Annotated in this window: 100 protein-coding genes and 2 other annotated features (1 of these 102 only partly in view); of the genes, 90 read left to right on the top strand and 10 right to left on the bottom strand. The window is 43.1% G+C overall.

Annotated features, from left to right (window positions below; translation table 11 throughout):
* The first annotated feature begins 195 nt into the window (after window positions 1-195).
* From C5Z25_RS03185 to C5Z25_RS03060, 26 genes are all read left to right on the top strand, one after another.
* Window positions 196-1,476 carry a uracil-xanthine permease family protein gene (locus C5Z25_RS03185; protein ID WP_105451299.1) on the top strand — a complete coding sequence of 427 codons (1,281 nt, stop codon included), beginning with the start codon at window positions 196-198 and terminating at the stop codon, window positions 1,474-1,476.
* A 278-nt stretch (window positions 1,477-1,754) separates the two neighbouring features.
* Entirely contained in the window at window positions 1,755-2,468 is a 714-nt protein-coding gene (atpB, locus tag C5Z25_RS03180; RefSeq protein ID WP_105451298.1) for a F0F1 ATP synthase subunit A, read from the top strand.
* 40 nt (window positions 2,469-2,508) lie between these two features.
* Entirely contained in the window at window positions 2,509-2,721 is a 213-nt protein-coding gene (atpE, locus tag C5Z25_RS03175; protein WP_105448806.1) for a F0F1 ATP synthase subunit C, read from the top strand.
* A 54-nt stretch (window positions 2,722-2,775) separates the two neighbouring features.
* Window positions 2,776-3,291, top strand: coding sequence for a F0F1 ATP synthase subunit B (gene atpF / locus C5Z25_RS03170; RefSeq protein ID WP_105451297.1), 516 nt, complete (start codon window positions 2,776-2,778; stop codon window positions 3,289-3,291).
* Complete coding sequence (atpH, locus tag C5Z25_RS03165) at window positions 3,281-3,826, top strand: ATP synthase F1 subunit delta (RefSeq protein WP_105451296.1); 546 nt, start codon at window positions 3,281-3,283, stop codon at window positions 3,824-3,826. Before atpF ends, atpH begins: the two co-directional genes overlap by 11 nt.
* A 29-nt stretch (window positions 3,827-3,855) precedes the next feature.
* Window positions 3,856-5,376, top strand: a complete 1,521-nt coding sequence (gene atpA / locus C5Z25_RS03160; RefSeq protein ID WP_105448803.1) for a F0F1 ATP synthase subunit alpha — start codon at window positions 3,856-3,858, stop codon at window positions 5,374-5,376.
* A gap of 30 nt (window positions 5,377-5,406) precedes the next feature.
* Complete coding sequence (locus tag C5Z25_RS03155) at window positions 5,407-6,351, top strand: F0F1 ATP synthase subunit gamma (RefSeq protein WP_105451295.1); 945 nt, start codon at window positions 5,407-5,409, stop codon at window positions 6,349-6,351.
* A gap of 24 nt (window positions 6,352-6,375) precedes the next feature.
* Window positions 6,376-7,779: a F0F1 ATP synthase subunit beta gene (gene atpD, locus C5Z25_RS03150; protein ID WP_105451294.1), complete on the top strand. Its 1,404-nt coding sequence runs from the start codon at window positions 6,376-6,378 to the stop codon at window positions 7,777-7,779.
* An 11-nt stretch (window positions 7,780-7,790) separates the two neighbouring features.
* Window positions 7,791-8,219: a F0F1 ATP synthase subunit epsilon gene (locus C5Z25_RS03145; RefSeq protein WP_105448800.1), complete on the top strand. Its 429-nt coding sequence runs from the start codon at window positions 7,791-7,793 to the stop codon at window positions 8,217-8,219.
* A gap of 479 nt (window positions 8,220-8,698) precedes the next feature.
* Window positions 8,699-10,021 carry a UDP-N-acetylglucosamine 1-carboxyvinyltransferase gene (murA, locus tag C5Z25_RS03140; RefSeq protein ID WP_105451293.1) on the top strand — a complete coding sequence of 441 codons (1,323 nt, stop codon included), beginning with the start codon at window positions 8,699-8,701 and terminating at the stop codon, window positions 10,019-10,021.
* A 127-nt stretch (window positions 10,022-10,148) separates the two neighbouring features.
* Window positions 10,149-10,703, top strand: coding sequence for a GNAT family N-acetyltransferase (locus C5Z25_RS03135; protein ID WP_105451292.1), 555 nt, complete (start codon window positions 10,149-10,151; stop codon window positions 10,701-10,703).
* Window positions 10,704-10,773: 70 nt separating this feature from the next.
* The gene (locus C5Z25_RS03130; RefSeq protein WP_105451291.1) at window positions 10,774-11,769 is read left to right on the top strand and encodes a rod shape-determining protein; all 996 of its coding nucleotides are present in this window, start codon (window positions 10,774-10,776) and stop codon (window positions 11,767-11,769) included.
* A gap of 6 nt (window positions 11,770-11,775) precedes the next feature.
* Window positions 11,776-12,030, top strand: coding sequence for a membrane protein insertion efficiency factor YidD (yidD, locus tag C5Z25_RS03125; protein ID WP_105451290.1), 255 nt, complete (start codon window positions 11,776-11,778; stop codon window positions 12,028-12,030).
* Entirely contained in the window at window positions 12,031-12,258 is a 228-nt protein-coding gene (locus C5Z25_RS03120) for a DUF2969 domain-containing protein (protein ID WP_105451289.1), read from the top strand.
* 89 nt (window positions 12,259-12,347) lie between these two features.
* On the top strand, window positions 12,348-13,553 hold the full coding sequence (locus C5Z25_RS03115; RefSeq protein ID WP_105451288.1) for an FtsW/RodA/SpoVE family cell cycle protein: 1,206 nt from the start codon (window positions 12,348-12,350) through the stop codon (window positions 13,551-13,553).
* Window positions 13,554-13,581: 28 nt separating this feature from the next.
* Entirely contained in the window at window positions 13,582-13,878 is a 297-nt protein-coding gene (locus C5Z25_RS03110) for a glycine cleavage system H family protein (protein WP_105451287.1), read from the top strand.
* A gap of 375 nt (window positions 13,879-14,253) precedes the next feature.
* Window positions 14,254-15,285, top strand: a complete 1,032-nt coding sequence (locus tag C5Z25_RS03105; RefSeq protein ID WP_105451286.1) for a methionine ABC transporter ATP-binding protein — start codon at window positions 14,254-14,256, stop codon at window positions 15,283-15,285.
* Window positions 15,278-15,970: a methionine ABC transporter permease gene (locus C5Z25_RS03100; RefSeq protein ID WP_105451285.1), complete on the top strand. Its 693-nt coding sequence runs from the start codon at window positions 15,278-15,280 to the stop codon at window positions 15,968-15,970. Before C5Z25_RS03105 ends, C5Z25_RS03100 begins: the two co-directional genes overlap by 8 nt.
* A gap of 20 nt (window positions 15,971-15,990) precedes the next feature.
* Complete coding sequence (locus tag C5Z25_RS03095) at window positions 15,991-16,821, top strand: MetQ/NlpA family ABC transporter substrate-binding protein (protein ID WP_105451284.1); 831 nt, start codon at window positions 15,991-15,993, stop codon at window positions 16,819-16,821.
* A 150-nt stretch (window positions 16,822-16,971) separates the two neighbouring features.
* Window positions 16,972-17,886, top strand: coding sequence for an L-lactate dehydrogenase (locus C5Z25_RS03090; protein WP_105451283.1), 915 nt, complete (start codon window positions 16,972-16,974; stop codon window positions 17,884-17,886).
* Window positions 17,887-18,030: 144 nt separating this feature from the next.
* Entirely contained in the window at window positions 18,031-19,005 is a 975-nt protein-coding gene (locus tag C5Z25_RS03085; protein WP_105451282.1) for a DUF2785 domain-containing protein, read from the top strand.
* Between the two features lie 16 nt (window positions 19,006-19,021).
* Window positions 19,022-20,050, top strand: coding sequence for a zinc-binding alcohol dehydrogenase family protein (locus C5Z25_RS03080; protein WP_105451281.1), 1,029 nt, complete (start codon window positions 19,022-19,024; stop codon window positions 20,048-20,050).
* A 100-nt stretch (window positions 20,051-20,150) separates the two neighbouring features.
* Window positions 20,151-21,263 (top strand): D-alanine--D-alanine ligase family protein, encoded by a 1,113-nt coding sequence (locus tag C5Z25_RS03075; protein ID WP_105451280.1) that lies wholly within the window; start codon window positions 20,151-20,153, stop codon window positions 21,261-21,263.
* Between the two features lie 123 nt (window positions 21,264-21,386).
* Window positions 21,387-22,970, top strand: coding sequence for a cation:proton antiporter (locus C5Z25_RS03070; protein WP_105451279.1), 1,584 nt, complete (start codon window positions 21,387-21,389; stop codon window positions 22,968-22,970).
* Between the two features lie 139 nt (window positions 22,971-23,109).
* The gene (locus C5Z25_RS03065; RefSeq protein ID WP_105451278.1) at window positions 23,110-24,666 is read left to right on the top strand and encodes a glycerophosphodiester phosphodiesterase; all 1,557 of its coding nucleotides are present in this window, start codon (window positions 23,110-23,112) and stop codon (window positions 24,664-24,666) included.
* Window positions 24,667-25,128: 462 nt separating this feature from the next.
* Entirely contained in the window at window positions 25,129-26,025 is an 897-nt protein-coding gene (locus C5Z25_RS03060; protein ID WP_105451277.1) for a helix-turn-helix transcriptional regulator, read from the top strand.
* A 74-nt stretch (window positions 26,026-26,099) separates the two neighbouring features.
* Here the strand turns inward: C5Z25_RS03060 and C5Z25_RS03055 are convergent, their stop codons facing one another.
* The gene (locus tag C5Z25_RS03055; protein ID WP_234002776.1) at window positions 26,100-26,771 is read right to left on the bottom strand and encodes a helix-turn-helix domain-containing protein; all 672 of its coding nucleotides are present in this window, start codon (window positions 26,769-26,771) and stop codon (window positions 26,100-26,102) included.
* Window positions 26,772-27,057: 286 nt separating this feature from the next.
* Between C5Z25_RS03055 and C5Z25_RS03050 the strand changes: the two genes are divergently transcribed.
* Genes C5Z25_RS03050 through C5Z25_RS03030 form a run of 5 tightly spaced genes read left to right on the top strand, consistent with a single transcriptional unit; the run spans window position 27,058 to window position 31,578 of the window.
* Window positions 27,058-27,597, top strand: coding sequence for a DUF805 domain-containing protein (locus C5Z25_RS03050; RefSeq protein ID WP_105451276.1), 540 nt, complete (start codon window positions 27,058-27,060; stop codon window positions 27,595-27,597).
* 11 nt (window positions 27,598-27,608) lie between these two features.
* Entirely contained in the window at window positions 27,609-28,703 is a 1,095-nt protein-coding gene (locus C5Z25_RS03045) for a PrsW family glutamic-type intramembrane protease (RefSeq protein WP_105451275.1), read from the top strand.
* A 22-nt stretch (window positions 28,704-28,725) separates the two neighbouring features.
* A complete protein-coding gene (locus C5Z25_RS03040) occupies window positions 28,726-29,979 on the top strand; it encodes a serine hydrolase (protein WP_158682895.1) in 1,254 nt (417 codons plus the stop codon).
* On the top strand, window positions 29,980-30,657 hold the full coding sequence (locus tag C5Z25_RS03035; protein WP_105451273.1) for a zinc ribbon domain-containing protein: 678 nt from the start codon (window positions 29,980-29,982) through the stop codon (window positions 30,655-30,657).
* 36 nt (window positions 30,658-30,693) lie between these two features.
* Window positions 30,694-31,578: a hypothetical protein gene (locus tag C5Z25_RS03030; protein WP_105451272.1), complete on the top strand. Its 885-nt coding sequence runs from the start codon at window positions 30,694-30,696 to the stop codon at window positions 31,576-31,578.
* A 130-nt stretch (window positions 31,579-31,708) separates the two neighbouring features.
* On the opposite strand, the gene C5Z25_RS03025 is transcribed toward C5Z25_RS03030, so the two are convergent.
* From C5Z25_RS03025 to C5Z25_RS03015, 3 genes are all read right to left on the bottom strand, one after another.
* Window positions 31,709-32,191, bottom strand: coding sequence for a universal stress protein (locus C5Z25_RS03025; protein WP_105451271.1), 483 nt, complete (start codon window positions 32,189-32,191; stop codon window positions 31,709-31,711).
* Window positions 32,192-32,260: 69 nt separating this feature from the next.
* Window positions 32,261-32,542, bottom strand: a complete 282-nt coding sequence (locus C5Z25_RS03020; protein ID WP_105451270.1) for a hypothetical protein — start codon at window positions 32,540-32,542, stop codon at window positions 32,261-32,263.
* A 335-nt stretch (window positions 32,543-32,877) separates the two neighbouring features.
* Window positions 32,878-34,158 carry a replication-associated recombination protein A gene (locus C5Z25_RS03015; protein ID WP_105451269.1) on the bottom strand — a complete coding sequence of 427 codons (1,281 nt, stop codon included), beginning with the start codon at window positions 34,156-34,158 and terminating at the stop codon, window positions 32,878-32,880.
* A gap of 134 nt (window positions 34,159-34,292) precedes the next feature.
* On the opposite strand from C5Z25_RS03015, the gene gshAB reads away from it, so the two are divergent.
* Window positions 34,293-36,542 (top strand): bifunctional glutamate--cysteine ligase GshA/glutathione synthetase GshB, encoded by a 2,250-nt coding sequence (gene gshAB / locus C5Z25_RS03010; protein WP_105451268.1) that lies wholly within the window; start codon window positions 34,293-34,295, stop codon window positions 36,540-36,542.
* Between the two features lie 65 nt (window positions 36,543-36,607).
* Here gshAB and C5Z25_RS03005 read toward each other — a convergent pair whose 3' ends face one another.
* Window positions 36,608-37,069 (bottom strand): YueI family protein, encoded by a 462-nt coding sequence (locus C5Z25_RS03005; protein WP_105451267.1) that lies wholly within the window; start codon window positions 37,067-37,069, stop codon window positions 36,608-36,610.
* A gap of 79 nt (window positions 37,070-37,148) precedes the next feature.
* On the opposite strand from C5Z25_RS03005, the gene C5Z25_RS03000 reads away from it, so the two are divergent.
* Window positions 37,149-37,763 (top strand): DUF1054 family protein, encoded by a 615-nt coding sequence (locus C5Z25_RS03000; RefSeq protein ID WP_105451266.1) that lies wholly within the window; start codon window positions 37,149-37,151, stop codon window positions 37,761-37,763.
* 49 nt (window positions 37,764-37,812) lie between these two features.
* On the opposite strand, the gene rpsD is transcribed toward C5Z25_RS03000, so the two are convergent.
* On the bottom strand, window positions 37,813-38,421 hold the full coding sequence (gene rpsD / locus C5Z25_RS02995) for a 30S ribosomal protein S4 (protein ID WP_105448772.1): 609 nt from the start codon (window positions 38,419-38,421) through the stop codon (window positions 37,813-37,815).
* A 200-nt stretch (window positions 38,422-38,621) separates the two neighbouring features.
* On the bottom strand, window positions 38,622-39,083 hold the full coding sequence (locus tag C5Z25_RS02990) for a GAF domain-containing protein (protein ID WP_105451265.1): 462 nt from the start codon (window positions 39,081-39,083) through the stop codon (window positions 38,622-38,624).
* A 172-nt stretch (window positions 39,084-39,255) separates the two neighbouring features.
* Between C5Z25_RS02990 and ezrA the strand changes: the two genes are divergently transcribed.
* The 16 genes from ezrA (at window position 39,256) to C5Z25_RS02905 (ending at window position 58,134) form a co-directional block, all read left to right on the top strand.
* On the top strand, window positions 39,256-40,965 hold the full coding sequence (gene ezrA / locus C5Z25_RS02985) for a septation ring formation regulator EzrA (protein ID WP_105451264.1): 1,710 nt from the start codon (window positions 39,256-39,258) through the stop codon (window positions 40,963-40,965).
* Window positions 40,966-41,143: 178 nt separating this feature from the next.
* Complete coding sequence (locus C5Z25_RS02980) at window positions 41,144-42,298, top strand: cysteine desulfurase family protein (RefSeq protein ID WP_105451263.1); 1,155 nt, start codon at window positions 41,144-41,146, stop codon at window positions 42,296-42,298.
* A 17-nt stretch (window positions 42,299-42,315) separates the two neighbouring features.
* On the top strand, window positions 42,316-43,533 hold the full coding sequence (gene thiI, locus C5Z25_RS02975) for a tRNA uracil 4-sulfurtransferase ThiI (protein ID WP_105448768.1): 1,218 nt from the start codon (window positions 42,316-42,318) through the stop codon (window positions 43,531-43,533).
* 783 nt (window positions 43,534-44,316) lie between these two features.
* Window positions 44,317-45,597 (top strand): hypothetical protein, encoded by a 1,281-nt coding sequence (locus tag C5Z25_RS02965; RefSeq protein ID WP_105451261.1) that lies wholly within the window; start codon window positions 44,317-44,319, stop codon window positions 45,595-45,597.
* A gap of 100 nt (window positions 45,598-45,697) precedes the next feature.
* Window positions 45,698-46,192: a peroxiredoxin gene (locus tag C5Z25_RS02960; RefSeq protein WP_105448766.1), complete on the top strand. Its 495-nt coding sequence runs from the start codon at window positions 45,698-45,700 to the stop codon at window positions 46,190-46,192.
* 37 nt (window positions 46,193-46,229) lie between these two features.
* Window positions 46,230-46,578 (top strand) — a binding site (T-box leader).
* A 53-nt stretch (window positions 46,579-46,631) separates the two neighbouring features.
* On the top strand, window positions 46,632-49,301 hold the full coding sequence (locus tag C5Z25_RS02955; RefSeq protein ID WP_105451260.1) for a valine--tRNA ligase: 2,670 nt from the start codon (window positions 46,632-46,634) through the stop codon (window positions 49,299-49,301).
* Between the two features lie 77 nt (window positions 49,302-49,378).
* A complete protein-coding gene (locus C5Z25_RS02950) occupies window positions 49,379-50,692 on the top strand; it encodes a bifunctional folylpolyglutamate synthase/dihydrofolate synthase (protein ID WP_105451259.1) in 1,314 nt (437 codons plus the stop codon).
* Between the two features lie 44 nt (window positions 50,693-50,736).
* Complete coding sequence (locus C5Z25_RS02945; protein WP_105451258.1) at window positions 50,737-51,378, top strand: JAB domain-containing protein; 642 nt, start codon at window positions 50,737-50,739, stop codon at window positions 51,376-51,378.
* 222 nt (window positions 51,379-51,600) lie between these two features.
* Window positions 51,601-52,605, top strand: coding sequence for a rod shape-determining protein (locus tag C5Z25_RS02940; protein ID WP_105451257.1), 1,005 nt, complete (start codon window positions 51,601-51,603; stop codon window positions 52,603-52,605).
* A gap of 70 nt (window positions 52,606-52,675) precedes the next feature.
* Window positions 52,676-53,521, top strand: a complete 846-nt coding sequence (gene mreC / locus C5Z25_RS02935) for a rod shape-determining protein MreC (protein ID WP_105451256.1) — start codon at window positions 52,676-52,678, stop codon at window positions 53,519-53,521.
* A 16-nt stretch (window positions 53,522-53,537) separates the two neighbouring features.
* Entirely contained in the window at window positions 53,538-54,056 is a 519-nt protein-coding gene (mreD, locus tag C5Z25_RS02930; protein WP_105451255.1) for a rod shape-determining protein MreD, read from the top strand.
* Window positions 54,057-54,079: 23 nt separating this feature from the next.
* Window positions 54,080-54,748, top strand: coding sequence for a septum site-determining protein MinC (locus C5Z25_RS02925; protein ID WP_105451254.1), 669 nt, complete (start codon window positions 54,080-54,082; stop codon window positions 54,746-54,748).
* Window positions 54,748-55,554, top strand: a complete 807-nt coding sequence (gene minD, locus C5Z25_RS02920) for a septum site-determining protein MinD (RefSeq protein WP_105451253.1) — start codon at window positions 54,748-54,750, stop codon at window positions 55,552-55,554. Before C5Z25_RS02925 ends, minD begins: the two co-directional genes overlap by 1 nt.
* Window positions 55,555-55,601: 47 nt before the next feature.
* Window positions 55,602-55,834 (top strand) — a binding site (T-box leader).
* 165 nt (window positions 55,835-55,999) lie between these two features.
* Window positions 56,000-56,641, top strand: coding sequence for an amino acid ABC transporter permease (locus C5Z25_RS02915; RefSeq protein WP_105451252.1), 642 nt, complete (start codon window positions 56,000-56,002; stop codon window positions 56,639-56,641).
* A 12-nt stretch (window positions 56,642-56,653) separates the two neighbouring features.
* Window positions 56,654-57,295, top strand: coding sequence for an amino acid ABC transporter ATP-binding protein (locus C5Z25_RS02910; protein ID WP_105451251.1), 642 nt, complete (start codon window positions 56,654-56,656; stop codon window positions 57,293-57,295).
* An 11-nt stretch (window positions 57,296-57,306) separates the two neighbouring features.
* Window positions 57,307-58,134, top strand: coding sequence for an amino acid ABC transporter substrate-binding protein (locus C5Z25_RS02905; protein WP_105451250.1), 828 nt, complete (start codon window positions 57,307-57,309; stop codon window positions 58,132-58,134).
* Between the two features lie 146 nt (window positions 58,135-58,280).
* Here the strand turns inward: C5Z25_RS02905 and C5Z25_RS02900 are convergent, their stop codons facing one another.
* Entirely contained in the window at window positions 58,281-59,636 is a 1,356-nt protein-coding gene (locus C5Z25_RS02900; RefSeq protein ID WP_105451249.1) for an aspartate kinase, read from the bottom strand.
* 214 nt (window positions 59,637-59,850) lie between these two features.
* Between C5Z25_RS02900 and yfmF the strand changes: the two genes are divergently transcribed.
* From yfmF to C5Z25_RS02845, 11 genes are all read left to right on the top strand, one after another.
* The gene (gene yfmF / locus C5Z25_RS02895; protein WP_234002775.1) at window positions 59,851-61,122 is read left to right on the top strand and encodes an EF-P 5-aminopentanol modification-associated protein YfmF; all 1,272 of its coding nucleotides are present in this window, start codon (window positions 59,851-59,853) and stop codon (window positions 61,120-61,122) included.
* Window positions 61,113-62,414 carry an EF-P 5-aminopentanol modification-associated protein YfmH gene (gene yfmH / locus C5Z25_RS02890; protein WP_105451248.1) on the top strand — a complete coding sequence of 434 codons (1,302 nt, stop codon included), beginning with the start codon at window positions 61,113-61,115 and terminating at the stop codon, window positions 62,412-62,414. The genes yfmF and yfmH overlap by 10 nt, the downstream gene beginning before the upstream one ends.
* Window positions 62,415-62,520: 106 nt before the next feature.
* On the top strand, window positions 62,521-63,414 hold the full coding sequence (locus C5Z25_RS02885) for a helix-turn-helix domain-containing protein (protein WP_105451247.1): 894 nt from the start codon (window positions 62,521-62,523) through the stop codon (window positions 63,412-63,414).
* Window positions 63,415-63,436: 22 nt separating this feature from the next.
* Window positions 63,437-64,021 carry a CDP-diacylglycerol--glycerol-3-phosphate 3-phosphatidyltransferase gene (pgsA, locus tag C5Z25_RS02880; RefSeq protein WP_105448752.1) on the top strand — a complete coding sequence of 195 codons (585 nt, stop codon included), beginning with the start codon at window positions 63,437-63,439 and terminating at the stop codon, window positions 64,019-64,021.
* 143 nt (window positions 64,022-64,164) lie between these two features.
* Window positions 64,165-65,427, top strand: a complete 1,263-nt coding sequence (locus C5Z25_RS02875; protein ID WP_105451246.1) for a competence/damage-inducible protein A — start codon at window positions 64,165-64,167, stop codon at window positions 65,425-65,427.
* 91 nt (window positions 65,428-65,518) lie between these two features.
* On the top strand, window positions 65,519-66,646 hold the full coding sequence (recA, locus tag C5Z25_RS02870) for a recombinase RecA (RefSeq protein ID WP_105451245.1): 1,128 nt from the start codon (window positions 65,519-65,521) through the stop codon (window positions 66,644-66,646).
* Window positions 66,647-67,003: 357 nt separating this feature from the next.
* A complete protein-coding gene (gene rny, locus C5Z25_RS02865) occupies window positions 67,004-68,563 on the top strand; it encodes a ribonuclease Y (protein WP_105448749.1) in 1,560 nt (519 codons plus the stop codon).
* Window positions 68,564-68,692: 129 nt separating this feature from the next.
* Window positions 68,693-69,499, top strand: a complete 807-nt coding sequence (locus C5Z25_RS02860; protein ID WP_105451244.1) for a TIGR00282 family metallophosphoesterase — start codon at window positions 68,693-68,695, stop codon at window positions 69,497-69,499.
* Window positions 69,500-69,525: 26 nt separating this feature from the next.
* Window positions 69,526-72,165, top strand: coding sequence for a DNA mismatch repair protein MutS (mutS, locus tag C5Z25_RS02855; protein ID WP_105451243.1), 2,640 nt, complete (start codon window positions 69,526-69,528; stop codon window positions 72,163-72,165).
* A gap of 27 nt (window positions 72,166-72,192) precedes the next feature.
* Complete coding sequence (gene mutL / locus C5Z25_RS02850; RefSeq protein WP_105451242.1) at window positions 72,193-74,163, top strand: DNA mismatch repair endonuclease MutL; 1,971 nt, start codon at window positions 72,193-72,195, stop codon at window positions 74,161-74,163.
* Window positions 74,164-74,351: 188 nt separating this feature from the next.
* A complete protein-coding gene (locus tag C5Z25_RS02845) occupies window positions 74,352-77,423 on the top strand; it encodes a YfhO family protein (RefSeq protein ID WP_105451241.1) in 3,072 nt (1,023 codons plus the stop codon).
* Between the two features lie 19 nt (window positions 77,424-77,442).
* Here C5Z25_RS02845 and C5Z25_RS02840 read toward each other — a convergent pair whose 3' ends face one another.
* Window positions 77,443-77,958, bottom strand: coding sequence for a hypothetical protein (locus C5Z25_RS02840; protein ID WP_105451240.1), 516 nt, complete (start codon window positions 77,956-77,958; stop codon window positions 77,443-77,445).
* 175 nt (window positions 77,959-78,133) lie between these two features.
* Here C5Z25_RS02840 and ruvA point away from each other — a divergent pair, with 175 nt between their 5' ends.
* The 14 genes from ruvA (at window position 78,134) to C5Z25_RS02770 (ending at window position 98,923) form a co-directional block, all read left to right on the top strand.
* Window positions 78,134-78,742 (top strand): Holliday junction branch migration protein RuvA, encoded by a 609-nt coding sequence (gene ruvA, locus C5Z25_RS02835; protein ID WP_105451239.1) that lies wholly within the window; start codon window positions 78,134-78,136, stop codon window positions 78,740-78,742.
* Between the two features lie 10 nt (window positions 78,743-78,752).
* Window positions 78,753-79,763 carry a Holliday junction branch migration DNA helicase RuvB gene (gene ruvB / locus C5Z25_RS02830; protein WP_105451238.1) on the top strand — a complete coding sequence of 337 codons (1,011 nt, stop codon included), beginning with the start codon at window positions 78,753-78,755 and terminating at the stop codon, window positions 79,761-79,763.
* A gap of 20 nt (window positions 79,764-79,783) precedes the next feature.
* Window positions 79,784-80,818 (top strand): tRNA preQ1(34) S-adenosylmethionine ribosyltransferase-isomerase QueA, encoded by a 1,035-nt coding sequence (queA, locus tag C5Z25_RS02825; RefSeq protein WP_105451237.1) that lies wholly within the window; start codon window positions 79,784-79,786, stop codon window positions 80,816-80,818.
* Between the two features lie 94 nt (window positions 80,819-80,912).
* On the top strand, window positions 80,913-82,055 hold the full coding sequence (tgt, locus tag C5Z25_RS02820) for a tRNA guanosine(34) transglycosylase Tgt (RefSeq protein WP_105451236.1): 1,143 nt from the start codon (window positions 80,913-80,915) through the stop codon (window positions 82,053-82,055).
* A 71-nt stretch (window positions 82,056-82,126) separates the two neighbouring features.
* Window positions 82,127-82,534, top strand: coding sequence for a preprotein translocase subunit YajC (yajC, locus tag C5Z25_RS02815; RefSeq protein ID WP_105451235.1), 408 nt, complete (start codon window positions 82,127-82,129; stop codon window positions 82,532-82,534).
* A gap of 253 nt (window positions 82,535-82,787) precedes the next feature.
* The gene (locus C5Z25_RS02810; protein ID WP_105451234.1) at window positions 82,788-88,784 is read left to right on the top strand and encodes an immunoglobulin-like domain-containing protein; all 5,997 of its coding nucleotides are present in this window, start codon (window positions 82,788-82,790) and stop codon (window positions 88,782-88,784) included.
* A gap of 124 nt (window positions 88,785-88,908) precedes the next feature.
* Window positions 88,909-90,042 carry a DNA polymerase IV gene (dinB, locus tag C5Z25_RS02805; RefSeq protein WP_105451233.1) on the top strand — a complete coding sequence of 378 codons (1,134 nt, stop codon included), beginning with the start codon at window positions 88,909-88,911 and terminating at the stop codon, window positions 90,040-90,042.
* Window positions 90,043-90,133: 91 nt separating this feature from the next.
* Window positions 90,134-91,090 (top strand): DHH family phosphoesterase, encoded by a 957-nt coding sequence (locus tag C5Z25_RS02800; RefSeq protein ID WP_105451232.1) that lies wholly within the window; start codon window positions 90,134-90,136, stop codon window positions 91,088-91,090.
* A gap of 2 nt (window positions 91,091-91,092) precedes the next feature.
* On the top strand, window positions 91,093-92,436 hold the full coding sequence (locus C5Z25_RS02795; RefSeq protein ID WP_105451231.1) for a DEAD/DEAH box helicase: 1,344 nt from the start codon (window positions 91,093-91,095) through the stop codon (window positions 92,434-92,436).
* A gap of 159 nt (window positions 92,437-92,595) precedes the next feature.
* Entirely contained in the window at window positions 92,596-94,860 is a 2,265-nt protein-coding gene (locus tag C5Z25_RS02790) for an ATP-binding cassette domain-containing protein (protein WP_105451230.1), read from the top strand.
* Window positions 94,861-95,162: 302 nt separating this feature from the next.
* A complete protein-coding gene (gene alaS / locus C5Z25_RS02785; RefSeq protein ID WP_105451229.1) occupies window positions 95,163-97,805 on the top strand; it encodes an alanine--tRNA ligase in 2,643 nt (880 codons plus the stop codon).
* 107 nt (window positions 97,806-97,912) lie between these two features.
* Entirely contained in the window at window positions 97,913-98,182 is a 270-nt protein-coding gene (locus tag C5Z25_RS02780; protein WP_105448732.1) for an IreB family regulatory phosphoprotein, read from the top strand.
* The gene (gene ruvX / locus C5Z25_RS02775; RefSeq protein ID WP_105451228.1) at window positions 98,179-98,613 is read left to right on the top strand and encodes a Holliday junction resolvase RuvX; all 435 of its coding nucleotides are present in this window, start codon (window positions 98,179-98,181) and stop codon (window positions 98,611-98,613) included. Before C5Z25_RS02780 ends, ruvX begins: the two co-directional genes overlap by 4 nt.
* A gap of 16 nt (window positions 98,614-98,629) precedes the next feature.
* Complete coding sequence (locus tag C5Z25_RS02770) at window positions 98,630-98,923, top strand: DUF1292 domain-containing protein (protein ID WP_105451227.1); 294 nt, start codon at window positions 98,630-98,632, stop codon at window positions 98,921-98,923.
* Between the two features lie 63 nt (window positions 98,924-98,986).
* Here C5Z25_RS02770 and C5Z25_RS02765 read toward each other — a convergent pair whose 3' ends face one another.
* On the bottom strand, window positions 98,987-99,547 hold the full coding sequence (locus tag C5Z25_RS02765; protein ID WP_105451226.1) for a tyrosine-type recombinase/integrase: 561 nt from the start codon (window positions 99,545-99,547) through the stop codon (window positions 98,987-98,989).
* Window positions 99,548-99,938: 391 nt separating this feature from the next.
* On the opposite strand from C5Z25_RS02765, the gene C5Z25_RS02760 reads away from it, so the two are divergent.
* The 16 genes from C5Z25_RS02760 to C5Z25_RS02685 all read left to right on the top strand — a co-directional run.
* Window positions 99,939-100,706 carry a YveK family protein gene (locus C5Z25_RS02760; protein WP_234002774.1) on the top strand — a complete coding sequence of 256 codons (768 nt, stop codon included), beginning with the start codon at window positions 99,939-99,941 and terminating at the stop codon, window positions 100,704-100,706.
* 14 nt (window positions 100,707-100,720) lie between these two features.
* Window positions 100,721-101,443, top strand: coding sequence for a CpsD/CapB family tyrosine-protein kinase (locus C5Z25_RS02755; RefSeq protein WP_105451224.1), 723 nt, complete (start codon window positions 100,721-100,723; stop codon window positions 101,441-101,443).
* The gene (locus tag C5Z25_RS02750; RefSeq protein ID WP_105451223.1) at window positions 101,430-102,203 is read left to right on the top strand and encodes a tyrosine-protein phosphatase; all 774 of its coding nucleotides are present in this window, start codon (window positions 101,430-101,432) and stop codon (window positions 102,201-102,203) included. Before C5Z25_RS02755 ends, C5Z25_RS02750 begins: the two co-directional genes overlap by 14 nt.
* 51 nt (window positions 102,204-102,254) lie before the next feature.
* Window positions 102,255-102,923 (top strand): sugar transferase, encoded by a 669-nt coding sequence (locus C5Z25_RS02745; RefSeq protein WP_105451222.1) that lies wholly within the window; start codon window positions 102,255-102,257, stop codon window positions 102,921-102,923.
* Window positions 102,924-102,940: 17 nt separating this feature from the next.
* Entirely contained in the window at window positions 102,941-104,068 is a 1,128-nt protein-coding gene (locus C5Z25_RS02740; protein ID WP_105451221.1) for a glycosyltransferase, read from the top strand.
* A 38-nt stretch (window positions 104,069-104,106) separates the two neighbouring features.
* Window positions 104,107-105,153: a glycosyltransferase family 2 protein gene (locus C5Z25_RS02735; protein ID WP_105451220.1), complete on the top strand. Its 1,047-nt coding sequence runs from the start codon at window positions 104,107-104,109 to the stop codon at window positions 105,151-105,153.
* A 12-nt stretch (window positions 105,154-105,165) separates the two neighbouring features.
* The gene (locus C5Z25_RS02730) at window positions 105,166-106,116 is read left to right on the top strand and encodes a DUF6625 family protein (protein ID WP_105451219.1); all 951 of its coding nucleotides are present in this window, start codon (window positions 105,166-105,168) and stop codon (window positions 106,114-106,116) included.
* A 22-nt stretch (window positions 106,117-106,138) separates the two neighbouring features.
* Complete coding sequence (locus C5Z25_RS02725; RefSeq protein WP_105451218.1) at window positions 106,139-107,230, top strand: EpsG family protein; 1,092 nt, start codon at window positions 106,139-106,141, stop codon at window positions 107,228-107,230.
* 14 nt (window positions 107,231-107,244) lie between these two features.
* Window positions 107,245-108,198, top strand: a complete 954-nt coding sequence (locus tag C5Z25_RS02720; RefSeq protein ID WP_105451217.1) for a glycosyltransferase family 2 protein — start codon at window positions 107,245-107,247, stop codon at window positions 108,196-108,198.
* A 70-nt stretch (window positions 108,199-108,268) separates the two neighbouring features.
* Window positions 108,269-109,120, top strand: a complete 852-nt coding sequence (locus C5Z25_RS02715; protein ID WP_105451216.1) for a LicD family protein — start codon at window positions 108,269-108,271, stop codon at window positions 109,118-109,120.
* Window positions 109,121-109,171: 51 nt separating this feature from the next.
* Complete coding sequence (locus tag C5Z25_RS02710) at window positions 109,172-109,588, top strand: FAD synthase family protein (protein ID WP_105451215.1); 417 nt, start codon at window positions 109,172-109,174, stop codon at window positions 109,586-109,588.
* A 2-nt stretch (window positions 109,589-109,590) separates the two neighbouring features.
* Window positions 109,591-110,631 (top strand): asparagine synthase C-terminal domain-containing protein, encoded by a 1,041-nt coding sequence (locus C5Z25_RS02705; protein ID WP_105451214.1) that lies wholly within the window; start codon window positions 109,591-109,593, stop codon window positions 110,629-110,631.
* Window positions 110,632-110,761: 130 nt separating this feature from the next.
* A complete protein-coding gene (locus tag C5Z25_RS02700; RefSeq protein ID WP_105451213.1) occupies window positions 110,762-112,216 on the top strand; it encodes a lipopolysaccharide biosynthesis protein in 1,455 nt (484 codons plus the stop codon).
* Window positions 112,217-112,257: 41 nt separating this feature from the next.
* A complete protein-coding gene (locus C5Z25_RS02695; protein WP_105451212.1) occupies window positions 112,258-114,615 on the top strand; it encodes a hypothetical protein in 2,358 nt (785 codons plus the stop codon).
* A gap of 32 nt (window positions 114,616-114,647) precedes the next feature.
* Window positions 114,648-115,268: a WxL domain-containing protein gene (locus C5Z25_RS02690; RefSeq protein WP_105451211.1), complete on the top strand. Its 621-nt coding sequence runs from the start codon at window positions 114,648-114,650 to the stop codon at window positions 115,266-115,268.
* Window positions 115,269-115,315: 47 nt separating this feature from the next.
* A protein-coding gene (locus C5Z25_RS02685; RefSeq protein ID WP_105451210.1) for a WxLIP family cell surface protein crosses the window boundary here: on the top strand, window positions 115,316-115,343 show its 5' end (the start). The gene runs 1,031 nt beyond the window's last position; 28 of the gene's 1,059 nt are visible here — the first part of the coding sequence; its start codon is at window positions 115,316-115,318; its stop codon lies beyond the right edge, outside the window.

Raw genomic sequence — 115,343 nt, 5'->3', positions numbered from 1 at the left:
GATAAAATTGACAACCAGGCCCCAAAAGCCTATACTATATCAAAATTAAACAGTTCCTTTAAATTAGCTCAGAGAGGCTGAAAAGGATTTGACCGGAAATTTGCTCGCTAAGAGTGGATACTATTCAGGCAGACCAGCCACTTTGAGTGGGGGTCTGTCTTTTCTTTTGTAAAATTTTTTTTAGAGGGGTGCGCGATGGCAAAGCAAAAAGCATTTCATAATGATGATGTTGTCTTAGATATTCATGATCGGCCTAAGTTTGGTAGTTGGCTGGGACTTTCAATTCAGCATCTATTTTCGATGTTTGGTTCCACAGTGTTAGTGCCAATTTTAGTGGGTCTGAACCCGGGGATTGCGTTATTTAGTTCTGGGGTCGGAACCTTGATGTACATTTTGATTACACGTCATAAAATTCCAGCCTATATGGGGTCGAGCTTTTCATTCATTGTGGTAATGCAATCGTTGATGAAAACTGCCGGCTATCCTGCAATTGCGCAAGGAACGATAGCCGTTGGGGTGGTTTACTTAATTGTAAGTTTGTTAGTCACCTTAATTGGATCTGATTGGATTGATAAAGCCTTGCCACCAATTGTGGTTGGACCAATCGTCATGGTCATCGGCTTGTCGTTGGCGGGAACTGCAGCTAAGGATGCGACTATTAATGGTAGTAACTATGATTTAAGGTTCTTTGCAGTCGCAATGTTGACGATGATTTTAACGGTTATCTTTAATATGTACTTGCGGGGATTTATGGGCTTAGTGCCAATTTTGTTGGGCATTGTCTCGGGCTATTTGATTGCGGTGCTGTTTGGCATTGTCAACTTTGCGCCTGTCATGGCAGCAAAGTGGTTTGCGTTACCTAATTTCCAAATACCATTTATCAGCTATCAGCCAGGAATTTATTGGGGCGCAATTTTTAGTATGGCGCCAATTGCTTTTGTTACCATGTCGGAACATATGGGCCATATCATGGTTTTAAACAAGCTCACCAAACGTAACTTTTTTAAAGATCCTGGGTTGAACCATACCTTAGCCGGTGACGGGACGGCTTCAATCATTGCTGGACTGGTCGGTGGACCGCCAGTGACGTCCTATGGTGAAAATATTGGGGTACTGGCAATCACCCGGGTACACAGCATCTATGTACTAGCAGGGGCGGCATTCTTTGCGATTGTCTTTAGCTTTGTTGGTAAATTATCTGCGTTAATTCAAAGTATTCCGTCACCAGTTATTGGTGGAGTCAGTTTCTTATTATTTGGGGTGATTGCGTCAAGTGGGATGCGGATTTTGATTGATAATCACATTGATTTTAATCAAAAGCGTAATTTAATGATTGCCTCTGCCGTTTTAGTTATCGGGATTGGGAATGCTTATTTACAAATTGGCCAGTTTCAATTTAGTGGTTTAGCAGTGGCAACGGTGTTAGGAATTGTAATGAACTTAGTCTTGCCAAAGCAAGCAGGGAATGAGAAGTAAGCGCAAACACGTTGGTAATTAAAAATGAACTAAAGCTAAATATTAAAAATCTCACGGCATGAAAGCGACATGAAAGCTTGATGTTGTGGGATTTTTGTGAAGTGAATAAAAGTTGAATTTATTTTGAAATTTTGATGCGGTGGTGGTATTATTACCATTGTATTTTAATTAGGTGCGAACCTAATTTACTATTTCATGTTTCGATACAATTGACGTTATGTGCAGTACACGTTATGGTTATCGTGAAACATCGAAATTAAGGAAAGAGGTGATATTCAGTGGGTGATCCAGTTCCTACGGTCAAATTCCTGGGTCTAACGTTCAATATTGCGAATGACATTTCAGTTTTGCTCACTTGTGTGATTGTATTTCTGTTTGTCTTTTTATTATCGCGACATATCGCGTTAAAACCCAAGGGTGGACAAAATGTGCTGGAGTGGCTCATCGAGTTCACGAATGGCATTGTCAAAGGTTCAATTAAGGGGAATGACGCATCAAAGTTTGGTCTATATGCGTTTACGTTATTCCTCTTCATTTTCGTTGCTAACCAAATTGGATTATTAATTCATGTCCAAGTTGGCCAGTATACGTACGTTAAGAGTCCAACCGCTGATCCGATTGTGACGTTAACGTTATCGTTAATGACGATTGCTTTAGCACATTATGCCGGAATTGCGAAAAATGGTGCCAAGACTTATTTTAAGGGCTATTTAGCACCATTCACTTTATTCCTACCGCTTAACATTTTCGAGCAATTTACAAACTTCCTAACGTTGGGATTGCGGTTGTTCGGGAATATCTTCGCCGGTGAAATGTTACTGACCCTGATCAGTGGGTTAACCAGTAGTAATAACTGGTTCAGTTACATTTATTCATTCCCCGTTGAGTTAGCTTGGCAAGGATTCTCAGTCTTTATCGGTAGTGTGCAAGCATTCGTGTTTGTCACCTTGACTTCAGTTTATATTTCTCAACAGGTTTCACCTGAGGAATAGAAATTTTCAGCTTTTTAAATTTAAGGAGGATACACAGATTATGGGAGCTCTTGCAGCAGGTATTGCTATGTTTGGTGCCGCGATTGGTGCTGGTATTGGTAACGGTTTGGTTATTTCTAAAATGCTTGAAGGTATGGCCCGTCAACCAGAATTGTCTGGTCAATTACGGACTAACATGTTCATTGGTGTTGGTTTAATTGAAGCGATGCCTATCATTTCCTTCGTTGTTGCCTTAATGGTTATGAACAAGTAGGCCATTGGTTAAACGAGTTCATTTTATAAAAATGAAAGAAGGAGGTGTCATTAGATGCTCTCGCATTTAATTATCGGTGCATCCGGTTTATACCTAGGCGACATGTTGTTTATTGCGATTAGTTTTTTGGTGTTAATGGCAATTATTGCTAAAGTTGCTTGGAATCCCATCACGAAAATGATGGCTGACCGAGCCGACAAAATTGCTAACGATATTGATGCAGCTCAAAAATCACGGCAGACTGCCACTGATTTGGCTGATCAACGGCGCGAAGCTTTATCACATTCACGGAGCGAGGCCAGCGACATTGTCGCAGATGCTAAGCAAAGTGGTGAAAAGCAACGGGCTTCAATCGTTACTGATGCTCAAAACGAAGCGACGCAGTATAAGCAAAATGCGCGCAAAGATATTGAACAGGAGCGTCAAGATGCCTTAAAGAACGTCCAAACTGACGTGGCTGACATTTCTGTTCAAATTGCTTCGAAAATTATTAAGAAGCAATTAGACCCTAAAGGCCAACAGGCATTAATTAATTCGTATATTGAAGGGTTGGGAAAGCATGAGTCTTGATAATCTTACAATTGCAAACCGATACTCAAAGGCACTCTTTGAGCTTGCAGTTGAAAAAGATCAGACCGAAGCATTCCTGGCTGAATTAAAACAATTACGGCAAGTCTTTAATGACAATCCGCAATTGGCAGAGGTCCTAACAGGATCATTGCTTTCGGTTGATCAAAAACAGACAACGTTGTCAACTTTGACTGACCAGGCTTCAGAATACATTAAAAACTTTATTCAAATGTTGTATGATTACGGCCGCATGGCGAACTTGGTAGCCATTATCGACGCGTTTGAACAACGTTATGATGAAAGTCATAAGATCGTGCATGCCGAAGTAACGTCGGCGGTCAAGTTGTCAGATGAGCAAGCAGACGCCATTGCAACAGCGTTTTCCAAACGGGTGGGTGCCGAAAAAGTGACCTTGTCACAAAAAGTCGACCCCGCCATTATTGGTGGCGTAATCGTCAAGTCGAACAATCAAACGTTTGATGGCAGCGTCGCGTTACAGTTAACCAACTTACGACGCGCACTCATCAACAATTAGAAAGTCTTTTACGAAGAGGTGAAACTTTTATGAGCATTAAATCTGAAGAAATCAGTGCTCTAATCAAACAACAATTAGAAAGTTATCAAACTGAGCTCTCAGTTGCTGAAACTGGTACTGTCACCTATGTTGGTGATGGGATCGCCCGGGCACATGGACTCGATAACGCCTTACAAGGTGAATTACTCGAATTCAATAACGGGGTTTATGGTATGGTACAAAACCTTGAAAGTAACGATGTTGGTATCGTTATTTTAGGGGACTTTGATGGTATTCGTGAAGGCGATACTGTTAAACGGACCGGTCGCATCATGGAAGTTCCAGTTGGGGACGCCATGATTGGCCGGGTTGTTAATCCTTTAGGTCAACCAATCGATGGTTTAGGCGAAATCAAGACCACGAATACGCGGCCAATTGAACATAAAGCACCTGGGATTATGCAACGGCAATCAGTTAATGAACCCCTCCAAACTGGGATTAAGGCCATTGATGCCTTAGTACCAATTGGTCGTGGTCAACGTGAATTGATTATCGGTGACCGTAAGACTGGGAAAACATCCGTTGCAATTGATGCAATTTTGAACCAAAAAGACCAAGACATGATTTGTGTCTACGTTGCAATTGGTCAAAAAGACTCAACTGTGCGGGCCCAAGTTGAAACCCTTAAGAAGTATGGCGCTATGGATTACACCATTGTCGTTACTGCCGGTCCTGCGGAACCAGCACCATTACTTTACTTGGCACCATATGCGGGTGCTGCAATGGGTGAAGAGTTCATGTTTAATGGCAAGCATGTTTTGATTATCTATGATGATTTATCAAAGCAAGCCACCGCTTATCGTGAACTTTCATTGATTCTTCGTCGTCCTCCAGGTCGTGAAGCTTATCCTGGTGACGTTTTCTACTTGCATTCACGGTTACTCGAACGAGCAGCTAAGTTGAATGATGAGTTAGGTGGCGGGTCGATGACGGCCTTACCAATCATTGAAACCCAAGCTGGGGATATCTCAGCTTATATTCCAACGAACGTTATTTCAATTACCGATGGTCAGATTTTCTTGGATAGCGATTCATTCTATTCTGGGGTTCGGCCAGCCATTGATGCCGGGGCTTCTGTTTCTCGGGTTGGTGGGGATGCTCAAATCAAAGCGATGAAGTCTGTTGCTGGGACATTACGTTTGGATTTGGCTTCTTTCCGTGAATTGGAATCATTCTCACAATTCGGTTCTGACTTGGATGCGGCAACGCAAGCGAAGTTAAATCGTGGGCAACGGATCGTCGAAGTCTTAAAGCAACCCGTTCATTCACCATTAAAGGTTGAAGAACAGGTTATGATTTTGTACGCCTTAGCCAATGGTTATTTGGATAAAGTCGCAATTGAAGATATTGCCCGTTACCAAAGTGAATTATTCGACTTTGTACGGACGAGTCATCAAGACTTATTTGATACGATTGTTTCAACGAAAAAATTACCAGATGCTGACCAAATCAATGGCGCATTGGATGAATTTGCACAGCAGTTCCAGCCAACCGCTGCCGCTGCTAAGTAGTTAATGGCTGAAAAGGATGGTGAGTAGTGCATGGCAGAATCATTAATGGATGTCAAGCGCCGGATTGACTCAACCAAGAAGACCCATCAGATTACGTCCGCAATGCAAATGGTTTCAACCTCTAAGTTGAACCAGATTCAAAAGCATACGAGTACGTATCAAGTGTATGCCTCCAAGGTTGAAAGCATCGTTTCACATCTTGCCAAAGCTCATCTGATGTCAGCGAGCGCTGGTGTGCCAAACAGTAATTCTAATACCATTTCGGTGAGTGAATTATTGGCCCAACGCCCCGTTAAACGCACTGGCTTATTAATCATCACCTCCGATCGAGGGCTTGTGGGGAGTTATAATAGTAATGTCTTGAAACAGACAAACGACTTTATGCGAACTCATGATTTAGATGCTGATAATGCCGTTGTATTAGCGGTTGGTGGCACTGGTGCGGACTTTTACAAGAAGAACGGCTTGAACGTCGCATATGAATATCGCGGTGTTTCTGACGTTCCAACTTTTAAAGAAGTCCGTGAAATCGTTAAAACAGTCACTTCGATGTACCATAATGAAGTCTTTGATGAACTTTACGTCTTCTACAATCACTTTATCAACCGGTTATCATCCGGATTCCGGTCAGTTAAAATGCTGCCGATTTCTGAAGAAACCTTTGCTCAAAGTGAACAAGATAATCGTAAAGCCAAAGACAGCCGGGTTGATGTCGGTCCTGAGTACGAAATGGAACCGTCAGAAGAAGCAATTTTGTCGGCAGTTTTGCCACAATATGCTGAAAGCTTGGTTTATGGTGCAATCTTGGATGCTAAGACTGCGGAACATGCTTCATCGTCAACGGCGATGAAGGCTGCATCAGATAATGCTGGCGATTTAATCGATAAGCTAAATCTAAAATATAATCGCGCTCGTCAAGCTGCTATTACCACTGAAATCACTGAAATCACTGGTGGCTTGGTTGCGCAAGAATAACGAATTGGGAGGAATTAACGACTAATGAGTACAGGTAAAGTTGTACAAGTTATTGGACCCGTTGTCGACGTTGAATTCTCTCTAAACGACAAGTTACCTGATATTAATAACGCCTTAATTATCCATAAAGATGGCGACGATACCTTAACGGTTGAAGTTTCGCTAGAATTGGGTGATGGGGTCGTTCGTACTGTCGCAATGGACGGGACGGATGGTTTGCGCCGTGGGATGGTTGTTGAAGACACTGGGTCTTCAATTACCGTTCCCGTTGGTAAAGAGACGTTAGGTCGGGTGTTTAACGTTTTAGGAGAGACCATTGATGGTGGTCCAGAATTCGCTTCAGACGCAGAACGTGACCCGATTCACCGGGATGCGCCTGCATACGATGAATTAACAACCAGTACAGAAGTATTGGAAACTGGAATTAAAGTTATTGACCTATTAGCCCCATATGTTCGTGGTGGTAAAATTGGGTTGTTCGGTGGTGCCGGAGTTGGTAAAACCGTTTTAATTCAGGAATTAATTCATAATATTGCCCAAGAACATAACGGGATTTCCGTCTTTACCGGTGTCGGTGAACGGACTCGTGAAGGGAATGACCTTTACTTCGAAATGAAGGCTTCTGGCGTATTGAAGAATACAGCCATGGTGTATGGTCAGATGAATGAACCACCTGGTGCCCGGATGCGGGTTGCCTTGACCGGGTTAACGATTGCGGAATATTTCCGTGACGTGGCTGGTCAAGACGTCTTGTTATTCATTGATAACATTTTCCGGTTTACCCAAGCTGGTTCTGAAGTTTCGGCCTTACTTGGTCGGATTCCTTCAGCCGTTGGTTACCAACCAACCTTGGCAACTGAAATGGGTCAATTGCAAGAACGAATCACCTCAACCAAAAAAGGTTCCGTTACGTCAATTCAAGCGGTTTACGTGCCAGCCGATGATTACACCGACCCAGCGCCCGCTACGACTTTCGCCCATTTGGACGCAACGACTAACTTGGAACGTTCTTTGACTGAACAGGGGATTTATCCCGCTGTTGATCCGTTGGCTTCTTCGTCAATCGCCTTGGACCCTTCAATTGTGGGCCAAGAACATTATGAAGTTGCAACGGAAGTTCAACGGGTCTTACAACGTTATCGTGAATTACAAGATATCATCTCAATCTTAGGGATGGATGAATTATCTGATGAAGAAAAAACGACGGTCTCACGGGCTCGTCGGATTCAATTCTTCTTGTCACAAAACTTCTTCGTGGCTGAAAACTTTACAGGGCAACCTGGTTCATACGTGCCAATCAAAGATACTGTTAAGGGCTTCAAAGAAATCCTTGCCGGTAAATATGATGACCTACCAGAAGATGCTTTCCGTCAAGTTGGTAAGATTGAAGATGCCGTGGAAAAAGCGAAAACAATGGCAACTGATTAGGAGGGGTTATCATGGCTGACAATGCAAACTCATTAACCGTTAGCATCGTAACTCCAGACGGTCAGGTCTATGAAAGTAAAACACCGATGTTGATTGTGCGGACCATTGATGGGGAGTTAGGTATTTTGCCTAATCACATCCCAATGGTGGCCTCGTTAGCAATTGATGAAGTGCGTATTAAACAACTCGAAACAGATCAGGATGACGACGAAATTGCTGTTAATGGTGGTTTCGTAGAATTCAGTGATAATGTGGCCACAATTGTGGCAGACAGTGCTGAACGTCAAAATGATATCGACGTTGCGCGAGCTGAAAATGCTCGGAAACGAGCAGAAAGTCGGATTCAAGATGCCCAACAAAAGCATGATGATGCTGAGTTGGCGCGGGCCCAAGTCGCTTTGCGACGGGCGGTTAACCGACTACATGTTGCCCATCGTTAATTAGTTTTGAATTTATCAAGGATTTGGGTTTTTAGCCCAGATCCTTTTTTGTTGTGGTAAAAATGTGGCTAATTGGATTTAGCAAGCGTTTACCTTGCCAAATCTTTTGGTTAACCGTTAAACTAAGTGAACAATAGCTAATTAATTAACCAATCATAATTAAATGACAAAGCTGTTAAAAATGTAATATTATTGTAAAATATACTGCTTGTTAGAAAGCTAATTATGGTATGATGATTAGGAAAGAAATTAGGACTTAACCGTTAGGCGTTAATTAAAGTGCGACCAATGATTAGGTCAATTGTTAAGTTATTTAGTCATTCGGATGGTATCCGAGCGTGATTAGTTTTGCGATTGCAAACTGGGCGCTCAACTGGAATGACCGATTCATAACAGTCACGTAACAGTTATGGGTTGGTGCCATCCCATCAGTTTGTGTCGCTAGTTTACTAATATCGTTTTGTGATGGAGGGTTATCCATGGAAGAAATTGTAGTTCATGGCGGTCAACGGTTGGCGGGTAATGTCCATATCGAAGGCGCCAAGAATGCCGTTTTGCCAATTTTGGCAGCCGGCTTATTGGCTAGTTCAGGTGTCACACATTTAACCAATGTACCGGTGTTATCCGACGTGTTCACGATGAACAATGTCTTACGCTTTTTAAATACTAAAGTTGAATTTGATGAAATTAATAAAACGGTTGATATCGATGCGAGTCAACCATTGTCAGCAGAAGCACCTTTCCAATATGTATCAAAAATGCGAGCTTCAATCGTTGTCATGGGACCATTATTGGCGCGGTTAGGGCATGCTAAAGTTGCGATGCCTGGTGGCTGTGCCATCGGTTCACGTCCAATCGACTTACATCTGAAAGGCTTAAGTGCCTTGGGAGCTGAAATCGAGCGGCATGACGGCTATGTTGAAGCAACCGCTGATAAATTACGGGGGGCGACGATTTACTTGGACTTTCCAAGTGTCGGTGCAACGCAGAATATCATGATGGCTGCGACCTTAGCTGAAGGGACAACCGTGATGGAAAACGTCGCGCGCGAACCTGAAATTGTTGACTTAGCCAACATCTTAAACCAGATGGGGGCGAAGGTTATTGGCGCCGGGACCGAAACCATTCGCATTGAAGGCGTACCTGCAATGCATGGGTGTGAACACAGCATTGTGCAAGATCGAATCGAAGCTGGGACTTTCATGGTTGCAGCAGCGGTGACGCAAGGTGACGTGTTAATTGAAGATGCAATTGCGGAACATAACAAGCCCTTGATTTCTAAAATGCGCGAAATGGGTGTAACGGTTACTGAAGAAGCTGGTGGTATTCGGGTTATCGGACCATTGAAGTTAAAGCCAACTTCGGTTAAGACGATGCCACATCCTGGTTTTCCAACGGATATGCAACCGCAAATGACGATTTTACAGCTCTGTGCCCAAGGCACCAGCTTGCTAACAGAAACTGTTTTTGAAAATCGTTTCATGCATTTGGAAGAGCTCCGGCGGATGAACGCAGATTTTAAAATTGAAGGACGTTCGGTCATCATGTATGGTCCAACTAATTTTAATGGGGCGCAAGTGACGGCAACCGATTTACGCGCCGCTGCGGCGTTAGTGATTGCGGGCTTGGTTAGCCGTGGGTATACTGAGGTCACGAACTTGAAGTATCTTGATCGGGGTTATTTTAATTTCCACGGTAAATTAGCCAAGTTAGGTGCTGAGATTGAACGGATTAACGTGCCTGATGAAGCGGTTTATGCTTTAAATCCAGATTTTGCGAGTGAAACGGCCGAACGGGCTTAGGGGTTAATTCACTAAGCTTCGTTGAATTGTAATCAAAAAATGGCTTACAAAACCTTCAAAATGCGATAAACTCGTATTTGAAGGTTTTTTTGCGAAAATATCAAGTTAATTATTCAGGAGGACCCACATGTTCATTAATATTATCGATAAACACATCTCTTTAAAACCCACTGAGTTAGCTGACGCGGAACCACTTTTTGACTTAGTCGCGGCTAATCGCACCCATTTAAAGCCTTGGTTACCTTGGGTGGACCAAACAAAGACGGTTGCTGATGAACGTCAATTTATTGAAGCAATGTTGACGAAGCAAGCCCACGGAACGGTCTTCATCACCACCATTGTGGTTGATGGTGAAGTTGCTGGTATGCTCGATATTCATAATATTAGTAGTGTGAATAAAAATGGTGAAATTGGTTATTGGTTAGGCCAAGCTTTTGTTGGCAAAGGGGTCATGACAAAGTCGGTTGAACGATTAGAAGAGTTGGCCTTTACAGAACTTGACTTACACAAATTATCGTTAGGCGCAATGGTGGCTAACCAAGCCAGTCGGCAGGTGGCTGAACGGCGGCACTATCACTTAGACGCAACTTTACCTGAAAATATTTATATTAACGGTAAATTCGAAGATGAAGTGTTCTATTCTTTAACGGTCGACCAATGGTCCAAACGGCGCGATAGCTAGGCCGTACAAGCATAATTGAGTATGCTATAATGATAAGTTGTATAACTGGATGTTTGAGAGGAGCAAAAAAATGGCTTTAGATATTGGGATTGACTTAGGGACTGCCAATGTTTTGATTTATGTCTCTGGTAAAGGAATCGTGCTCAATGAACCTTCCGTAGTGGCGATTGATACTAATACGAATCAAGTTTTAGCAGTCGGGTCCGAAGCCTATCAAATGGTTGGTAAGACCCCTAGTAATATTCGGGCAATTCGACCATTGAAGGACGGGGTAATTTCAGACTTTGATGTTACCGAAGAGATGTTGTCTTATTTCATTAAAAAATTAAATGTGCGTGGCATTATGTCACGACCAAGTATTATGATTTGTACGCCGACTAACACGACCGAAATCGAACGCAAGGCGATTTTACAAGCTGCGGAGAAGTCTGGCGGTAATAAAGTCTATCTAGAAGTTGAACCAAAAGTTGCCGCAATTGGCGCTGGGTTGGACATTTTCCAGCCACGTGGCAATATGGTGATTGATATTGGTGGTGGGACGAGTGATATTGCGGTCTTGTCATTAGGTGATATTGTGGCTAGCAGTTCGTTACGGATGGCTGGCGATCGGATGAATCAAGATATCGTGAACTACGTGAAGGATCAACATCACTTGTTGATTGGTGAACGCAGTGCCGAAAAAGTGAAGATGCAGATTGCCCAAGTCTTCAAGCAAGACGGCGACGACGATCAACATATGCAAGTTCGTGGTCGGGATACCGTTTCTGGGATGCCACGTTCAATTGAAATTGATTCGAACGAAGTTGAAGTTGCCATCCATGAGACGTTAATGCAAATTGTGACGACGGCCCATCACGTGATGGAGACGTTGCCACCTGAGATTGCGGCCGATATTATTGACCGTGGCATTATGTTGACGGGTGGGGGCGCTTTGTTGAGCGGCCTAGATCAATTAATTAGTGAGAACTTGAAAGTGCCAGTTACAGTAGCTGAAAATCCACTAAATAATGTGGCCCAAGGTGCTGGGGTCTTACTCGAGCACATGCAAAAAAGTGGGAAAAAATAAGCGCTAATGAAACGGTTTTTAATTAGTAGTATTCATTGGTATCAACGGTCATTTTCGACATTTACCCCAGCCCATTGCCGCTATGTCCCGACCTGTTCGGCTTATACGATTGAAGCCATCGAACAGTTCGGTGCTTGGCGAGGGAGCATGATGGGTGGGGCCCGGATTTTACGGTGTCATCCATTGGCTAAAGGCGGGTTTGATCCGGTACCAGCGACGTTTTCATTGCGACGTAACTCGATTGCAAAGGAGGGAAAATGAGTGTCAAAAAAAGATAAAGCAATTTCAGTAACGTTAAACGAGATGAAAGTCAATGATCAAGTCATTACGGAAGTCCTGATTGGCAAGCAAGTGATTGGTCAAGTGACACAAAATGGCGATCGCTTTGACGCTGAACTAACTAGTGATAGTAAACCATTTGCCCATAACAAATCGTTTGACGAGAGTCTACAAGAGATTCTCTCGGCTTACCATTTGCATAAAGGCTAATTTTTAATTAACCTTCAGCCTGGTCTCGTTCCTTTGAGGCCAGGTTGTTGTATAATTAAGGTTATCTTAGAAAATTAAGGAGCATTATTGTGGCAGAAGAATCTAGACTTCGTGGTCAAGCGGATGATTCACGTGTTGATTACGGTATCATATTTTCAGTAATGATGTTGGGCTTGATTGGGTTGGCGTCGATTTATGTCGCAGCTACCCATGATTCAAGTGTCGTTAGTGTAACTAAACAAGTCGTTAGTCAGATTATGTGGTTTGTCATTGGGACGGCCTTAGCGGTTATTATCATGCAATTTGATTCGGAACAATTATGGCGGGTGGCACCAATTGCGTATTGGTTTGGCATCTTTCTACTAGTTGCTGTGTTAGTTCTTTATAGTAAAGCAATGTTTAATAGTACCGGTGCCAAAAGTTGGTTTGCCGTTGGGAGCTTGACGTTCCAGCCATCGGAAGTAATGAAGCCGGCCTTTATCTTAATGTTAGGTCGGGTCGTTACGATGCACAACACCGAACATCCTGTGCATAGCATGGCTGGGGATTGGCAGTTAATTGGTAAGTTGATTGCGTACACGGTCCCCGTTGCCGTATTATTGAAGCTACAAAATGACTTTGGGACGTTGTTAGTGTTCTTTGCCATTTTAGGTGGTGTGATTATTGTTTCGGGAATTTCTTGGCGGTTATTAGCACCGGCTTTCACGCTAGTTGCAGCGTTTGCTGGCACGGTCTTATATCTGGTGATTTCTACCAGTGGTCGGCAAGTGCTAGAAGCAGTTGGCTTTAAGGCGTATCAGTTCGCACGGATTGATACGTGGTTAAATCCCGCTACAGATACATCGAATAATGCTTATCAAGTTTGGCAAAGTATGAAGGCGATTGGGTCTGGGCAAATTACCGGGCGCGGATTCAATGTGTCGCACGTCACCGTGCCTGTTCGTGAATCTGATATGATTTTTTCCGTCATCGGTGAAAACTTTGGCTTCATTGGTTGTACGGTTGTGGTGTTATTATACTTTTTATTAATTTATCAAATGATTCGGGTCACTTTTGATACGAAAAATGAATTTTATGCGTACATTTCGACCGGGGTTATTATGATGATTTTGTTCCATGTCTTTGAAAACATTGGGATGAGTATTGGTCTATTACCAATGACGGGGATTCCCTTGCCATTTATTAGTCAAGGGGGCTCGGCATTGATTGCCAATATGGCCGGTATTGGGCTAATGATGTCCATGCGGTTCCATTTCAAGTCTTATATGTTTAGTCGTAACAATCGGTTTGAGTAACGTAGTCAAGGAAAGCATGGTGGTTTAAATGAGTGAAGATGCAGCCTATTTTTGGACAAAAGATACTGATGGTCATACCCGTATTGGGTTAACTAAAGCGGCCCACGAAGCCTTGGGTGAAGTGAAATACGCTGAATTACCGGCAATCGGCGACAAAGTTAGTCAAAAAATGGCCTTTTTAAGCATTGAAGCGACCAAAGCAGTTTCGGAGTTCAACTGCCCAATTAGCGGTACCGTAATTGCCGTTAATCCAGCGCTAAAGACTGATTTCACGGTCTTGAATAGTTCAGTCGATGGCGAAGCTTGGTTAATCGACGTGGACTAATTCCATGGGCTTGACAATTTTATAAGCCCTCGGTATACTCGATACATTAATAAATCATTAAAAAAATGTCATTTTGAAAAGATGAGTACATGGCTACGATTACCAAGAGAGTCTCTGGTCGGTGTAAAAGAGATTAATCGTGAAATGGAAGATGGTCTTGAATTAATGTAGTTTGGTGAGCTTCGGTTAACCAGACTTGGGTAGCACCCATTATTGTGCTGAGTTAGAACTAACTCTTGAGGTGACTTGCGTGAGCAAGTGACAAAGATGGGTGGTACCGCGAGACTATGCTTCTCGTCCTATTGGTGATGATGATTTGAGATCATTTTTACCAGTGGGATGAGAAGCTTTTTTTGTGCATAAGGAGGAAATAAATTGATTGAATTTAAAGACGTGACCAAAACGTTTGCCAGTAAACAAGGCGCTGTTCACGCGGTGCAAGACGTCAATCTAAAAATTGAAGATGGGCATATTTATGGGATTGTGGGCTATTCCGGTGCCGGTAAGAGTACTTTGGTACGCATGTTAAACGGTCTTGAAACCCCAACCAGTGGCCATGTCACGATTGATGATGTTGAAATTTCTGCTCTGAGTGGGGCAAAATTACGGCAGCAACGGCATCAAATTGGGATGATTTTCCAACACTTTAACTTATTGTGGTCCCGGACCGTGTTGCAAAACATCATGTTTCCGTTAGAACTAACTGGGTTAAGCAAGGCTGAAGCTAAGCAAAAGGCGGCACACTTGGCAGACTTAGTTGGCTTAGCTGGTCGGGAACAAGCTTATCCATCAGAACTTTCCGGTGGTCAAAAGCAACGGGTTGGGATTGCCCGCGCTTTAGCGAATGATCCTCAGATTTTATTGTCAGATGAAGCGACCAGTGCGTTAGATCCGCAGACGACGGATGAAGTGTTGGATTTGTTATTGGATATTAATAAAAAGCTGAATCTCACCGTGGTACTGATTACGCATGAAATGCACGTTATTCGTAAGATTGCGGACCACGTTGCCGTGATGGAAAACGGGAAGATTGTCGAACATGGCCCCGTCTTAGAGGTCTTTAAACGGCCACAACAGGCGGTTACCAAGCGGTTTGTTAACGAAGAAGTGACACCGTCATTGACGGATACCACCGCCGTCGTGGATCAATTACTGACCAAGTATCCTAAAGGAACAATTGTTCAATTGACCTTTCATGGGGACCAAGCAAAATTACCGATTGTTTCTGAAATGTTGAAACAATACCCATTAGATTTAAATATTATTGAAGGTGCCATTCATCAAACTCAAGAGGGAGCCATTGGGTCGCTGTATATTCAGATTACCGGTGAGCCAGACCAAATCGACGGGGCCCTCGGCTACCTACAAAAAATGCGCGTTGAAACGGAGGTCTTAAATCGTGAATAGTCAAGGATTAGCGTCGTATTTTAAATTTTCAAATGTGGATTGGGGGAACATGTTGACGTCCACTTGGGAAACCTTGTGGCTAACCATTGGTTCCATGATTGTGGTGGCTATTTTAGGCATTGCGTTAGGGTTGCTATTATTCGAAACAACGAACAGTCATAACCCGTTGGTTAAGCTATTAAATGGCATCGTTGCCTTGTTTGTGAACGTTTTCCGGTCGATTCCATTTATCATCTTAATCGTGTTGCTGTTACCGATCACCCAAAAGTTAGTAGGGACCATCATTGGCCCACGGGCAGCGCTACCTTCATTGATTATTTCCGCCGCGCCGTTTTACGCCCGGATGGTTGAGTTAGCGTTTCATGAATTGGACCACGGGGTGATTGAAGCGGCTGAATCCATGGGGGCGACGCGGTGGCAGATTATTCGTAAAGTGTTACTGCCAGAAAGTATGCCGGCTTTGGTTTCCGGAATTACTGTGACCACAATCTCATTGATTGGGTATACGGCGATGGCGGGGGCCATTGGGGCTGGGGGCTTAGGTAACCTGGCGTATCAAGATGGTTTCCAATCCAATAACAATGCCATCACATTAGTTGCCACGGTCATCATTGTATTGATTGTCTTTATTTTCCAATTTATCGGGGATTTTGCGGTTAAACGGATTGATAAACGCACGAATTAAAATTTAGGAGGAAACTTAGTATGCGAAAAAAAGGAATTTTAGGGCTATTAGCAGTTGCTGCGACGGCTATCTTGTTGGTCGGTTGTGGGAAGACGTCATCTTCAACGGGGACGACAACGATTACGGTTGGGGCGTCATCAGTGCCACATGCGCAGATTTTAAAGCACATTCAGCCCCAACTGAAAAAAGAAGGCATCAACTTAAAAATCAAAGTCTTCCAAGATTATGTCTTGCCAAATAAGGCATTGGCGGCTAAAGAATTAGATGCAAATTATTTCCAGCACGTGCCATTTTTAAATAATTGGAATAAAGAAAACAATGGGACCTTAGTTTCAGCGGGGGCCGTACATTTGGAACCAATCGGGGTTTATTCGAAGAAAGTCAAAAATCTAAAGGATTTAAAGAATGGTGCGACAGTCTTAGTCAGCAGTAACGTGGCCGATTATGGCCGGGTCTTAACCCTCTTTAAAGACGCTGGTTTGATTACTTTGAAGAAGGGGACTGATATTACGTCAGCGACCTTTGATGACATTAAGACGAATAAGAAGAACTTGAAGTTCAAGCATTCGTATGAAGCCAAGCTCATGCCACAATTTTACAAGAATAACGAAGGCGATGCCGTCGTTATTAATGCTAATTATGCGGTTCAAGCAGGCCTTGATCCTCGTAAGGATACCATTGCCCTTGAAAAGTCAGATTCACCATACGCTAATATTGTGGCGGTTCGTAAGGGTGATCAGAATAAGCCGGCTATCAAAAAATTGATGAAGGCGTTACGTTCTAAGAGTACGCAAAGCTGGATTAAGAGCCATTACAAAGGGGCCATCTTACCAGTGACGAAAACCAACTAAAACTTAGTTCAGGCAAAAGTCGGTCAATTAAAAAATTGATCGGCTTTTTTATGCGTCAAACTAGGGATTAGACGCTGTCTAGCTTGACTTTGCGGGGGCTGCAAGGTAGTCTAAACTAAAGAAAATAAATTGCAGAATGGAGTTAGCAAGATGCGTAAATACGGTGTGATTGGTCTGGGTCAAGTGGGCGCAACGGTGGCTTATACGTTGGTTCAACAAGGGATTGTCGATGAGTTGGTCTTAATTGATCATAATGAAGCTTTGGCGCAAGCCCAAAAACTTGATTTAGATGATGCTTCAGCGCGGTTAGCCTCAACGACGAAAATTATTTTGAACGATTATGCGGCGTTGCTTGATGCTGAAGTTTTAATCGTTGCCTCTGGGAACATTAAAGCCATTGATATGAACAGTCCTAAGGGCCGCTTTGGTGAATATGATTCTAATCAAGCCATTGTCCGAGATATTGCACCAAAAATTGTGGCTTCTGGTTTTAAGGGCATTCTCATTGATATTATGAATCCTTGTGATGTTATGACTGATTATTTACAACGGATGACCGGCTTTGATCGGAACCGGGTCTTTGGAACGGGGACGTTCTTAGATACGGCGCGGATGCAGAAATATGTCGGCCAGGCAGTTGGTACGAATGGTAAGAATGTCGCCGGTTATGTCTATGGCGAGCATGGTAATTCTCAGTTTGTCGCTTGGTCAACAGTCAGTGTTAATGGTCAACCAATTAAGAATTTCAAAGGGTTGGATTTGGACCAGTTAGAAGAAGATGCACGCCAAGGCGCTTTTGCTGTGATGAACGGCAAGCATTATACCAACTTCGCCATTGCGACTTGTGCCGTACGGTTGGCAGAAGCCGTCAGTGCCGATGCGCAGTTGGCTTGTCCGGTATCCGCATTTGATCCTGAATTTGGGACTTATGTGGGAATGCCGGCAGTTATTGGTAAAAATGGTGTGGAATCATTGATTCATTTGGACTTAACGGCGGATGAACAAGCAGCTCTAACCGCTTCAGCCAAGTTCATCAAGTCAAATGTGGATGTTTTACCGCAATAGTCATTTTGAACGAAAGTGGAGTTATTTTAGTGCCATTTGAGGCTAAAGTAACTCTTTTTTTAAGCTGGTTAGAACGTGTAACTAATGTGATTTGCGGGGTAATCATGCTAAAATGAAGGTTAAACTAAGCAATCGAGGTTATTTATGGACACACAAAAATTAGCAACTTTAAAAGCTGATGTTTTGAAATTACGACAGCATTTGCGTGCCGGCGAACTCTACCAATCATTGCCGCAACGACTGGGCTATTTAATCAATCAAGTCCCAGTCGAACCAGCCACTACGGTAACGATACCGGATGATGGTGAAGTCTTAACATTAATTAAGCAACTACACGATGGCTTAGAAGCCGGAACGTTAACTGAAATTACAGATGCACAGCTCCAACAATTAATTGAACATTTAGGCTCATTGAATCCCGCAGTTCGTGACCGTGGGTGTTATTATTTATTAAATGAATCGTTACAACAGCAATTATTAACGGCGACGCAACTGGGCGTTATCTTTGACTTAGTCATTCAAGATCAACAGTTATTTGCCCACATTGATCAAACTGAAAATGATGCCGTTTATCAACGGTCCTTTAGTATTTTAATTTTATCGATTTTAGTCTATGCGGACCACGCCGGGCTATCATTTATGACGGCCGCACGGTTAGAACAGTTAGTTCAACAATTTATCGTTTACATGGTTTTAGAACGTGATACGCGGGGCTTTATCGGCCAATCGGGTTGGGCGCATGCTTATACCCATATTGGTAACTTATTAGATGAATTAGGCGATGAACAGAAGTTGGCGCGGGCGGATAAGTTGATGATGCTGGCCGTCTTGATTGAACGGTATCAGCGCTTATCGACGCCATTGATTTTTGGCGAACCAGAGCGCTTAGCGACTTATTTAGCTGCCATTACCAGTCGTGATGACTTGTATGCGGATTATTTGTTGTTGGCGTTTAAACGTTGGCATCAACAATTAGTGATGCAACCGGCACCAGCGACGGAAGCTGCTTGGACGCGAGTTTTTAATCGCAATCGGTTATTAGAAGCCATGGCACTGCATGATGATTTTCCAACGTCAGTGGTGGATTATCTAGATGATGAATTGGAATTTTTAGGTTAGGAAGGAAGCTAGTTCGATGCGAGCAAAAGCAGTAGGCAGTTATGTCGGGTTACCCATTAGTGATCCAGCTAGTTTTAAAGATGTCACGATTGAGGTGCCAGCGCCGACTGGTCGCGACGTGTTAGTTGAAATTCAAGCGGTCGCTGTCAATCCGGTTGACACGAAACAACGGCAGGGACAATCTGCCACGGCAATCCCACGTATCCTGGGATTTGATGCCATTGGTAAGGTCATTGCGGTTGGTGAAACGGTGACGACCATAATGACGGATGACGTGGTCTATTATGCGGGTGATGTGACCCGTCCGGGGAGTAATGCCCAGTATCAGTTAGTCGATGAACGGTTAATTGCGCTAGCACCCAAAACGTGGTCAATTACGGATGCCGTTGGGTTACCATTAACTGCACTGACAGCGTGGGAAGCCCTCTTCGAAAAGCTAGGTTGGCAGGCTCAAGCTCAGGCTAATCAGGGTCACTCGGTGTTAATCATCAATGGAGCCGGTGGGGTTGGGTCAATCGCCATTCAGTTAGCGAAGTGGGCCGGCTTGACGGTGATTACGACGGCCGGGCAAGCTAAAACGAAAGCCTGGGTGCAAAACTTAGGTGCTGATGTGGTGTTGGATTATCATGAAGACTTGGGCTCACAGTTGCAAGCTCACGGGATTACTACCGTGGATAGTGCGCTATTATTGCATTCAACTGATCGTTATTTACCACTGGTTGCCCCGTTAATGCGGCCGCTAAGTACGATTGTTGCCGTGGTAACGAATGCTCAGCCGTTACCAATGGCATTGCTAAAAAATAAAGGACTTAACTTTGCTTGGGAGTTCATGTTTACTAAGTCGCAGTATCAATTGCCAGAATTAGCGACCCAAGGCATGATGTTGGCTCGGGTCGCCCAATTAGCGGATGACGGTGACTTGCAAGCCACAACGCAGCAAATCATAACCGGGCTGAATGCAGCCAACTTAAAGCAAGCCCATCAGATTGTCGAAACGGGGCAGATGCTTGGTAAATTAGTCTTAACGACTGATTTTGAGGCTTAATTGTGATTAAACATTGCAAAAATGTTTTCAATCGTGATGAGATATTGTAGAATTAGATAAGCCGTAGTATGAAATAAATCTTGATAGGATGAACTTAATAATGGAGACACAAACAAAGATCCATGTTGGCTTGTTATTTGGCGGGAACTCTTCGGAACATGATGTTTCAAAGCGTTCAGCGCACAATATTTACGATGCCATGGACAAAACGAAGTATGATATCGATTTGTTCTTATTAACGAAGGACGGGATTGTTTTAAGTGACGCTGCAACACGACGCGTCTTTAATGGCGAGCCCGAAGACCAAGTTGTGGCGACCGAACTGCCAAAACTCGATATGAGTGATCCATTGGCGCCCATCAAGAACTTAGCAGCGGCTAAGGATATTGATATTTTTTATCCCGTCGTACATGGGAATTTAGGTGAAGATGGGACGTTGCAAGGGTTATTCAAGTTATTGAAAAAACCGTACGTCGGCAGTGGTGTATTAGCGTCGGCTGCCAGCTTTGACAAGGATATTACGAAGCAGATTTTGACGCATCATCATATTCAAAACACGAAATATGTGGTGGTGACGCCGGAAAATCGGGATCAGATGACTTATGCGTATTTGCGTGAAAATGTGAGTGATCATTTGTTCATTAAGCCAGCCAACCAAGGGTCATCAGTCGGCATTCATAAAGCTGAAAATGAACAAGACTACTTGGCCGGTTTAGCGGATGCTTTCAAGTATGATTACAAGATTTTAGTGGAAGCTTCTGTGGATAATCCCCGTGAAGTTGAATGTTCAATCTTAGGTAATGAAGATGCGAAGGCCTCGAAGTTAGGCGCTATAGATGTGCCTAAGTCTGATACTTTTTATGATTATAATAATAAGTTCGTGGACGCTAGTGGCGTGACCTTTGAATTGCCTGTTGAGTTACCTGATGATTTAACGAAACGGATTCAACAAATGTCCTTGGATGCCTTTAAAGCGTTAGGCTTAAAAGGGATGGCACGAGTGGACTTCTTAGTTTCTGAAGATGGCGAACCTTATTTGGGCGAAATCAACACTTTACCTGGGTTTACAAACATTAGCTTGTATCCTAAGTTGTGGGAAGTTTCTGGAATTGGCTATGCCGACTTAATCGACCGGTTGATTCAACTCGGTTTTGATGAATTCAAGCGTCAATCAGAAATTCATTATGATTTTGTGAGTTTAGACGCCGAATAACGTAGTGGTAATCGAATATTTGAGCGTTGCAGACGAGCTTAGGCAAGATGGCCTAGGCTCGTTTTAATGGTTTTAAAGTGGGGGAGTCGGACCAATAAGGGCTCCTGATAGGAGGCAGAATAAATGGCACTGCTTATTTCAATTTTTGTTTTGGCTATCACGGTGGCATTAACCAACCTGGTTGCACAATGGTTACCTAAAATTTCAAAAACGTATTTGGCATTATTTGCGGGGATCATCATTGGTATGATTCCGAGTTTAAATCAATTAGTTCCGAATTTTGAAAATGATGTCTTTATGTTGCTGATATTGGCACCCCTGTTGTTTTTTGAAGGTCAAGTCACACCAATGGTTAAGGTTGGTAAAGGGATTCCTAGTATTTTAGGGACTGCGTTCATTTTGGCAATTGCGTCAGCAATCGTGGCAACTTTAGGGTTGAGTAAGGGCTTTGCAATTGGTCTTCCTGTGGCGCTGATAATGGTGGCAATCAGTACACCAACGGATGCGACTGCCTTTGAATCGGTTATTTCTGGCCGAAAGTTCAGTGAACGCTTGGTTGATCATTTGAAGATGGAGTCACTCTTTAATGATGCGACTGGGCTAATTCTGCTGGAAGCCGGTGTGTTATGGCTTAAAACGAGCCAGCTTGCTTTAGCCGGCAATATAGGGCGGTTACTCGTGTCAGCGATTGGTGGGGTCATCGTAGGTGGTGGACTTGCTTTGGGCTTTATGTTGTTTCGACAAGCCTTTGCCCGGACAGAATCGAATGTGGTTTCATCACAAACGCTTATTTATTTGTTAACGCCGATTATTATTTACTTAATTGCTGAGAAACTAATGGTTTCGGGGATTATTGCGGTGGTAGTCGCTGGTTTAATCCATAATGGAGAGGCCAATAGTAGTCGATTCACGGTCCCACGCCAAATGTATTTCGGCACAGAATTAATGAATTTTGGTTCAGAAATTTTAAATGGTAGTGTCTTTGTTATTTTAGGAATTAGTCTTGAACGGATCTTTCGGGCGCAATATCAGCAGATGTTTGTCTCGTTACGGTGGTTATGGCTAGGATTAGCTATTTACGGTTTATTAGTCATTTGCCGTCTAGGATATGCTTATCTTTTCGTAACTAAACGGCACTGGCAAGCAAGTTGGTTATTTGCTTTAGGCGGTGTCCACGGTGCAGTTACCCTCGCGATGACTTTTTCGATTTCAGGCGTTGTGACAACGGCTCAATTTGACCAGATTATTCTGGTCGAGACGGTGGTTATTATTGTGAGTATGTTGGTACCCACAATTGCCTTTAAATGGCTATTGCCACGCGATGGCGACGCGTTGAATAAGCCGATGGTATTAGCACATTTACGACGCGAAATGACGGCAGTTGGAATTGCCCGGGTAGAGGCGCTAAATTTAACTCCCGAGCTAAAAAAAACGGTTATTTATGATTTGCAGGACCAGACAAAAAATAATCCATTGGGGGCTTTTGTGCGGCGCTGGCGAAGAATGACGAGTCGGACTGAAGCGGTTAGTCTTATTCAGAGTCGTGATCAGCGCTGGGCTATGATGCAGGCTTTTGCAAGTGAACGTGCTTTTTTAGCTGAGCAGGCGCATCAACATGTGGTGGCGGTTGATCTTATCCACGATATTTATACGGAAGTGTTGATGTCGGAAGCGCTAGTCGTTGACCCATACAGTCGGATGGTCTAGTACAAGTTAGGTCTCTCAGAGTGATTTGAGGGACCTTTTTGATTGCTGAAAATTGGGATGCGGGTCTTTTAATTAGCGGTAAATTCACATAAGATAGACTGAGAGAGCTTTAGTTTAAGATAACGAAGGAGATGGGGACATGCGATCACGGGGCTGGCAAGTAATCAACCGGGGCGTACAACAGTTACAGGGGCCACTGACACTTTGGTGGAGTGGTGGCTTGGCAGTTGCGCTGGGTGTCAAAGTTTTAGGTATTCAGTTTGGCGGGATGATTAGTTTATTTGGTCTATTAGGACTGAGTTGCTGGTTGCCGTGGTTAGCTGAAAAATCAGCGGCACGGACTTGGTCTTGGCGACAGCGTCGGTTGATTTGGGCCTTACAACTTTTATTAGGGTTAATTTGGCTACCTTTAGGTTGGGGTGGCTATTTAGCGACACTACAAGCCAGTATCCGGTTAGCGGTGCCATTACAGAATAGCCTGTTTATGACACGTTACGACTGGGGACCGTGGGTCGGTGGTGGGTGGCTATGCTTATGGTTGGTTGCCTTTAAGTGGTTACCAAGTTGGCGACAACAATTACGCCAGCCAACGACGTGGCGCGCCTGGTGGACAATGGGCTGGCAGACGAGTTGGTGGTCAGTCATCAAACGGCTGTTACGAGGCCTGGTCCCTTTGATTGGCTGGGGAATCTTAGCTAGTAGCCTCCTGGTAGCCTTAACATTTGGGATTGAACAGCTAAATGTGACTGCCGGGCGCTTGATGGCAATTGTTAGTTTAGCAACGTTGCAGAGTGGTGTCTGGCTAGTGTTAGCCGGAAGTTGGGGACTGCTGGTCGCACCGATGCAACCACAGCGCCAGCGACTTGGGCGTTATTTAATGCTGGTGTTAGTTGGCCTTAATTTGGGCTATGCAACTTGGTGGCTTCAAACGCCACCTAAGACAACACCAGCGGTAATTGCTCATCGTGGTGTTAATGGACCCGATGGTGTTCAAAATACAACTAGCGCGCTAAAACGGACGGTTAAGGCGGCCCAACCGACGATGGTCGAGATGGACATTCAACCGACCGCTGATCGTCATTGGGTCGTGATGCATGATGCCACTTTGACTAATTTAGCACGGCGACCGGGGCCAGTTGCTGATTATCGGTTAGATCAACTCGCCGGGTTACCGTTGCGCGAGCATGGGCACCGTGGTGAATTAAGTACCTTTGATCATTATTTGGCAACTTCGAAACAGTTGAAGCAACCGTTACTTGTTGAAATCAAGGCAGTTGGCAACGTCGCACCGTTAATGACGCCATTCGCTAACCGTTATGCGGCGACAATCGAGCAGCGGCACGATGCGGTGCATTCGTTAGATTATCAAGTGGTACTGCGGTTGAAACAGCACACACCGCAATTACGGGTGGGGTATATCATGCCATTTTATTTAACTAACTTGGCGCCTAATCAGGCAGATTTTTACTCGTTACAAGCATTGACGGTCACCCGTGAACAACTGACAGCCGCTAACCGTGAACATAAAGCCGTTTATTTATGGACGGTGGACCGCCGGCTAGCCCTAAGCCGGTTGGCAGTTAGTGGTGCAACCGGCCTGATTACCAATCAGCCTGGTCGATTACGGCAGTTACAAAAACGACCACAACATTACTATGGCTATCAGCTCATTAATTGGTTAATGGGTTGGTTATAGTTAATTGTGGGTTGCATGAGAAAGTTAATGATGGCATGAGGGGCCGTGATGTGCGCTAAACGGTAATGAGATGTGAGGTTGCTTGACGAAAATAAATCCTGGTCTTATCCACTTTAAATCGCTTTCGACAGTCTGGTGAGTCACCAAACTTTACGTAGATAAGTTTGGTGAACTAATTGGAACTGCTGGTGATTAATGAGTGAATGCAGGTATAAAACATGATATAACTTAATATTAAATAAGAATTACTCTTATTTCTTGCGTATTATGTATTATCTGAATATAATAATATGCGTAATTGGTATTGTCCAATTTATCAAAAGTGGGCAGTCCAATTATTGAATTGGTCTATTGGGGATTGATAAGGTGGTTAACGACATTTAGGTTGCGAGTGGGGTCGGACTAAATGGTGATCAAATTAGTGTTAGGTTGAAAGGCAACAGACATAAAGAGGGGTTTAAGATGAGAATATTGGGAGAGAAAGTTCGGCAATTTCGGAAGCGAAAAGGCATGTCGCAAAAGGAATTGGCGGAGGGTATTTGTACCCAGGCCACGATTAGTTTAATTGAGAAAAAAAGTAAGATTCCCAGCATGAAAATTATGATGAAAATTTGTAATCGTTTGGGCATTCGATTGTCAGAAGTCATCATTGAAAATGATGATCAATTATATCGGACTTTTAAAAAGATTAATTTATTAATTCGGCAGGATAATTTGGAAGCGGCGAATACGACCTTTACAAAAATCCGACCGAAACAGTTACGGAGTATTACTGATAAAAAACAATATTATTATTATGAAGGTTACTTACAATTGATGTTAGGTGACAATGCGGATGAAGCTATTTTTAACTTTGGAATGTTATTAAATCAATTTGTCAAATCAAGTCATGATATGTTTGCGATTTTAGCGACTTTAGGCACAGGCTTGGCTTACGAACGCAAGCAATCCTACGACAAAGCTGAAATTTTTGTAAAGCAAGCGGTGGCAACTTTGGATAACATGGATGCCGAAGCGTTGCCCATTGGTGATGATGATTATCTACAAAATGAAATCTTAATCTATGCGTCCGCTGCACAATTATATGCTAAAATTAATTTTCCAGAAGCAGCCTTAGAGCTCATTGATTTAGCGTTGAAGAAAGCACAAGAAAGTCAATCATTATACTTGCTAGATCGCTTGTATGCACAAAAAGCGGCCAATGAAGTTGTTTTAAACGATATTCAAGCGGCCCATGACCATTATTATGTGGCCTATGCCTTAAGCCTAGTGACGCATAATGCGACTTTAACCCAAAAAATCACCGAAGAAATGGCCAATTATCACATTGCACCATTGCAAGTGGCTAAAGAAGCCTGAGTGATTAATCAAAAGCGCTAAGCTTTCCAAATTTAGGAAAGCTTAGCGCTTTTTTGATGCGTTCAAATTCAGGCTCAGCCGTTGATTGCGCGGTGCACGTTAATCACGACCCCAGTAAAGATTGTTTTAAATTCACTGCCAGTTATTACGAGTGGTTCTTCACTTTCACGTGGATTGATAATGAAATAGTGATCATCTGTAATCCAAAGGACGCGGCGAATGACGGTGTTATATTGATGCTTTAAGTTGACAGCCACTAGCCGGCTACGATGAATTTCAGAAAACAAACTTAGTTTTGGATTGGTACTAATGATTGCTAAATCACCAGGTAAAATACCTTCACTGTGCATGTTGTCCTCGGTAATGCGCAACCAATAATAGTGTGTTTGATGACTGGCCCCTAATGGTGGGAGTTGGGTGTAGACGCGCTGATTGGTGGGTAAGATGATTTGATCATTGGCGCCAATCAGTGAAATTTTGTGTGCTGTTTGAGTCGGTGACAAGTTAAGCTCCGGGTTTGAATTCTCAGGTAGAAGTCCTGCTAGTTCGAAGATTGTATTAGTAGAAATACGTAGTCCCGTTGCAATTTTTCTTAAGGTTTCTGGTTTTGGAATTTTACGTTTATTATTTTCAACTTGTGAATAATAGGAAGAAGAAATACCGCCATAAAGAGCGACTCTGCGTACGGAATAGCCTTTTTGCATTCTAAGTTCTTTTAAACGACTACCAAAGGTTTTGTCGACCAAAAAATCACCCCTTGTATCACATTAGTATAGCAATGGAAGCAGGGATTCTATACTGATAGGTGGATGATATTGCTAAAAGTGCTTGCTAAAGTAAAACGATATAATTATAATTTTGTATAGGAATATGTGAATACGTTTATTAATTTGTTAGTTAAAGTGGGAAACAACTGCAGGTAAGTCATTTGCAAAGTCGAGAAAGGCAATGGAATCAGCAGTTGTGACATTTGCGATACTAGCTAGTTAGGTAACGACGTTCGCAAAAGTGATACACTTTGGAGGAATTATAATGAGTTTTTGTCCTAGATGTGGTTCGAAGATTGATCGTGAGACCCGCTTTTGTCCAAACTGTGGTTTAGATTTAAGTCAGATTAGCACTGATGAGAGTACTGTAGTAACGCCACCAGTAACGCCCACTATGAATCCAGCGCAACCGCAAGTGACACGTAATCAAGCAACACCCAATATTGATTATCAATCGAATTTGGGATTGGTGGGGGCCTTTAAGGAATACTTTAGTAAATATGCGCAGTTCCGTGGTCGAATGAGCCGTGCAAACTACTGGTGGTCAATCCTAGCCTATGAGTTATGTTATTTGGTGTTGATGGCTATTTATCTGTTGTTTGATGCGCAACTAGGTCAGTTATTACTGACTATTTTCTCGGCGGTCTTTTGTTTGCCATCATTGACGGCGGTTAGTCGCCGCTTGCATGATGGCAATCGGTCATTTGCCAATTACTGGTGGATGCTACTACCAATTGTAGGTTGGATTTATTTACTTGTTTTGTTATGTCGTCGTGGGGATACCCAAGCCAATCGGTTTGAATAGAGGATTTTAGTATGAATAATGTTAGTTTTTGTCCCAAATGTGGTCAGGCATTGGCTGATGGGGCCAAGTTCTGCACTAATTGTGGTTTTAATGTCAGTGACATGCACGTAACTGCGGCGACGAATCAGCAGCAAGCACAAGCTGCTCATCCAACGCAAAATTTGTTTGATTCGGCGACGGAAAAGTTAAACAGTTGGACCGGTGAACAGAAGAAGGTACCGATTCATTTGGGCACCATGTTCAGTGAAGTTTTTAAATCGCATTCTGAAACGGAAGCCGAAGCGCTCTTCATTGTTGGGACTAGCCAAACGACGCCAACTTTGGCACAGGTGAGTGATTCACCGGTGAAACCGTGGTTATTTTCACGCGTGTTAGCGTTATTTATTTTAACGATTAGCTTACTTGTCGGCAGTCTCTATGTTTTAAATGGGCAAAAGATGTACGTTGGGTTGATTTCGATTAGCTCATTAGCAGTGCCGTTTTCCCTATTAATTATGTTTTTTGAGATTAATACGTTTAAAAATATTAGTATTTTTAAAGTCACTAAGATTTTCATGGTGGGTGGTGTGGCTTCACTATTGGCTACGTTGGGATTATATCAATTTGTTGAAATTGGTCAAATGTCAATTGTGACAGCGGCCATTGTCGCCGTAATTGAAGAGACTGGTAAGTTAATCATGATTGCTTACTATATTAATCGGATTAATACCAAGTTTATTTTAAATGGCATGTTGATTGGCGCGGCCATCGGTGCTGGCTTTGCGACGTTTGAAACAGCTGGTTACGCCGGTGAATTAGGGGTATCCGTATTGCTACTGCGGGGTGTTACGGCATTGGGGACTCATACCTTATGGTGTGCCATTGTTGGTGCTGCCTTAGCGCTAGCCAAGGGATCGGCGCCACTTTCAACCAGTGTTTTTCAGAATGGCCGTTTTATTCGATTTTTCTTATTAGCAATCGCCTTGCACGCCACTTGGGATGCACCGTTATCTTTTAATATGGAAAAGTACACCATTTTGATTATTATTGCGTGGGTCATTATATTGGTGCTGATTGATGCAGGTTTACGGGAAATTAAGACGTTGCAACAGGGGCAGACAGATTGAAAATTTGGAGGAAATGAGTGCAATGTTTTGTAAATACTGTGGGACAAAAAATCAAGCGGAAGCACGCTTTTGTCGTAACTGTGGTCAGCCACTTAGCAAAGTAGTGCCGCCTAAATCACAACTAGCAGCAACTGAATCAAGTAGTGCCGACGTAACCACTAGTCAAGCACAACGCAGTGATTCGGTTGCAACCAGTGCAAGTCAAACGTCAGCGACCGGCCAAGCTGATTCAACGGGCAATGCGCCACAACGTTCAACGGTGAAAAAGCCGCCCGAGCAGCATTATTGGTGGTTAATCATTGTGATTATTGTTCTGGTCGCAATCGTTGGCGGCGCATCCTATGCGGTCATAACGCATCACAGTCAATCCAAGTCAATGACAGTAGCGAAAAAGGCCACGCCGGCGACTGCTAAAAAAACGGCGGCACAATCAAGTCAATCAACTAAAAAGCAGTCGTCATCGGTGGCAACTAAAACGTCATTTCCGAAAGCAAGCATTAAACAGGCGATTAATACGAGCTTGTCGGGGCTAAAGGGGACAACGTCAGTAGCCGTAGCCGCAACGGATAGTTCGGCCAAAGTGGTCCAAAACGACCAGTCCCAACGGGCCGCAAGCTTGATTAAACTGTTTATTTTGATTACAGCTTACCATCAAGTTGATTCAGACCAGTTAAACTTGGATGAGAGTTATACGTTAACGGCTAACGACAAAGTTGGTGGCACGGGGACGCTCCAAGGGCTGCCGACTGGTAGTAAGTTAAGTTATCGTGAAATCTTGAAGCGCATGATGGATGAAAGTGATAATACGGCAGCAAATATCATGATTGATAAAGTTGGCGGTATTAGTACGATTAATGCTGAAATTGAACGATTAGATTTAAGTGAAACACAACTAGAACGAAAGATGATGGATACAGCTGCATTGGCTGATGGCAAGGATAACTACACTTCAGTGACTGATGTTGCGACGGTTTTAACTAAGATGTACTCAGGCAAGCTGATTTCGCGGACTGCGGATCAGGCCATGCTAACAATCATGCGCCAAAATGCGAATCATGCTAAATTACCGCATGATTTACCAAGTGATGCGATTGTTTATAACAAAACCGGTGAGTATGGGGATTATGGCGTTCAAAATGATGCGGCGATTATCAAGAATACGCAGGGGGCATTTGTTGTCGTGGTCTTATCACAAGATGGTGATGAAACCGAACAAGTTACAGCAATGAACAGTCTGGGGACCAAGCTGTATCAGGCTATTTTGGAGGATAACTAAATGAAATTTTGTATTAAGTGTGGTCAAAAAATTGAAGCTGATTCTGAATTTTGCCCGTTTTGCGGGACGAAGCAACCGGCAAGGTCTGAAAAGCCAAGTCCGCAGGCTGTTGCGCCGGCAAGTGCGGTCAGCAAATCTGAACCGGTAACGTCGGCAACGCAGCCACAGCAATCAGTGCCAGTTGCTGATGTCCCACCGGTCAATCAAGCAACCAGTCAGTCCGCACCCACAGCGCCAGCTAGTCACAGTAGTTTATCAATTATTATTGGCGTGATTGTCTTGGTTATCGTGGTTGGTTTGGGGAAGTATGGCTATGATACTTATCAGCGGAACCATTTGTCGGAACAGGCGATTGCTGATATTAGTCAAACGGTAGTTACCGAGCACCTCGGTTCAAGCAATGAAGTTTATTACTCAAAACGCACGAACTCAATTCGAGTGATTCCAGATTATGATTCCAAGCTTTATCAGGCCGTTGAGGATGTGATTACTTACGATGACAGTAATGGCATTATTTCAACTTATCTGGAAAAATTCAAAAAAATCTCTGAGGAAATGGCCGACAAAATGCCGACGAAGGATCATGATGTCAAAGTTCAGTTAGTCAATCCTGAGAATGAGGATCGGTATTTGTACATTGTTGAAAATGGGACGGTTATTTATGATTTTAATGATTAGCGCCGGGGGACCAGCAATTTTGGAGGATAAACTGTGATGAAACGTAAAATCGAATTAGCTGTGATGGTCATTGGGAGTGTGTGGTTGTTAGTCGGTTGTAGTTTTAAGCATAGTGGTGCTCTGATGACAAAAAAAGCCACCACAAAAACAGCAACGAAGACTGAAACGGTGTATTATCAAAATTTGACAAAGGGCGATAAAGCCAAGGTCAAATTTAAATTTAAGCTGGATCAAGATGAGACCAAGGATAATTATGCGGATCCAGTTTACGTGGTTTCAATGAAGGTCACTAATGGATCAAAGAAGACAATCAAATTTAACCGGACCAAGTTTGTCTTTATCTTAGATGGCGACAAAAAATTATCAAAAAAGCGTGGCGTCCTAAAGGTTAAAGCTGGTCAAACTCAGAGTGTTGATCAGCTCTTCACGACAATTCCTGAGCAAAGTACTTTGGGTAGTGGGATTATCGAATACTTGAATAAAGCGAATAAATTGGCCTATGCTGATTTTAAGAATGGGGTTGCCAAGTCGAGTAATCTGAAAAACAAAAAATTGATTGCGGCTAATAAATCGGTGAGTGGTTACAGTGATGAAGAAACAACGACTGACTCGTCGACTGATGCTGACGACGACGCATCGACGACCACTGATGAAGCGTCAAATTCCGAAACTAGCACTGGTACGCGTGGGACTGCGGCTAGCAGTAGTAGTGCATCCAGTTCAACTGGCTTAACTGAAGACCAAGCGAAGGCGGCGTTAATTGCGGCTTTTCCTGCGGGTGGGGATTTTGGGGGCTATTCAATGGATGAGTTGAAAATCGACCAAGGTTCAACTGGCGGCTGGACTTTTGTCACGCCAGACGGACTTTGTTGGATTGTTAGAGCTGATGGTACAGTCAAAGCACCAGGTGATCCACAATAGTCCTAAAAAGCACTTAAACATTGCGTTTAAGTGCTTTTTAGGATAAAAAAATTGACTGGCAAACGGATGACAGCTGTCACCAGGTTACCAGTCAATTAGGCTTGGAACGATTCACTTTAAGTCAGTGAAGTTACTTTTTCTTTGGTTTTGGTGCTGGTTTGTTCTCTAAGTCAGTCCGAACGACTAAGACGTCGCAAACGGCCATCCGAGTGACATATTCGGTAACTGAACCAATTAATAACCGTTCAACGGCGTTTAAACCAGTCGCACCGATCATAATGAGGTCAACGCCTAAATCCTTAGGCACATCGCGTGCAATAATCGTCTTGGGTGCGCCATATTCGATGGAATAGTCGACATTGTTAAGTCCATCCGCTTTGGCTTCAGCAACATACTTGTCTAAAGTCTTTTGTGCGGTGTCAGTAACTTGTTCAACCATGGTTGTGTCGAAACTAGAAATGTTTTGGAAAGCCCGAGTATCCACGACATGTACCATATGAACTGAAGCGTCTGGTCCATTTCGTTTCGCAACAGCGACGGCCTTTTTGAATGCTAATTCCGCTTCGTAAGAACCGTCAACGGGAACTAAGATGTGTTTGTATTGTTGTAACATCATTCTCACCCCTCAATACTTGATACTTATATTGTAAAGGTTTTCGTAAAAAATAAAAAGCGTTTTCTCTTAGATTTGCATAAAAGTCATCAGAAGTAGGGCAATTGCCATCATAATCAAGCAACCGCTGGCTAAAACTAAGGCAATTAAGACGATGTTTTGATAAAAGATTGTGATGATACTGCCGAGGGCAACCAGTAACATCAGGCTGCCACCGTAACGAGCAATATGATGAACGGCCGGGGATTTAGTCGGATCAAAGGTTAGAAATGCCTTGGTTTGATGCCGAACTAAGTAGACCCCGAGTAAGGCCGCAATTAAAGTATAGACGCTGAGTAATAAGGTAATCAAAACGAAACCTCCGAAAGTTAGATTTAGTAGGGTGGCATAAACAAAAAGGGCCAGGAACAAGTCCTGACCCACGGAAGCAAGCTTCCGGAAAAACTAGTGGTGCCGTTAATCGCTCTTCAGTATTGACCCGCTTCAAGGCAGGTGGGACCGGCTGTCTAGCCCTCTAACTACCAAATGATAAGGCATGTTATGATAACTAGCTAAAGTTAGTCCCAAAGTAGTATTAATTGTTCGGCAACACTTTTTTTAGAGCAATGCGCACACCTTAGTAATTTCGACTATTAGTCTAGCATATTCGCTTTAAAGTTGCAACGATGGCCCTAGGCATAATCATGTTAACGGTTACGCTGATTGGCTTTAAGCAATTTATGATATTGGTCACCTAAGGCCGGTTCAAAGCGGCCGTTGGCTTTGGGCTGATAATACTCTGCGTGTTTAATGGCGTCTGGCAAATATTGTTGCGCAACCCAATCACCAGGATGATCATGGGGAAAGTCGTAACCAATCCCATGGCCTAACTTAGCAGCACCGGCATAGTGCGCGTCTTTTAAGTCGGCTGGAACATCACCAAAGTGACCAGCGCGGACTTTTTCTAAGGCACTGTCAATGGCGGTCATCGCTGAATTGGATTTTGGTGATAACGCTAATTCAATGACGGCGTTAGCCAATGGAATCCGGGCCTCTGGAAAGCCCAATTGATCGGCAGCTTGAACCGCAGCGACTGCTCGCTGGCATGCAGGCGGGTTGGCTAAGCCGATATCTTCATAAGCGATGACCAGCAGTCGGCGAGTCAAACTTTTTAAGTCACCAGCTTCAACGAGCCGCGCCATGTAATGCAAGGCGGCATTAGCGTCTGACCCCCGAATTGACTTTTGGAAGGCTGAGATGACATCATAGTGTGCATCGCCATCTTTATCAGCGGAGAGGGCCTTTTTCTGTAAACATTCTTCAATAATTGGTTGCGTAATTTCACGATGGTCCTGTTCCGTGGGGGACGATGATAAGACGGCCAGTTCTAAGCCGTTTAAAGCACTTCGTAAATCACCATCCGTAGCGGTACACAAATGATGTAAGGCGGCTGGATCGAGATCTACGTGATATTGACCTAGTCCACGCTTATCATCTTGTAGCGCCCGCTTAACGGCAATTTCAATGTCAGTTGGTGTTAATGGCGTCACTTGAAAAATCTGAGTCCGACTGCGAATCGCCGGATTAATGCTGATGTAAGGATTTTCCGTCGTGGCGCCGATTAAAATAATGCGGCCGCTTTCTAAATGTGGCAATAAAAAATCTTGTTTGGTTTTATCGAGCCGATGGATTTCATCTAGTAATAAAATGACGGTCCCACTCATTTTGGCTTCTTCAGCAACAATTTGTAATTGTTTTTTACTATCGGTTGCGGCGTTCAACATGCGAAAGGCATATTTGGTTGAACCAGCGATGGCACTTGCGATACTGGTCTTGCCAGTACCGGGTGGACCGTATAGAATCATTGATGAGAGGCGTTTGGCCGTGACCATTCGGGCAATAATCTTACCGGGACCAACCAGTTGGCGTTGCCCAACAACTTCTTCAATGGTTTGGGGTCGCATGCGATAAGCTAATGGTTGTTGCATCCGTTCTCCTCCTTGTTCTTGCAAAACTAGTCCCAACTATTATAACATTTAAGGGTGGATACCCTGAAAGATTCGGTTTAATGTTGGGGACAGAGGTTATCAGTAAAATTATAAAATAGATAAGGATTGATAAAATGAAATTAGATGCAGTTGGGCAAGCGATTAAGCAGTATCAATTAGTGCCCCTGGTACACCAGATGAACTTAGGCTTAGAAGTCACGATGCAACGAATCAATGGTCAAGGGGAGTTAAGCACTCAGCCTTATCCCACTGCGTTTGGCAATCAGCGAAAGAACCGGCAGTTGCATAATGGTTTTGCGCAAACCCAATTAAAGGTAACCACGCCAGCTTTTGCCGCTATTACCCCATTGATGGCTTACTTGAAGGGGCTGAATACAACGGCACGCCGGGCTTTGGCGGCGGATGAGTATCTATGGCCATTATCCAGTACGCCAATTTTGCCAGCAGATCAGACGCAGATTCCGTTGGCCGATGCGGACGTGGCCGGCTTCAATCGCCGTCAAGCGCAGGCAAAGACCAGTGACATAACGAAACTGATGACGACTGGTGTCCATGTTAATTTAAGCTTTAATGAACAATTATTTATGCGTTTATATACCGAAAAGTTTCACCAACAGTATGCTAGTTATGTTGAATTTCGCAATGCCATTTATTTGAAAGTTGCCCAAGGTTTTGTGCGAATGGACTGGCTGATTCAGTACCTATTCGGTGCCACCCCAACCTTGATGGTGACAGATACGCAGTCGAAACGGCAACGAACGAGTGTGCAGGCGCCACATAACCGGCTCAATCAGGTTGTTGGCGATTATAGTTCAATTGACCGGTACGTCACGAAGATTCAAGCAGCGGTTCGGCAAGGACAACTAGCGACGGACCGGGATTTTGCGGGGCCAGTCCGGTTACGAAGTAATGGTCAATTAACCGATCTTGGTCAACAGGGGGTATACTATTTAGAATTTCGAGGACTAGATTTAGACCCGACCCAAGCAACTGGGGTTAATCCCCAAGCGTTGGCATTTATGCGGTTATTAGCCAGTTACTTTGTGATGATGCCAGCCTTACCAACGGCCATGGTTAGCCAGGTCAACACACAAGCGGACAAACTAATGACGCAAGTGACTGCTGAAAATCCGACGACGGCGAGTGTGCAAGCGGAACCGGCCCGACAAGTTTTAGATGCGTTACGGGATTTTGCCACGGCCCAAGGGTTACCAGCTAGTGATGTTGCAATGTTAACGGCTTTAAAGCCACGCATTGCGGACCCGAAGCAGACATTGAGTGCCCAAATTGCCATGGCACCGGATACCTTAGCTTGGGCCCTTGAGCAGGCCAAAACTTATCAGGCTGCGACGCAAACGACGCCGTTCGAATTACCTGGTTTTACGGACTTGAGTTTATCGAGTCAATTATTAATCGAGCTAGCGTTGGCGCGTGGGATTAAGGTGGATGTGGTCTCGACCACAGCTGATATATTACGATTGACCCAAGGTGATCGGGCCAAATTAGTAGTTAATGGGAGTGGAACCGACTTGAATCCCCAAGCGTTAACAACCGTTTTAACACATAAAGTCGCGGCCAAGCAAATCATGGCGGAGCAGGGCGTGGCGGTGCCCGCATCGCAAACTTATCACACCGCTAATCAATTGATTAAAGATTATGATCGCTATGTTCGTGGTGGCGGAATTGTCTTGAAAGCGACCGATCAATCCCATGCCGTAGTCGCTTTTCGAATCATGCCCGAACGGCAATTATTTGAACAAGTTGTCCAGCAGCTATTCGAACAAACTAAAAGTGTGATGGCTGAAGAATTAGTAGTGGGGTCAAGTTATCGGTTTATGGTGATTGGCGGCCGCGTCACCGCAATCCTTGAACGGATTCCGGCCAATATTGTCGGCGATGGTCGCGCAACGGTACAAATGTTATTAGATCGTAAAAATGCACGGGCATTACGGGGACCAGCATTTAAAGCGCCGCAATCAACGCTTAAGTTGGGGACGGTCGAACGGTATCGGTTAGCATCTTATCATTTGGATTTAGATCAAGTCGTTGGTCGGGGCACCCAAATCTTGTTGCGGGAAGATGCAACTTTTGGTAACGGCGCAGATGGCCTAGATGCTACGGCTGATATGCATCAGTCCTACATTGATGCGGTGGAAGCGTTGGCGGCAGCTTTGAAGCTACAAGTCGCTGGGATTGATGTCATGATTCCCAATCTCTATGCGGAACTAACGCCGGAGCATCCGGAAATGGCTGTTTACTTGGGCATCCATGCAGCACCGTTTCTTTATCCGCATTGTTTTCCCATGTTTGGGACGGCGCAACCAGTTGCGACCCAATTATTAGATCAATTATTTCCCGCGTAAGCGGTGACTTAAAATCAAATTAGAGCCAAAAAAACAAGCCTGGGCGCAACCCAAGCTTGTTTTTGTTAAAGTAACTTTTTAAAGTGTCCTAACAAACCAGTTGATTTAGTGGGTTTGTTGGGGGTGTCATTGATCGGTTGATAACACTGGTCAATATCAATATTTGCTTGATTAATCGCGGTCGGCGCGGCAAAGACGAGGGCATAGTTGGTATCCTCAGTCCGATAAACAGCGTCCGTTTTGATGGTGAATTGCACATCCGTCTGGGCAACTGCCCTTAGATAAGGACCCAGAATATCTTGGTCAAGATTGCCATTAATTAAGAGGCGATAATCTGGGTGCGCCTGAAACGCTTGATTCAATTGATCAACGTAGTGATGGCGCTTGATTTGGTAGACGGTGACGGCAACTTCAACCCGCTCGCGAAACGTGCCTAAATATTTATGTTGTTGATCTGGATGCAGTTCAGGGGTCCCATGCATCGCGGTTTGTAGTCGATCAACGGGTTGCTTATCTGTGTCAGCCATTGTCAAACATCCTTTCTCCGATTATCATAATATTGTAGCATGTTCTGTAGGCAAAAGCGATGGATAGAGGGGGATAAACATGTTTACAGCAAGTGATTTTAAGATTTTTGATGAGCCGACTTTAGCGGGCCGGATGCACTTAATTAAAACGGTCATCGATCCAAAGTTTGAGGCCATAGCCGCTCAACTAATCCCAACTTTGACGACGCAAACTGGGCGACCATTTTATGCTCACGTGGCCCAACATTTGCGGCGGTATAAAAATCCACCGGTCGATACTTGGGTGGCCTTTAGTGATGATCATCGGCGGTATAAAGCGTTACCGCATTTCGAACTAGGATTATGGCCGGATCGACTTTTTATCTATTTAGATTTATTGGATGAGGGGAAGACGGCGCTACAAGCACAAGTGACGCCAGCTGACTTACAGGCCTGGTTGGCACCGTTATCCGCTGATTATGTGATTAGTCATAATCATGCAGTCGCTCAGACCGAACCGGCTACACCGAACAATATCACGAAGACGATTACGAAGTTTGACCAGTATCGTCATAGTGAATTAGTCACCGGGCGTAGCTTAATGTTAGCCTCACCATTATTGCAAAATGACGCTGACCAGTTAGCGTGCCTAAAGCAGACGCTGGTGACGTTAAGCCCAATTTATATGGCGATTATGCAGGCTTTAGAAGCCTAGGACGCAAAAAAACACGCCGCAAATGCGACGTGTTTTTAACGACCGGAAATTAAAGTTTGTTGTAGTATTCAACGATAAGTGATTCGTCGATATCTGCTTCAAGTTCTTCACGTTCTGGTAAACGAGTCAATGAACCTTCGAGCTTATCAGCATCGAATGAAACAAAGTTAGGACGTGAAACGACGGCTTCAACAGCACCCGTAATCACGATTAACTTCTTAGACTTGTCACGAACTGAGATAACTTGGCCGACTTTAACTTCGTATGAAGGAATGTCAACACGTTTGCCATCAACAGTGATGTGACCATGGTTTACCAATTGACGAGCTTGGCGACGAGTAGTAGCCAAACCTAAACGATAAACCATGTTGTCTAAACGACGTTCGAGTAAGATCATGAAGTTAACACCATGCTTACCTTCGCGAATCTTACCAGCTTTAAGGAATAAGTTAGAGAATTGACGTTCAGTTAAACCGTACATCATCCGTAACTTTTGCTTTTCGCGTAATTGCGTACCGTATTCAGAAAGCTTTGGGTGACGACCTTGACCATGATCACCAGGAGCATAAGGACGACGAGCTAATTCTTTACCAGTACCTGAAAGAGACATTCCCAAACGACGGGAGATCTTCCAACTTGGACCTGTATAACGAGACATATGTTGTATCCTCCAATAAATTTTAGTTGGAGTAAAATAATCCGATGTAAGTTCGATATTCGTTCAGATTAGACTGCAGTTTTCACCATTGCAGCCGCAGGTTACTAACTGACCATTAACTGGCACCAATCTGTTGACGAGCTTACCACTTACTGCTGCATTATTTTACACAATGAGTAGCATAGCATGCAAAGACCTCATTAGTCAATGTGTTGCGTCAAAATAGCGACAAATTCTACCATCTCAGCTTCAGCGGCAGCACTGAAATGATCGAGATCAGGTGAATCTAAGTCTAAAACGCCAATTTTACGGCCATTTTTTGTGATGGGCACGACTAATTCTGAATTACTGGCACTATCACAGGCGATGTGCCCCGGGAATTGATGAACATCAGCGACCCGACGACTAGTTTGTTCGTCAAAGGCGGTACCGACTACGCCAGCACCACCTTTGATATGCATACAAGCGACTTTACCTTGGAATGGGCCCAAGTCAAGCTGGTCGGTCTCACTATTATATAAGTAAAAGCCGGCCCAATTAAGGCCAGTATCGGTCGTCTTAATTAAGGCACTGGCGTTCGCTAAATTCGCGATTAAGTTGGTTTCTTCATAGAGTAGGGCATCTAATTGTTGGTTCATAAGTGATGTTTCGGTCGTTGACATAAAAAATCCTCCTAGAAGTTAATAAATTCATACTGTTTGATAATTGCGACTATGCTATAATTTGTGTTAGATTTTAATTGGAATGGTAGCAAAATGCAAGGTTGCAGTTCGACAGGGTGAACTAACAACTAAACTATTATACAGTAATTTAAATTAAGTAAGGGGCATTTATATGCAAGTAGCAATCGGTATTGTGGTTGTCGCGATTGTGATTTACGCTGCGATCAAAGGATTTCAACTGTACATAGATAAACAAATTCAGCAGCTAACGTCGCAGCAGCAAGCGTTAGTCGCCGCTGCACAAGCAACTGATTTTGAAAAAATCGAAGGACTGGGATTAACCGGTGGCTCGTTAGAAAAGTTAGCGACGCTCCAAAATGACGATCAAGTGGTTCAAAATGATCGGTTACCAGCGGTCAGTGAACAGTTGACGCAAACCAAAGAATTGACGCGCAAAATCAAATTCGTCGAGGCCCGGCAGAATCTGAAAAAAGCCAGCCAAGCCTTAGCCATCATCAAAACAAGTATTGATGAGACACGACAAGGATTGAAAGCGTTAGATGACGCTGATCAAGCGCATCGGCAAGCAGTCGCACAACTAGAAAAGAAATATCAGAATTTACGAAAAACCTTGTTATCACAAAACTTTTCGTTTGGGCCAAGTATCGACCAATTAGAAGATCGCCTTGCTAATCTTGAAAGTGATTTTGATCGGTTTTCACAGTTAGCGAAAGCGGGCGATCATGATGCGGCTGAACAAGTATTAGACCAGTTGCGGCATGATACGAGTGCTTTAGAAGCAGATATTGACCGGATTCCACCAATTTATAAGGATTTGGTCACTGGCTTTCCAGATCAAATCAAGGAATTGGCGACGGGATATCAGCAATTAGTTGACCAACATTTTCATTTCGAAGTTGCCACGATTGAGCCTGAAATTCAATCCTTGAAGCAAGCGATTGATGCGAACACAGCGTTGCTTGGCGAGTTAAAGGTCGCCGAGGCTGAAGCCGGTAACCATGCCATTGAGAAGCGGATTGATCATATCTACGATGTGCTACAGGTCGAGATTGATGCGAAAGCGGTTGTTGATGAAAAACAAGCTGAAATCAGTCAATTTCTAACGCATGCGATGAATCAAAATCATCGGTTACAGATTGAATTGGATCGGTTAGCACAAAGCTATACGTTGAATGACCATGAAGTTGAACGCACGCGGGAACTTAATGAACAGTTGAAAAATATTGAGTCTGTTTATCAAGCCGATGTCACGGCTATCACGAGTAAGCAAGCAGTCTATAGCCAAATTGCGGCGCATTATACTGATCAAGCAACGCAATTAAAGGGGATTGAGGAAGAGCAAGTTGCAATTGATAAGGGTGTCGCTGGCTTAGCGGCTGAAGAATCAAAAGCCCAATCAACGTTACAACGCTTTGATTTCGAAATTCATGCCATTAAACGGCAAGTGGAAAATCTCAATTTGCCAGGGTTACCGCAAGCTTATTTGGACTATTTTTTTGTTGTCAGCAAAGAAATCGAACGCTTAGATCACGATATTAATAAGTTAGTGATTAATATGGATGATATTACGAAACAGTTGATTGTGATTCAAGCTGACTTGGCAACCTTAAAAGAAAAAACAACTGATTTAATGGATTCAGCGATTTTAGCCGAACAACTACTGCAGTATGCGAATCGCTATAAAACGAATCATGAAGAGATTCAAGCGGCTAGTGTATCTGCACAACAATTATTTAATGAGGACCACGACTATGCCCACAGTTTAGAAGTGATTGCGACGGCCATTGACAAGGTCGATCCAGGTGCTTATAAACGAATTGAAGATAGTTATTATGCGCAAAAGAAAGATGATGTTGAGTAAGCAAAACCACCGGTGACGGTGGTTTTTTATTGGGATAATGGTGGCTTAGTTGGTGGCCGGACTGGTGAACGGCCAGACAGCAGGACTTGTTTCAACGTGATTATTTGGTATAATTGCAAAGAATTCTTATCGAAAGTAAGTGCTTAGCGCTACTTTTTTGGAAAGTGAAGGCTCATGTATGATTTATTTTGATAATAGTGCGACGACGCAAGCTGCTCCAGCAGTGGTTGAAACCTATGCTAAGGTGTCGCAAAAGGTGTGGGGTAACCCATCAAGTTTACACAATTTTGGTGAAAATGCGTTTCATTTATTGGAACAATCGCGGCATCAAATTGCGGATTTAATTGGTGCGAAAACGAGTGAAATCTTCTTTACCTCTGGGGGAACTGAAGGCGATAATTGGGTCGTTAAAGGTACCGCCATTGAAAAGCGGAGTTTTGGGAAACACCTCATTACCACAGCGGTTGAACATCCGGCGATTCATAATTCAATGGAACAATTGGCTGATTTAGGTTTTGATATTACGTACTTACCGGTCGATCAAGAGGGCCGGATTAATCCCGCCGACTTAAAAGCGGCGATTCGACCCGATACGATTTTAGTATCAGTGATGGCTGTCAATAATGAAATTGGCACGATTCAACCGTTGTTAGATGTAGCTGAGATTTTAAAACCCTATCCTAAGATTCATTTTCATGTGGATGCTGTCCAAGGAATTGGCAAAGGAATTCAAAACTTGATTATGAATGATCGAGTTGATTTCGTCACTTTTTCGGGGCATAAGTTTCATGCGCCCCGCGGCGTGGGCTTTATTTATGCCCGCCAAGGTCGCAAATTAGCGCCATTAATGACGGGTGGCGGTCAAGAAGATAATTGGCGTTCAGGCACGGAAAATGTGCCAGCAATTGCAGGAATGGCGAAAGCCTTACGTCTCTTATTAACGGATGAAACGACTAAAGTTGCCCGTGAACGAGCCATCAAGCAACGGGTCTATGACCATATCAAAGATCTGCCGAAAGTCACTATTTTTAGTCAACCAACGACTGGGTTTGCACCCCATATTTTGTGTTTTACGATTAATGGGGTTCGTGGTGAAACTATCGTGCATGCTTTCGAAGACCAAGGCATTTACATTTCGACGACGAGTGCCTGTTCATCTAAAAAACATTTGGCTTCTAGTACGCTAATGGCCATGCAAGTACCAGAAGCGATTGCCACGAGTGCCATTCGGATTAGTTTAGATGAGAACAATACGTTGGCCGAAGCGGATGAATTTAATCGTGTCTTCGATAACTTATATCAGAAATTTTCTAAGATCAATGCTGACGCATAACTGAAAGGAACCTGTTAATGCAATATACTGAAATTATGGTGCGTTATGGCGAACTATCAACTAAGGGCAAGAATCGCCGCAACTTTATTGATAGCTTAGGCCGTAACGTCCGCAAAGCGCTCCACGACTTTCCCACGTTAAAAGTACATGCTGACCGTGACCGGATGCATATCTCATTACATGATGAAGATGCACAAGGTGTCATGGATCGTTTACAATTGGTTTTTGGGATTCAAAACTTTTCACCCAGTATTCGGGTCGCTCAAGATATGGATGAGGTTTATGCTACGGCGATTGCCATGGTGCAGGCGCAATTCAAACCAGGGATGACGTTTAAGGTCAATACTCGTCGTTCTGATCATCATTTTGAATACGACACGAACGAAATCAATGACATGTTAGGTGGCCAAATTCTAGATCATGTTGCTGGTATTCAAGTGAAGATGCAACATCCCGATATCGTCATTCGGGTAGAAGTTCGCATGAATGGCATTTTCCTATCTTCTGAGACCATTAACGGTGCTGGGGGCTTGCCGGTTGGAACTGCTGGCAAAGGAATGTTGATGCTGTCTGGTGGGATTGATTCACCTGTTGCCGGATACTTAGGCATGAAGCGTGGTGTTGATATGGAGATGGTGCACTTCTTTAGTCCGCCATATACGAGTGAACAAGCGTTAGCCAAAGCCAAGCAATTGGCCTCAACGTTAGCGAGCTATTCCGGTAGTGTGAAGTTTATCCAGATTCCATTTACGGAAATCCAAGAAGAAATCAAAGAAAAGGTTCCTGAAGGTTATTTAATGACGGTTCAACGACGGTTAATGATGCGTCTAATGGATGCCATTACGCGGGAACGCCATGGTAAGGCTATTTTTAATGGCGAATCTTTAGGTCAAGTGGCCTCACAGACGATGGACAGTATGATTGCCATCAATGACGTGACGGCACTTCCTGTATTGCGACCAGTGATTTCAATGGACAAGACTGAAATCATTAAAGTAGCGGAAAAGATTGATACGTATAACTTATCAATCATGCCATTTGAAGACTGCTGTACGATTTTTGCACCACCAGCACCTAAGACGCATCCTAAGCTCGACCGGTCACGTTCATATGAAGAACGGATTGACGTGGCAGGCTTAATGCAACGGGCCATGGACGGGATTAAGATTAGCGAAATTAAACCGGGTGAGAATTATATGAATGCCCAAGAAGATGTTTTTGCGGAATTGTTGTAAAACAAGAGTGCTCACCACCACGGGTTGCTTCCGAGCATAGCCTAGTCACGAGTATCATGCGGTTCTAAGCATGGTGCTCGTGACGTAGCTAAGCACAGGAGGCAGTGGTGGTGAGCACGTTTCGGCAAAAAAGCACAATCGGGTTCGAGTATCATGCGGTTCTAAGCATGGTGCTCGTGACGTAGCTAAGCACAGGAGGCAGTGGTGGTGAGCACGTTTCGGCAAAAAAGCACAATCGGGTTCGAGTATCATGCGGTTCTAAGCATGGTGCTCGTGACGTCCCTAAGCACAGGAGGCAGTGGTGGTGAGCACGTTTCGGCAAAAAAGCACCATCGGGTTCGAGTATCATGCGGTTCTAAGCATGGTGCTCGTGACGTCCCTAAGCACAGGAGGCAGTGGTGGTGAGCACGTTTCGGCAAAAAAGCACCATCGGGTTCGAGTATCATGCGGTTCTAAGCATGGTGCTCGTGACGTCCCTAAGCACAGGGGCAGTGGTGGTGAGCACGTTTCGGCAATGCAGGACATGGTGACCACACTAATTTAAACGTTTAAGCAACGAGCTTGGGATAATCCTGAGCTCGTTTTTTTTACTTGAATTTATTTTCCAAGGTATGACTTAGCTGGGCCAACTTGAGCTTGCTGCGGTATTGGTTGTTAACTAAGCAGTTTTTTCGTTCGCTAAACCAAGTCCGGCTAATTAGTGCAATATTACTAAAGTTATAGCTGAAAAATGATAAAATAATGTCATTAATTTCTACTGAGTAGGATACGGAGGTGGCGAGGATGAACTTTAAACCGTTGTTACGGGCCAAGGCAACTGCAGCGACGTTACTAGCTGGTCGTTTCGGTGTTGAGCGGGAAGGCCAGCGGATAACCCCGGCCGGGCAATTGGCGATGACGGCCTTTCCCACAAAGTTACAGACTGAATTGGGGATTGGTCGTGATTTTGCAGAATCGCAATTAGAGTTAGTCACACCCATCACGACGTCACCCACGGCCCTCATGGCTAGCTTGATGCAGTTACATCAAACGACGCAATGCGTCTTAGCACCAGATGAACTGATTTGGCCGTTGAGCATGCCACCGGCGTTACCAAGACTGACGCAAAACATTCCCATTGCGCAGTTGGCCGATTTCCAAGCCGTCGCTTATCGTCAACATTTAGCGCAGGTGTACGGTCGGCGACGACAAATGTTATGTGGGGTGCACTTTAACTATGAATTTTCACCATTTTTGATGAACCAGTTATTTCAGCAACAAACGGACTATGCGACTTTATCTGCTTTTAAGACGGCGATGTATTTAAAAATGGCGCGCAACTATTTACGGTATCGTTGGTTTGTGACCTATTTATTCGGAGCGACGCCGATTAGTGAGACCCATTTTTTCGACCCGCAAACCGGCCCCAAAGAACCCGTCCGCAGTATTCGTAATAGTCATTATGGGTATCATAATCACCCCTCAGTTAAGGTGTCTTATGCGTCATTTAATCATTATTGGGATGACTTACAGGCGTTAGTTGATCAAGGTAAGCTAAGTGGCATGCAAGAATTTTATGGCGCAGTGCGGTTGCGTGGTGGTCAGCAGGTCGCCGATGTTAAGCGGACGGGCGTTCAATATTTGGAAATCCGACATTTGGATTTGAATCCCTTGACAGTGACCGGGATTAGTCTGGCACAAGTACAATTCTTGCAACTATTTCTCATCACCATGTTGATTTTAGATGAACCTAAAACAGCCGATGACTGGGTGGCTGTTGGTGACCAACGCAATCAACAGACGGCGCTGACAGCACCATTAGCGCCGATGCATTTTAGCACGGAAGGCCATTGGTTGATGCAAACGCTGCAAGCCGTGGTCCAGCAATTTAAATTGCCTGGTTATGAGCCCTTATTGCGTCGCTTAGCAGGTCAGTTAAGGACTCCCAGTCAAACGGTGGCTGGTCAATGGTGGCAATTGATTCAAGGCCAAAACCAGCAGACTATCGCGACTGCCTTTGCGAAACGCGCTCAAAAACAGACCTTGAATTCAGCTAAAATTAATCAAAAATTCATCAATTCCTAAAGTTATTATTTGCGACTCCTGCCACTTTGCGGTACATTTAACTTATGCTAACTGAAACTAGTATGTGTCAGTGTAATCAAGTTATGAAGGGGTGTTGGATGTGCAAGTATTATCTCATGATCAGCCGTTAGATTTAGTCGGGGAACCATTAGCCGATGGCGACCAGTTGCCAAAATTTAAAGTGTTTACGACCCACGATGAAAAGCTAAAAACCAAAGATTTATTAGGTAAACCAGTTTTGTTTAGTGTGATGCCAGATATTGATACTCGGGTTTGCTCAATCCAAACGCGGAAGTTTAACCAACAAGCCGACCAGTATCCCGGGGTCCGCTTCTTAGCCATTTCAAATAACGCGATTGCCGATCAAGCTGGCTGGTGTGCTAAAGAAGGCGTCAAAAATTTGACCGTGGTGTCAGATGAAGACCTTTCTTTTGGGTATGCAACCAACCTTTACTTGCCAAATAACGGGACATTAACCCGGGCCATTTATGTGGCTGATGCGGCTGGGAAGATTGTTTATCATGAAATCGTGCCTGATTTAAGTCATGAACCAAACTATGTGGCGGCTTTAGACGCTCTAAAACAATTTGAATAATCATTGACGATAGTGATTAAATTCATTACAATAGTGTCAGCCAGCAATGAGCAAGAGAGTAGCTTAAAAAGACGTCTTCAGAAAGAAAACGGGATTGGAAGTTTTCGGCGACTTTTAGGTGAAGGTAGCTTGCGAGCTGTTGCCCTGAATTAGTAGTAGGGGTGACCGGACGGATAACACGTTCGTTAACAATAAAGTTTAAGTGTGAAGAGGTTTTGACTGAATAGTCGAAACGCGCTATGAAAGGCAGCGGCTTGTGCTAGCTACACTAATCACCGGATGCTAAAACCGCATCAGGCGATTAGTTAGGCTATGCTCAGCAGCTGAACGCCTTTCAGAGCGCTCTTCAAAATTAGGTGGTACCGCGAAGTCCATTCGTCCTAGTATTTCTAGGAGGAGTGGCCTTTTTTTGTCCCAAAAATGAAAGGACGTGTTCCATATGTCAGAAGAAGTTACGACTGATATGCCAACTAAATATGATCCGACTGCCGTGGAAGCAGGTCGGTATCAGACTTGGCTCGATGAAGATTTATTTAAGCCTTCGGGTGATAAAAAAGCACAACCATATTCCATCGTTTTACCCCCACCCAATGTCACGGGTAAGTTACATTTAGGCCATGCTTGGGATACGGCTTTACAAGATATTATTATTCGCCAAAAACGGATGCAAGGCTATGACACACTCTGGTTGCCTGGGATGGATCATGCTGGAATTGCCACGCAGGCTAAAGTTGAAGCTAAATTACGTGAACAGGGCATCAGTCGTTATGACCTTGGCCGGGAAAAGTTTATTCAGCAAGTTTGGGACTGGAAAGATGAATATGCCAGCATTATTAAGCAACAATGGTCAAAGATGGGCTTATCATTAGATTATTCACGTGAACGTTTCACGATGGATGAAGGCGTGTCAGCGGCTGTTAAAAAAGTCTTTGTCACCCTCTACAAAAAGGGCCTGATTTATCGGGGCGAATACATTATTAATTGGGATCCACAGGCGCGAACAGCGCTGTCTGACATTGAAGTTATTCATAAGGATGACGAAGGTGCTTTTTATCATGTGAAGTATCCCTTTGCAGATCAAGATTATACGTTCAATGGCAAGCACTATATCGAAATTGCAACAACTCGGCCAGAAACCATGATGGGCGATACTGCGGTAGCGGTTAATCCGAGTGATGATCGCTATAAGGAACTCGTGGGTAAGCAAGTTATTTTGCCACTAGCAGACCGGGCAATTCCGATTATTGCGGATGCTTATGTTGATCCTGAATTTGGGACTGGGATGGTTAAAATCACGCCTGCACATGATCCTAATGACTTTAAAGTAGGAAATCGGCATGACTTAAAGCGGATTAATACCATGAATGAAGATGCCTCCATGAATGAAAATGCCGGTAAATACGTCGGTATGGATCGTTTTGAAGCACGTAAAGCCATGGTTAAGGATTTGGAAGCCCAAGACTTAATGCTTAAGATTGACCCAATTGTGCATAGTGTTGGTCATTCTGAACGGACTGGGGTTCAAGTTGAAGCCCGGTTATCAACGCAATGGTTCGTGAAGATGCAGCCATTAGCTGAACAAGCATTGAAGAACCAAAAGACCGCTGATAAAGTTGATTTTGTGCCTGATCGTTTTGAAGAGACCTTTAATCAATGGATGGAAAACGTTCATGACTGGGTTATTTCACGGCAACTTTGGTGGGGACATCGGATTCCAGCTTGGTACAATAAAAAGACTGGCGAGACTTACGTGGATGTTGAACCACCAAAGGATATTGAAAACTGGGAACAAGATCCCGATGTGCTTGATACCTGGTTTTCAAGTGCATTGTGGCCATTTTCAACCATGGGCTGGCCGGATGAAGATGCTGCTGATTTCAAGCGGTACTTCCCAACAAATACATTAGTTACCGGTTATGATATTATCTTCTTCTGGGTTTCACGGATGATGTTCCAAAGCCTGGAATTCACTGGCAAACGGCCGTTCCAACACGTCTTATTGCATGGTTTAATTCGTGATGAACAAGGGCGTAAGATGAGTAAATCCTTAGGTAATGGGATTGATCCGATGGATGTTATTCAAAAGTATGGCGCGGATGCCTTACGTTGGTTCCTATCGAATGGGTCAACTGCGGGGCAAGATGTGCGTTTCAGTTATACGAAGATGGACGCAGCTTGGAACTTCATTAACAAAATTTGGAATGCCAGCCGTTACGTTATCATGAACTTAGGTGATATGACGGTGCCAACTTTACCCGCTAAAGCAGACTGGACCTTAGCAGATAAGTGGATTTTAAGCCGCTTGAATACGACGGTCAAACAAGTTACGGTGACCTTTGAAAAGTTTGATTTTGGTGAAGCCGGTCGGGCTTTGTATAACTTTATCTGGAATGATTTCTGTGATTGGTACATTGAAATGAGTAAAGCCATCTTAACGGGTGACGACGCCCAAGCAAAGCAAAATACGCAAAATGTTTTAGCCTATGTCTTGGACCAGGTGCTCCGCTTACTACAACCAATCATGCCATTTGTCACAGAAAAAATCTGGTTATCAATGCCACACGAGGGTAAATCCCTCATGGTCGCCGCTTATCCAGTAGATCATCCTGACTTTGACGACGCTACTGCTGAAACAGACATGGCAGCCTTGATCGAATTGATTACAGCGGTTCGGAGTATTCGGGCCGAAGCCAACGCTAAGTTGTCATCAGCAGTTGATATCCTGGTTAAGACTGATAGCACACGTTTACAGACAGTCTTCAAGACTAATGAAGATTATATTCAACGCTTTGCTCATCCTAAGAGTTTGTCGATTGGCGCAAAGGTGGTGGCACCGAAGTTAGCCATGACGCAAGTGATTAGTGACGCCGAAGTTTACATGCCATTAGCTGAACTGGTTGACTTAAATGATGAGATTGCAAAACTTGAAAAAGAACAAGCAAAATTTGAAGGTGAAGTTACCCGGGCAACTAAGAAGTTAGGCAACGAACGGTTTGTGTCAAATGCACCAGCGGATGTTGTCGCTAGTGAACAAGCTAAGTTAGCTGATAATAAGACTAAGTTAGCTGCTACAAAGCAACGATTAATTGACATTAAAGCGCAAGCTTAAAGTTTACAAAAAAGGCTACGGGTCACTGGAAGGTGTCGCGGGGCCTTTTTTGCTAAGTGTGGGAGGGATTAAGAGTAATGATAACCGATTATACAACGGCATTAGCGTTTATTCATGGACGCACTAAGTTTAAAAAGTTGCCGACTTTAGATCGGATGCGCCGATTTTTACACGAGCTTGGTGATCCGCAATTAAAGGTGAATGGCATTCATGTGGCGGGGACTAATGGCAAAGGGTCGACCGTCGCCAATTTGCGCGAGTTGTTTATGGCCGATGGCTTGACGGTGGGGACCTTTACCTCGCCATTTATTACCCGCTTCAATGAACGGATTAGTGTTGATGGTCAACCGATTAGTGATGCTGATTTGGTTGAATTAGTTCAAATGATTCAGCCAGTGGTTGCAAAGTTGGATGCTGAGTTACCAACTGGGGGCCCGACGGAATTTGAAATTATCACTGCCATGATGTTTTGTTATTTTGCGACCCAACCGATTGATATTGCCATTGTTGAAGTGGGGTTGGGAGGGCTGTACGACTCGACCAATGTCTTCACGCCCAAAGTAAGTGTTATTACCACGATTGGGTACGATCATATGCAGATTCTCGGTCACACCTTAACAGCGATTGCGACCCAAAAGGCGGGGATTATTAAAGCTGGCGTGCCAATCATGGTTGGCCGCTTGCCCGCAGAAGCACAGGCAGTCATGGTTGATACGGCCGCTAAGCAAGCTGCACCCCTGCAAACATTGGGACAAGACTTTACGACGCGACTGTTACCACCACAGGGCTGGGAAGAGCGGTTTGATTTTAATGGGATTGATCAGCATTTTAAAGCATTAACGACCCCATTGTTGGGTGATTATCAAGTAGATAATGCGGCCCTCGCCCTCGCAGCTTACTTGACGTATCATCAGCAACAATCATTACCTGTTCAAGCCCGCGATATTCGCCAAGCTTTGTCACAAACAATTTGGCCGGGTCGTTTTGAACGGCTGAATGAGTCACCGTTGATTCTAATCGATGGTGCGCATAATGAACCAGCTGTTCAAGAATTAGCGACGACCTTAAAGAGCCGTTTTAAGCAACAAACGGTGTATGTCATTTTTGCGGTTTTAGCAGATAAACAACACACTAAAATGATTCAGACGTTGGCGCAGCTTGCCAATGTGCAATTAATATTGACCCAATTTGCAGGACCAAATGCCCGCCAAGTAACGGCGCCCGCAACCTTAGAAGCAGAACTACCATCGGGTTATACGGCACCAATCTTTGCTGATTGGCAGTCGGCCTTGGTACATGTCACTAGTGAGATGTCGAGTGATGATGTGTTATTAATGACGGGATCGCTTTATTTTATTTCGGCTGTGCGGGCTTACTTTAAAGCAGAATAGACTGATGTTACGGAGTTGACCTATATCGAATAGGGGGCTTTTAGATGAGTTTATTAACCAATCGAACCGACGCACAACTGACTCAGATTCACGCGCTAATTCAACAATTTTTCAATGGCTTTTTGGCGCCTGCCGCAGCGCAAAGGTCGACCGTTGCGTTTGAAACGGCTTATCCGGCACAAAAGGTGGATGAATGGGTGCTGCAACCTGCTACTGAGCCGCTGTGGCAAAGCTTACTAGTGGCAATTCGGTGTGGTCAGTTGTTACAACAACCATCATCCCGCATTAAGTTCGGTCAAGTTTACGGAACCCAGCAACTAGGGGCGCAATTGATACAGGAGTTTACAGGGCTTGACCAAGAACAATTAGTTTTATTATGTTTGAATACTAAAAATCAAATTATTAAACAGAAAATTGTGTTTCAAGGCACCTTGAATGCGTGTCCTGTCCATCCACGTGAAATTTTTCGCGTGGCGTTAGACAGTCCAACGGCACGAATTGTGATTGCCCATAATCATCCGAGTGGTGATCCAGAACCATCGTCAAAAGATACGGAATTTACCCAACGCTTAGTGGCTAGCGGCAATTTATTGGGAGTGCCGGTATTGGATAGTTTTGTGGTGGGAGCGACGGATTACATTAGTTTTGCAGAGCGAGGCTTATTAAATTGTAATATAGGTTCATAATATAATGTGTTAAAATAAATGGGGTTAGGACGGGTAATCACTCGACTTAGCGCCATTTTTTTGTTAAATTTTATCTAAGTTCAATAATGGGACTGTATTTTTTTATAGATTACGGTATGCTAGGATTCAGGCAGTATTTTTAATGCTGAGCTACTATGCTATAATACTTACTATTATGACTAATAAATAAATTAAATTGTAAATGATGAAGGGATGAATGTAGTGTTCGGATTTGGGACAAAAAATATCGGGATCGATCTCGGTACGGCCAATACAATCGTGTATGTTGACGGCAAGGGAATCGTGTTACGGGAACCATCCGTAGTTTCGAAGAACACGAAAACTGGCGAAATTGTATCAGTTGGCTCAGAAGCACGAGATATGATCGGGAGAACCCCAGCAAGTATCGTGGCAATTCGACCAATGAAAGATGGGGTCATTGCGGATTATGATACCACCGTTGCGATGATGAAATACTTTATTCAGAAGACATTGGGCCGTTCAAACGGTAAACCATATGTCATGGTTTGTGTACCAAGTGGTGTGACGGAAGTTGAAAAGCGGGCCGTTATTGATGCGACTCGGGTCGCTGGTGCGCGTGACGCTTACGTCATTGAAGAACCATTTGCCGCAGCGATTGGGGCTGGCTTGCCAGTCATGGATCCAACCGGTAGCATGGTTGTTGATATTGGTGGCGGAACGACAGATGTTGCGACCATTTCATTAGGTGGAATTGTGTCAAGTCGGTCCATTCGAATGGCTGGCGATAAGATTGATGATTCAATCATCTATCATGTTCGTCAAAAATTTAACTTGTTAATCGGTGAACGGACTGCCGAACAATTGAAAATCGACGTTGGTTCTGCTTCATTAGAAGCTGCAGCTGACATTGAAGGATCAACGATTCGTGGCCGTGATTTGATTTCAGGCTTACCAAAAACCGTTGAAATTTCCGCAGTTGACGTTGCCGAAGCCATCCAAGAAATTGTTTCTGAAATGGTTTCAGCCATTAAAGAGACCTTGGAAGAGACCTCTCCCGAAATTGCCTCTGATGTAATTGATCATGGGATTGTGTTAACCGGTGGTGGTGCCTTATTAAAGAATCTTTCCGAAGTGATTGCTGACGAAACTAAAGTGCCAGTATTCATTGCTAATGAACCACTCGATTGTGTGGCCGTTGGGACTGGAGAATCACTCAAGAGCATCGACGTTATGAAAAAGCGATAACAGGTGAGCGGGAAGATGACTTCCCGCTTATTTATTGTTAAATCATAGGATTTTCGACCGGGGGTTCATTATGCAAAAGTTTTTCTCTAACCGTAAATTGGTGATTGTTATCATCTTATTACTTATCAGTTTCGGCTTGATGAGCGTTTCTGTCGCTGTTCGTGACCGTAAGTCAACGCCGCCATTAGTCCAACAATTTGGGAACGATGTGGCGGGGGCAGTTGACCGAGTCATTGCTTGGCCGGTCAATGGGTTACAAAGCGCGACTAATTCAGTGTCTGACTTATTGAACACTTATCAAGAAAATCAAAAGTTAAAGAAGCAAGTTGATCAGTTAGCGCAAGCTAAGGTCACTGCTCAAACGACGACTGCTGAAAATAAACAGTTACGTAAAGAACTAAAATTGAATGACTCACTGACTAACTATACGGCTGTGACCGCAAATGTCTTAACCCGGACGCCATCGTCTTGGATGAACCAATTGGTGATTTCAAAAGGTGCTACGGCGGGGGTCAAGAAGAATATGCCAGTCATGTCACAAACTGGCTTAATTGGCCGGGTCGTTGAAGTTAATCAGACCAATTCTAAAGTGGAACTAATTTCAAATACGAGTTCGACGGCCGATAAGTTTGCCATTCAGATTACGAATAGCAAAGGCGCAACTGTTAATGGCATCGTTTCTGGCTATGATAAGAGTACCAATCTACTTGAAATGGGTTCAGTGACGTCTAAAGTTAAGATTAAAAAAGGTGACAAGGTTGTCACGAGTGGGCTTGGTGGGATTACCCCTAAAGGCCTATACGTCGGCACCGTTGCCAAAGTTAAACAAGATGATTATGGGTTAGCTTCTGAAGTTGAGATAACCCCCGCTGCTGACCTTAGTGATTTGACGGTCGTAACGGTCGCCGAACAATAAGGGGAGGGCCATCATATTGAGGTATTCACGGTTAAAAATAATCTTTCCGGTGGGCCTATTCATTGCCTTGTTTTTAGATGGGTCATTGTCCAACGTGTTTGCTGGCAGTTTATTTAAATATCCATATTCCAGTGTGTTGCACTTAGTCCTACTATGGATTGTGTTCGCTGTCTTTTTAGATGATCGGAATGAACTGGCCATTGGAATCTGGTCGGCTTTTGCCGGCTTGGTTTTTGATTGGTTTTATACAGGCGTTTTTGGCGTCTACCTACTGGCCTTGCCATTAGTGGTGTACTTGTGTCGTCAATTTAAGCCGTGGTTGGATTTAAATTTTTTGACCATGCTGATGGTTTACATTATCAATTTGACGATTGTTGAATCATTTGTGTACATTTGGTACTTAATTGGGAAAGTGATTACCAGTAACATAACTGACTTTGCGGTCTATACGCTAGGCCCGACGATTGCCGTCAACTTAGCTATTTTCGTTGTTTTGTATTATCCGGTACGGCAGTTGTATCTAAGGGTTAATTAAGTAGTCGGTGGAAAGGAATTAACATGCAGCAAAGTGTGGTTTTAAAAGCCAGCAATGATGGCTATGACTTGATTTTTCGGCAAGCCGCCAGTTTCGATGAAATCATGGTTGATCTGAAGGCCTTGTTAACCCGGATGCAAGTTGACAATACGACTGAAAAACAAATTTCTTTTGATATGAGTACTGAAGGTCGGTTGTTAACGGCCGACCAAACTAAGCAAGTGACTCAGCTGGTCAATCGTTATCCGTTATTTAGTATTCATAAATTAACGGCTGATGTTATTGTGACGGCGGATGCCTTAGCCATGATTGATCGCAATACGGTCCACTTAGTGAATCAAATTATCCGTAATGGGCAAGTGATTGCTGTGACGGGGGACGTGTTATTTTTCGGTAAGATTCACGAAGGTGGTATCTTACGCGCAACCGGTAGTATTTTTGTCATGGGTGAAGTGGCTGGTGCATTAGAGGCTGGCTATCCTGATCATAATGATGCCGTGATTGTGAGCGACTTAGCAACCGTTCCTCGGGTGCGGGTTGGTGAATTATTAGAATTGGTTGATTTAGAGAAGATTGTGACCGGCACGAATGTTGTTTATATTAACGATATTCAGGTGCTTGATTATCAACCCTTGAATCAACTCAAACGTGTACGACCAAAATTATTCACGCGGAATGGAGGACATCTTTGATGGGAAAAGCAATTGTCGTTACCTCAGGTAAAGGCGGTGTTGGTAAAACAACTACGACGGCCAATCTCGGGACGGCGTTAGCCTTAATGGGCAAAAAAGTGTGCCTAGTTGATTTAGATATTGGGTTACGTAATTTAGACGTCATTTTAGGCCTTGATAATCGAATCTTGTATGATATTGTCGACGTGGTTGAAAATCGGGCTCAGTTACGACAAGCATTAGTTAAAGATAAACGTTTTGACGACTTATTGTTCTTACTACCAGCGGCTCAAAATGCGGATAAGGATTCTTTGAATCCGGACCAAGTTAAAGCATTGGTTGAGGAATTGAAGCCTGATTTTGACTATGTCTTGTTAGACTGTCCGGCTGGGATCGAACGCGGCTTTATGAACGCGATTGCTGGGGCTGATGCGGCGATTATTGTCTCAACGCCTGAAATCTCGGCCATTCGTGATGCTGATCGGGTCGTGGGCTTATTGGAACAATATCCATTAGCAGAAGCGCCTAAGTTAGTGATTAATCGGATTCGGCGCCGGATGATGCAAGATGGTGAAACGATGGATATTGATGAGATTACCCATCATTTGTCCATTGATTTGTTAGGAATTGTTTTTGACGATGATGCAGTGATTCGGACCTCTAATAATGGGGAACCTATTGTGTTAGATCCTAAAAATGCGGCTGCACAAGGTTATCGAAATATTGCGCGGCGTTTAGAGGGCGAGACGGTACCTTTAATGAATCTTGAAACCAAAAAACCAGGGGTCTGGTCACGGATTACTGGTATTTTTCATCGAAATAAATAAAAAAGACTTGACGATGCGTTAAGTTTTGGTTAATATGAGAACAACATTAAAAAACAAAGAACAGAAGAGTAGTTGGTTAGACGGTGAGCAGAGAGTCGACGGCGCTGGAAAGTCGATCACGTTTAAACAACGAACCACATCTGTGAGTTGAATGGCTGAACGAAGTAAGCTGTTCCGGTTGGCCTCGTTAGCGGTGGAGTTTAGTGATAAACTCGCTGAGTTCAGTTGCGTGAGCAATTGATAAAGTTGAGGTGGTACCGCGATATTAATCGTCCTCTTAGGTTTTAGACCTAGGGACGATTTTTTTATTATCACTAAACTCCCTGAGGCAGTGACTGTGAGGTTGCTGCGAAGTGAGGTGGCACCGCGCATAGACGTCCTCTTGAGATTTTTTCTCAAGGGGACTTTTTTGTTACTGTTAATTAAATTTGGGAGGGTTAAGCTTATGCATTATATTTCAGAAATTTTGCCATCATTATTATCCGGCGCCGGCATGACGCTACAGATTTTTATTTGGACGCTAATCGGATCGATTCCATTGGGGTTATTAATTAGTTTGGGATTAATTTCAAATATTAAACCATTACAATGGCTGTTGACTTTTTATGTTTGGCTGATGCGAGGAACACCATTGTTACTCCAATTAATCTTCGTGTTTTATGGATTACCCCTAATCGGAGTTGTCTTCCAACGTTATGATGCGGCACTGTTTGCCTTTATCCTAAACTATGCGGCTTACTTCGCAGAAATTTTCCGTGGTGGCTTGCAATCAATCGATAATGGTCAGTATGAGAGTGCCCGGGTCTTACGGTTGAGTTATCCACAAACGATTCGTAAGATTATCATTCCACAAGTAGTTAAGATTGTCTTGCCATCCGTGGGTAATGAAGTGATTAACTTGGTCAAGGATTCATCGTTGGTTTATGTCATTGGCTTGGGCGACTTATTACGAGCCGGCAACGTCGCAACCGCTCGGGACGTGACCTTAGTACCATTAGTTTTAGTTGGTATCATTTATTTGTTACTGACTGGGGTGACGACCTTTGTGTTACGTCAAGTCGAAAAACGTTACAGTTACTGGAAATAAGGAGGCCTTGCCATGTTAGAGCTTAAACAAATCACAAAGAGTTTTGGAAATCGGACTATTATCAAGCAATTGGATTTGACCGTTAAAGATGGGGAAATCCTAAGTATCGTAGGGCCTTCAGGGGCTGGTAAAACAACTTTGTTACGGTGTATTACCGGGTTGGAACAAGTCGATAGTGGTCAGTTCTTAGTGGATGGTCAAGCATTCGATCCGTATACGAATCGGAGTAATGAGAGTGTGATTGGAGTAGTTTTTCAAAATTTTGAATTGTTTCCACATTTGACCGTGTTGCAAAACATTGCGTTAGCACCGACGATGGTCCTAAAAGAAAATGCTGCGGCAGCCAATCAGCAAGCACAAAAGTTATTGGACCGATTGGACTTAGGCGATCACGCTGATCAATATCCATACCAACTCTCTGGTGGGCAACAACAACGCGTTGCGATTGCCCGGGCCTTAGCAATGAAGCCTAACATTCTTTGTTATGATGAACCAACGTCAGCATTAGATCCAAATTTGCGTCAAGAAGTTGAAAAATTAATTTTAGGCTTAAAAGCTGACGGTATGACGCAAATTGTCGTAACCCATGATTTAACCTTTGCACAAAATATTGCGGATGATGTGTTACACGTTGAACCAAATACGACCAAATAGGGGGCCTTGGCATGAAAAAAAGAATAATTTCAATGTGCTTACTCGTGGTCATGTTGGTGGGGGTTGTTGGGACCTTATCTGGTTGTCAGAGTGTGACACAACGCGCTAACACTCAGGATACTTGGGCGAAGGTTAAGAAGCGTGGGTACGTGATTGTCGGCTTAGATGATAGTTTTGTGCCGATGGGATTTCGCGAAAAGTCTGGGAAGCTAGTCGGTTATGACGTTGATTTAGCCCGGGCAGTCTTCAAGTTATATGGGATTAAAGTGAATTTCCAAACGATTGATTGGTCGATGAATGCAACGGAACTTCGCAATGGCACGATTGATTTGATTTGGAATGGTTACACGAAGAATCCACAACGTGAAAAAGTGGTTGCGTTTAGCAATACTTATTTAAAGAATAAGCAGATTTTAGTTTCATTGAAGAAAAATAAAATTAGTTCCTTCAACGATATGACGGGAAAGACACTAGGGGTTCAGTCGGGGTCATCGGGTTATGAATCACTCGAAAATAACCCCAAACTGTTAAAAGACAAAATTGCTAAAAAAACACCGGTACAATATGATACCTTTAATAATGCTTTCTTAGACTTAAATGCTGGTCGGATTCAAGGGTTACTGATTGATAACGTATATGCCAATTATTATATTAAGCACGAAGCCAACTCAGCGAATTACCAAGAGACCCAAGGTAACTTTAAGTCCGAAGACTTTGCAGTCGGTCTCCGTAAAGGTGATCGGACGATGAAAAGTAAAATCAATGCTGGTCTAAAGACCTTGAAGGCGAATGGCACCTTGGCTAAAATCAATGAAAAATGGTTCGGTACCACTAATTAGCGGACTTGCAGGCTTAACTAAACGAGGACCAGCTTTGGACAAAAGAAAACAGTCGCTGCAAGAAGTTAACTTCTTGTGGCGACTGTTTTACATTGATCATCAGGTGGACCAAAACGGGTCCCAAAAGTAAACGAATCGGCTTTTAGCTAAGCTTTAAAAAATTCATGATATAAGGCAATAACCGCTTGGTCGGCATCACGATCATGAACACCGAACATAATTGAAATTTCAGAGGCGCCTTGATTAACCATGATTAGTTTAATGCCATGTTGAGCGAGGGCCGTTGCGGCGCGTGACATAATGCCGACCCGGTTGCGCATGTTTTCTCCAACTAGCATTAAAATGGAATAGTCATGGGTGAAATAGAGCTCATCTGGCTGCACGGCAGCGGCAATCTCGGCCGTTAATTCGGTCTCTAAGGCAGTCGTTAACTGATGCTCATCGAAGATAATCGTTAAGTCATCAATCCCAGATGGCATATGTTCATAACTAACATGGTGGTCTTCTAAAATTGTTAGAATTTTGCGACCAAAGCCAACTTCCTTGTTTAAAAGGTATTTTCGTAAATATAATGAGCAAAAACTTGAAGAACTTGCAATCCCGGTCACCGGATAAGCGGTATTGCAGGCCCGGGTCGACTTAATTAGCGTTCCTGGGGCTTCCGGATGATTGGTATTCTTGACGTTGACTGTAATGTTACCCTCAATGGCCGGAATTAAAGCCTCGTCATGAAAAACTGAGAAACCTGCATAGGAGAGTTCCCGCATTTCACGGAATGTCATTTCACTGATGGCAGCTGGTTGGTGGACCAGCTTCGGATTAACCGCATAAATGGCATCTACATCAGTAAAGTTCTCATACCGGTCAGCCTGCACCCCACGTGCAACAATTGCCCCGGTAATATCAGAGCCGCCCCGTGAGAACGTGCAAATCTGCCCATTGCGATTGTAAGCGAAGAAGCCAGGAATGACTAGAATCTGTTCACTAGCTGCCCATTTTGCCAGGTTAGCATAGCTGCTAGCAATAAGCTGGGCATCATCAGGGACGTCGGTGACAACCATCCCAGCATCCTTAGGATCTAAGTAACGGGCATTGAGGCCCATTTGTTGGAACACAGCGGCAACCAGTTGGGCATTAAGTCGTTCACCGTGGGCCTTAAAGGCTGCCATTAAATACGTATTGTCGGCGTAGGTCTGGTTCGGTAAATTCTTAATGGTCGTGAAGATGGGGGTCAATTGGGCTTCTGGCACGTTGAATCCATGACCAATTTCGGCGTAGCGGTCAATAATAGTCTGGACAATGGCAGCTGTGGCTTGATGATGAATCGTCAAGCGCGCGTATTGGATAAGCAAATCAGTTACTTTGGTATCGCCGTCAAACCGTTTACCTGGGGCCGAAACAATCACATAACGCCGTTGGTCATCAGCTTTGACAATTGACAGCACTTTTTTCAGTTGGGTACTGTTGGCAAGCGAACTGCCACCAAATTTAATTACTTTCACATTAAATCGCTCCTCGATTATATCAATACTGAAAAGAATAGCAGACAAACCCCGAGTTTGCAATGTTATTCTCGACTCATAAAAATCTCATATTCAAATAAAAAGTGCCGCTGACCACTGCAACTAAATGATTTAGCTGGTGTTTCAAAGTGGAAAGTTGCGTCGGCAGAGCCTTTCGCTTATTATTTAGTACATATGCAAGGAGGATTTTAATTTGCAATCTCAGTTAGCAGCAGGGGTACAATTGACGACCGTTATGAGTCATCAATTCAAAACCAATCAAATTATTGTTAATTTTCGAACGCCCATTAATCGGGCGACAATTACCCAACGGGCGTTATTAGCCAACTTATTAGAAACGAGCGCCGCAGACTATCCCGATCAACGGGCGTTGGCCCATGCCTTAGCCGGTATGTATGGTGCGGCATTTGGTGCTGGTGTCAGTCGCAAAGGACCGACCCACAGCTTACAATTAGCCATTACAGTACCCAACGAGCGTTTCTTAGCGACCGAACAGCCGTTAACTGCGCAAGCGATTCAATTCTTACAGAATGTGATTTTTCGGCCTTTAGCGCAAGCGGGTCATTTTGATGAGCCGACGTTTGCCCGCCAAGTGACGAATTTGAAAGCTTCAATCAAGTCAGTCGATGATGACAAGCAGTATTATGCGGCACAACAATTGAATGCGGCCCTATTTGCAGATGATGTTGCACAACAGATGCCGAGTTATGGAACAGTTGCAGATTTAGCGACCTTAACAGCAACGGGTGTCTACACGTATTATCAGCAGCTGTTAGCGACTGATCAAGTGGATATTATCATGATGGGTGACCTAGACGAAGCTGCAGTCTTAGCTCAATGGCAAGCAATTGGTTTTCAAGATCGACCAGTGACAACCAAACCCGCTGCCTTTTATCGCCACCAGAATACGGGGACTTACGTGGAAACCAGTGAGGTTCAAGCCTTGAGTCAAGCTAAGTTAAACTTAGGTTATGATCTACCGGTCTTTTATCGTGATGAGCATTATTATGCCGCACTAGTCTTTAATGAACTATTTGGTGGCTCGCCGTTATCCAAGCTCTTTATGAACGTGCGGGAAAAAGCCAGTTTAGCCTATTACGCAAGTAGCTCATTAGATACCTTTCGGGGCGTTATGAAGGTGCAGGCCGGTATTGACGGGCAAAACCATGATCAAGTCTTAGCCATTATTGCAGCCCAATTAACGGCGATTCAAGCCGGGGACTTTACGGATGAGTTAGTGGCACAAGTGAAGCTCGGCTTGATTAATGATTTTGAGTCAAGCCTAGACAGTCAACGGACTTTTGCCGTTCAGGCTTTGATTGATGATTTGACGCAACGGACGGTGACGGATGCGGAATGGTTACGCCAAATTAAGGCCGTCACTCGTGACCAAATTAAGGCCGTTGCGCAGTTAGTTACCTTAAACCAAGGCTTCTTTTTAAGTGGGGCGACAGCATGCAAGTAAAAAAATATGAGCAATTTAATGAAGTGAGTTACCAAACTAAACTCGCTAATGGTTTGACGGTCATGCTGTTACCAAAGGCAGATTTCCATAAGACTTATGCAACGTTTACGACCAATTATGGCTCAATTGACAATACTTTTGTCCCAGCCGGTGACACTGAAATGCACCGTTTCCCAGATGGCATTGCCCACTTTCTTGAACATAAAATGTTTGAAAAAGCGGACCATGATGCTTTCCAAACGTTTGGGCAATACGGCGCTAGTGCCAATGCCTTTACAAGTTTTACTCGGACAAGTTATTTGTTTTCTGCGACACAAAACTTACGTGAAAACTTGGTCACCTTGCTTGATTTTGTGCAAGCGCCATACTTTACGCCGGCTACGGTTGATAAGGAAAAGGGCATCATTGGACAAGAAATTGAAATGTATGATGACGATCCTAGTTGGCGGTTGTACTTTGGGATGATTGGCAACTTGTATCCTAATCATCCACTCCAATACGATATTGCTGGTACGGCTGCATCCATCGCTAAAATTACGGCGGATGATTTATATGCTGCTTATCGGACCTTTTATCATCCTGAAAACATGACATTATTTGTGGTCGGTAAGTTAGACCCCGATGAAGTTTTAGACTGGATTACGACTAATCAAACGGCTAAGCATTTTGATGATTTCCAACCAATTGAACGGAAGATTCCAGCAACTGCCACGGATGGACATGATATTATTCCTTATCGGACCATTGATATGCCAGTTAACCGGGCAAAAGCTATTGTTGGTGTGAAAGGGTTAACACCGATTGAGCCTGGCTTAGCAGCGCTTAAATATCGTGCGGGGGTTAACGTTTTATTAGAATTATTATTTGGCGATACCTCGAAAAATTATTTGCGCTTATACGACCAAGGTATTATTGATGATACCTTTGGGTATGATTTTGAGCTACAAAATGGCTTTAACTTCATTACGTTTAGTGGTGAAACTGACGATCCTGCCGCGTTTGATGCCGCCATTATTGAGGTCATTGAACATTGGCAAACGGCAGTTATGGACCAAACCGAGTTATTAGCCATTGTGAAGCAAGAAATGATTGGACGGGTCGTTTTTATGGCTAACTCATTGGAAGCAATTGCGAGTCGTTATGATCAACGACTTTATGGGCCGGCAACAATTTTTGATGAACCCGCAATTATCGACAGCTTGACGTTAACTGATATCGAAGCAATTGCGTCCCAACTGCTAACGTCGCAAGCAATTAGCGAATATCAAATCCGACCAGCAACGAAGGGTTAAGGAACCGTGAAATTTCGTTTCGTCTTAGTCGACTATTGAGTTGGCTGTGATATACTATGAAGCGAAAGATTTTGAAAACTAGACTTAGGGTGGCGAAAAAAGTCAAATGAGTGAAAATGAAGAAAAAAGCAAGATTGGGGCCCGTTTAAAGGCCGCACGAACAACGAAAGGTTTGACGATTGATGATTTACAACAAATCACCAAGATTCAAAAACGTTATTTGATTGCGATTGAAGACGAACAGTTCGATAAGTTACCAGGCGATTTTTACGTCCGGGCTTTTATTAAACAATACGCCGACACGGTCGATTTAGATGGGAATGCGTTATTGGAAGAATATCGCGATGAATTACCAAAGACCCATGCCGAAACTTTTGTGCAAAATGTTGATGAGGTTCAACCAACACGGACTGAATCACGAGAACAACCCACCAGTACGGGTAGTCGGGTGCGCAACTATTTGCCAACGATTATTGTAACGGCAATTGTTGTTTTAATTTTACTATTCATCTGGTTTATGGCCGTCCGGACTCATGTGGGGGCCAGTTCAGCCGATACTGCTAGCAGTTCATCTGTCGAGGTTTCTAGCTCGAAGAATACTAGCAGTAAGCAAGCGGCCGCTAGCGCTAAAAAAGCTGCTAGTAGTAGTCGTGCCGCGAAGGATAGTTCCAAAAAGTCAACGACTGAACAAACGATTAAGGCCAATGGGAGCAGTGATACTGCTTATACGTTGACAAATGGCGCGGATAAAAACAAAGTCGTTGTTAAGGCTAGCAAAGCCGCTTGGACCTCAGTTACGACTGATGGCACCCAAACTTGGCAAGGCACCTTGACTGCAGATGGCACGCATACGTTGACGTTACCAACGAATGCCAGCACGGTTAAGTTCCAATTTGGGAACGCTGCGGCGACGTCAGTGACCATCAACGGCAAGCAGTTTAACTTTAATCCCAAGAACAGTTCGACCCAAGTTCGGACGATTACTTTAACCATTAAATAAACGTTGTAGAGGAGCTAGTATTTTGAATTTACCCAATAAATTAACCGTTTTTCGCATTATCTTGATTCCTGTCTTCTTATTAATTATGGTTCTACCATTAAGTTGGGGCCAAGTTGTATGGGCGGGCACCACGATTCCAGTGACCCAAGTTATCGCAACGATTATTTTCGCTGGGGCATCATTGACTGATTTAGCGGATGGTAAGATTGCACGACGCAACCACTTAGTGACTAATTTTGGGAAATTTGCAGACCCCTTGGCCGACAAAATGCTAGTGATGACTGCGTTTATTGTGCTGGTTCGCTTGAACATGGCCCCCGATTGGGTCGTGGCCATTATTATGTGCCGGGAATTAGCTGTGACTGGATTACGGCTCTTAATCGTTGAAAATAATGGTCAGGTCATGGCTGCTGCCATGCCAGGTAAGATTAAGACAACCACGCAAATGATTGCGATTATCTTTTTACTGTTAAACAATGTCTTGTTTGCGGCGATTAATATTCCGTTTGCTAGCATTATGTTGTACATCTGTCTCTTCTTCGTGATTTATTCGGGCATTGATTATTTTGTCCAGAATCGTGACGTTTTTGCCGACGGATTTAAATAAAAATATGGAAGTTCCGTTGGGCCAGACTGGCTTAACGGAACTTTTTCGGTCAATACACCCAATCCTTTGAGTGTCGAATCAAATTAATTTCGTATATAATTAATGTAACCACAAAAACGGGTTACCAGGAGGCCATTGAATTAATGCAAGCAGAAATTATTGCGGTCGGTACTGAAATTTTACTCGGCCAGATTACGAATACCAATAGTACCCATATTGCACAGGGATTAGCTGAATTAGGCATTGACAGCTATTATCAAACGGTAGTGGGTGACAATCCCGCCCGCCTAACAGCTGCGATTGCCATTGCGGCGAAACGCAACGATCTTGTTATCTTAGCGGGGGGATTAGGGCCTACTAAGGATGATTTAACGAAGCAAACATTGGCGGCCTATCTAGGCGTTCCATTAGTTGAAGATGACCCAGCGATGCAAGTTATTGAACAGCGGTTTGCCCAAACGGGTAAAGTGATGACGACAAATAACCGGTTGCAAGCACTTTATCCCCAAGGCGCACAACCGCTGACTAATCATAATGGGTTAGCCGTAGGGGCCTTTTATCAAAATCCGGATACCGCGGACTTTGTCTTATTACCAGGACCACCACGAGAAATGAAGAAGATGTTTGATACGGAAGCTAAGCCTAGACTCCAGCAAGCGTATGGACAGCAAGCCCAAATCTATTCCCGAGTGTTACGCTTTTTCGGCATTGGTGAATCGCAATTAGTGACGGAATTACAGGATTTGATTGCGACCCAACAAGCGGTCACAATTGCACCTTATGCAAAAACCAATGAGGTCACGCTCCGTTTGAGTGCGCAAGCTGCGACTCAAGCGGATGCAACCGCTGCTTTAGATGCGGTGGAAGCCCAAATTAAGACCCAGGTTGGCGACTACTTTTATGGGTACGGTGATGACAACTCGTTGGCACAAGTCGTTATTGAGACGATGATTGCGCGGCAGCTGAGTCTGACGGCAGTTGAAAGTCTGACGGCGGGATTGTTCCAGAGTACTATTGGCAGTATTCCAGGGGTTTCAGCCATCTTTCCCGGTGGCCTGGTGACATATGCCAATACTGCTAAGCATCAATTAGCAGGGGTGCCACAGGCAACGATTGATCAAGCTGGGGTGGTATCAGAAGCAACAGCGATGGCAATGGCGGTTGGTGGCCGGGCCCAACTGAATACGGCTGTCGCCTTAAGTTTTACGGGCGTTGCTGGTCCTGATGAGCTTGAAGGTCAGCCAGCTGGCACGGTTTGGATTGGCCTAGCTTACCGTGATCAACCAACGATTGCCAAGCAATATCATTTTGCGGGGGATCGCCAAAAGATTCGCGAGCGTAGTGTGATGGCCGGACTTGATTTATTACGGCGGACATTAGCAGCTGATCAAGGGACTAAAAAATAAACCGAACTTTTGTTCGCTTTTTGCTTGCATTTATGTAAATGAACCGCTATGATATTAAGAGTTAAGAGCGAGAACCAAAGGAGGAAATAATTTGGCTGATGCACGGCAAGCGGCACTAGATGCTGCCTTAAAAAAAATTGAAAAGAACTTCGGTAAAGGCGCCATTATGCGAATGGGGGATGCTGCTAATACAGCAATCTCGACCATTTCTAGTGGGTCCCTAGCCCTCGATGATGCTTTAGGTGTTGGTGGGTATCCCCGCGGCCGCATCGTTGAAATCTATGGTCCTGAAAGTTCTGGTAAGACGACCGTTGCGTTGCACGCAGTTGCAGAAGTGCAAAAGCAAGGCGGGACGGCTGCGTATATTGATGCTGAAAATGCGTTAGATCCCGTTTATGCGGAACATTTAGGCGTTAACATTGATGACTTATTGCTTTCACAACCAGATACTGGTGAACAAGGGCTCGAAATTGCGGACGCCTTAGTTTCTAGTGGGGCAGTTGACATTTTAGTCGTCGATTCAGTTGCAGCCTTGGTGCCACGTGCTGAAATTGAAGGCGAAATGGGTGATGCGCACGTTGGGTTGCAAGCTCGTTTAATGTCACAAGCGTTACGGAAATTATCTGGGACGTTGAATAAGACTAAAACCATTGCCTTATTTATTAATCAAATTCGTGAAAAAGTTGGGGTTATGTTCGGTAATCCTGAAGTTACCCCAGGTGGTCGGGCTTTGAAGTTCTATGCAACCGTTCGTTTGGAAGTTCGGCGTGCGGAACAGATTAAAGACGGGACCGATATTATTGGGAACCGAGTTCGGATCAAAGTTGTCAAGAACAAGGTTGCGCCACCATTCAAACGTGCTGAAGTCGATATTATGTACGGTCATGGGATTTCACAAACGGGTGAAATCGTGGATATGGCTGCTGATAAAGACATCGTTAAGAAGAGTGGCTCTTGGTATTCTTATGGTGAAGACCGTATTGGTCAAGGCCGTGAAAATGCGAAGAAATACTTGGTTGAACATCCAGATGTCATGACCGAAATTCGTCAGAAAGTTCGGAATGCTTATGGGATGGATGCTTCTGCCGATGAAGAGACTGAAGCCGTGGATGGTAAGCGGACTGACCCGAAGGCAGCTAATGATAAAGCTGCGGGTAAAGCACCGGACAAAAAAGCGGCCATTAAGCTCGATTTAGATGACACTAAAAAAGATAAATAAAGTTAAACCTGAGACGTTTGGATAAATTTTCAAGCGTCTTTTTTTGTTGTGCAAAAATTTGATGCCAGTACTAGGGCAATTAAAACGAACTATTAGCCAGAGGTAGCGACGATGTTTGGGGACAAGTAGCGTTGCTTTAGTCGACACACAAGTGATGAAGAATCGGATTTAGTGGCTGATTAATTGGTCATTGATGAGCGGATGACCGGGAAATTAATGGCTTCACATAAGACTTTAAGTTGACACTGCTAGTTTCAAACATTAGAATAACAAGTGTGTAAGTAATCAAAATATAACATCTGAAAATTTGTAGTTGATTTTATGTTAACTGGATTTTGGTGATGCGGAGGTGGAAACATGAATGTTTTCGGTATAATCCTCGCAGTCATCGCAATTGTTGTCGGCTATGGGATTGGTTATTATGTTCGTAAGAATGTCCAAGAGAAAAAGTTGGACGTGGCCAAGAACACCGCCGAAGGTATTATTTCTGAGGCTAAAAGAGCAGCGGAGACTCAAAAAAAGGAAAAGATTCTCGAATCCAAAGAAGAGAGTCACCGTTATCGATCTGAAGTAGAAAACGAGTTGAAGCAACGCCGGAATGAAGTGCAAAAGCAGGAAGACCGGTTGTTACAGCGCGAAGAAACTTTGGACCACAAAGAGAATACTTTTGAAAAACGCGAGGACGCTTTAGGCAAAAAGGAAGATAAAATTGCCAATGAGCAAAAACGGGTTGAACAACAGCAACAAAGTGCAGCTTCACTAATCACGCAACGTCAAGCTGAATTAGAAAAGGTCGCCGCCTTGTCACAAGACCAGGCGCGGGAACGGATTTTAACGCAAACGCGGGATCAATTAACGCATGAGCGAGCCGTGATGATCAAAGAAAGTACGGACGAAGTTAAATCGCAATCTGAAAAGGAAGCCAAAAACTTAATCGTGCAAGCGATTCAGCAAAGTGCGGCGGATATGGTTTCTGAAACCACCGTCTCAGTGGTTTCCTTGCCAAATGACGACATGAAGGGCCGGATTATTGGTCGTGAAGGTCGAAATATTCGGACGCTTGAAACGCTTACGGGGATTGATTTAATTATTGATGATACCCCAGAAGCGGTTGTTTTGAGTGGATTTGACCCAATTCGACGCGAAATTGCTAAAATTGCGCTCGAAAAATTAATTCAAGATGGTCGGATTCATCCGGCACGGATTGAAGAGATGGTTGAAAAAGCCCGGAAAGAAATGGATGAAAAGATTCGTGAGACCGGGGAACAAACTGTCTTTGATTTAGGCTTGCATGGGATGCATCCTGATTTGATTAAGATGGTGGGCCGATTGAATTATCGGACTAGTTATGGTCAAAATGTATTAAATCATTCAATTGAAGTTGCGAAGTTGGCGGGCGTTTTGGCCGCTGAACTTGGTGAAGATGTTACTGTAGCGAAACGCGCAGGGTTATTACACGATATTGGTAAAGCCGTCGATCATGAGATCGAAGGCTCTCACGTTGAAATTGGCGTGGAATTGACAACTAAGTATAAAGAAAGTCCAACTGTAATCAATACGATTGCGTCACATCATGGGGATGTTGAAGCAAAATCAATTATTGCGGTCTTGGTTGCAACTGCGGATGCTATTTCTGCAGCGCGTCCAGGGGCTCGAAGTGAGTCGTTGGAGAATTATATCCATCGACTTGAAAAACTTGAAGCGATTGCGAATGATGAGGATGGCGTCAAGAAGAGCTATGCCATTCAAGCTGGTCGTGAAATTCGAGTCATCGTTAAACCAAAAGAGATTTCTGATTTACAGGCAACTGTTTTGGCACACGATATTAAAAAGCAAATTGAAAATGAACTTGAATATCCAGGTCACATTAAAGTGACTGTGATTCGTGAAATTCGTGCAGTTGATTACGCTAAATAATTTGGCAGTAAGTTTAAGACAATTTTGTCTTAAACTTATTTTTTTTGCCCCAAAGCCAAAGAATGAATTCACTTTTCGATGGAAATTAATGCTAAAATAATTGGTATAACTTAAACAAGGGAGCAATTTATGCGAATTCTATTTGTAGGTGATGTAATGGGTAATGTCGGTCAGGCGGCAATTGAGACGTATTTGCCAAAACTGAAGCGACGTTACAAGCCCCAAGTGACCATTGTGAATGGTGAAAATTCTACTCGTGGACGTGGCATTAATCGGGAAGTTTACAAGGACTTTCTAACGGCAGGCGCCGACGTAATCACGATGGGAAACCACACGTGGGATAATGATGAAATTTTTGACTTCATTGGCGATGCGAAAAAGTTAGTACGGCCGTTGAACTTCCCGACCGCAACGACCCCTGGTACCGGTTATACGATGGTGAACGTCAATACGGAAAAATTAGCCGTTATTAATTTACAAGGCAATGTTTTTATGGGACAAAATCTTGCGAATCCATTCTTGACTGTGGCACCACTCATTAAAGAATTACGGGAACAGACGCCCAATATTTTTATCGACTTGCATGCGGAAACAACTAGTGAAAAAGAAGCGATGGCGTGGTATCTCGATGGGCAAGTTAGTGCGGTTATTGGGACGCATACCCACGTTCAAACGAGTGACAATCGGGTCCTACCAGCCGGAACAGCCTTTTTAAGTGACGTTGGCTTTACAGGTCCTTATAATGGAATTTTAGGGATGACACGTGAAAATGTCATTGGTCGCTTTTTGGAACAGATGCCGACACGTTTTAATGTACAAGAAGATAGTCCCGCCGTCTTATCTGGTTGTTTGATTGATGTGGATGGTAAAACGGGGCATGCGAAAAAGATTCAACGTATTTTAATTAATCCTGATCACCCATATTTTGATGATTAATTTTCAAATAGAAAGTAGGAACAACAGTGCCACAAAAAACCAAAGATACCCCGATGATGCGCCAATACTTTGCGGTTAAAGACCAATACCCAGATGCATTTTTGTTTTATCGGCTCGGTGATTTTTATGAAATGTTTTTTGACGATGCCATTAAAGGCGCCCAGCTCTTAGAGTTAACGTTGACGACGCGAAATCATTCGGCGGCCAACCCAATCCCTATGTGTGGGGTACCACATCGTGCGGTTCAAAATTATATTGATATTTTAGTCGATAAGGGCTATAAAGTTGCGATTTGTGAACAGATGGAAGATCCTAAGCTTGCTAAGGGCATGGTTAAACGGGAAGTCATTCAATTAGTGACGCCTGGTACGACGTTGGAACGTGGTGCCGAACAGGCCAAGTCCAATAATTACTTGACAGCCTTGGTGCAAGCGGAAGACCAATATGGGTTTGCCTATGCCGATTTGTCGACGGGGGAACTTAAAACTAGCTTGTTAACGACGAATGACGCCTTAATCAATGAGTTGACTAGTTTACAGACGAAAGAAATTGTGGTGGACGATTCGGTCACAACCCCGTTGCGGCAACAGATTAAAGCCCTTGATATTTTGATTTCTGAACAAAATCAAGTTGAACTACAGGCAGAGTTAAGTTACTTAACTCAAGATTTGACGATTGAACTTGAAAAACAAGTGGTTGCGCACTTGCTAATGTATATCAACGTGACGCAAAAACGTAGCTTAGCGCACTTACAAAAAGCAATTGCGTATGAACCGTCGTATTTCTTGAAATTAGATCATAATTCTAAATATAATTTGGAATTAATGCGCTCAATTCGGACGGGGAAGAAGCAAGGGACCTTACTGTGGCTGTTAGATGAAACTAAAACGGCCATGGGTGGTCGGCTATTAAAGCAATGGTTAGAACGTCCTCTGATTGTGCAGGCGGATATTGAAACTCGGCAAAATAAAGTTGCGGCGTTATTAGATCATTATTTTGAACGTAGTAATTTACAAGAAGAACTTGTAAAAGTTTATGATTTGGAACGGCTGGCTGGCCGGGTTGCTTTTGGGAGCGTGAATGGTCGCGACTTGATTCAATTAAAGACCTCTTTACGTCAAATCCCTAAATTACGGTACATTTTATCTGAGTTGGATGCGACGGTCTTTAAAGATGAAGTGAGTCGGTTAGACCCGGTCGAAGATGTGGCTGACTTAATTGAACAAGCGATTGTTGAAGAAGCCCCCTTATCGGTTACCGATGGCGGTGTGATTAAGGACGGTTACGATCCACAACTCGATAAGTATCGTGATGCCATGAATAATGGAAAGAAATGGATTGCCGAACTTGAAGCCCAAGAGCGAGCAGCGACGGGCATTAAAACGTTAAAGATTGGCTTTAACCGGGTTTTTGGCTACTATATTGAAGTGACTAAGGCTAACTTGGCCCAACTACCAGCCGACCGTTATGAACGCAAACAGACATTAACGAACGCTGAACGTTTTAGTACACCAGAGCTTAAAACCCACGAGAGCTTAATCTTAGAAGCTGAGAGCCATTCTACCCAAGTCGAGTATGAACTCTTTACGAAAGTTCGTGAAACGGTTAAAGGGGCTATCAAACGACTTCAGACCTTGGCTAAGGCGGTAGCCGCAATTGATGTGCTCCAAAGTTTTGCGGTTGTGAGTGAAGATTATCAATTTGTCCGGCCGACGTTGACTAAGTCGCATGATTTGCAGATTGTTGATGGGCGGCATCCAGTGGTTGAAAAGGTGATGGGGAATCAGAGCTATGTGCCAAACGATGTCAAAATGACGCCTGACGAAACCGTCTTACTCATCACGGGCCCGAATATGTCTGGGAAAAGCACCTATATGCGGCAGTTAGCTTTGATGGTTATCATGGCACAAATTGGCTGTTTTGTGCCAGCTAAAGAAGCACAGTTACCGATATTTGATCAAATCTTTACTCGGATTGGGGCGACGGATGATCTGATTTCTGGGCAGAGTACCTTTATGGTTGAAATGCAAGAAGCGAACAATGCGTTACAGCATGCGACGGCCAACAGTTTGATTTTATTTGATGAAATTGGTCGGGGAACGGCGACTTATGATGGCATGGCGTTAGCGCAAGCAATTATTGAGTTTGTGCATAATCACATTCATGCTAAGACGTTATTTTCAACCCACTATCATGAATTAACAACCTTGGATCAGGAACTGGCAGGGTTACAAAACGTGCACGTGGGAGCGACGGAACAAAATGGCGAGTTAGTCTTTTTGCATAAAGTTGAACCCGGTGCGGCCGATAAATCTTACGGGGTCCACGTTGCAAAGCTAGCGGGGATGCCAACGAACTTGCTCAAACGGGCGAACACGATTTTGACGCACTTGGAAAGTCAGGCCACAACGGTGACGACAGCGGAACCCGCTGAATCGACAGCAGTAGCGTCCGTGACGCCAACGGTTAGTGAACCGGCGTCAGCATCAGTCGTTACCCCGGACCCCGCTGCGGAGACACAACTGTCGCTGTTTGGTGAACCCACGTTAACGGATACCAAGGGTGAAAAGATACTGCAACAAATGAAGACATTGAATCTGATGGCGATGACGCCAATGGATGTCATGACACAATTATATAAATGGCAACAGAAATTAGAGAAGTAAGTTTTTTAGAAAAAGAGGCCGATTGCGATGGGAAAAATCCATGAATTATCATCCGTTTTAGCGGATCAAATTGCCGCTGGGGAAGTTGTGGAACGACCGGCATCGGTAGTGAAAGAACTGGTTGAAAATGCGTTGGACGCGCAGGCCACGCGGATTGATGTTTTAGTGACGGAAGCCGGTGTCCAATCCATTCGGGTGATTGATGATGGCACTGGCATCGCCGCTGATGATGTCTTAACGGCATTTAAGCGGCATGCCACGAGTAAAATCACGTCACGTGAAGACTTGTTTCGAGTGCACTCACTCGGATTTCGGGGTGAAGCGTTACCTAGTATTGCGTCAGTTGCAGATGTCGTTTTGCAGACGAGTACTGGTGAGACGGGAACCCAGATTCATTATCGAGGGGGCAAACTGCTACAACAAAAACCAGCGCCATTGCGTCAAGGCACTGATATTACGGTCACTGAGTTGTTTTTCAATACGCCCGCGCGGTTAAAATATTTGAAGTCACCGCAAACTGAATTAGCCAATCTTTTAGATGTGGTTAATCGGTTAGCGTTGAGCTATCCAGCGGTAGCGTTTCGATTAGTGCATAATCAAAAAGAGTTACTGAAAACAGCTGGACGTGGTGATTTGCAACAGGTGATTGCCGGAATTTATGGCGTCCAAAATGCCCGTAAAATGGTTGCCATTGAGGGCACCACGGCAGACTATCAGGTGAAGGGCTACATTGCATTACCTGAATTGACCCGTGCTAGTCGGCAATATATTTCGCTTTTAATCAATGGTCGCGCCATTAAAAATCAGCAGTTAACGAAGGCCGTTATTAAAGGCTATGGGTCAAAATTAATGGTCGGTCGCTACCCGATTGCGGTCATCGCTTTGACGATGGATCCCTTATTAGTGGATGTGAATGTGCATCCGACAAAACAAGAAGTCCGGTTAAGCCAAGAACCTGAATTAGCTAAACTTATTAGTACAACAATCACCGACCGGTTAGCCCAAATTAATTTAATTCCATCGGCGTTAACTAATCTGGGTAGTCATCGACGAGAACGGCTGAATACGGATCAATTAGCGATTGACTTGAATGCGGCGTCTTCGCAGTATGAGCCCCAGTTGACCGCCTCGACGACGCCACTGACTGCGACGGCAGCTAGTCCGGTCAGTGCGACTTCGTCAGCGGCAACGAGTGCCGCCACAGAGACATCAACCACGCCGATTATGATTAGTGATCAGACTGAGTTAACGACGCCAGCGGTCACTCGGTTTGATGAAAAGTATCAGGCTGAGGCCAGTGTCCAACCGTTTGGACCAGCGCAGCCACAACCGGTTGAACCGGCGACGGTTGCGATTCAACCGGCTACGACGACCGCCCCAGCTGCGGCGCGTTTTCCGACGTTACGCTATTTAGGTCAAATGCATGGCACGTATTTATTAGCGGAAGCGGAAGATGGCATGTATATCTTGGATCAACATGCGGCACAAGAGCGGATTAATTATGAGTATTATCGGCAAGCAATTGGTGAGGTCAGTCCGAATCAGCAGAACTTGTTAGTCCCAATTATTCTAGATTATCCGACTAGTGATGTCCTGAAAATCCAAGAGAAGTTGCCGTTATTGGCGGAGCTAGGGCTTAACCTAGAAGCTTTTGGGGGCAATAGTTTTATTGTTCATACTCATCCAACATGGTTTAAAGCCGGTCAAGAGACCGAGACGATTAAAGAGATGGTGGATTGGTTGCTCCAAGACGATAAGCTAACTGTCGCTCAATTCCGCGAAAAAGCGGCGATTATGATGTCGTGTAAACGGGCCATTAAAGCCAATCATCATTTAGATGATCGGCAAGCACAGGCGTTATTAGCAAAATTACCAAGTTGTGAGAATCCGTTTAACTGCCCGCATGGTCGGCCAGTGACGGTTCACTTTACCAATTCCGATATGGAAAAAATGTTCAAACGCATTCAAGATAATCACGATGCGCAACAGCCATTATAGGCAGTAACGAGTTTGGGGGTCTGCTCAAACTCGTTTTTTGTTACATACGAAATTTAATCAGTAGAAAACCCTAAAGATTGTCAGCAAATTAGTGACGAATAATGGTTTCATGGTAAAATTAAACCATTATTTTAACGCATTTAGAATGGGGATTGTGGCGTGCCACAATTAATAAAGGGGACCAGAGTTTGCTTAAATTACGAAAAATTCCGTTATGGGTGTGGTACACAGGTCTATTTGCAGTCATTGCGACGATTACATTTGGTAGTTTGTTTTTGGCCGGCCGGACTTTGATTTGGGAAGTCGATGGCATGGCGCAACATTTTCCAATCCTATTGGAATTTCAGCATATCTTGCAAAGCGGTCAGCAAAGTTTGTTTAGTTGGTCGTGGAACCTAGGGTTAGGTGCCGATCAATTAACCACGTTTGCTTATTATGTCGTCGGTGATCCATTTAATTATTTGGTGGCGTTGATACCACCAGCCAAGCTAGAATTTGGCTATCAAGCGTTAATTGTTTTGCGATTATATGTAGTCGGTTTGGCCTTTTTAGGGTTTAGTCGGCAGTTTCATTTCAGTCGGCTCAGTCGCTTGATCGGGACTTTGACGTATACGTTTACGGGCTATACATTTTACGTGGGCATGCATCATCCCTTCTTTTTGTTACCCATGATTTGGTTTCCACTCCTTTGTTGGGCAATTGAACGGGTTTTACGTGGGCATCACTGGTTACCATTGAGTTTGATCACCGCAATTGTGATTATGAGTAACTTTTACTTTGCTTATTTATTAGCGTTAGGAAGTTTGATTTATGCGTTAGTCCGCTATGGTCATTTGCGGTCGAGTGGCGCGCAACTCCGGTCGTTTTGGGGGCTGTTCTGGCGGTTATTAGTAGCGGTGACGCTCGGCGTGACTATGGCGGGGGCGATTTTGGTGCCCACCATTTTTGCAATGTTACATGCGACACGAACGAGCTTTGATTTTGCCAATGGTCTGTGGACGTATCCAATCAACTATTACGTTAATTTGCCGAACCGGTTATTAACTAATGGCGGGAGCGTGCAATATTGGGTTACTTTAGGACTCAGTAGTATTAGTTTCATCGGGGCGATTTACACCTTACGGCATTTCAAACGCTACCGCTATTTGAACTGGGTCTTGCTGGCGATGTTAGTGGGAATTTTAGTGCCGGCATTTGCGGCGGTTTTCAATGTTTTATCGACACCATCTAATCGTTGGTTATTGATGGCAACGTTGGTGTTCGCCTATGCCACGATGATTTTTATTGACCAGTTACCACACCTCACAGCGGCCGATTTAAAATGGCTCGCTGGAATCAGTTGTGGCTTGTTAGGTGTCATCTGGTTAATTAATGGCTTTTATTTAAATATTCGTAAACATGACATTGCCACTTACCTGATTTTATTGGCTTTAATGGGGTTACTGTTAGCTAAAACGAGTCTGAAACTATCGCACCGACAATTTAATTGGCTCCTGATGGGGATGGTCACGCTGAACTTGGCTAATAATGGTTTGGGTTGGTTGAGTATTAATACGACTTCGGGGAGTAGTGAACAGTTGCGGCAGGGCACGGCGCTGAAGTGGGTTCACGGATACTTAGACGGGGCCCAAGCTAATTTACCGAAACAGGGCTTTTATCGCACGGCATTAGGTCCAAATTACTATACGATGCGTTCGGCTGAAAGTGATATTCCAATGGTTTTAGGCACACACACAGTTGGATCATATTTTTCCGTGCAAAATGCGTACGTTGGTCAATTGAGCCAAGCTTTAGGTAATGTGGATTATGCGATGAATTCACCGTTGGGAACATTGGATCAACGGACGACCTTAAGTAATTTATTAGGGGTGCGCTATCTGTTTGTTCGCGAAGATCAGTTGAAAGGGCAAGCCCTACCGGCTGGTTATCGGGTCGTTAAGACGGCTAAAGGCTTGCCTAAAATTTACGCCGATCAATTTGTATATGGGTTGAGTAATCATACGGGCACGGTGCTGTTAGCATCTAAAAGCGCGTTACCGCTGGTGTATACGCAGACGCAACAATTGACAACGACGGCTTTTGATCGCTTATCAGCGGTTGACCGAGAACAAGCGCTACTACAAGGCGCCTTAACGACGACACCAGCGAAGGGTGTCACGACAGTCCGACCACGGTCTCGAAGTCAAGCAGTGGCTTATACGGCCCAAACCGATGATACGACGACGTTAGATTCGACGGATAAAGTAATCATTTATCGCAATCAACATGCAACTGGTAGTTCGAATAATATTTTATCGAAGTTGCCAGCGACGACCATCATGTTAACGCCGGAACAACGTCAAAGCTTGGCTCCGGCAACTGGGATGACCATGCCAACCAAAAAAGTATTGGCCTTAGTAGCGGCTAATCAAAAAATAGTTACTCAAAACCAAGCGGCCAATCAAAACGGTTTGACTGCGTTAACCAGTGATGTTCAAGGTCATGCTTTACCGGTCAAATTAACGATTAAGCAGCCGAAAAAATATCGGCATACGGAACTTTATTTGGTCTTAAAAGGCATCACTTATCAACGGTCCTCGATTCAACATGCTATGACGGTTAGTCAGCAGACTAGTACGCTAATGGCCCGCCCCAATACTAAAATTGATCAAATCAATCGGTTGCGGGATGGCTTAAAAGGCAATTTAAGTGCCAGTGGTTATACGTTGACGGCGCAAACGACGGATAATCTTGCTAGCTTTAGTCAATTAGGGACGACCAACATGTCTGATTATGAGCCCCGGAAATCAGCAGTCATCAATTTGGGGTACAGCACTCATGCGCGCAAAGTCATTACCTTAAACTTTACGCAGGTCCAAGGCTTAAAGTTCAAGCAGGCTGAATTAGTCGCCGTGCCGTTCGGTAAAAGTTATACTCGGCAAACGCAAAAATTACAACGCCAAGGGTTAGCGCACTTAAAGGTTAGCGCTAATCAGGTGACCGGGACCACCACGACGACTAAGCCCACCGTGTTAACGACGAGTATCCCATATTCAACCGGATGGCAGTTACAAGTAGATGGTCACACGACCGCCACTCAAGTAGTCAATAAAGCCTTTGTTGGGGCCAACTTAGCGGCTGGCAAACACGTCATTAAATTGACTTATCGGACGCCAGGGTTAAGGCTGGGACTGTGGTTAAGTGTCCTTAGTGGGGTAATTAGTGTCGGGCTAGTGGGGTGGCTTAGCTGGCATTGGTGGTGCAAAAAAGACCGACGCTAGGTGCCATCGGTCTTGTCAGTTAAACTTTGAGTAGATTAATGAAATGGTCTGGAATGGTGACGGGCGTCTTGAATTTGGCCCATTCTTGGTCGGTAACTAGCATGACTAACGGTGTGCTGGTGGTGGTTAACCAAGTCTGCCGAGGTTCAACGGGGGCCATAGCTGTCGTAATGTCGGCATTGACGTCGGCATCGGTAATCTGCCAGAGCCGGTGGGTGATACCCGCCGCATCGGTTAGTTCAAAGGCTTTAGGAAAATGACCGACCCAATCATCAATTAACATTTCAATGACGGGTTGTTGCGGATAGAGCACGGTATTTATCGGTCCCGGAACCATGGTGGTGACGGTGACATCATCCGGCCATTGGGCGATGAGACGCCATTGATGAATGCCATTTTGAGTCAGTTCGTACCAATAATAACTGGCACCTGTTTGGATGTGTTCATCGGCGGCTGTCCAGGGTGTGGTGCTATTTTTTAATTTTGTTAAGCCAGTCGCACTGGGTAAGACGGCGGTAAAAGGATTTAATTGCATAGAAAATAACCTCCTGAGGTCCTGAGCATAGCATGTTTTGACGCGATTCGGCAAGTCTAGTCAGACAGATTTTGACTAATTTGCATTTGAAAGACTAGCGGTATTAAGCGACCACGTAATTGTGGTACAATTTAGCAAGCAAACATACGTTTTATTTTAAAGGAGCTTAACAACCGTGTATGAATATTTTTTCGGCCAAATTACCGATGTGACCCCCAGCTTTGTCGTGATTGAAGTGGCGGGCATCGGGTATAAAGTGTTGACGGCCAATCCGTATCGTTATCAAGTCGCATCTGAACCCGTTAAGATGTACATCCATCAGGCAGTCAGCGAGAGCGCCATGTCGTTGTTCGGATTTTATGATGCCGACGAAAAGGCGTTATTTGAAAAGCTTTTGGGGGTTTCTGGCATTGGGCCGAAGTCAGCATTGGCGATTTTAGCGAACAATGATCATTCGGGGTTGATTCAAGCCATCAATCAGGAAAATGCGACTTATTTGACGAGTTTTCCCGGGGTCGGTAAGAAGACAGCCCAACAGATTGTTCTAGATTTAAAAGGAAAGTTAAACGACTTGAACGTCGATGTTACTGGACAGACTGAGCTGGATGTTGCGACAACAGCGGATGCAGGTGCACTAGCAGATGCGTTAGCCGCCTTAACTGCCTTGGGTTATTCACAGCGTGAGGTCAAAAAGATTACCAAGGCTTTAGAAGACTTTAGCCAAACTGAAACTGTGGATACCAACGACTTATTGAGTGAAGGATTACGGTTATTGACGAAGTAGGAGGGATTGAATGGACGACGACAACTTATTATCGGGGGACAAAACGGATGCCACCGAAGCTTCTTTAGAAAAGTCGCTGCGTCCGCAACGGTTAGCCCAATACATTGGTCAAGATCGGGTTAAACATGAACTTAGTGTGTATATTGAAGCGGCCCAAAAACGAGAAGAATCGTTAGATCACGTCTTATTATATGGGCCACCTGGTCTAGGTAAGACGACCTTAGCAATGGTCATTGCTAACGAAATGGCGGTTAATATCCGGACAACCAGTGGCCCGGCGATTGAAAAACCCGGCGATTTAGTGGCTTTGTTAAATGAACTCGAACCTGGTGATATTTTATTCATTGACGAAATCCATCGGTTGCCTAAGATTGTGGAAGAAATGCTCTATTCAGCAATGGAAGACTTCTATGTTGATATTGTCGTTGGTCAAGGCCCGACGGCACATCCCGTGCATTTCCCGTTGCCACCATTTACGTTAATCGGGGCGACAACGCGAGCTGGCATGTTGTCAGCGCCACTGCGCGATCGGTTTGGAATTGTTGAGCATATGGCTTATTATGCGGTCAGTGACTTAGAAGACATCGTCAAACGGACGGCAGCTATTTTTCAAACGAGTATCAAGCCTTCTGGTGCGCATGAGATTGCGCGGCGATCACGGGGCACGCCTCGGATTGCGAACCGGTTATTCAAGCGGATTCGTGATTTTGCGGAAGTCGCTGATCAAACGGCGATTGATGATGTGATTGTCGGCCAATCGCTCACCTATCTGCGGGTCGATGAAGCCGGCTTAGATGAAACGGATAACAAATTATTGCGTACCATGTTAGAATATTACGATGGTGGTCCAGTCGGCTTAGCGACATTAGCGGCCAATATTGGTGAAGAAACGGATACAATTGCAGAAGTGGTAGAGCCTTATTTACTCCAAATTGGGTTCTTAAAGCGGACGCAACGTGGCCGAGTCGTCACCATCAAAGGGTACCAACATTTAGGGTTCCCATTCCCCGAAACTAAATAAAAAGATAAGAGGTCCCAGTGATGAGCTTAACACTTGAAGATTTTGATTATGAGTTACCACATGAATTGATTGCCCAAACGCCCATCAAACAACGCGATACGTCGCGGTTGCTTGATTTGAATCGCCAAACGGGTGTCATGCAAGATAAACATTTTTATGACATTATCGATGACTTAAATCCCGGCGATGCCGTGGTTATGAACAACTCGCGGGTCATGCCTGCACGGTTGTACGGCGTTAAGCCCGAAACTGGGGGTCATGCGGAGGTCTTGTTATTACACAATACTGAAGGTGACGAATGGGAAACCTTAATGAAACCCGCTAAGCGGGCCCATGTTGGTACGGTGATTTCTTTTGGTGATGGTCAATTAACGGCGACCGTGACAGCTGAAAAAGAAGATGGCATTCGTTTGATTGAATTTCATTACGATGGCATCTTTATGGAAATCCTGGAAGCTTTAGGTGAAGCGCCATTACCACCATATATCAAAGAAAAATTAGACGATCCAGATCGTTATCAGACTGTCTATGCCAAGGAAAATGGGTCAGCAGCAGCACCAACCGCAGGCTTACATTGGACGAAAGAACTCTTACAAAAGGTGCAAGATAAAGGGATTAAGTTAGTTTATTTAACCTTGCATGTTGGTCTAGGCACGTTCCGCCCGGTTGAAGAAGATAAAATCGAAGATCACAAAATGCACAGTGAATTCTATCAACTAGATGCCGCTTCTGCTAAGACGTTAAACGATGTCCGAAAAAATGGTGGTCGGATTATTGCAACCGGGACGACGTCGATTCGAACGCTTGAAACGATTGGGACGAAATTTCATGGTGAGATTAAGGCTGATTCTGGTTGGACTGATATTTTCATCAAGCCTGGTTATGAGTGGCAAGTGGTCGATGCGTTTATTACGAACTTCCATTTACCAAAGTCAACCCTAGTGATGCTAGTCGCAGCTTTCACGGGACGGGACATGATTTTAAACGCGTATCAACACGCCATTGATGAAAAGTATCGTTTCTTTAGTTTTGGCGATGCCATGTTTATTCATTAAAAAAGCGTATTTTGCAGCAAAGTCAGCGTCTGGGGCAACTCTCAGACGCTTTCGTGACTTAATGGTTTGACGCAACAATTAACGGAGGAATTATATGGAACCGGCAATTAAATACCGATTAATTAAAACAGAAAAACATACGGGTGCCCGTTTGGGCGAAATCATCACGCCACATGGCACGTTCCCAACCCCAATGTTTATGCCCGTGGGGACGTTAGCGAGTGTGAAATCACTCGCGCCTGAAGAATTAGATGCGATGGGTGCGGGGATTATTCTATCGAATACGTACCATCTCTGGTTACGACCTGGTGAACAGATCGTTAAAGAAGCGGGTGGCTTACATCAATTCATGAATTGGAAAAAGGGAATTTTAACGGATTCCGGTGGGTTCCAAGTCTTCTCGCTAGCTAAGAATCGAGATATTACTGAAGAAGGCGTGCATTTTAAGAATCATCTGAATGGGGCGAAGATGTTTTTATCACCAGAAAAAGCCATTCAAATTGAAAATGACTTAGGACCAGATATCATGATGAGCCTAGACGAATGCCCACCATTCTTTGAAAGCTACGATTATGTTCGTAAGTCAGTGGCACGAACGAGTCGGTGGGCTGAACGTGGTCAAAAAGTACATCAGCATCCAGATTACCAAGGGCTATTTGGGATTGTCCAAGGGGCTGGCTTCAAAGACCTACGAGAACAAAGTGCGAAAGATTTAGTCGGCATGGACTTTCCTGGTTACTCAATTGGTGGGTTATCTGTTGGAGAATCTAAGGCAGAAATGAATCATGTCCTTGATTTTACAACGCCATTATTACCGACTAATAAACCCCGTTACTTAATGGGCGTTGGTTCGGCCGATGCTTTAATTGATGGAGCGATTCGTGGCGTGGATATGTTCGATTGTGTCTTACCGACGCGGATTGCGCGGAATGGGACCTGTATGACGTCGCATGGTCGGTTGGTCGTCAAGAATGCGAAGTTTGCGCATGACTTTACGCCGATTGATGAGAATTGTGAGTGCTATACGTGTCGTAACTACACGCGGGCCTATGTCCGTCACCTGATTAAAGCTGATGAGACATTCGGTTTACGGTTAACGAGTTACCATAACTTGTATTTCTTATTGCACGTGATGCAACAAGTTCGTCAGGCCATTATGGATGATAACTTATTGGAATTCCGCGAAAACTTTTTTGAAATGTACGGTTTTAACAAGAAAAACGCCAAAAATTTCTAGTCATACTAGTAATTTTAAGCGTAATTTGTTAAAGTTAAAGATAGTCAAACATAGATTAGGAGCGATATTTAATGGGTCAACTAACATCAGTTCTTTTCATTGTGGTTATGTTCGCATTTTTGTACTTCTTCATGATCCGGCCACAACGGAAACAACAACAACAACATCAACAAATGTTAAGTAAAATCAAACGTGGCGACAAGGTTGCGACGATTGGTCGGTTACACGGTGTCGTTGATGAAGTCAACGAAGCTGACAAGACAGTTACATTAGACTGTGACGGGATCTTTTTGGTTTTTGATTTAAGTGCAATTGCTAAGATTGCGCCTAATGAAGCTGACATCGCTGCAACGGCTGCACCAAAAGCCGATGCTGAAGTTGCCACTAGTGCTGAAAGCCATATTGATTCAGCTGCTAGTAACGTTGACAGTGCCGCTACTAGTGCGGATAGTGCTGCTGACGATTCTGAAGCTAAATAAGTTAATTGATAATGAGTTCAAGTCCGCTAGCGGATTTGGGCTTATTTTTTTGGTTTTTAAAGGATAAAAATGGGTCTAATAGGCAGTAATTAAGGCGATAACTAGATTATCATTGAAACCTCCGTATTATTAAAATTATTTAATAATATTTTGTTTATAATGCTATTAATTGTGGTACCCTTGAACTAAATATAACTTAAACAATATTTAAACTTAAATATAGGGTAGTAATTAATGCGGGGGTTGATAAGTGATGCGACAAGTAAAAGATGGTAAGTTAACTTATAAAATGTACAAAAAAGGGCGCTTTTGGGTATTTGCCGGAATCATGATGACCACTTGGCAGTTAAATACAATGACCGTTCGGGCCGCTACTAATCAGACGAGTACTGAGAGTAGCAGTGTGACGGCGACCGTCAGTGCAACTAATCAAAGTAGTACGGCGGCGACTGCCACCAGTAGTGTGGCTACAAGTTCAGCCAGCGCAGCTAGTAGTACGACTAGTACCAGTGCGACGCGTACCACTGCAGTGAGCGCTAGCAGTATCAGTACAACCAGTGCCGCTACCAGTAGCGTTGCAACTAGTCAGTCAGCCGTGACAAGTTCGGTATCAGCGGCCAAGACTGTGACTTCGAGCAGCAGTACCAGTAGCACCGTGACTAGTCAGGTGACCACCAGTAGGGCGACGGTTGCTAGTAGTAGCGCCAGTGCTGTGACGACAGCTAGTTCAGCCAGCAGTACCAGTACTGCAACTACTAGTGCAGTATCAGCTACCAGCTCTGAAGTGGCAACTAGTGTGGCTAGCGCTGGTGTCACAAGTGTGACGACGGCCGCTAGTGCCTTGACTACCACGGGCACAACCGCATTGCCGACAACAACCGCAGTGGCAGCAGTCGCAGCGGTTAAGCCGCAAGTGAAATTAGCTACGACAGCCACGACACCGATTGAAAGTGGCACCTTTGGGACAGCGGACTGGACGTTAGACAGTGAAGGGGTTCTGCATATTCAAGCCGGAACCTTGGTTGATTCTGCTGATGATATTGACGGAAACCATGCGCTTACAACGAATACCTGGCAGAATAATAAAAATATTAAGCAGGTTAGTTTTGAAGGAATAGTAGTCGGTGCGCCATATATGGGCTTATTGTTTGCTAATGATCAGAATTTAACTGCCATTACGAAAACGGCGACTGGTTCCTTCGATGTTAGTAAGGTAGAGAGTATCAGTCAGATGTTTTACCAAGATTCTAGCTTAACCACGGTTGATGATGTCTTCATTAATTGGAATAAAAGTAAAATAACAGTGATGGATGCTGTGTTCTATGGTGATAATCAACTGGCTACTATTGATGTAGCAAATTGGAATACGGCTAGTGCGACTAACATGGACTCTATGTTTTCAATGAGCAATGCAAGTTCGATTGATCTCTCAAATTGGACTTTTAAAAATAGTGTTGATTTAACTAGGCTACTTGCAGGGACGACAGGAATATCAGCAAAGATGGTAAGCAGTATGGTGGTAAAACAAGTTAGTTCAATGAATTCTATGTTTGCAAATGCAACCTTTGATGGTAACGATAAAGTTTTAGATTTATCCGGCTGGGATATGAGTTCAGTAAACAAAGCTACTTACTTATTTCGAAATGTGCAAGGTATTGATACGGTTGATATTTCTGGCTGGAATCTAGTGAACATGTCAACAGTTTCAAATATGTTTAATTCCGGAAATTTGAAAACAATCATCGCACCCAATGTTATCTTGGGCAAAAACGTGAGCGACTGGTTAAATAGCGCATACAATGTAGCTACGATAAATTTAGCTAATTTGGATCTAGGGCAAACGGATTCAATTACGTCTTTTTTGTCAGGATTAACGAATTTAACTAGCTTAGATAGCTCTAATTGGAAGACCGGTACGATTACTGACATGAGTTTGCTATTTACCAATGATACTAGTTTAACGACGCTTGATTTAACCGGTTGGGATACAAGCCAGGTAACAGATATGGATAACATGTTTTATAACACTAGTTTAGTTAAATTAGATTTGGCGAATTGGGATGTTCATAATGTCACCGATTTATCAGATACTTTTGGTCAGATGGTCAATTTAATGACGCTTGATTTAACTGGTTGGGTTACTAGTGACCAATTGGTTGGGACTGAACGTATGTTTCAAGGGGATACGAAGCTGGCTATGCTAGATTTGTCTGGTTTTGATATGAGCAAAGTGATATCTAGTGGTAACACTGAATGGGATGATGACACTGGGTCTGCTGCCATGTTTGATGGGATGACTGCTTTAGCCACTTTGAAATTACCAAGTAGTTATTTTTTAACTGCGGCTATGGGCCTTCCCACTAAGACAACTGATGATGAATGGACTGCTAGTGTTGATGATATGAACCCGACGATTTATACCATGCAACAGATGATTGATCCCGATTATTATAACGAACATGATGAGCTTAAAAATGTAACCTTTCGGCGGCAAGGGACGCAGACCACATTTAGTGTTGGCGATCAACAACTGATTGTAGGACCATCGACGCCTTGGCAACCTGTTATTAATGGTCAAGATGGTCAAGCTGGTGATCCGCTTGTGGCGGATAATGTGACAACAACTTGGACTCGTCAAAATGATGCGACCGCGACGGCTGGGGAAAAACCAGTCTTTGATAATGACCATGTTGGCACTTACTCGGTGCTTTATCGCTATGTTGATCAATATGGTTATGCATTTGAAGCGACTGGGACAGTAACCTTGGTGGCTTCTGAAGCGAGTGTGACAGTCCCAGATAAGACGACTGTTGAGAATGGTGCAACCTGGTTACCGGCAACTGATTTTACAGGAACTAACGCCACCGGTGATGCCTTAAGTGCGACCGATGAGAAGTTGGCGATAACTTATGATAAGCCGGTCGATACTACCGTAGCTGGCACTTATCAGGTCACTTACACTTATACTGATAGTCAAGGGAACGTTAAAACGGGCACGACGACTGTGACAGTGCTAGCGCCCGCCCAAGAATTTACAGTGAAGAATAGTACCTTAATTGCTGGTCCTAAAACTACTTGGTCGCAGGCTGATAATTTCGGTAATGCTGGCTTAGATGCGAATGGGACGGCGATTACCTTGGCAGACGTGCAAGTGAGTGGCACGGTTGATCCAACTAAAGCGGGCACTTATCAAGTGACCTATACCTATACGGATAGTCATCAGAAAACGCAGACTGAGACGGTGACGATTACGGTGATCGCTTCTAAAGCTGGTCTGAAGGTGCCAACGACCACTACGGTTGAAAATGGTGCGGACTGGTCACCGGCAACTAACTTTACCGGAACGGATGCTGCTGGTAATCAGTTGGATTATGCAGCAGTGACTGTCGATAATCCAGTCAAAACAACGCAGGCTGGAACTTATACGGTTACCTATTCGTACACGGATAGTCAAGGCAACGTTATGACCCCAGTAACGACACAGGTTACCGTCTTGGCACCGGCAAAAGCCTTTACTGTCAAAGATAGTACGTTAATTGCTGGCCCTAAGACCACGTGGTCAAAGGCCGATAATTTTGCTAGTGCTGGGTTAGCCGCCAATGGGACGACCATTACGGCAAGTAACGTCCAAGTGACTGGCACCGTTGATCCAACTAAAGCGGGCACTTATCAAGTAACGTATACCTATACCGATAGTTATCAGCAGACACAGACTGAAACGGCGACGATTACAGTGGTTGCTTCTCAGGCCAGTGTGACGGTCCCCGCTACGACTACCATTGAAAATGGGACTGATTGGTCACCAGCAACAGACTTTGTCGGGACCGATGTCACTGGTAAACCGTTAGATTACGCGTCAGTTTCAGTGGATAATCCAGTCAAAACAACGCAAGCTGGGACTTATACGGTGACTTATTCGTACACGGATAGTCAAGGCAACGTTAAGACTGGTACCACCAAAGTGACTGTCTTAGCGCCGGCCCAAGGGTTTACTGTAAAAAATAGTACCTTAATTGCGGGACCAAAAACGACTTGGACACAAGCCGATAATTTCGGTAATGCTGGCTTAGATGCGAATGGGACGGCGATTACATTGGCAGACGTGCAAGTGAGTGGCACGGTTGATCCAACTAAAGTGGGCACTTATCAAGTGACCTATACCTATACGGATAGTCATCAGCAGACGCAGACTGAGACGGTGACGATTACGGTGGTCGCTTCTAAAGCAAGTCTGACGGTGCCAACTGCTACTACCATTGAAAATGGTGCTGATTGGACACCAGCGACGAACTTTACCGGGACGGATGCCACGGGTCAATCGTTAGCCTACTCGGCAGTGACTGTCGATAATCCAGTTAAAGCCACACAAGCTGGGACGTATACGGTGACTTATTCGTATACCGACAGTCAAGGCAACGTTAAGATTGGCACGACTAAAGTGACGGTCTTAGCTCCAGCGCAAGGCGTTACCGTCAAAGATAGCACCTTAATTGCGGGACCTAAGACGACTTGGTCGGCGACGGATAATTTTGTTAGTGCGGGCTTAGATGCAAATGGCACGCCAATTACGTTTGCGGATGTCACGGTTCAAGGTCAAGTGAATCCGCTTAAAGCCGGTACTTATCAAATTAGTTATGTGTATGTGGACAGTCATCAGCAAAAGCGGGTTGCAACTGCGACCATTACAGTTGTGGCTTCTAAAGCCAGTATCACGGTGCCAACGACGGCCACGGTTGAGAACGGCTCGACATGGTCACCAGCCACTAACTTTGTTGGGACAGATGTGACCGGCAAGGCGTTGAACTATTCAGCAGTTTCGGTTGATAATCCGGTTAAAACCACGCAAGCTGGCACTTATAAGGTGACTTATCATTACACCGATAGCCAAGGTAACGTGCAAGCGGCGACGACAATTGTGACGGTGTTAGCGCCAGCTAAAGGCTTTACTGTGAAGAACCAGACACTCATCGCTGGCCCTAAGACAACCTGGTTACCAGCGGCTAACTTTGCCACGGCAGGGTTAGATGCCAATGGTCAAGCCATTACGTTGGCGGATTTGACTGTAACTGGTGCGGATCAAGTTAAAACGAATCAACCCGGCACTTATCAAGTGACCTATACCTATACGGATAGTCATCAGCAGACGCAGACTGAAACTGCGACGGTGACGGTCGTGGCTTCTAAAGCTAGCATCACTGTGCCGGCGACCGTGACCGTTGAAAATGGGGCTAGTTGGTCGCCACAAACTAATTTTGCCGGGACAACGATTACTGGGCAAGCACTAAGTTTTACGGCTGTCACGGTGGATAAGCAAATTAATACGCGTCAACCAGGAACGACAAAGGTGACCTACACGTATATCGATCGCCAAGGCAATGTGATTACGCAAGCGACTTATGTCACAGTGTTGGCGCCGGCACGGACTTTTACTGTTAATAACAGTACGGTAGTCGTCAATACGTCATGGGATAAGGCGATAAACTTTAACGGTGGGGTCGATGCCAATGGTCAAGCCATTACGTTGGCCGATGTGACCGTAACCGGTACGGTGGATACCACACAACCTGGACGTTATCAAGTGACGTATCGCTATACCGATAGTCATGGTCAAACGCAGACTAGTACGGCGATTATTACTGTCGTGGCGGCTTCAAAGCCGACCAAACCAGTGATCACAACGCCGTCAGCTAAGCCGCAGCCAAGTGTACCTGGTTCACAGGCACCGACCACTGGCAGCCAGGCGGGAAGTCCGGTTAGTCAGGTGACTAACCCAACCAGTGCGACAGCTGCTAGTGCAATTGCAACTAAAGCGCGTCAGCCTCGGTATCAAGCAAAGATGACGCCGACAGTAGCGACTAAACCAGTCACAACGGTGGCTAGGGATACTGCCACATCAACGGCAATTACTACCGAAAAATCGCAGGCACCAGTAGTGGTCGCTACGCCGACAATGGCAACTAAAACGCCACAAGTGACCTTAGCAACGGCACAAGCACAGGCTACCAAAGCGGTTGAAACAACCAAGGCTAAGGCAACTAAGGCAAAAACGACGAAGTCAGCCGGGACAGTGGCTCGAGCCAAGTCAACTACTGCACCTAAGACCAAGGCGGCTGCAATTGCTCAAACTAAGACTAAGTCAGCGACTAAGACGAGCGCAATTACAACGCATGGTGCAGTTATTACAGCAGCCGTAGTTGGCATTTTGGCAGTTATTAGTGGGTTAGCTTATTATTTCTTGAAACGGCATTGATTTTAAGATCAATTGTGTTAGGAGCTTGGGATTTTAAATCTCGGGCTCTTTTCATTACTAAGGGTTTCCTGATTGCGTTCAGAACACACGTTTGTGTATAATGAAGTGATTAGGAGGGGATCAGATGGCCACAGCAATTGTTGCAGCACCTATAAATATTGATACTAGTCGTAAAATTATTCATGTTGATATGGATGCTTTTTATGCGTCAATTGAAGAACGTGAGCAGCCGGCTTACCGTACACAGCCACTGGTTATCGCACATGATCCCCGTCAGACAGGTGGTCGTGGTGTGGTGACTACCGCTAATTATGTGGCACGTCAGTATGGCATTCATTCGGCCATGCCTGCCCAAAAAGCCTTAGAACTTTGTTCCAAAGCTGTGTTTAAGACACCTAATTTTCCGTTGTATCGCGAGGTGTCGGCCCAAATTCATGAAATCTTTCATGAATATACGGATATGGTTGAACCAATTGCTTTTGATGAAGCGTACTTGGACGTGACCATTAATAAGCCTGGTATCCATAGTGCGGTTCAATTGGCTCATCAGCTACAACGCGAGATTTGGCAGAAAACGCATTTAACTTGTTCAACGGGAATTTCCTACAATAAATTCATCGCTAAGTTGGCCTCGGATTATCGCAAGCCGGCCGGGGTAACCATTGTGTTACCTAACGATGCAACGGCTTTTCTGTTACGGGAGCCGATTGAAAAATTCCGGGGTGTCGGTAAAAAGACGGTGCCAAAGATGCATGATTTAGGGATTCGGACGGGACAGGATTTAGCGGCTCGAACTGAAATGGATTTAATTCAACATTTTGGTAAGCTCGGTTATATTTTGTATCGCCGGGTACGCGGGAGCGATGATCGGCCAGTGGAATATCAACGTGAACGCAAATCAATTGGTAAGGAACGGACTTTTGGACCGTTCTTGCAGACCCAAACGGAAGTCCGCGCCCATTTAAAACAGCTGGCTAAGTTAGTGACGGCGACGATGCAATCACACCAACGACATGGAAAAACTTTAGTCCTGAAATTACGTTATGGGGATTTTGTAACGATTACGAAGCGGCAGACGTTCACTGAGTTCTTACCCAATGATGCTGAAGTCTTTGATCAATATGCGGAAGAAATCTTTGATACCGTTGTTGATGAGCACTTTGATACCGGGATTCGACTATTAGGGATTACGTTAACTGGGCTAGCGCCCCTTGCATTTGAAAACTTAACGTTACCATTATATCCAGGTGATAATTAATTAATTTGGCGTGAGGGCAATTGTTCGGTATACTAAAGTACTGTGACACGAATTTGAGCCACCAGTAAATATTGGAATAGGAAGGATCATTATGACCGTCCAAACAGAAATTTTTAATTTAATTAAACAAGCAAAAACCATTATTATTCAACGCCATCAACGCCCTGATCCCGATGCTATCGGGAGCCAATTGGGATTGGCTGATATTATTAAGACCAGTTTTCCAACCAAACGAGTGTTAACTCCTGGTAAACAGTACCATGGTTTCGATTGGCTCGGCCAGATGGATGACATCACCGAAGCCGACTATGAAGGGGCCTTAGTCTTAGTTTTAGATACGGCTAATCAACCCCGGATTGATGGGGAGTTTTACAATAACGGTCAAACGTTAGTTAAGATTGACCATCATCCTAATGACGATGCTTTTGGTGACCCCCAATGGGTCGATGTCGATGCTTCTAGTACTAGTGAATTGGTCTATGAATTCTACGCTGCTTGTCAGGCAGAATTAACCTTAACGGCGAATGCCGCCCGGCTACTGTATGCGGGGATTGTTGGCGATACCGGTCGCTTTCTATATTCAGCGACGAAGCCTAGCACGATGCGGGCTGCGGCGGCTTTAATGGAAGCCGGCGCAGACGCAACTGCGGTTAATCGAATTGAAGATACCATCACGTTACCAGTGGCCCGGTTGTCAGCGTATGTTTATGAACATTTGACGCAACTGGATTCTGGTGCGGCTTATGTGATTTTAACGAATGATATTATGGCGTCTTTTGACATTGGTGATGCTAGTACTGCAGGCGTTGTGCCCTTACCCGGTCGGATTGATACGGTTAAAACTTGGGCCATCTTCTTACAACAAAAGGAAGGCGACTTCCGAATCAGATTACGGTCCAAAGGCCCCGCTATCAATGAATTGGCTAAAAATCATGGTGGTGGTGGTCATCCAATGGCGAGTGGTGCTAAAGCGCAAGATCAACAAGAAATTGAGCAAGTTGTGCGTGAACTCGACCAAGTTGCTCGTCAATATGAGAAAGAGGTTTAACTATGACCGCAAGTTTCAAAGCGTTTAACCTGCAGCCGTTTTTAATGCAGGCGTTACAAGAAATTAATTTTGTTAACCCAACTAAAGTTCAAGAAAAATTGATTCCCGTGATTGCAGCGGGGCGGAGTGTTATCGGTCAATCAGCTACCGGGAGTGGGAAAACCCACACGTTCTTATTACCAATGCTCAATCGTATTGATCCTGAAGAACGCCGGGTCCAAGCCGTGATTACAACGCCTAGTCGTGAACTGGCTTACCAGATTCAAGCTGCCGCAAAGCAGCTAGTCCAACATAGCCCAAAGGCGATTCACATTGGGTTGTACGTCGGTGGGACGGATAAGCAGGAACAAATTAATAAATTAAATCGGCACCAACCGCAATTAATTATTGGAACACCGGGTCGGATTTTAGATTTGATGCGGTCACAAGCTTTGAATGTGCATACCGCAAGTCAACTTGTCGTGGATGAAGCTGATATGACACTTGATTTAGGCTTCTTAAATGTGGTCGACCAAATTGCCGGGCGGATGCCAGCAGATTTGCAAATGTTAGTCTTTTCGGCAACGATGCCACAAAAGTTAACGCCATTCTTGAAGAAATATATGAATAACCCCGTTATGGAGGCAATTCCAGTTGAATCCGTCATTAGTCCAACCATTGATAATTGGCTGATTTCAACGAAGAGTCATGACAAGAATAGTATTATTTATCGATTATTGACAATTGGTGAACCTTACCTTGTCTTGGTCTTTGCTAATACGAAGGAACGAGTTCAAGAAATTACTCGTTACTTGAAGCAGCAAGGATTAACGGTAGCGATGATTCACGGTGATGTAAAGCCTCGTGAACGTAAGCGGGTGATGCGTGACGTGCAAAATCTGAAGTATCAATTCGTCGTGGCGACTGATTTAGCCGCACGTGGGATTGATATTCAAGGGGTCTCACATGTCATTAATGATGATATTCCAACTGATTTAGAATTCTTTATTCATCGGGTTGGCCGGACCGGTCGTAATGGGATGGCTGGAACCGCAATTACGCTTTACAGTCCCGGTGAAGAAGATAAGGTCAGTGCAGTGGAAGCCTTAGGGATTAAGTTCAAACCGAAAGCTATTCGGGATGACGAAATCGTGGATTCTTATGACCGTAACCGTCGTGAAAAACGGGGCAAGCATCAAGAAAAGCTTGATCCAACTTTGGTTGGGTATGTTAAGAAAGCTAAGAAAAAGATTAAGCCTGGTTATCGACGTCGTATTCGGACTAAAATTTCGGATAAAGCGCGGATGGATCGACGGATTGAACAACGAGCTTCAGCGCGAAAAGCACGTAAAGATCGTAAGAGTTAAATTAAATGCCTCGTCAATAAAAGGACCGTTAGTTAATCAGTCGCCACTTACGAATCGGTTAACTAACGGCCCTTTTACTTAACCATTAAGGCGACCAGCCTTATAATTAAACGATACAGGTGAATCATGAACCGGATTAATAAAAGAGAGGAGTTTGGCATGCAATCAGTATTTGAGGATGGGTCCATTGATGTGTATCGTGCGACGCAAAATAACTTACAACAGGTTAGTTTACGGATTCCTAAATATCGGACAACCGTCTTTGTTGGTTTATCGGGGTCGGGGAAGTCGTCGTTGGTATTTGACACGATTGCGGCGGCATCAAGACGCGAATTGAATGAAACCTTTCCAAGCTTTACCCAACAATATTTGCCAAAATATGGGCAACCGCACGTTGAGCGAATTGATCATTTACCGGTGGCAATTGTAATTGCCCAACAACGGCTTGGTAAGAATGCACGGTCAACATTGGCAACGTATACGGGTATCTATTCTTTAGTGCGGCTGTTATTTTCACGGGTCGGTCAACCGTTTATTGGTTATTCTGATACCTTCTCATTTAACTTACCACAGGGGATGTGCCCCAATTGTCAGGGGTTAGGTTATGTGGACGACATTGATGAGACGCAGTTGATTGATCCTGAAAAATCATTGAATACGGGCGCAATCACGTTTGTCAGCTTTGAGCCAAATACGTGGCGGTGGCGCCGGTATGCGACAAGTGGGCTGTTTGATAATGATAAGCCCATCAAAGATTATACACCGGCGGAATATGAACTTTTGATGCATGCCCCGCAACAGACACTCAAGCAACCGGGGGAAGGTTTTCCCAGGACCGCCTTATATGAAGGGGTTGTGCCTCGGATTAAACGGTCAATTATTGGGAAGAAGGAAGCAGAACATCATAAAGCTGCGATTGGCGCCATTGTGACACGTCGTGCTTGTCCAGTCTGTCATGGGACCCGGTTACGTGCGGAAGTTCTAACGAATCGGATTAATGGTCAAAACATTGCGGCGGTCACGGCAATGGATTTACAGCACGTGTTGCAATTTTTGAATGGGATTACGGCACCCCTAGCAACGGAGATTGTTCGTGAATTGGCGACGAAAATTCAATCATTGATTGATATCGGGCTAGGTTACTTAACGTTAGACCGCGGGACCAGCTCACTTTCTGGTGGTGAAGCCCAACGGATTAAGATTGCCAAGTACTTGACTAGCGCGTTGGTTGATATGGTGTATATTTTGGATGAGCCGAGTGTCGGGCTACATCCACATGATATTCAGCTGATTCGTCAAGCTTTAACTAAATTAAAAGAAAAAGGGAATACGATTCTCGTAGTCGAACATAATCCGGCCATGATTTCATTGGCGGATTATGTTGTGGAGATGGGGCCGAAAGCCGGTCGAGCTGGCGGGACTGTTACCTTTACGGGAACTTATCAAGACTTGTTAACCTCAAAGACGTTAACAGGGGACTGGCTGCGGCGCCCGCATCAGTTTGGTCCGGAACGTCGGCCTACGGGTCACTTGGCATTAACCCACGTCCATGCGAATAATTTAAAAGATGTGAGTGTAGCGGTACCGTTAGGTGTGATGACCGTCATCTCTGGGGTAGCCGGTTCTGGCAAAAGTTCATTGGTGACGGCATTACGGTCACAATTGACCAGTGATTATATTGATTTAGCGCAAGCTCCGGTAGGGATTAACATTCGCTCGACGCCCGCCACCTACTTGGGCATCTTAGATGAGATTCGGAAGTTATTCAGTCAAGCTAACCAAGTTGCAACCAGTTGGTTTAGCTATAACGGTAAGGGGGCTTGTCCACGCTGTAAGGGGAAAGGGGTCACGATTACCAATATGGCTTTTATGGATCCAGTCGTGCAAACTTGTGAGTTGTGTCAAGGTCAACGTTATAATCAAACTGCCTTACAGTATCAATATCACCATGAAAATATTGCAGCTGTTCTGCAACTATCCGTGACTGCGGCAGCCAAATTTTTTAAGGATACGCCTAAATTAGCGCGTCAATTAGCGAATTTAGATCGAGTTGGTTTGGGTTATTTGACCTTAGCCCAACCGCTGACGACGTTATCTGGTGGTGAATTGCAACGCTTGAAGTTAGCCGTGGAACTTGGTAAGCAGGGGACCATCTATTTGTTAGATGAACCCACGGCCGGTTTACATTTACAAGATACCGCACGCTTATTGAAGCTCTTCAATGAACTGGTTGCAGCCGGCAACTCACTTATTATCATCGAACATAATCTAGCTATCATTAGTCAAGCGGACTGGTTAATTGACGTGGGGCCGGATGCCGGTCAATATGGCGGTCAAATTCAGTATAGTGGGACGCCGAAAGCGGCAATTAAGGTGGCGACATCGCGGACTGGAGTTGCCTTAAAAGCTTGGCTGGATGCTTAAGGTTTGGCGGTTGCTTAGTTGACAACACGGCTTAAGTTTTCTATACTTTTAAAGTAAGGATATGTGCGATGCTGACACCGATTTAGAGACGTTTTGTTTGGCTGCAAGAAACGCGGTGCACAGCGCATGCTCCCTTAGGTATGATTGACTAGTTAACTAGTCCGTTTCTCAGCGTTAATGAGCTTAAGAGGTAAACGAATACATCGTTGCAAGCAGAGTGGTACCGCGTTAACAGCGTCTTTGCTAGCAACGGTGTTTTTTTGCCTTAATTTAGACCTAACCAGAAAGGGTGCTATGAAGCAATGAAAAAATTAAGCAGTAGTGAAATTCGGCAAATGTATTTGGACTTTTTCCATGAAAAGGGCCATACCATCGTGCCTAGTGCATCGCTAGTCCCCGTTGATGATCCAACCCTATTATGGATTAACTCCGGTGTAGCAACGATGAAGAAGTATTTTGATGGCTCAGTCGTGCCAGATAATCCCCGCATGACGAGCTCACAAAAGAGTATCCGAACCAATGATATTGAAAACGTGGGTCGGACCGCACGGCATCATACATTATTTGAAATGTTGGGGAATTTCTCAGTGGGAGATTACTTCAAAAAAGAAGCGATTGCTTGGGCCTGGGAATTATTGACGTCGCCAAAATGGTTTGGCTGGGACCCAGAGAAACTTTATATGACGGTCTATCCTAAAGATACGGATGCCGCTAAGTTTTGGGAAGCTACCGGCGTTGCGCCGGACCATATTATTAAAGTTGAAGATAACTTTTGGGATATTGGTCAAGGCCCTTCTGGTCCAGATTCCGAAATTTTTTATGACCGTGGGGAAAGTTTTAATAATCTCGCGGCGGATGATCCAGAAAATTATCCTGGTGGTGAAAATGAACGGTACTTAGAAGTTTGGAATATCGTCTTTTCACAATTTAACCATACCCCAGAAGGCACTTACGAACCGCTACCCCGGAAGAATATTGATACGGGGATGGGGCTTGAACGGGTCGTGTCAATCTTCCAAAATGCACCGACTAACTTTGAAACAGATTTATTCTTACCTATTATTCATAAGACGGAAGCGCTTAGTGCGGATAAGCATTATGGCGAAAATGATCAAGACGATGTGTCGTTTAAGGTCATTGCGGACCACGCACGGACGATTACGTTTGCCATCAGTGATGGGGCTTTGCCTTCTAATGAAGGTCGGGGTTACGTTATTCGCCGCTTAATTCGGCGGGCAATTTTGCATGGTCAAAAGTTGGGTCTGAAAGACGCCTTTTTAGACCAATTAGTACCTATCGTGGGCGAAATCATGCAGTCACACTATCCAGATGTCTTAAAGAATAGTGATTATATTGCTAAAATCGTGCGTTCCGAAGAAAGTCGTTTCAATGAAACGTTAAATGATGGCTTGAGTTTACTAAATGACTTGATTGCCAGCACTAAAGCGGCCAATGAGACGACCTTATCCGGCGCGGCGGCGTTTAAATTATACGATACGTACGGTTTCCCCTTTGAATTAACCAAAGAATATGCGGGCGATGAAGCGTTGGCCGTTGACGAAGCTGGGTTTGAAGTTGAAATGAAGGCCCAACGTGATCGGGCGCGGAATGCTCGTAGTGGTGCCAAATCAATGGGTGTTCAACGGGGCTTGCTAATAGATATTAAGACCCCGAGTGAGTATGTGGGCTATGATGAGTTGACGGACGTCTCTGGTCAATTAACAGCTATTATTGTCGATGAAGCCTTGGTTGATGAAGTCAGCAATGGTGTTGCTGAGATGATCTTTAGCAAGACACCTTTCTATGCTGAAATGGGGGGGCAAGTTGCTGACCGTGGGGTGATTTTAGATGCAGATGGTCAGACAGTTGCCAAGGTGACGGATGTCCAAAATGCGCCTAACAAGCAACATTTGCATACGGTTGAAGTCTTAAAACCGATGCACAAGGATGCAACTTACACGTTAAATGTTGACTTGGCCTTTCATGCCAAGGTCGAAAAAAACCATACGGCGACTCATTTGTTGGACCAAGCGTTACGAGATGTGCTCGGTGAACATACGCAACAAGCGGGTTCCTTAGTTGAACCCGACTACTTGCGTTTTGATTTTACCCACTTTGGTCAAGTGACAGCTGAAGAATTAGCTAAGGTTGAACAAATCGTGAATGATAAAATTTGGGCGGCCCTACCAGTGAGTGCCATTCAAACTGATCAAGAAACGGGTCATAAGATGGGCGCCATTGCTGTCTTTACGGAAAAGTACGGTAAAGTGGTCCGGGTCGTTTCAATTGGCGATTATTCGATTGAATTTGATGGTGGGACTCACGTCAAGAACAGTAGTGAATTAGGCTTATTCAAGCTTGTTTCTGAATCTGGGGTTGGCGCTGGTGTTCGTCGAATCGAGGCCGTCACATCTAAAGAAGCCTTTGAATTATTATCTAATGAGGAACAGTTGTTGAAGACGATTGCGAGTCAAGTTAAGGCACCAAAATTGACGGATGCACCGGACCGGGTTAGCCAATTACAGGCCGACTTAAAGGCTGAACAACAGCAACGGGCTGCTTTAGAAAGTAAGCTAGCTAAGCAACAGGCCGGGGCAGTCTTTGAACAGATTGATACAATTAATGAGACAACCTTGATTGCCCAAGCAGTGCAAGTTTCTGGCATGGATCAACTCCGACAGTTAAGTGATACTTGGCAAGCCAAGCATTATTCCGATGTCCTCGTTTTAGGGACGGTCTTAGGCGATAAAGTTAACTTATTGGTCGCTGTGAGTGATGACAAAGTCAAAGCCGGGCTAAAAGCCGGCGACTTGATTAAAGCCATCGCACCAAAAGTCGGTGGCGGCGGCGGTGGCCGGCCTACCTTGGCACAAGCTGGTGGTAAAAATCCAGCGGGCTTACCAGCAGCTTTGAAAGCGGCGCATGAATGGTTAGCGGCGCAATAAAGCTGATATTTTATTACGAATGTGTTACATCAAAGTGGATTGATTGTACTTCATATAAGCATTTAGTAGAATAGACTAGAAGCGGAAACGAGCGGGAGGTGCTTTATATGAGTTCATTAGACAAAACCATGTATTTTAACTTCGATAATGACGGCGCTAAGGATGTCCACGATACGTTAACGACAGTTTATGAAGCGTTACAAGAAAAAGGCTATAACCCAATCAATCAGATTGTTGGTTATCTGCTGTCCGGCGATCCAGCGTATATCCCGCGCTTAAATGATGCGCGTAATTTAATTCGTAAGCACCAGCGGGATGAAATTATTGAAGAACTTGTAAAGTCTTATTTAAAGGCAGATAAGGATGTTAATGCATGAAGTTAATGGGTTTAGATGTTGGTTCTAGAACGGTTGGGATAGCGATTAGTGATGCTTTCGGCTGGACCGCTCAAGGGGTCGAAATCATTCGTATCAATGAAGACGAGGAAGTCTTTGGTCTTGACCGGGTCGCAGAATTAATTAAAGAACATGATGCTGGGGGCTTTGTGTTGGGATTACCTAAGAATATGAACAATTCCTTGGGACCTCGAGCCGAAGCAGCGCAACATTATGGGGACCTATTAACGGAACGGTTTCACTTACCAATTGACTTTGAAGATGAGCGTTTGACAACGGTAGAAGCAGAACGGATGTTAATCGAAGAAGCCAATACATCGCGTAAAAAGCGCAAAAAGGTGATTGATAAGTTAGCAGCAAGCTTGATCTTGCAAAACTACTTAGATCGCCACGGTAAACTCACCCAAGGATAGCGAGGAACTTAACGAAATGAGCCAAAACCAAAACAGTAAAGACGATGTCATCACATTAGTTGACGACGAAGGTAACGAAACTTTATTTAATATCTTATTTACCTTTGATTCTGAAGACTTCGGTCATTCATACATCTTAATCTACCCAGCTGATGCTGCGGCAGATGATGAAGTTGATATTCAAGCCTATATCTTTGATCCAGAAGATGGTGACAATGGCGACTTACAATTGATCGAATCCGATGATGAATGGGATATGGTTGAACAAGTTTTAAATACCTTCCTAGCCGATGATGGTGGGATGCAGTAAGCAAGTAGAATCGAAAAAGGCGTACCGACTTGAAATGAGTCGGTACGCCTTTTTTGTGTGCAGTTAAGTATCTAGCCCGAGTGAAAAGTTGGCCATTTGTGCCAAAATGACGTCTTGATTAAGCCCAATGTAGCGTTTTGTGATGGCTTCACTGGAATGGTTGAAGATCATCATTAAAGTACCAACATCGTGGGTGCGTTGATAGTAGTGATAGCCAAAAGTTTTGCGGAGGGTATGGGTCCCAATATCGTTACGATGCATTTTACGCGCAATCGTTTGAAAAAATTTATAAACGGCATTAACGCTGAGGGCGTGTTGTGGTGATTGGCCCGTGAAAAGATAATCGTCGTCAGCCAGATTACAAATGTACAAGTCGAGTTTGGGTCGTAACTTCGTTAATAAGATTAGCCGTTTTTTCTGCGTTTTTTGTTCGATGATGGTGACAATGTCTTGATAACGGACTTGGCCGGCCTTGAGGTTAAGAATATCACTCATTCTCAGGCCAGTATTAAGTCCAACTAAAACTAACAGTGAATTTCGCTGACCGTGGGCACCCAGGCTTGCTAGGTTAACGAATTCCGCAATTTCCGCCGGACTTCGTAAGGGCTCCACATTGTATTGCATGTTAACGCCTACTTTCTTCATTAATTACTAATAGAGATGATTAATAATTAATTTTAAACGACATTAATCATTTATCAAGCTAAATCGTATAACAGTGACATGATGGATCGTGTATATATTTCTTAATATAAAACGGCATTATTTTGTAAAAAATAATGCCGTTTTATAAGTAAATCTATATATAAATCTAACATTATTGAATAAATTGTCAATGTAATTTGAAGAAACTGTGCCCAAAAGAGCCAATTTGGGTGTTTTTAGCCAGTAAACTTAAAATTGCTAACAATAATTAGTAAGAGATGGAACTATTATTTACAAAATGATGACACGACTAATGTATAACGTGAAAATGTTGTTCGTATAAGAGATTATGTTGAGTGGAGCGTGAATGATGGATCAAGCAGTAAGTTTTGACTTTTTTATCCGACTAGTTCGTAAGTATTGGCGTGCCATTATCGCCTGGACTGTGGCCGGTGTTTTAGTGGCCGCTGTAATGACTTTTTTTGTCATTACGCCGCAGTACAAGTCGAGTGTGCAGATTTTGGTTAGTCGTCATAGTGAGAATTCGGCGACCCAATACACTGACCAACAAGCCGATGTACAGATGATTACGACTTATAAGGAATTAATTACAAATCAAGTTATTTTAAATCCGGCCCGCAAAGCGCTACAAAAAAAGTATGGCTATACGCGTTCGTTAGGAATCTTAAAGAACGAAATTAGTGTTTCTAGTACTCAAAATTCACAAGTTTTCTCGGTTGATGTCGTGGATGCTAGTGCTACTCAAGGGGCTCAAATTGCCAATCAGATTGCTGAAAGCTTCAAAAAACAAGTTAAGAAAATTATCAAAGTGAATAATGTGACGATTGTTTCGCCAGCAAGTATTGCTACCAGTCCAGTGACGCCCAAAAAGGGACTCAATTTACTCATTGGTTTAGTTGTCGGATTATTATTGGGCTTTGTTTACGCTAGTGTGCGGGTGATTACTGATCGACGGGTTCATAATGTTGAATTTCTAACTGATGAATTAGGCTTAGCAAACTTAGGCCAAGTGAATCATCAACATCGGCATCAACATGTTCGACGCCAAGTTGAGAATATTCAAAGTAATGCTAGTAGTGAAATGACGACTAGTCAACGGTCACGTAAACGAATTTAGAGAGGAGGCAAATTATGTTTAATCGAAAGCGCAAGGGTACGACGTTAACCACACCAATTAATTTAACTACGATTAATGAACCGACGTCGGTGATTACGGAACAAATTAAGACAATTCGAACCAATATTAACTTTGCGGCTACTGATCACGAGTTACGGACGTTAATGATGACGTCAGCAACTTTAGGCGAAGGTAAGTCCACTGTTAGTGCCAATTTAGCGGTGGAGTACGCAAATGAAGGACTAAAAGTATTGTTAGTTGACGCTGATTTACGGCGGCCAACTGTGCATAAAACATTTGGGCTGTCGAATGAGCGGGGACTGAGTTCTTGGTTAAGTCATCAAACAGATGATGTGAATCAGGCCATTCAATCAACCATCGATAATCTCTTTGTAATGACGAGCGGTCCCAAGCCACCGAACCCGGCAGAACTGTTAGGTAGTCAGATGATGAATGCCTTTTTAACAGAAACCACGCAAAAATTAGATTTGGTCATTATTGATGCACCGCCGATTTTACCCGTGACAGATTCGCAATTATTGGCGAATAAAGTTGATGGCACGGTCCTAGTTGTTCGTCAGGGTGTGGCGCAAAAGGCGGCGGTCCGTGAGGCCGTTTCAGTTCTGAAACGGTCACATGCCAACATTTTAGGGTCAATTTTAAATGATGTGCAAGATGGTCAGCATAATGGCTATTACGGCTATAGCAACGGGTATTACAGTGATGAAGAAAAATAATTTGGTGGATATTCATTGTCATATTTTACCAGGCATTGATGATGGGTCACCGTCATTAGCAGAATCAATTGGGTTAGCGCAAGCGGCAGTTGCTGATGGTATTAAATATATTTTAGCCACACCACATCATCTCGATCGACATTATGTTAATCATGCACCGGCGGTTCGACAAGCCGTCCAAGCATTTCAAAGTGAACTTGACCGTCAAGGGATAGATTTGGAGATCTTTCCTGGTCAAGAGGTGCACTTAAATGGGCAATTGATGACTCATTTGGATGATTTGTTAGGGATTGATGTGGATCGACAGTATTTGTTGCTGGAGTTACCACACGAGATGGTACCGAGTTATTTGGAAGAACTCATTTTTCAACTTTCTTGTGAGGGGATTACACCAGTGATTGCGCATCCAGAGCGCAATGCACAATTGATTGCAGAACCACAAAAATTATATGAATTAGTTAAGCAGGGTGTACTGGCACAAGTAACCGCAACGAGTTTAGTGGGGACTTTTGGCAAGCAGGTTCAGCGAACGGCAAAGGAGTTTGTCGAGTGTGGCTTAGTGCAGGTTGTGGCCTCGGATGCCCATACACTAACCAATCGGCAGTTTGCAATGACAGCAGCGTATCAAGTTTTGGAGAAGCTTGATACCGATTATGCGACACAATTCGCAATGAATGCCCGGAACTTATTGAATGGTGATTTAGTTGATGTTCAAGCGATTGAAATGCCACGAAAGAAGCACCGGTTTTGGTTGTTTTAAAGACCATTTAATTAGCGATAATGCTGATTATAAAAGGTGTTGGGGGTTGAAATGGAATATAACGAAAATAATTTAAAATCAATTACCGTTGATCAAGTCTATCAACAACACCGTTATGGTTATCACCTAATTAAGCGTTGTTTTGATTTTGTCGCTAGTTTAATAGGGTTGATAATATTGTCGCCATTATTACTGATAGTTGCAATTTCAATCAAGTTGGAAGATCCACGTGGACGAGTAATTTATTCTCAAACTAGATTAGGAAAAGATAAGGTTCCTTTTAGAATGTATAAGTTTCGTTCTATGGTTTCGAATGCTGATGAATTACTACAATCATTGTTGGTAAAAAATGAAATTGGTGGCGCCATGTTTAAGATGAAGGACGATCCACGCATTACTAAAGTTGGTAAATTTATTCGGAAATACAGCATTGATGAATTACCACAGTTAGTCAATGTTTTAGTTGGAAATATGAGTTTAGTAGGTCCAAGACCACCATTGCCTCGGGAAGTCGATGAGTATACGGAATATGATAAGCAACGCTTAATAGTTAAGCCTGGGTGTACTGGACTTTGGCAAGCGACTGCGCGTAATAGTGTTGGCTTTGATGAAATGGTGTATCTGGACTTGCGGTACATACAAAAGTGTAATTTTCTTTTTGATTTTAGAATTTTAATAATGACGGTAGTAGTGTTTTTAAGACCGAACGGGGCTTATTAAATGAAGAAAGGATATTTATGAAAATTGTTCATGTTGCAGAGTATGCTTCCGGCGGGGTAGCTACGTATTTACGGAATACAATTTCATTTCAATTGGAAAAGGATGATGTTGATCAAGTAATATTAATAAATTCGATTGAAAATTCAGAGCATATAAATTTTGATTCTGAAAAATTTAAACATATAACTTTTGATTATTCAAGGTCTATTAGCAATGTTAGAAAGCTTTTACGATTAAGAAAGACTATAGATGCATTAAAACCTGATATCGTTCACTATCATAGCAGTTTTGCTGGAGTTATTCGATTAACCTATTACTTAAAACCTGCATCATATAAGATTGTTTATTGTGCACATGGCTGGAGCTTTGTGCAAAAAAACAAATCAAGATTTCAAAGAAAAGTGTATGAAATAATTGAACGGATACTTGCAAGAAAGACCGATTTAATTATAAATATTTCAAAAAGTGAAGAGCAAAAAGCTTTAGATCATGGATTGCCAGCCCAAAAGATGGAACTAATTTATAATACTATTCCAAATAAACAAACAATATTACCAGTAGAAAATCCATTTAAAAACGTATCAACAAAAAAATTACTGTTTGTAGGACGTTTTGATGAACAAAAAGGGTTGAACTTTTTGTTGGAAAATACGGATTTTGAAACAGAAAATATTGAACTAGTTATCATTGGTGAATCAGTTCTGAAAAATGCGAGCATCAATAAAGAGAATAAGAATGTACGATTTTTGGGATGGAAAGATAACAAATATATTGATTCATATATGAATTTTTGTGACGCGGTTATCATTCCATCTAAATGGGAAGGGTTCGGACTTGTTGCGCTGGAAGCAATGAAGAATAAGAAAATGGTCATTGCCTCAGATGCTGGTGGATTATCTGAGATTATTATCAACAATTACAGTGGCTTAATTTTTAAGTCTAATTCTGTAATGAGTTTAAATGAAGCTCTTACAGTTTTTAGCGATATGTCTCAGGAATCTGTTAGTCAAATGGGAAATATCGGTTTAGATATCTTGAAAAGTAAATATAATTATTATCAATTGTCGAATAGATTGATGAAATTATACGAGAGTAAGGAAATAGAAGGCCAGGGATTCTTATCCACTGGTAGTAATAAAATCTAAATATTAGTAAATTACTAAATGTAAGGCGGAGTATAACAATGAAAATAAGTGTCATTATTCCTATTTACAATGTTCAAGAGTATTTAAAACGTTGTGTAAATACTCTTGTGAATCAAACCTATCAGGACATCGAAATAATTTTGGTGGATGATGGTTCAACTGACAATTCAGGTGATATTTGTGATCATTTGAAAACACAAGATACTCGAATAATTGTGATACACAAAAAAAACGGTGGACTCTCAGATGCTAGAAATACGGGTATCGAAGGTTCTATTGGAGATTATATTTTTTTCTTGGATCCGGATGATTGGTTAGATACAGATTATTTTGAAAAGTGTATTGACGTCATTAGAAGGGCTAATGTTGATTTGCTATTTACGCCATATATTAGAGAATATAAAAACAAACCTATGATAAATGATCTATTTAAGACAAAAAGCATTCATTTTAACAAGACTGAAGTAAAGATTCATCTATTAAGAAGATTGTTTGGAGAATATGGGAATGAATTGAAATGTCCTGCTAGTATTGATGATCTGTCTACTGCATGGGGGAAATTTTATAAGGCATCAATATGCAAAAATATAAAGTTTGTGGATACTAAACTCATTGGCACAGAGGATTCTTGGTTTAATATAAACTACATTAATAAAATAACTAATGCCCAATATTTTGGAGGGGCTTATTATCATTATTTTAAACAAAATAATGATTCACTTGTGACGAAATACAATTCAAATTTATTTAATGGTAGAAAAAGATTGTATGTTTTAATGCAAAATTATATTAATACGAATAGGTTCGACGCTACATATTCCAGAGCTTTAAATAATAGGATTGTTGTTGAATTGTTGAGTTTAATGAGGAACATTGAAAACTCTAATCTTAGCTTCCACTCAAAAATAAAAGCGATGAATGGCGTATTAAAGGATGGTATCTATAGGCAAGCTTTTGCTGAGTTTGATTTTTCGTTGCTACCAATTAAATGGTCTCTTTTTTACAAATTGTGTCAACAAAATAAATCAGTACTTATTTATACTATTTTAAAAATCGCTGAACCTATGAAAAGAATTTTGAAGTGAAAGGATTTAATAATGAAAATTGCTTTTATTATTCCGTATTTCGGTAAATTCAAGAATTATTTTCAATTGTTTCTCAATTCTTGTAAATATAATCCAAATGTAGACTGGTTAATTTTTACAGATGATCATTCAAATTTTGATTATCCAAATAACGTTGTTGTTTATTATACAACTTTTGAAGAGATGAAAGTTAAATTCAGAGGTGAATTTGATTTCCCAATAAGTTTAGATCGACCGTATAAGCTTTGTGATTATAGACCTTCCTATGGATACGTATTTGAAGACTATTTAACAAGTTATGATGCTTGGGGGTATTGTGATACTGATTTAATTTGGGGTGATTTTTCAAAGTTTATTGGACCGGAATTATTGAATGAATACGATAAAATCGGTGATATGGGACATTGCACAATTTTTAGAAATGAATATAACAACAATCGTGCGTTTATGTTTCCTCAAGATGGAAGATTATTGTATAAAGAAGTTTTTAGTTCAAGTTACAATAATTCTTTTGATGAAGAGTATAAGAATAGCATCAATACGATTTTTATGTCGAAAGGATTGAAAATTTATCCTAGTTCATTATTTATGGCGAATATTTATACTAAGTCTTCTGATTTTAGGTTGACAATGTTAAATCAAGATAAAAAGTACCAGATTGAAAGAAAGTCAAAAAATATTTTTGTGTGGGACAAAGGTAATCTAAGTAGATATATTAAAAAAAATGGAAATATAGAGCATCATGAGTATCTATATTTGCATATGCAGTCTCGACAGATGAGTCTAAAACTAACGGATGTCGAACGTTTTAAAATCATCCCAAATTCTTTTGATGATTTTAAGGATAGAAGTTTAACTGCGGAAAATTTTCCTAAATACAAACATTTTAACATGCATTATTTTCGGTTACGGACCAGTAACTTACTTGATAAAATCAGAAAAAAGTTAATAAGAGGTAGGTGAACAATAGAAGGAGAGAAGAGATATGGTAGTTGGAATGGGATTGAGCATTACATTATTCATGATTATATTTGGAATTGTTTTTCGAAATAAAACATTCTTTTTCATACAATTAGTATGGTTAATCTTAATTAGCGGGTTAAATACTTACAGTGCTGATTGGATAAATAATTTTGAAACGTTTCAAGTTGCTGACATATCAAGTATATATTCATCCGGGATTTTAATGCTTTTATATAAATATTTAGCAATTATAGCTAAAGGATATGCTATGAATTATGTTACGTTCAATTTCATATTGACCACGATATCTACATTGCTGATAGCATTTGTTATTTTTAGATTATCATCAAGTCCTACGATCGTTCTTTCGTTTATGTTTATCTATCCATTTATTGATGATATTATTCAAAAACGTTGGTATTATGCGATGGGAATAACGGTTTTTGGTATATATATGTCATTACATGCAAAGTCTAAACTAAACAGAACACTTATCTTAGTTTTGAGTGCGTTGCTAGCGTGTCAGTTCCATACAGGAGCAATTTTGTATTTTACTTTACCAATATATCTTTTGTTATCAAATAAAATTCAAAATGTGCTGACAGTTTTAGTGATTTTATTAGGTACAGTTGCTAGAAGTCGTATTTATGGGATAGTCAGTAGCTTTTCTGGTGATGCTATGGCAGAAAAATCAAATTTATATTTTTCTACATTGGCAGCTAATTCTACTATTTCGCATTATATTTTTTGGGCAACTTGGCAAATCTTACAAGCGGGAATAATCTTTTATATTTATAAACGAAAACCGCAAAGTCAGCTCAATACATCAATCTGGCGAATTAATATGTGGGCATTGTGTCTCATTCCCTTATATTCATTTGATCCAGTTTTCTCTAGAATTTTTAGGTCAATATTGGTATTTAACTACATTATTATTGGAAACAGTTTCTGGTTTAAAAAGGGTGCGATTTCGAAAGTGGGATTAATAGCATTTTTAATACAATTAATGATGGTTGTGACTTCTTTTTATGCATTCGATTTAAATTCAAGTTTGGGGATAAAGACAATTGTGTTTGATATATTCTATAACAATCAATTCTTATCATTATTTTGATACTGGGAGAAATTATGAAAAAGTGTCATATTAGTGTAATTGTAACTTTTTATAATAAAGAAAAATATGTTATTCGATGTTTGCAAAGTATCATAAATCAAAGCTATCAGGATATTCAAGTCATCATTGTTGATGATGGATCAACTGACCAGACCCAGGCACTTTGTCGTAAATTTCAAAATCAATACAAAACATATTGTGAATTATATTCTCAAAATAATCAAGGTGTTTCGAGTGCCAGGAACACAGGACTTATGCATGTGAAAGGTGAAAGAGTCGTATTTGTTGATGGGGATGATGTTCTCTCAAAGGATTACCTGGCTGATCTATATGCATTCTCAAGGTACGACTTGGTTCAGTCAGGATATCTATATGATAGTAAAAATCGGAAAATTAGTTTCCGCCCAAAGGAAGCCAGTATTATGAATTTTGGTAGTATTGAAAAGTATATCTTTAACAAAGAAATGTTTCCATTGTTCTCTGTTCCATGGGCCAAATTATATAAAAGCTCAATTATAAAAGAAAACAATCTTTTGTTTAAAAATCAACAGTACGGAGAAGATACTATTTTTGTGTTTAACTATTTGAAATATGTTAATAACATCAAAATAATTTCATCCATAGGATATGAAAATAAAGTTGTTGAAGGGACATTATCTAGACAAAAAATAAAAAACATATGGACCCAGGTTGACAATATTGTTAAATCTGGAAATGATGTCTTTAATTATAAATTTAATTGTTCATGGGCTTTTTTAGAGATGAGATCGATCAAATTGACCTTATTAAATTCATCAGATTCATATTCAGATTTCAAGAGCGATATTAATGAAATAATAAAATATGAAGATTTTGGAAAACTAAATATGAAGTTAATGCCAAGTAAGACTGAAAAAGTAATATTGGCATTGTTGCGTTCTGAACAATGGTTATTACTTTATTTCATGGTTAAAATCAAGGCTAATTAAAATCAGACTAAAAACAAAATATTGTTTTTTAGATGATGTTATTTTTGGCCTAAGGAAGGGCAATAAAATTATGATGACTAAAACCCAAAGCTATATTTTGAATATATATAAAGAAGTCGCAAAATTGTGTGAAAAAAATAATTTGAGGTATTTTGTTATTGGTGGCAGTTGCTTAGGCGCGGCACGTCATCAAGGGTTTATTCCGTGGGACGACGATATGGATATAGCTATGCCGGTTGAAGATTTTTTGATTTTGGAAAAGATTGTTGCAAAGCATCTTCCTGATTATCTCACTGTTATGAGTCCTGCTGATTCAGATCATGATTACTTAAGATTTTTAAAGGTTATGGATAATCGAACTACAATGACCGAAAAAACGTTCCTTAATTGGGAAGATACCTTTGAAGGTGTGTGGTTGGACATTATGCCATTAGCTGGTGTACCCGATGAAGGGGTTGGACGAAAAAGGTATTTGCGCCAGTTAAAAAAATATGCACGTTACAATTATAAAATTAGGACACATATGTTAATGCAAAATAGCATTGGTGGGAAAGTATTGTGGCTAGGCGTTCAAATGTTAAAGACGTTTATACCAAATAATTATTTTTGGAATAAATGGTTAGCTTATATTGCAACATATTCTTTTAATGATAGTAATTTTACGGGTTATGTATGGTCGGACAAAATTGAGCGGTTAATATTTCCAATTGAGTGGTTTTCTAGCTATGTGAAAGTTGAGTTTGAGGATACAACAGTTAGAATGCCGATTGGATGGGATAACATGCTAACGCAAATGTTCGGTGATTATATGAAATTACCGTCAAAAAAGGAACAAAGGTCACTCCATGAAGTTAATCAAGGAATTAATGATTTAGAACATTCCTATAAATATTATCAAAAATTATATCGACAAAAGCATTGAATCCCGTGATTGATGGCAATTAGATTAGAACTTTTATAAGGAGATAAGAAAATGGTTATTGGATATACTGCCGGGGTATTTGATTTATTCCACATTGGTCATTTAACTTTATTAAAAAATGCAAAAAGTATGTGTGACAAGTTAATTGTTGGTGTAACAGTTGATGATTTAGTGACGTATAAAGGTAAACATGCAATGATTCCTTTCTCCGATCGAATTGAGATTGTTCGGAGTTGTGAGTATGTTGATGCAGTAGTGCCACAATACGATATGGATAAATTAAAGATGTGTAAGAAGCTTGGTGCAACAATGCTTTTTGTTGGTGACGATTGGTACGGCACTGAAAAATGGAATAAGTATGAAAAAGACTTTAATGAAGCGGGGATTAGTATTACTTATTTCCCATACACGAAAGGTGTTTCCTCAACCAAAATTACAGCAGCGCTTAAAGCTGTTAGAGGTGATTAAAAATGATTGTTGATAAAAAATATAGTATGAGTTCTTTTCTGATGTATCGAAGAATAGTCGATTCCCAGAAACAATTTAAAGCGGGAATTATACCCAATATACCAGATATGAAATTTGAAAGAACTGGTGTTAGCAACAGCACAGAATTAATGGCTGACTTGAAAAAACAAGTTGAAGCAGCAACTAAAGATGGTAAGGCCGCGATTGCACTTTCCGGAGGAATTGATTCAGCGATTCTGGCAAAATTCATGCCAAAAGGATCTACGGCTTATACCTTTAAATGTGTTGTTCCAGGTGTAAAGGTGACTGATGAAACTGAAGCCGCAGCTAAGTATGCTAAGGAATGTGGATTAAAGCATAAAGTTGTTGAAGTTTATTGGGAAGATTTTGAAAAATTTGCACCACTGTTAATGAACCATAAAGGTGCGCCGATTCATTCGATTGAGGTTCAAGTGTATAAAGCTGCACTACAGGCAAAAGCTGATGGCTTCGAACGATTGATTTATGGGGAATCATCTGATTGTATTTTTGGTGGGCTAAGTAATCTTCTATCAAAGGATTGGTTAATCGGTGATTTTATTGAACGTTATGAGTTTGTAAAACCATATAAGGTACTTAAGGAATCTGAACTAGTCTTAGATCCTATTCAACGACATGAAAGAGATGGTCATGTGGATCCGCATGAATTTCTGTCAACTGAATTTTTGCCAGAGAGCCTGGGTTCTTATGTCAATGCTTCAGAAACCGCAAATTTTGGGGTCGTAATTCCATTTTCACGTTGTTATCTAGAAGGAGATCTGGATTATCAGCGGATTCGAAACGGCGAGAATAAATATCTAGTCAGAGAAATTTTTAATTACTTGTTTAAAGGCTTTAATGTCCCAGAAAAACGGCCAATGCCACGTGCAACCAATGAATGGTTGAAGGATTGGGCAGGACCTAAACGGCCAGAATTTTATCCGCATTGTACTGATGATATGTCAGGGGATCAGAAATGGTTAGTCATGGCGCTTGAAATGTTTCTTAATCAAATTGAAGATTAATGCCATCCAAATTATAAATCATAGAAATTCGATTTGTTCATTTTAACTAGGACGGGGATTTTTATGATTTTTAAATTTTTGTAGACAAATAGTTTTAATAGCTGTAGATAAGAATGAAAGGTTGGGTCCCATGCTAGTCACTGTCAAAGATAAATACCGAAGACTACCCAAACAAGTTAAGGCATCCATTTGGTTTGTGGCGTGTTCTTTTCTACAAAAAGGAATCTCAACGATTTCAACACCAATTTTCACTAGATTATTATCTACAGCTCAATATGGACAATTCAATGTCTTTAATTCTTGGTTAGGGATTGTGACGATTTTCGTTTCTTTGAATCTTTGCTACGGTGTTTATACGCAGGGGTTGATTAAGTACGATAAAGAGCGACCACTTTATTCGTCCTCACTACAAGGGCTAACCTTTATCTTGGTTTGTCTATGGACCCTTATTTACTTGGTATTTCATAATTTTTGGAATGGCCTATTTACACTAACGACAACGCAAATGTTAGCAATGTTAATAATGGTTTGGACCTCGTCAGTTTTTAACTTCTGGGCAGCGGAACAAAGAGTGATCTTAAGATACAAAGCATTAGTGGGTGTGACATTACTGGTATCGTTAGCCAAGCCGATTGTTGGTGTATTTCTAGTTCTAAACTCAAATGATAAAGTTACAGCTCGAATAGTCGGTTTAGCCCTCGTTGAAGTTATTGGCTATACAGGATTGTTTATCGTACAGATGTATCGAGGTAAGCATTTCTATTCAAAGCGTTTTTGGTTACACGCACTGGCTTTTAATCTACCGTTAGTTCCGCACTATTTGTCGCAGATTGTTTTGAGTAGTGCTGATCGAATCATGATTTCGAAGATGGTTAATCCGGAAAGCGCTGGTATATACAGTTTAGCGTATTCACTTTCACAAATAATGATTCTGTTTAATACAGCGCTCTCTCAAACGTTAAGTCCATGGATGTACCAAAAAATAAAAGACAAGAAAATTTCTGATATTTCTGGGGTCGTATATGGTGCGCTTATCTTAATTGCTATTGCTAATTTAATTCTTATTGCATTTGCACCAGAGGCAGTAGCGATTTTTGCGCCTAAATCATATTACAATGCAAGTTGGATTATTCCGCCAGTTGCGATGAGTGTTTTCTTTATGTTCAGTTATGATCTTTTTGCTAAGTTTGAATTTTATTATGAGAAAACGACCTTAATTATGATTGCTAGTTTAATTGGTGCAGTGTTGAATGTTGTGTTGAATTTCTTATTGATTCCAGTTTTTGGATATTATGTTGCAGGCTATGTGACGTTAATTTGTTATATTGCCTATGCTATCTTTCATTATGTCTTTATGAATATAATTTGTCGCGAGAAGCTTGGCGAACAACCATACGACACTAAAAAGTTATTGGTATTAACGGCAGTATTTCTACTGGTTGGCTTCCTATTCTTGATTTCATATACCAATCGGATGTTAAGATATGGGCTAATTTTAGCAATACTCTTGATTGGCATCCTAAAACGAAACCAAATCGAGTCAATTTTTAATGAGATGTTACAAGTTCGCAAGAGTCGAAAATAAGTTTAAATTTATTTTCCAACCAATCAAAAGTGTGGGGACTTATGAAAAAAAGACAACAACTAAAATTCATGTTCTTAGCGTTGATCAGTTTATTTAGCTACGGGTTGATTCAGCCAGCAGCTAAAGCCGACACGTTACCATTTCCGGATTCGTCAGTTGGTAATTATGTTTTCGGTGTGGGGTCATACTATAACGCCTTTGCAGCTGGTAAGTTGACAATTGGTGGGAGTCCGATCTCGACGCTAGAGGGGCGGTATGCGGCTAATCAGATTGTGGAACGTGACGGTAGTATTGATAATAACGGGATTGAGTGGAACAAATTGTCGCAATTTTCACCGGTGTATGTTGCCAATGAGATTCCTTATGATTCGACTGACAGTACGCTAAAGTCGCAAGGACAAAATATGTTTGATATTTTGAATCATGCCGGCAAGTTAGCTACTGATGATACGGTCGTGGCGAATAATCTACGTCATCAAGCAGCTAGTGTATGGACAAGCAGTCAAAAGACGAGTTATCAGACTTTGATTAGTCACTTAGCCGCGGCCAACGTTGGCGATGTGACCTATTTTAAAGATAATCAGGCGTCTATGTTGGCAGACTACGCGCAGGAAAACGATGGTGCCAGCTTGACATTGGACCCTGATGCGACCGACGCTACCAATTATTTTAAAGCGGCTGCTGCCCAAATTAAAAGTATTTCTTCCTATTATAACTCCTTTACAACTAAGCAAGCGACGATTGCCAATGGGGGCGTCACGGGGGTCACTGCCAACAGTGATTTAAGTGGCAGTAGTCCGAGCGTAACGATAACGTTAGCGGATAATTATAAAAGTGTTTTTGATACTGAACCACCGATGGTCTTCTTGAACTTCTCTGGTAAACCAAGTTCTGTCAAAGTTACTATTAAAAATATGGCCACGGATACGGCTAGCAATGCCAGCGGTGATGACCAAGCTTATGCCACGTATCGGTATGCACCGTATATCTTCGTCAATTGGACGGGGGTGACGACGAGTATGCCATTCAGTTGGGGAAGCGCTTACGAATTCAGTGTAACTGATACGACCGGCAAGGTGATTACTAACAGTCAAAATGATACGGTCACGAATTCTGATGGCACCAAGGCGACAGTTAACCAGCTACTGTCCAGTCATATTCTCAACAATTTTCCGAATGCAACGACATCCGGTGACGACTATCTCACTGCGGATCAAGGCGATAGTAATAATCTATTTACTGGCAGTATTATGGCGCCCAATGCCAGTATTAAAGTTTCCAACGTTGGGTCGAGCCAATACTTCTATGGCAATGTTATTTCAGGGAAAAATGTCTTAGTTGAAAATAACATGTTACCGGCGCGGGTCATGGCTAGTAGCTTTGATGTGGCCCATATATCGAGTGATGTGATTGATCAACTTGACCCTAATCAGGTCCGGGTCCCGAAACTAAAGACGGTGACAGCGTACCAAGGTGACGGGACGAGTACTGATGCTACTGTGAAGACGACTGCTGGTGGCAGTACTGCAACGGATACGCGGACCGTGACGGCGGCTAAACCACTTAAGTTAAAAACCACCGTCACAACTAACAAAGCGGACTATCAGTTATTCTATCAATTGAATGATAGTTCAACTTGGCAAGTCGTACCGCTAGCGAGCGATAACTATGATATAACGCAAACAACTAATACCTTTGAACTTGGTGCGGTCAAAGATTTAACCGGTTTCAAGTCGGCGTTAGCCGCAACTGATGACCAAGCAACTGAGAGCAGTACAGTCGATCCTACTGAGCATGCCTCGCAACTAACCAAAGCCATTTACGCGACGTTAGCGCAGACGAATCGAGTTAAATTAGTGGTTTTACCGAAAACAATGACCAATGGGGATCAAATTGAAGCTAGCGATGTGGCGGATTTCTTGAAAACCAATGCGACGACTTACCCTACAACGACTTTAAACATTGTGACCACGGGGCAAGTCAAAGCGACCATTCCAAATGTCTTTAAATTAAATGAAGTCACTGATCAAGCTTTAATCTATAGCGGTCAACAAACCGTAACTTTAACGAATGATTGGCAAGTGCCAGTGAGTCTAAGTTTACAAGCCGATGCTGACTTGAACCAAACTTTGACCGATGGTGCCTTGCCGGTCGCAGATAATTCGATTATGACTTACCAGTATCAAATCGGGGATGCAGCGACTTCAAAGGAGATGAGTCTTAATGATGATTCAACTGACTTACTATCTAAGACGACCACGCCAACCACCAGTACCCAATTAACGTTGGCAATGCAAGTTGATGCGAATCAAAGTTCAGCCAATATTCAACGGGGGCACACGTACCAAATGCCATTACGTTGGGTCCTGAACTATGATTTAACCACAACGGATGATTAGCGTGATTAAAAAAATATATTGGAGGTAATTTCATGAAGAAGATGCAACTTGTTTTAGGGTTAGTTGCGACGTTAGGGTTAGGCACTGCTTATGTTGTCCCAGTGCAAGCCGCTGATACTGCCGCTGTTACTGCGGGCAATTCAGTTGGTGAATTTACGGTTGATGCTGGTCAACTGGAATTGACTAGTGTCCCAGATTTTGAATTTGCGAATACGGATGTTAAGACGGTCATGACGACTAATCCGACGTTAGCTTACACTGGCGCTGGGGTGGTTAATCCGGCTACCGCAACAAGTGGGACAATTGTCGGGGCCAAAACCGCTGAATTAACGGTGAGTGACTATCGTGGGGCCACCACCCCAGACTGGAACGTGCAAGCGGCAATCAGTCCATTTAAGAACGGTAGTACATCTGTTAATGGGGCCATCACATATTCCGCTAGCAACGGGATTGATGCGAAGACCATTGGAACTTCGGCGGCTGAGGTTTGGGATAATACAAGTGCTAAAACCGGTGGGATTGGCGCAGCAACGGCCACGACAGCTGATACGAGTACCTTAGCATTGGACCAAGCTTCTAGTGTGAATGCCGGGACCTATGATGCCACGATTACTTGGACCTTGAGTAATACAGCGTCAACGACCACACCATAAAGCGACTCATCAATTTAACTTAGGAGAGACTAGGGGCCACGGATAATATGGGTAAGAAAAAGTGCATTTTGAAGT

Source organism: Lactobacillus sp. CBA3605 (genome assembly GCF_002970915.1).
Classification (GTDB): Bacteria; Bacillota; Bacilli; order Lactobacillales; family Lactobacillaceae; genus Lactiplantibacillus.
Note: the sequence above shows the minus strand (reverse complement) of the source record. Positions and strands in the feature narration are given on the sequence as shown.

Excerpts from the sequence above, each read along its gene's own strand:
- C5Z25_RS03185 (WP_105451299.1), top strand. The coding sequence starts at position 196 with ATGGCAAAGCAAAAAGCATTTCATAATGATGATGTTGTCTTAGATATT.
- atpE (WP_105448806.1), top strand. The coding sequence starts at position 2,509 with ATGGGAGCTCTTGCAGCAGGTATTGCTATGTTTGGTGCCGCGATTGGT.
- atpF (WP_105451297.1), top strand. The coding sequence starts at position 2,776 with ATGCTCTCGCATTTAATTATCGGTGCATCCGGTTTATACCTAGGCGAC.
- atpH (WP_105451296.1), top strand. The coding sequence starts at position 3,281 with ATGAGTCTTGATAATCTTACAATTGCAAACCGATACTCAAAGGCACTC.
- atpA (WP_105448803.1), top strand. The coding sequence starts at position 3,856 with ATGAGCATTAAATCTGAAGAAATCAGTGCTCTAATCAAACAACAATTA.
- C5Z25_RS03155 (WP_105451295.1), top strand. The coding sequence starts at position 5,407 with ATGGCAGAATCATTAATGGATGTCAAGCGCCGGATTGACTCAACCAAG.
- atpD (WP_105451294.1), top strand. The coding sequence starts at position 6,376 with ATGAGTACAGGTAAAGTTGTACAAGTTATTGGACCCGTTGTCGACGTT.
- C5Z25_RS03145 (WP_105448800.1), top strand. The coding sequence starts at position 7,791 with ATGGCTGACAATGCAAACTCATTAACCGTTAGCATCGTAACTCCAGAC.
- murA (WP_105451293.1), top strand. The coding sequence starts at position 8,699 with ATGGAAGAAATTGTAGTTCATGGCGGTCAACGGTTGGCGGGTAATGTC.
- C5Z25_RS03135 (WP_105451292.1), top strand. The coding sequence starts at position 10,149 with ATGTTCATTAATATTATCGATAAACACATCTCTTTAAAACCCACTGAG.
- C5Z25_RS03130 (WP_105451291.1), top strand. The coding sequence starts at position 10,774 with ATGGCTTTAGATATTGGGATTGACTTAGGGACTGCCAATGTTTTGATT.
- yidD (WP_105451290.1), top strand. The coding sequence starts at position 11,776 with ATGAAACGGTTTTTAATTAGTAGTATTCATTGGTATCAACGGTCATTT.
- C5Z25_RS03110 (WP_105451287.1), top strand. The coding sequence starts at position 13,582 with ATGAGTGAAGATGCAGCCTATTTTTGGACAAAAGATACTGATGGTCAT.
- C5Z25_RS03095 (WP_105451284.1), top strand. The coding sequence starts at position 15,991 with ATGCGAAAAAAAGGAATTTTAGGGCTATTAGCAGTTGCTGCGACGGCT.
- C5Z25_RS03090 (WP_105451283.1), top strand. The coding sequence starts at position 16,972 with ATGCGTAAATACGGTGTGATTGGTCTGGGTCAAGTGGGCGCAACGGTG.
- C5Z25_RS03085 (WP_105451282.1), top strand. The coding sequence starts at position 18,031 with ATGGACACACAAAAATTAGCAACTTTAAAAGCTGATGTTTTGAAATTA.
- C5Z25_RS03080 (WP_105451281.1), top strand. The coding sequence starts at position 19,022 with ATGCGAGCAAAAGCAGTAGGCAGTTATGTCGGGTTACCCATTAGTGAT.
- C5Z25_RS03075 (WP_105451280.1), top strand. The coding sequence starts at position 20,151 with ATGGAGACACAAACAAAGATCCATGTTGGCTTGTTATTTGGCGGGAAC.
- C5Z25_RS03070 (WP_105451279.1), top strand. The coding sequence starts at position 21,387 with ATGGCACTGCTTATTTCAATTTTTGTTTTGGCTATCACGGTGGCATTA.
- C5Z25_RS03065 (WP_105451278.1), top strand. The coding sequence starts at position 23,110 with ATGCGATCACGGGGCTGGCAAGTAATCAACCGGGGCGTACAACAGTTA.
- C5Z25_RS03060 (WP_105451277.1), top strand. The coding sequence starts at position 25,129 with ATGAGAATATTGGGAGAGAAAGTTCGGCAATTTCGGAAGCGAAAAGGC.
- C5Z25_RS03050 (WP_105451276.1), top strand. The coding sequence starts at position 27,058 with ATGAGTTTTTGTCCTAGATGTGGTTCGAAGATTGATCGTGAGACCCGC.
- C5Z25_RS03045 (WP_105451275.1), top strand. The coding sequence starts at position 27,609 with ATGAATAATGTTAGTTTTTGTCCCAAATGTGGTCAGGCATTGGCTGAT.
- C5Z25_RS03040 (WP_158682895.1), top strand. The coding sequence starts at position 28,726 with ATGTTTTGTAAATACTGTGGGACAAAAAATCAAGCGGAAGCACGCTTT.
- C5Z25_RS03035 (WP_105451273.1), top strand. The coding sequence starts at position 29,980 with ATGAAATTTTGTATTAAGTGTGGTCAAAAAATTGAAGCTGATTCTGAA.
- C5Z25_RS03030 (WP_105451272.1), top strand. The coding sequence starts at position 30,694 with ATGAAACGTAAAATCGAATTAGCTGTGATGGTCATTGGGAGTGTGTGG.
- C5Z25_RS03025 (WP_105451271.1), bottom strand. The coding sequence starts at position 32,191 with ATGTTACAACAATACAAACACATCTTAGTTCCCGTTGACGGTTCTTAC.
- C5Z25_RS03015 (WP_105451269.1), bottom strand. The coding sequence starts at position 34,158 with ATGCAACAACCATTAGCTTATCGCATGCGACCCCAAACCATTGAAGAA.
- gshAB (WP_105451268.1), top strand. The coding sequence starts at position 34,293 with ATGAAATTAGATGCAGTTGGGCAAGCGATTAAGCAGTATCAATTAGTG.
- C5Z25_RS03005 (WP_105451267.1), bottom strand. The coding sequence starts at position 37,069 with ATGGCTGACACAGATAAGCAACCCGTTGATCGACTACAAACCGCGATG.
- C5Z25_RS03000 (WP_105451266.1), top strand. The coding sequence starts at position 37,149 with ATGTTTACAGCAAGTGATTTTAAGATTTTTGATGAGCCGACTTTAGCG.
- rpsD (WP_105448772.1), bottom strand. The coding sequence starts at position 38,421 with ATGTCTCGTTATACAGGTCCAAGTTGGAAGATCTCCCGTCGTTTGGGA.
- C5Z25_RS02990 (WP_105451265.1), bottom strand. The coding sequence starts at position 39,083 with ATGTCAACGACCGAAACATCACTTATGAACCAACAATTAGATGCCCTA.
- ezrA (WP_105451264.1), top strand. The coding sequence starts at position 39,256 with ATGCAAGTAGCAATCGGTATTGTGGTTGTCGCGATTGTGATTTACGCT.
- C5Z25_RS02980 (WP_105451263.1), top strand. The coding sequence starts at position 41,144 with ATGATTTATTTTGATAATAGTGCGACGACGCAAGCTGCTCCAGCAGTG.
- thiI (WP_105448768.1), top strand. The coding sequence starts at position 42,316 with ATGCAATATACTGAAATTATGGTGCGTTATGGCGAACTATCAACTAAG.
- C5Z25_RS02965 (WP_105451261.1), top strand. The coding sequence starts at position 44,317 with ATGAACTTTAAACCGTTGTTACGGGCCAAGGCAACTGCAGCGACGTTA.
- C5Z25_RS02955 (WP_105451260.1), top strand. The coding sequence starts at position 46,632 with ATGTCAGAAGAAGTTACGACTGATATGCCAACTAAATATGATCCGACT.
- C5Z25_RS02950 (WP_105451259.1), top strand. The coding sequence starts at position 49,379 with ATGATAACCGATTATACAACGGCATTAGCGTTTATTCATGGACGCACT.
- C5Z25_RS02945 (WP_105451258.1), top strand. The coding sequence starts at position 50,737 with ATGAGTTTATTAACCAATCGAACCGACGCACAACTGACTCAGATTCAC.
- mreC (WP_105451256.1), top strand. The coding sequence starts at position 52,676 with ATGCAAAAGTTTTTCTCTAACCGTAAATTGGTGATTGTTATCATCTTA.
- C5Z25_RS02925 (WP_105451254.1), top strand. The coding sequence starts at position 54,080 with ATGCAGCAAAGTGTGGTTTTAAAAGCCAGCAATGATGGCTATGACTTG.
- minD (WP_105451253.1), top strand. The coding sequence starts at position 54,748 with ATGGGAAAAGCAATTGTCGTTACCTCAGGTAAAGGCGGTGTTGGTAAA.
- C5Z25_RS02915 (WP_105451252.1), top strand. The coding sequence starts at position 56,000 with ATGCATTATATTTCAGAAATTTTGCCATCATTATTATCCGGCGCCGGC.
- C5Z25_RS02910 (WP_105451251.1), top strand. The coding sequence starts at position 56,654 with ATGTTAGAGCTTAAACAAATCACAAAGAGTTTTGGAAATCGGACTATT.
- C5Z25_RS02905 (WP_105451250.1), top strand. The coding sequence starts at position 57,307 with ATGAAAAAAAGAATAATTTCAATGTGCTTACTCGTGGTCATGTTGGTG.
- yfmH (WP_105451248.1), top strand. The coding sequence starts at position 61,113 with ATGCAAGTAAAAAAATATGAGCAATTTAATGAAGTGAGTTACCAAACT.
- C5Z25_RS02885 (WP_105451247.1), top strand. The coding sequence starts at position 62,521 with ATGAGTGAAAATGAAGAAAAAAGCAAGATTGGGGCCCGTTTAAAGGCC.
- C5Z25_RS02875 (WP_105451246.1), top strand. The coding sequence starts at position 64,165 with ATGCAAGCAGAAATTATTGCGGTCGGTACTGAAATTTTACTCGGCCAG.
- rny (WP_105448749.1), top strand. The coding sequence starts at position 67,004 with ATGAATGTTTTCGGTATAATCCTCGCAGTCATCGCAATTGTTGTCGGC.
- C5Z25_RS02860 (WP_105451244.1), top strand. The coding sequence starts at position 68,693 with ATGCGAATTCTATTTGTAGGTGATGTAATGGGTAATGTCGGTCAGGCG.
- mutL (WP_105451242.1), top strand. The coding sequence starts at position 72,193 with ATGGGAAAAATCCATGAATTATCATCCGTTTTAGCGGATCAAATTGCC.
- C5Z25_RS02840 (WP_105451240.1), bottom strand. The coding sequence starts at position 77,958 with ATGCAATTAAATCCTTTTACCGCCGTCTTACCCAGTGCGACTGGCTTA.
- ruvB (WP_105451238.1), top strand. The coding sequence starts at position 78,753 with ATGGACGACGACAACTTATTATCGGGGGACAAAACGGATGCCACCGAA.
- queA (WP_105451237.1), top strand. The coding sequence starts at position 79,784 with ATGAGCTTAACACTTGAAGATTTTGATTATGAGTTACCACATGAATTG.
- tgt (WP_105451236.1), top strand. The coding sequence starts at position 80,913 with ATGGAACCGGCAATTAAATACCGATTAATTAAAACAGAAAAACATACG.
- yajC (WP_105451235.1), top strand. The coding sequence starts at position 82,127 with ATGGGTCAACTAACATCAGTTCTTTTCATTGTGGTTATGTTCGCATTT.
- C5Z25_RS02810 (WP_105451234.1), top strand. The coding sequence starts at position 82,788 with ATGCGACAAGTAAAAGATGGTAAGTTAACTTATAAAATGTACAAAAAA.
- dinB (WP_105451233.1), top strand. The coding sequence starts at position 88,909 with ATGGCCACAGCAATTGTTGCAGCACCTATAAATATTGATACTAGTCGT.
- C5Z25_RS02800 (WP_105451232.1), top strand. The coding sequence starts at position 90,134 with ATGACCGTCCAAACAGAAATTTTTAATTTAATTAAACAAGCAAAAACC.
- C5Z25_RS02795 (WP_105451231.1), top strand. The coding sequence starts at position 91,093 with ATGACCGCAAGTTTCAAAGCGTTTAACCTGCAGCCGTTTTTAATGCAG.
- C5Z25_RS02790 (WP_105451230.1), top strand. The coding sequence starts at position 92,596 with ATGCAATCAGTATTTGAGGATGGGTCCATTGATGTGTATCGTGCGACG.
- alaS (WP_105451229.1), top strand. The coding sequence starts at position 95,163 with ATGAAAAAATTAAGCAGTAGTGAAATTCGGCAAATGTATTTGGACTTT.
- C5Z25_RS02780 (WP_105448732.1), top strand. The coding sequence starts at position 97,913 with ATGAGTTCATTAGACAAAACCATGTATTTTAACTTCGATAATGACGGC.
- ruvX (WP_105451228.1), top strand. The coding sequence starts at position 98,179 with ATGAAGTTAATGGGTTTAGATGTTGGTTCTAGAACGGTTGGGATAGCG.
- C5Z25_RS02770 (WP_105451227.1), top strand. The coding sequence starts at position 98,630 with ATGAGCCAAAACCAAAACAGTAAAGACGATGTCATCACATTAGTTGAC.
- C5Z25_RS02765 (WP_105451226.1), bottom strand. The coding sequence starts at position 99,547 with ATGCAATACAATGTGGAGCCCTTACGAAGTCCGGCGGAAATTGCGGAA.
- C5Z25_RS02760 (WP_234002774.1), top strand. The coding sequence starts at position 99,939 with ATGGATCAAGCAGTAAGTTTTGACTTTTTTATCCGACTAGTTCGTAAG.
- C5Z25_RS02755 (WP_105451224.1), top strand. The coding sequence starts at position 100,721 with ATGTTTAATCGAAAGCGCAAGGGTACGACGTTAACCACACCAATTAAT.
- C5Z25_RS02750 (WP_105451223.1), top strand. The coding sequence starts at position 101,430 with ATGAAGAAAAATAATTTGGTGGATATTCATTGTCATATTTTACCAGGC.
- C5Z25_RS02745 (WP_105451222.1), top strand. The coding sequence starts at position 102,255 with ATGGAATATAACGAAAATAATTTAAAATCAATTACCGTTGATCAAGTC.
- C5Z25_RS02740 (WP_105451221.1), top strand. The coding sequence starts at position 102,941 with ATGAAAATTGTTCATGTTGCAGAGTATGCTTCCGGCGGGGTAGCTACG.
- C5Z25_RS02735 (WP_105451220.1), top strand. The coding sequence starts at position 104,107 with ATGAAAATAAGTGTCATTATTCCTATTTACAATGTTCAAGAGTATTTA.
- C5Z25_RS02730 (WP_105451219.1), top strand. The coding sequence starts at position 105,166 with ATGAAAATTGCTTTTATTATTCCGTATTTCGGTAAATTCAAGAATTAT.
- C5Z25_RS02725 (WP_105451218.1), top strand. The coding sequence starts at position 106,139 with ATGGTAGTTGGAATGGGATTGAGCATTACATTATTCATGATTATATTT.
- C5Z25_RS02720 (WP_105451217.1), top strand. The coding sequence starts at position 107,245 with ATGAAAAAGTGTCATATTAGTGTAATTGTAACTTTTTATAATAAAGAA.
- C5Z25_RS02715 (WP_105451216.1), top strand. The coding sequence starts at position 108,269 with ATGATGACTAAAACCCAAAGCTATATTTTGAATATATATAAAGAAGTC.
- C5Z25_RS02710 (WP_105451215.1), top strand. The coding sequence starts at position 109,172 with ATGGTTATTGGATATACTGCCGGGGTATTTGATTTATTCCACATTGGT.
- C5Z25_RS02705 (WP_105451214.1), top strand. The coding sequence starts at position 109,591 with ATGATTGTTGATAAAAAATATAGTATGAGTTCTTTTCTGATGTATCGA.
- C5Z25_RS02700 (WP_105451213.1), top strand. The coding sequence starts at position 110,762 with ATGCTAGTCACTGTCAAAGATAAATACCGAAGACTACCCAAACAAGTT.
- C5Z25_RS02695 (WP_105451212.1), top strand. The coding sequence starts at position 112,258 with ATGAAAAAAAGACAACAACTAAAATTCATGTTCTTAGCGTTGATCAGT.
- C5Z25_RS02690 (WP_105451211.1), top strand. The coding sequence starts at position 114,648 with ATGAAGAAGATGCAACTTGTTTTAGGGTTAGTTGCGACGTTAGGGTTA.